110 protein-coding genes and 1 riboswitch (1 of these 111 running past the window's edge) are annotated in these 115,343 nt (G+C 43.9%); of the genes, 48 read left to right on the top strand and 62 right to left on the bottom strand.

Features of this window, described 5'->3' with window-relative positions:
• Nucleotides 1-58: 58 nt before the first annotated feature.
• The gene (locus ACVW0P_RS01775; RefSeq protein ID WP_457130557.1) at nt 59-475 is read left to right on the top strand and encodes a hypothetical protein; all 417 of its coding nucleotides are present in this window, start codon (nt 59-61) and stop codon (nt 473-475) included.
• Between the two features lie 203 nt (nt 476-678).
• Here ACVW0P_RS01775 and ACVW0P_RS01770 read toward each other — a convergent pair whose 3' ends face one another.
• The 4 genes from ACVW0P_RS01770 to upp all read right to left on the bottom strand — a co-directional run bounded on the left by ACVW0P_RS01770 (nt 679) and on the right by upp (nt 4,149).
• Nucleotides 679-1,533 (bottom strand): UDP-2,3-diacylglucosamine diphosphatase, encoded by an 855-nt coding sequence (locus tag ACVW0P_RS01770; protein ID WP_457130556.1) that lies wholly within the window; start codon nt 1,531-1,533, stop codon nt 679-681.
• Between the two features lie 658 nt (nt 1,534-2,191).
• The gene (locus ACVW0P_RS01765) at nt 2,192-2,722 is read right to left on the bottom strand and encodes a DinB family protein (RefSeq protein WP_457130555.1); all 531 of its coding nucleotides are present in this window, start codon (nt 2,720-2,722) and stop codon (nt 2,192-2,194) included.
• Entirely contained in the window at nt 2,719-3,444 is a 726-nt protein-coding gene (locus ACVW0P_RS01760; protein ID WP_457130554.1) for a YjjG family noncanonical pyrimidine nucleotidase, read from the bottom strand. Before ACVW0P_RS01760 ends, ACVW0P_RS01765 begins: the two co-directional genes overlap by 4 nt.
• A 57-nt stretch (nt 3,445-3,501) precedes the next feature.
• Nucleotides 3,502-4,149, bottom strand: coding sequence for a uracil phosphoribosyltransferase (gene upp / locus ACVW0P_RS01755; RefSeq protein WP_457130553.1), 648 nt, complete (start codon nt 4,147-4,149; stop codon nt 3,502-3,504).
• Nucleotides 4,150-4,401: 252 nt separating this feature from the next.
• Between upp and uvrB the strand changes: the two genes are divergently transcribed.
• The gene (gene uvrB / locus ACVW0P_RS01750; RefSeq protein ID WP_457130552.1) at nt 4,402-6,429 is read left to right on the top strand and encodes an excinuclease ABC subunit UvrB; all 2,028 of its coding nucleotides are present in this window, start codon (nt 4,402-4,404) and stop codon (nt 6,427-6,429) included.
• A gap of 52 nt (nt 6,430-6,481) precedes the next feature.
• On the opposite strand, the gene ACVW0P_RS01745 is transcribed toward uvrB, so the two are convergent.
• The gene (locus tag ACVW0P_RS01745; protein WP_457130551.1) at nt 6,482-7,099 is read right to left on the bottom strand and encodes a hypothetical protein; all 618 of its coding nucleotides are present in this window, start codon (nt 7,097-7,099) and stop codon (nt 6,482-6,484) included.
• Nucleotides 7,100-7,336: 237 nt separating this feature from the next.
• Between ACVW0P_RS01745 and ACVW0P_RS01740 the strand changes: the two genes are divergently transcribed.
• The 3 genes from ACVW0P_RS01740 to ACVW0P_RS01730 all read left to right on the top strand — a co-directional run bounded on the left by ACVW0P_RS01740 (nt 7,337) and on the right by ACVW0P_RS01730 (nt 10,443).
• Nucleotides 7,337-7,576: a DUF4834 domain-containing protein gene (locus tag ACVW0P_RS01740; protein WP_457130550.1), complete on the top strand. Its 240-nt coding sequence runs from the start codon at nt 7,337-7,339 to the stop codon at nt 7,574-7,576.
• A gap of 4 nt (nt 7,577-7,580) precedes the next feature.
• Nucleotides 7,581-7,877, top strand: a complete 297-nt coding sequence (locus ACVW0P_RS01735) for a hypothetical protein (RefSeq protein WP_354427884.1) — start codon at nt 7,581-7,583, stop codon at nt 7,875-7,877.
• Nucleotides 7,878-8,055: 178 nt separating this feature from the next.
• On the top strand, nt 8,056-10,443 hold the full coding sequence (locus ACVW0P_RS01730; RefSeq protein WP_457130549.1) for a YfhO family protein: 2,388 nt from the start codon (nt 8,056-8,058) through the stop codon (nt 10,441-10,443).
• A 98-nt stretch (nt 10,444-10,541) separates the two neighbouring features.
• Here the strand turns inward: ACVW0P_RS01730 and ACVW0P_RS01725 are convergent, their stop codons facing one another.
• The gene (locus ACVW0P_RS01725) at nt 10,542-11,291 is read right to left on the bottom strand and encodes a glycosyltransferase family 2 protein (RefSeq protein ID WP_457130548.1); all 750 of its coding nucleotides are present in this window, start codon (nt 11,289-11,291) and stop codon (nt 10,542-10,544) included.
• A complete protein-coding gene (locus ACVW0P_RS01720) occupies nt 11,288-12,547 on the bottom strand; it encodes a glycosyltransferase family 4 protein (RefSeq protein WP_457130547.1) in 1,260 nt (419 codons plus the stop codon). The genes ACVW0P_RS01725 and ACVW0P_RS01720 overlap by 4 nt, the downstream gene beginning before the upstream one ends.
• A 98-nt stretch (nt 12,548-12,645) precedes the next feature.
• Here ACVW0P_RS01720 and ACVW0P_RS01715 point away from each other — a divergent pair, with 98 nt between their 5' ends.
• Both ACVW0P_RS01715 and ACVW0P_RS01710 read left to right on the top strand, forming a co-directional pair.
• Nucleotides 12,646-13,173: a serine acetyltransferase gene (locus ACVW0P_RS01715; protein ID WP_457130546.1), complete on the top strand. Its 528-nt coding sequence runs from the start codon at nt 12,646-12,648 to the stop codon at nt 13,171-13,173.
• Nucleotides 13,173-13,919, top strand: coding sequence for a class I SAM-dependent methyltransferase (locus ACVW0P_RS01710; RefSeq protein ID WP_457130545.1), 747 nt, complete (start codon nt 13,173-13,175; stop codon nt 13,917-13,919). The genes ACVW0P_RS01715 and ACVW0P_RS01710 overlap by 1 nt, the downstream gene beginning before the upstream one ends.
• Nucleotides 13,920-13,974: 55 nt before the next feature.
• Here the strand turns inward: ACVW0P_RS01710 and ACVW0P_RS01705 are convergent, their stop codons facing one another.
• Nucleotides 13,975-15,039 (bottom strand): branched-chain amino acid aminotransferase, encoded by a 1,065-nt coding sequence (locus ACVW0P_RS01705; RefSeq protein ID WP_457130544.1) that lies wholly within the window; start codon nt 15,037-15,039, stop codon nt 13,975-13,977.
• Between the two features lie 109 nt (nt 15,040-15,148).
• On the opposite strand from ACVW0P_RS01705, the gene ACVW0P_RS01700 reads away from it, so the two are divergent.
• Nucleotides 15,149-15,610 carry a hypothetical protein gene (locus ACVW0P_RS01700; protein WP_457130543.1) on the top strand — a complete coding sequence of 154 codons (462 nt, stop codon included), beginning with the start codon at nt 15,149-15,151 and terminating at the stop codon, nt 15,608-15,610.
• Between the two features lie 325 nt (nt 15,611-15,935).
• Here ACVW0P_RS01700 and ACVW0P_RS01695 read toward each other — a convergent pair whose 3' ends face one another.
• Entirely contained in the window at nt 15,936-16,889 is a 954-nt protein-coding gene (locus ACVW0P_RS01695; protein WP_457130542.1) for a tryptophan 2,3-dioxygenase family protein, read from the bottom strand.
• A 116-nt stretch (nt 16,890-17,005) separates the two neighbouring features.
• Nucleotides 17,006-17,070, top strand: a riboswitch (Fluoride riboswitch).
• 25 nt (nt 17,071-17,095) lie between these two features.
• Between ACVW0P_RS01695 and ACVW0P_RS01690 the strand changes: the two genes are divergently transcribed.
• Nucleotides 17,096-18,424, top strand: a complete 1,329-nt coding sequence (locus ACVW0P_RS01690) for a voltage-gated chloride channel family protein (RefSeq protein ID WP_457130541.1) — start codon at nt 17,096-17,098, stop codon at nt 18,422-18,424.
• Between the two features lie 70 nt (nt 18,425-18,494).
• Nucleotides 18,495-18,965 carry a universal stress protein gene (locus ACVW0P_RS01685; RefSeq protein WP_457130540.1) on the top strand — a complete coding sequence of 157 codons (471 nt, stop codon included), beginning with the start codon at nt 18,495-18,497 and terminating at the stop codon, nt 18,963-18,965.
• Between the two features lie 117 nt (nt 18,966-19,082).
• Here ACVW0P_RS01685 and ACVW0P_RS01680 read toward each other — a convergent pair whose 3' ends face one another.
• A complete protein-coding gene (locus tag ACVW0P_RS01680) occupies nt 19,083-20,372 on the bottom strand; it encodes an HAD-IB family phosphatase (RefSeq protein ID WP_354427906.1) in 1,290 nt (429 codons plus the stop codon).
• A gap of 176 nt (nt 20,373-20,548) precedes the next feature.
• Nucleotides 20,549-21,181 (bottom strand): hypothetical protein, encoded by a 633-nt coding sequence (locus ACVW0P_RS01675; protein ID WP_457130539.1) that lies wholly within the window; start codon nt 21,179-21,181, stop codon nt 20,549-20,551.
• Between the two features lie 284 nt (nt 21,182-21,465).
• Between ACVW0P_RS01675 and ku the strand changes: the two genes are divergently transcribed.
• From ku to ACVW0P_RS01640, 7 genes are all read left to right on the top strand, one after another.
• Nucleotides 21,466-22,239: a non-homologous end joining protein Ku gene (gene ku / locus ACVW0P_RS01670; RefSeq protein ID WP_457130538.1), complete on the top strand. Its 774-nt coding sequence runs from the start codon at nt 21,466-21,468 to the stop codon at nt 22,237-22,239.
• A gap of 86 nt (nt 22,240-22,325) precedes the next feature.
• Nucleotides 22,326-22,907: a YciE/YciF ferroxidase family protein gene (locus ACVW0P_RS01665; protein ID WP_457130537.1), complete on the top strand. Its 582-nt coding sequence runs from the start codon at nt 22,326-22,328 to the stop codon at nt 22,905-22,907.
• Between the two features lie 253 nt (nt 22,908-23,160).
• The gene (locus tag ACVW0P_RS01660) at nt 23,161-23,622 is read left to right on the top strand and encodes a ferritin-like domain-containing protein (protein WP_354427914.1); all 462 of its coding nucleotides are present in this window, start codon (nt 23,161-23,163) and stop codon (nt 23,620-23,622) included.
• Between the two features lie 156 nt (nt 23,623-23,778).
• Nucleotides 23,779-24,513, top strand: coding sequence for an acyl-CoA desaturase (locus ACVW0P_RS01655; protein WP_457130536.1), 735 nt, complete (start codon nt 23,779-23,781; stop codon nt 24,511-24,513).
• Between the two features lie 360 nt (nt 24,514-24,873).
• A complete protein-coding gene (locus tag ACVW0P_RS01650) occupies nt 24,874-26,130 on the top strand; it encodes a pyridoxal phosphate-dependent aminotransferase (protein WP_457130535.1) in 1,257 nt (418 codons plus the stop codon).
• Nucleotides 26,131-26,199: 69 nt separating this feature from the next.
• Nucleotides 26,200-26,910 carry an SAM-dependent methyltransferase gene (locus ACVW0P_RS01645; protein WP_457130534.1) on the top strand — a complete coding sequence of 237 codons (711 nt, stop codon included), beginning with the start codon at nt 26,200-26,202 and terminating at the stop codon, nt 26,908-26,910.
• An 8-nt stretch (nt 26,911-26,918) separates the two neighbouring features.
• Nucleotides 26,919-28,523, top strand: coding sequence for an FAD-dependent oxidoreductase (locus ACVW0P_RS01640; RefSeq protein WP_457130533.1), 1,605 nt, complete (start codon nt 26,919-26,921; stop codon nt 28,521-28,523).
• Between the two features lie 50 nt (nt 28,524-28,573).
• Here ACVW0P_RS01640 and ACVW0P_RS01635 read toward each other — a convergent pair whose 3' ends face one another.
• The 7 genes from ACVW0P_RS01635 to ACVW0P_RS01605 all read right to left on the bottom strand — a co-directional run bounded on the left by ACVW0P_RS01635 (nt 28,574) and on the right by ACVW0P_RS01605 (nt 32,655).
• A complete protein-coding gene (locus ACVW0P_RS01635; protein WP_457130532.1) occupies nt 28,574-29,221 on the bottom strand; it encodes a hypothetical protein in 648 nt (215 codons plus the stop codon).
• A gap of 71 nt (nt 29,222-29,292) precedes the next feature.
• A complete protein-coding gene (gene miaE, locus ACVW0P_RS01630) occupies nt 29,293-29,892 on the bottom strand; it encodes a tRNA isopentenyl-2-thiomethyl-A-37 hydroxylase MiaE (RefSeq protein ID WP_457130531.1) in 600 nt (199 codons plus the stop codon).
• Nucleotides 29,893-29,932: 40 nt separating this feature from the next.
• A complete protein-coding gene (locus tag ACVW0P_RS01625; protein ID WP_457130530.1) occupies nt 29,933-30,247 on the bottom strand; it encodes a type II toxin-antitoxin system RelE/ParE family toxin in 315 nt (104 codons plus the stop codon).
• Nucleotides 30,238-30,471 carry a hypothetical protein gene (locus ACVW0P_RS01620; protein WP_457130529.1) on the bottom strand — a complete coding sequence of 78 codons (234 nt, stop codon included), beginning with the start codon at nt 30,469-30,471 and terminating at the stop codon, nt 30,238-30,240. Before ACVW0P_RS01620 ends, ACVW0P_RS01625 begins: the two co-directional genes overlap by 10 nt.
• Entirely contained in the window at nt 30,446-31,018 is a 573-nt protein-coding gene (nadD, locus tag ACVW0P_RS01615) for a nicotinate (nicotinamide) nucleotide adenylyltransferase (protein ID WP_457130528.1), read from the bottom strand. The genes ACVW0P_RS01620 and nadD overlap by 26 nt, the downstream gene beginning before the upstream one ends.
• A gap of 117 nt (nt 31,019-31,135) precedes the next feature.
• The gene (gene gmk / locus ACVW0P_RS01610; protein ID WP_457130527.1) at nt 31,136-31,708 is read right to left on the bottom strand and encodes a guanylate kinase; all 573 of its coding nucleotides are present in this window, start codon (nt 31,706-31,708) and stop codon (nt 31,136-31,138) included.
• Nucleotides 31,709-31,779: 71 nt separating this feature from the next.
• Nucleotides 31,780-32,655, bottom strand: a complete 876-nt coding sequence (locus tag ACVW0P_RS01605) for a YicC/YloC family endoribonuclease (protein WP_457130526.1) — start codon at nt 32,653-32,655, stop codon at nt 31,780-31,782.
• Between the two features lie 225 nt (nt 32,656-32,880).
• Between ACVW0P_RS01605 and ACVW0P_RS01600 the strand changes: the two genes are divergently transcribed.
• Nucleotides 32,881-33,612: a hypothetical protein gene (locus tag ACVW0P_RS01600; protein WP_457130525.1), complete on the top strand. Its 732-nt coding sequence runs from the start codon at nt 32,881-32,883 to the stop codon at nt 33,610-33,612.
• Nucleotides 33,613-33,680: 68 nt separating this feature from the next.
• Here the strand turns inward: ACVW0P_RS01600 and rnc are convergent, their stop codons facing one another.
• The 3 genes from rnc to ACVW0P_RS01585 are packed head-to-tail and all read right to left on the bottom strand — an operon-like array spanning nt 33,681 to nt 35,934.
• A complete protein-coding gene (rnc, locus tag ACVW0P_RS01595) occupies nt 33,681-34,406 on the bottom strand; it encodes a ribonuclease III (RefSeq protein ID WP_457130524.1) in 726 nt (241 codons plus the stop codon).
• Nucleotides 34,407-34,416: 10 nt separating this feature from the next.
• Complete coding sequence (gene fabF / locus ACVW0P_RS01590; RefSeq protein WP_457130523.1) at nt 34,417-35,670, bottom strand: beta-ketoacyl-ACP synthase II; 1,254 nt, start codon at nt 35,668-35,670, stop codon at nt 34,417-34,419.
• A gap of 24 nt (nt 35,671-35,694) precedes the next feature.
• Complete coding sequence (locus ACVW0P_RS01585; RefSeq protein ID WP_354427946.1) at nt 35,695-35,934, bottom strand: acyl carrier protein; 240 nt, start codon at nt 35,932-35,934, stop codon at nt 35,695-35,697.
• 517 nt (nt 35,935-36,451) lie between these two features.
• On the opposite strand from ACVW0P_RS01585, the gene ACVW0P_RS01580 reads away from it, so the two are divergent.
• Both ACVW0P_RS01580 and pyk read left to right on the top strand, forming a co-directional pair.
• A complete protein-coding gene (locus ACVW0P_RS01580) occupies nt 36,452-36,871 on the top strand; it encodes an IPExxxVDY family protein (protein WP_457130522.1) in 420 nt (139 codons plus the stop codon).
• 64 nt (nt 36,872-36,935) lie between these two features.
• Entirely contained in the window at nt 36,936-38,372 is a 1,437-nt protein-coding gene (pyk, locus tag ACVW0P_RS01575; protein WP_354427950.1) for a pyruvate kinase, read from the top strand.
• 153 nt (nt 38,373-38,525) lie between these two features.
• Here the strand turns inward: pyk and ACVW0P_RS01570 are convergent, their stop codons facing one another.
• The 6 genes from ACVW0P_RS01570 to ACVW0P_RS01545 form a co-directional block, all read right to left on the bottom strand.
• On the bottom strand, nt 38,526-39,068 hold the full coding sequence (locus tag ACVW0P_RS01570) for a thioredoxin family protein (protein WP_457130521.1): 543 nt from the start codon (nt 39,066-39,068) through the stop codon (nt 38,526-38,528).
• A gap of 155 nt (nt 39,069-39,223) precedes the next feature.
• Complete coding sequence (locus ACVW0P_RS01565; RefSeq protein WP_457130520.1) at nt 39,224-39,982, bottom strand: DUF4846 domain-containing protein; 759 nt, start codon at nt 39,980-39,982, stop codon at nt 39,224-39,226.
• Nucleotides 39,979-40,686: a M23 family metallopeptidase gene (locus ACVW0P_RS01560; RefSeq protein ID WP_457130519.1), complete on the bottom strand. Its 708-nt coding sequence runs from the start codon at nt 40,684-40,686 to the stop codon at nt 39,979-39,981. The genes ACVW0P_RS01565 and ACVW0P_RS01560 overlap by 4 nt, the downstream gene beginning before the upstream one ends.
• Before the next feature lie 290 nt (nt 40,687-40,976).
• Nucleotides 40,977-42,545: a hypothetical protein gene (locus ACVW0P_RS01555; protein ID WP_457130518.1), complete on the bottom strand. Its 1,569-nt coding sequence runs from the start codon at nt 42,543-42,545 to the stop codon at nt 40,977-40,979.
• Nucleotides 42,546-42,549: 4 nt separating this feature from the next.
• The gene (locus ACVW0P_RS01550) at nt 42,550-43,548 is read right to left on the bottom strand and encodes an ABC transporter ATP-binding protein (RefSeq protein WP_457130517.1); all 999 of its coding nucleotides are present in this window, start codon (nt 43,546-43,548) and stop codon (nt 42,550-42,552) included.
• A gap of 381 nt (nt 43,549-43,929) precedes the next feature.
• The gene (locus ACVW0P_RS01545; RefSeq protein WP_457130516.1) at nt 43,930-47,952 is read right to left on the bottom strand and encodes a methylmalonyl-CoA mutase family protein; all 4,023 of its coding nucleotides are present in this window, start codon (nt 47,950-47,952) and stop codon (nt 43,930-43,932) included.
• A 351-nt stretch (nt 47,953-48,303) separates the two neighbouring features.
• Between ACVW0P_RS01545 and ACVW0P_RS01540 the strand changes: the two genes are divergently transcribed.
• Nucleotides 48,304-48,681, top strand: coding sequence for a hypothetical protein (locus tag ACVW0P_RS01540; protein WP_457130515.1), 378 nt, complete (start codon nt 48,304-48,306; stop codon nt 48,679-48,681).
• A gap of 28 nt (nt 48,682-48,709) precedes the next feature.
• Here ACVW0P_RS01540 and ACVW0P_RS01535 read toward each other — a convergent pair whose 3' ends face one another.
• Nucleotides 48,710-48,904, bottom strand: a complete 195-nt coding sequence (locus ACVW0P_RS01535) for a hypothetical protein (protein WP_457130514.1) — start codon at nt 48,902-48,904, stop codon at nt 48,710-48,712.
• Nucleotides 48,905-49,414: 510 nt separating this feature from the next.
• On the opposite strand from ACVW0P_RS01535, the gene ACVW0P_RS01530 reads away from it, so the two are divergent.
• The 4 genes from ACVW0P_RS01530 to ACVW0P_RS01515 all read left to right on the top strand — a co-directional run bounded on the left by ACVW0P_RS01530 (nt 49,415) and on the right by ACVW0P_RS01515 (nt 55,247).
• Nucleotides 49,415-49,612: a hypothetical protein gene (locus tag ACVW0P_RS01530; protein ID WP_457130513.1), complete on the top strand. Its 198-nt coding sequence runs from the start codon at nt 49,415-49,417 to the stop codon at nt 49,610-49,612.
• The gene (locus ACVW0P_RS01525; protein WP_457130512.1) at nt 49,609-52,065 is read left to right on the top strand and encodes an AAA family ATPase; all 2,457 of its coding nucleotides are present in this window, start codon (nt 49,609-49,611) and stop codon (nt 52,063-52,065) included. Before ACVW0P_RS01530 ends, ACVW0P_RS01525 begins: the two co-directional genes overlap by 4 nt.
• A 727-nt stretch (nt 52,066-52,792) precedes the next feature.
• On the top strand, nt 52,793-53,743 hold the full coding sequence (locus ACVW0P_RS01520) for a TIGR01212 family radical SAM protein (protein WP_457130511.1): 951 nt from the start codon (nt 52,793-52,795) through the stop codon (nt 53,741-53,743).
• A gap of 286 nt (nt 53,744-54,029) precedes the next feature.
• On the top strand, nt 54,030-55,247 hold the full coding sequence (locus ACVW0P_RS01515; RefSeq protein WP_457130510.1) for an acyltransferase family protein: 1,218 nt from the start codon (nt 54,030-54,032) through the stop codon (nt 55,245-55,247).
• Nucleotides 55,248-55,308: 61 nt separating this feature from the next.
• Here ACVW0P_RS01515 and ACVW0P_RS01510 read toward each other — a convergent pair whose 3' ends face one another.
• From ACVW0P_RS01510 to ACVW0P_RS01495, 4 genes are all read right to left on the bottom strand, one after another.
• Nucleotides 55,309-55,776, bottom strand: coding sequence for an SRPBCC family protein (locus ACVW0P_RS01510; RefSeq protein WP_457130509.1), 468 nt, complete (start codon nt 55,774-55,776; stop codon nt 55,309-55,311).
• Between the two features lie 92 nt (nt 55,777-55,868).
• Nucleotides 55,869-56,711 carry a sulfurtransferase gene (locus tag ACVW0P_RS01505; RefSeq protein WP_457130508.1) on the bottom strand — a complete coding sequence of 281 codons (843 nt, stop codon included), beginning with the start codon at nt 56,709-56,711 and terminating at the stop codon, nt 55,869-55,871.
• Between the two features lie 125 nt (nt 56,712-56,836).
• Nucleotides 56,837-57,310, bottom strand: coding sequence for a ribonuclease H-like YkuK family protein (locus ACVW0P_RS01500; protein ID WP_354427985.1), 474 nt, complete (start codon nt 57,308-57,310; stop codon nt 56,837-56,839).
• 321 nt (nt 57,311-57,631) lie between these two features.
• Entirely contained in the window at nt 57,632-59,278 is a 1,647-nt protein-coding gene (locus tag ACVW0P_RS01495) for an SUMF1/EgtB/PvdO family nonheme iron enzyme (RefSeq protein ID WP_457130507.1), read from the bottom strand.
• 237 nt (nt 59,279-59,515) lie between these two features.
• On the opposite strand from ACVW0P_RS01495, the gene porV reads away from it, so the two are divergent.
• Complete coding sequence (gene porV, locus ACVW0P_RS01490) at nt 59,516-60,691, top strand: type IX secretion system outer membrane channel protein PorV (protein ID WP_457130506.1); 1,176 nt, start codon at nt 59,516-59,518, stop codon at nt 60,689-60,691.
• Nucleotides 60,691-61,173, top strand: a complete 483-nt coding sequence (ispF, locus tag ACVW0P_RS01485; protein WP_457130505.1) for a 2-C-methyl-D-erythritol 2,4-cyclodiphosphate synthase — start codon at nt 60,691-60,693, stop codon at nt 61,171-61,173. The genes porV and ispF overlap by 1 nt, the downstream gene beginning before the upstream one ends.
• Before the next feature lie 292 nt (nt 61,174-61,465).
• Here ispF and ACVW0P_RS01480 read toward each other — a convergent pair whose 3' ends face one another.
• The 6 genes from ACVW0P_RS01480 to ACVW0P_RS01455 all read right to left on the bottom strand — a co-directional run bounded on the left by ACVW0P_RS01480 (nt 61,466) and on the right by ACVW0P_RS01455 (nt 70,400).
• A complete protein-coding gene (locus ACVW0P_RS01480; protein ID WP_457130504.1) occupies nt 61,466-64,834 on the bottom strand; it encodes a glycosyltransferase in 3,369 nt (1,122 codons plus the stop codon).
• A 274-nt stretch (nt 64,835-65,108) separates the two neighbouring features.
• Nucleotides 65,109-66,305: a hypothetical protein gene (locus tag ACVW0P_RS01475; RefSeq protein ID WP_457130503.1), complete on the bottom strand. Its 1,197-nt coding sequence runs from the start codon at nt 66,303-66,305 to the stop codon at nt 65,109-65,111.
• 10 nt (nt 66,306-66,315) lie between these two features.
• Nucleotides 66,316-67,149, bottom strand: coding sequence for a type 1 glutamine amidotransferase (locus ACVW0P_RS01470; protein WP_457130502.1), 834 nt, complete (start codon nt 67,147-67,149; stop codon nt 66,316-66,318).
• Nucleotides 67,150-67,271: 122 nt separating this feature from the next.
• Nucleotides 67,272-68,369 carry a carboxylate-amine ligase gene (locus ACVW0P_RS01465; RefSeq protein ID WP_354427998.1) on the bottom strand — a complete coding sequence of 366 codons (1,098 nt, stop codon included), beginning with the start codon at nt 68,367-68,369 and terminating at the stop codon, nt 67,272-67,274.
• A 154-nt stretch (nt 68,370-68,523) separates the two neighbouring features.
• Nucleotides 68,524-69,597, bottom strand: a complete 1,074-nt coding sequence (locus ACVW0P_RS01460; protein ID WP_457130501.1) for an ATP-grasp domain-containing protein — start codon at nt 69,595-69,597, stop codon at nt 68,524-68,526.
• A gap of 95 nt (nt 69,598-69,692) precedes the next feature.
• Nucleotides 69,693-70,400 carry an alpha/beta fold hydrolase gene (locus tag ACVW0P_RS01455; RefSeq protein ID WP_457130500.1) on the bottom strand — a complete coding sequence of 236 codons (708 nt, stop codon included), beginning with the start codon at nt 70,398-70,400 and terminating at the stop codon, nt 69,693-69,695.
• Nucleotides 70,401-70,629: 229 nt separating this feature from the next.
• Between ACVW0P_RS01455 and ACVW0P_RS01450 the strand changes: the two genes are divergently transcribed.
• The 7 genes from ACVW0P_RS01450 to ACVW0P_RS01420 all read left to right on the top strand — a co-directional run bounded on the left by ACVW0P_RS01450 (nt 70,630) and on the right by ACVW0P_RS01420 (nt 77,758).
• A complete protein-coding gene (locus tag ACVW0P_RS01450) occupies nt 70,630-71,442 on the top strand; it encodes an alpha/beta hydrolase (protein WP_457130499.1) in 813 nt (270 codons plus the stop codon).
• Nucleotides 71,443-71,655: 213 nt separating this feature from the next.
• The gene (typA, locus tag ACVW0P_RS01445; RefSeq protein WP_457130498.1) at nt 71,656-73,467 is read left to right on the top strand and encodes a translational GTPase TypA; all 1,812 of its coding nucleotides are present in this window, start codon (nt 71,656-71,658) and stop codon (nt 73,465-73,467) included.
• A 94-nt stretch (nt 73,468-73,561) separates the two neighbouring features.
• Complete coding sequence (locus ACVW0P_RS01440) at nt 73,562-74,878, top strand: flippase (RefSeq protein WP_457130497.1); 1,317 nt, start codon at nt 73,562-73,564, stop codon at nt 74,876-74,878.
• Nucleotides 74,875-75,528 (top strand): FkbM family methyltransferase, encoded by a 654-nt coding sequence (locus tag ACVW0P_RS01435; RefSeq protein ID WP_457130496.1) that lies wholly within the window; start codon nt 74,875-74,877, stop codon nt 75,526-75,528. Before ACVW0P_RS01440 ends, ACVW0P_RS01435 begins: the two co-directional genes overlap by 4 nt.
• A gap of 4 nt (nt 75,529-75,532) precedes the next feature.
• On the top strand, nt 75,533-76,303 hold the full coding sequence (locus ACVW0P_RS01430) for a class I SAM-dependent methyltransferase (protein ID WP_457130495.1): 771 nt from the start codon (nt 75,533-75,535) through the stop codon (nt 76,301-76,303).
• Between the two features lie 48 nt (nt 76,304-76,351).
• Nucleotides 76,352-77,269, top strand: coding sequence for a glycosyltransferase (locus ACVW0P_RS01425; RefSeq protein ID WP_457130494.1), 918 nt, complete (start codon nt 76,352-76,354; stop codon nt 77,267-77,269).
• A gap of 246 nt (nt 77,270-77,515) precedes the next feature.
• Nucleotides 77,516-77,758, top strand: coding sequence for a hypothetical protein (locus tag ACVW0P_RS01420; RefSeq protein WP_354428015.1), 243 nt, complete (start codon nt 77,516-77,518; stop codon nt 77,756-77,758).
• A 200-nt stretch (nt 77,759-77,958) separates the two neighbouring features.
• Here the strand turns inward: ACVW0P_RS01420 and ACVW0P_RS01415 are convergent, their stop codons facing one another.
• Genes ACVW0P_RS01415 through ACVW0P_RS01395 form a run of 5 tightly spaced genes read right to left on the bottom strand, consistent with a single transcriptional unit; the run spans nt 77,959 to nt 81,251 of the window.
• Nucleotides 77,959-78,966 carry a hypothetical protein gene (locus ACVW0P_RS01415; RefSeq protein WP_457130493.1) on the bottom strand — a complete coding sequence of 336 codons (1,008 nt, stop codon included), beginning with the start codon at nt 78,964-78,966 and terminating at the stop codon, nt 77,959-77,961.
• Between the two features lie 54 nt (nt 78,967-79,020).
• Nucleotides 79,021-79,956, bottom strand: coding sequence for a hypothetical protein (locus ACVW0P_RS01410; RefSeq protein WP_457130492.1), 936 nt, complete (start codon nt 79,954-79,956; stop codon nt 79,021-79,023).
• 29 nt (nt 79,957-79,985) lie between these two features.
• Nucleotides 79,986-80,711, bottom strand: coding sequence for a DNA repair protein RecO (gene recO, locus ACVW0P_RS01405; protein ID WP_457130491.1), 726 nt, complete (start codon nt 80,709-80,711; stop codon nt 79,986-79,988).
• Nucleotides 80,701-81,066 carry a diacylglycerol kinase family protein gene (locus ACVW0P_RS01400; RefSeq protein WP_457130490.1) on the bottom strand — a complete coding sequence of 122 codons (366 nt, stop codon included), beginning with the start codon at nt 81,064-81,066 and terminating at the stop codon, nt 80,701-80,703. The genes recO and ACVW0P_RS01400 overlap by 11 nt, the downstream gene beginning before the upstream one ends.
• Complete coding sequence (locus ACVW0P_RS01395) at nt 81,066-81,251, bottom strand: hypothetical protein (RefSeq protein WP_457130489.1); 186 nt, start codon at nt 81,249-81,251, stop codon at nt 81,066-81,068. The genes ACVW0P_RS01400 and ACVW0P_RS01395 overlap by 1 nt, the downstream gene beginning before the upstream one ends.
• An 83-nt stretch (nt 81,252-81,334) precedes the next feature.
• Between ACVW0P_RS01395 and ACVW0P_RS01390 the strand changes: the two genes are divergently transcribed.
• Nucleotides 81,335-82,111, top strand: a complete 777-nt coding sequence (locus tag ACVW0P_RS01390) for an SDR family oxidoreductase (protein WP_457130488.1) — start codon at nt 81,335-81,337, stop codon at nt 82,109-82,111.
• Between the two features lie 11 nt (nt 82,112-82,122).
• Here ACVW0P_RS01390 and ACVW0P_RS01385 read toward each other — a convergent pair whose 3' ends face one another.
• On the bottom strand, nt 82,123-82,299 hold the full coding sequence (locus ACVW0P_RS01385; protein WP_457130487.1) for a hypothetical protein: 177 nt from the start codon (nt 82,297-82,299) through the stop codon (nt 82,123-82,125).
• Between the two features lie 9 nt (nt 82,300-82,308).
• Nucleotides 82,309-83,859 (bottom strand): CotH kinase family protein, encoded by a 1,551-nt coding sequence (locus ACVW0P_RS01380; protein WP_457130486.1) that lies wholly within the window; start codon nt 83,857-83,859, stop codon nt 82,309-82,311.
• A gap of 83 nt (nt 83,860-83,942) precedes the next feature.
• Between ACVW0P_RS01380 and ACVW0P_RS01375 the strand changes: the two genes are divergently transcribed.
• Complete coding sequence (locus ACVW0P_RS01375) at nt 83,943-84,593, top strand: HAD family hydrolase (protein ID WP_457130485.1); 651 nt, start codon at nt 83,943-83,945, stop codon at nt 84,591-84,593.
• A 147-nt stretch (nt 84,594-84,740) separates the two neighbouring features.
• Here the strand turns inward: ACVW0P_RS01375 and ACVW0P_RS01370 are convergent, their stop codons facing one another.
• Nucleotides 84,741-85,763, bottom strand: a complete 1,023-nt coding sequence (locus ACVW0P_RS01370; RefSeq protein WP_457130720.1) for a heavy metal-binding domain-containing protein — start codon at nt 85,761-85,763, stop codon at nt 84,741-84,743.
• Nucleotides 85,764-85,900: 137 nt separating this feature from the next.
• The gene (locus ACVW0P_RS01365) at nt 85,901-87,547 is read right to left on the bottom strand and encodes a M28 family metallopeptidase (protein ID WP_457130484.1); all 1,647 of its coding nucleotides are present in this window, start codon (nt 87,545-87,547) and stop codon (nt 85,901-85,903) included.
• Nucleotides 87,548-87,898: 351 nt separating this feature from the next.
• On the opposite strand from ACVW0P_RS01365, the gene ileS reads away from it, so the two are divergent.
• The 4 genes from ileS to ACVW0P_RS01345 all read left to right on the top strand — a co-directional run bounded on the left by ileS (nt 87,899) and on the right by ACVW0P_RS01345 (nt 93,738).
• Nucleotides 87,899-91,282, top strand: a complete 3,384-nt coding sequence (gene ileS / locus ACVW0P_RS01360; protein ID WP_457130719.1) for an isoleucine--tRNA ligase — start codon at nt 87,899-87,901, stop codon at nt 91,280-91,282.
• On the top strand, nt 91,283-91,660 hold the full coding sequence (locus ACVW0P_RS01355; protein ID WP_354428036.1) for a TraR/DksA family transcriptional regulator: 378 nt from the start codon (nt 91,283-91,285) through the stop codon (nt 91,658-91,660).
• Entirely contained in the window at nt 91,661-92,266 is a 606-nt protein-coding gene (locus ACVW0P_RS01350; protein ID WP_354428037.1) for a lipoprotein signal peptidase, read from the top strand.
• 329 nt (nt 92,267-92,595) lie between these two features.
• A complete protein-coding gene (locus tag ACVW0P_RS01345) occupies nt 92,596-93,738 on the top strand; it encodes a lactonase family protein (RefSeq protein ID WP_457130483.1) in 1,143 nt (380 codons plus the stop codon).
• A gap of 118 nt (nt 93,739-93,856) precedes the next feature.
• Here the strand turns inward: ACVW0P_RS01345 and ACVW0P_RS01340 are convergent, their stop codons facing one another.
• The 6 genes from ACVW0P_RS01340 to ACVW0P_RS01315 all read right to left on the bottom strand — a co-directional run bounded on the left by ACVW0P_RS01340 (nt 93,857) and on the right by ACVW0P_RS01315 (nt 98,893).
• Nucleotides 93,857-94,357, bottom strand: coding sequence for a hypothetical protein (locus tag ACVW0P_RS01340; protein ID WP_457130482.1), 501 nt, complete (start codon nt 94,355-94,357; stop codon nt 93,857-93,859).
• A 73-nt stretch (nt 94,358-94,430) separates the two neighbouring features.
• Nucleotides 94,431-95,588 carry an N-acetyl-alpha-D-glucosaminyl L-malate synthase BshA gene (gene bshA, locus ACVW0P_RS01335; protein WP_457130481.1) on the bottom strand — a complete coding sequence of 386 codons (1,158 nt, stop codon included), beginning with the start codon at nt 95,586-95,588 and terminating at the stop codon, nt 94,431-94,433.
• A 284-nt stretch (nt 95,589-95,872) separates the two neighbouring features.
• Complete coding sequence (locus tag ACVW0P_RS01330) at nt 95,873-96,097, bottom strand: hypothetical protein (protein ID WP_457130480.1); 225 nt, start codon at nt 96,095-96,097, stop codon at nt 95,873-95,875.
• A 21-nt stretch (nt 96,098-96,118) separates the two neighbouring features.
• On the bottom strand, nt 96,119-96,358 hold the full coding sequence (locus ACVW0P_RS01325; RefSeq protein WP_457130479.1) for a hypothetical protein: 240 nt from the start codon (nt 96,356-96,358) through the stop codon (nt 96,119-96,121).
• Nucleotides 96,359-96,467: 109 nt separating this feature from the next.
• Nucleotides 96,468-97,157, bottom strand: coding sequence for an SIMPL domain-containing protein (locus tag ACVW0P_RS01320; protein ID WP_457130478.1), 690 nt, complete (start codon nt 97,155-97,157; stop codon nt 96,468-96,470).
• 263 nt (nt 97,158-97,420) lie between these two features.
• A complete protein-coding gene (locus ACVW0P_RS01315; protein WP_457130477.1) occupies nt 97,421-98,893 on the bottom strand; it encodes a pseudouridine synthase in 1,473 nt (490 codons plus the stop codon).
• 221 nt (nt 98,894-99,114) lie between these two features.
• Between ACVW0P_RS01315 and ACVW0P_RS01310 the strand changes: the two genes are divergently transcribed.
• On the top strand, nt 99,115-99,906 hold the full coding sequence (locus ACVW0P_RS01310; RefSeq protein ID WP_457130476.1) for a lytic transglycosylase domain-containing protein: 792 nt from the start codon (nt 99,115-99,117) through the stop codon (nt 99,904-99,906).
• 134 nt (nt 99,907-100,040) lie between these two features.
• Here the strand turns inward: ACVW0P_RS01310 and ACVW0P_RS01305 are convergent, their stop codons facing one another.
• Entirely contained in the window at nt 100,041-101,342 is a 1,302-nt protein-coding gene (locus ACVW0P_RS01305) for an esterase-like activity of phytase family protein (RefSeq protein WP_457130475.1), read from the bottom strand.
• Nucleotides 101,343-101,593: 251 nt separating this feature from the next.
• Between ACVW0P_RS01305 and uvrA the strand changes: the two genes are divergently transcribed.
• Both uvrA and ACVW0P_RS01295 read left to right on the top strand, forming a co-directional pair.
• Nucleotides 101,594-104,440 carry an excinuclease ABC subunit UvrA gene (gene uvrA, locus ACVW0P_RS01300; RefSeq protein WP_457130474.1) on the top strand — a complete coding sequence of 949 codons (2,847 nt, stop codon included), beginning with the start codon at nt 101,594-101,596 and terminating at the stop codon, nt 104,438-104,440.
• 133 nt (nt 104,441-104,573) lie between these two features.
• Nucleotides 104,574-106,079: an NAD(P)H-hydrate dehydratase gene (locus tag ACVW0P_RS01295; RefSeq protein WP_457130473.1), complete on the top strand. Its 1,506-nt coding sequence runs from the start codon at nt 104,574-104,576 to the stop codon at nt 106,077-106,079.
• 227 nt (nt 106,080-106,306) lie between these two features.
• Here ACVW0P_RS01295 and ACVW0P_RS01290 read toward each other — a convergent pair whose 3' ends face one another.
• The 6 genes from ACVW0P_RS01290 to ACVW0P_RS01265 all read right to left on the bottom strand — a co-directional run bounded on the left by ACVW0P_RS01290 (nt 106,307) and on the right by ACVW0P_RS01265 (nt 110,645).
• Nucleotides 106,307-107,134 (bottom strand): anti-sigma factor, encoded by an 828-nt coding sequence (locus ACVW0P_RS01290; protein ID WP_457130472.1) that lies wholly within the window; start codon nt 107,132-107,134, stop codon nt 106,307-106,309.
• Between the two features lie 2 nt (nt 107,135-107,136).
• On the bottom strand, nt 107,137-107,688 hold the full coding sequence (locus ACVW0P_RS01285; RefSeq protein ID WP_457130471.1) for an RNA polymerase sigma factor: 552 nt from the start codon (nt 107,686-107,688) through the stop codon (nt 107,137-107,139).
• Between the two features lie 24 nt (nt 107,689-107,712).
• Entirely contained in the window at nt 107,713-108,591 is an 879-nt protein-coding gene (gene lipA, locus ACVW0P_RS01280; RefSeq protein ID WP_457130470.1) for a lipoyl synthase, read from the bottom strand.
• A 157-nt stretch (nt 108,592-108,748) separates the two neighbouring features.
• Nucleotides 108,749-109,078, bottom strand: coding sequence for a bacillithiol system redox-active protein YtxJ (gene ytxJ / locus ACVW0P_RS01275; RefSeq protein ID WP_457130469.1), 330 nt, complete (start codon nt 109,076-109,078; stop codon nt 108,749-108,751).
• Nucleotides 109,079-109,313: 235 nt separating this feature from the next.
• Nucleotides 109,314-109,811: a 6,7-dimethyl-8-ribityllumazine synthase gene (gene ribH, locus ACVW0P_RS01270; RefSeq protein WP_457130468.1), complete on the bottom strand. Its 498-nt coding sequence runs from the start codon at nt 109,809-109,811 to the stop codon at nt 109,314-109,316.
• A 159-nt stretch (nt 109,812-109,970) separates the two neighbouring features.
• On the bottom strand, nt 109,971-110,645 hold the full coding sequence (locus ACVW0P_RS01265) for a tetratricopeptide repeat protein (RefSeq protein ID WP_354428063.1): 675 nt from the start codon (nt 110,643-110,645) through the stop codon (nt 109,971-109,973).
• A gap of 310 nt (nt 110,646-110,955) precedes the next feature.
• Here ACVW0P_RS01265 and recF point away from each other — a divergent pair, with 310 nt between their 5' ends.
• Nucleotides 110,956-112,056, top strand: coding sequence for a DNA replication/repair protein RecF (gene recF, locus ACVW0P_RS01260; RefSeq protein ID WP_457130467.1), 1,101 nt, complete (start codon nt 110,956-110,958; stop codon nt 112,054-112,056).
• Nucleotides 112,049-112,339 (top strand): DUF721 domain-containing protein, encoded by a 291-nt coding sequence (locus ACVW0P_RS01255; protein ID WP_354428066.1) that lies wholly within the window; start codon nt 112,049-112,051, stop codon nt 112,337-112,339. Before recF ends, ACVW0P_RS01255 begins: the two co-directional genes overlap by 8 nt.
• Before the next feature lies 1 nt (nt 112,340).
• Here the strand turns inward: ACVW0P_RS01255 and ACVW0P_RS01250 are convergent, their stop codons facing one another.
• Nucleotides 112,341-112,541 (bottom strand): hypothetical protein, encoded by a 201-nt coding sequence (locus tag ACVW0P_RS01250; RefSeq protein WP_457130466.1) that lies wholly within the window; start codon nt 112,539-112,541, stop codon nt 112,341-112,343.
• Nucleotides 112,542-112,681: 140 nt separating this feature from the next.
• Nucleotides 112,682-113,101: a nucleoside-diphosphate kinase gene (locus tag ACVW0P_RS01245; protein WP_354428069.1), complete on the bottom strand. Its 420-nt coding sequence runs from the start codon at nt 113,099-113,101 to the stop codon at nt 112,682-112,684.
• Nucleotides 113,102-113,230: 129 nt separating this feature from the next.
• Here ACVW0P_RS01245 and ACVW0P_RS01240 point away from each other — a divergent pair, with 129 nt between their 5' ends.
• The 3 genes in view from ACVW0P_RS01240 to ACVW0P_RS01230 are tightly spaced (at most 53 nt apart) and all read left to right on the top strand, a layout consistent with a single transcriptional unit that may run on beyond the window.
• Nucleotides 113,231-114,241: a DHH family phosphoesterase gene (locus ACVW0P_RS01240; protein WP_354428071.1), complete on the top strand. Its 1,011-nt coding sequence runs from the start codon at nt 113,231-113,233 to the stop codon at nt 114,239-114,241.
• A gap of 15 nt (nt 114,242-114,256) precedes the next feature.
• The gene (locus ACVW0P_RS01235; protein WP_457130465.1) at nt 114,257-115,228 is read left to right on the top strand and encodes an FKBP-type peptidyl-prolyl cis-trans isomerase; all 972 of its coding nucleotides are present in this window, start codon (nt 114,257-114,259) and stop codon (nt 115,226-115,228) included.
• A gap of 53 nt (nt 115,229-115,281) precedes the next feature.
• Nucleotides 115,282-115,343, top strand: the 5' portion of a protein-coding gene (locus ACVW0P_RS01230; protein WP_457130464.1) for an FKBP-type peptidyl-prolyl cis-trans isomerase. Its footprint extends 937 nt past the window's final position; only the first 62 of its 999 coding nucleotides appear in the window; it begins with the start codon at nt 115,282-115,284; its stop codon lies off the right edge, out of view.

The raw sequence follows: 115,343 nt of genomic DNA, 5'->3' as shown, positions 1-115,343 counted from the left end.
CAACTAACACATTTAGTGGAATCTATAAAAGTTTTACTACCCGCGGGGGACGTATAAAATGAATAAGCAGCAGGTAGATGGGTTAACCAACAAAAGACCGATGTATCAAATGCCCGAAAAACTTAGAGCCCCATACGTATATAATTTTAATGGCATAATTTTAAATTTATATAATGTTAATCATGACTCCACCAATATTAGTTTACCTGCTATGAAACACCTTTCGGATGATTTAGCCGGATTACTTAGGCGCCATGGTAATAACACTTATACTTCAGTAATTAAAAATATTGGGAATAACCAAGTACTGATAACCAATAGAGTAGTTGACAATGTTGGACGATATGAATTTAATCTTAAAAATAAAGATAGAACCTGGACCTTTTGGGGGAACATTGATTATCCTGAAGCCGATTTAAAAAAAGCCGAAGCACTGCTTAATGATATTTTAAATAATGCTCAGTTTATAGAGTGAAACTATCTGTTTGGAAAAGGCAATATCTTTTAATTTATGGGCCAAGATACCAGGCTACTAACACAACCTATAGTACTTCCCAATAAAAAAAAGAAAAGTAATTAAGTCTTAACCATTCATCCACAAGGACACTACCGCAGTAAATAAGCGCCTTTAAAAATTATAATAAACAGATCAGGATATTTGACAAATCAGCAATCCCCCTACTGCGCCTCCTGCTTAAACCTTTCTAATAAACTCCGTACGTCCAGTTTGGCGTCCAGGTCTTCGGCGTCGGTGATGTCGTCTTCGTCGTTGTCTTGCTTAAAGTCGTCGGGTTGGTATTTAAAAACGGTCCAGCCGTGGTTATGGTATTCGAGCGAGGTGAGGCTTTCCACCCAGTCGCCGCTGTTGAGGTATAGCACCGACCCCGTTTGCTCTGTCGACTGGATCTCGCGAATCTCGGCGTGGTGGATGTGGCCGCAAATAACATAGGTGTAGGTTTTCTCTACGGCCAGGTCGGCAGCGGTTTGCTCAAACTGGTTTATGAATTTTACGGCATCTTTAAACTTGGCCTTTATTTTTTGCGAGAAACTCATCTTTTCGCGGCCCACAGCGGTGAGCAGCCAGTTAGTCATGCTGTTGATGAGGATGAGGGTATCGTACCCAACTGCGCCCAGTTTGGCCAGCCATTTAGAATGCTGCATGGTTACATCAAACACATCACCATGAAAGATCCAGGCTTTTTTACCATCGATGTTAAGCACTATCTTATCCAACAATTGAAATGTGCCGAGGTTAAAATCGGTGAATTTGCGCAGCATTTCGTCGTGGTTGCCGGTAAGGTAATACACGGGTACGCCTTCGGTAACAAACTTTAGGATGCGGCGCACCACCTTCATGTGTGCCTCGGGCCAATACGATTTGCTGAATTGCCAAATATCGATGATATCCCCGTTGAGGATAAGCATTTTGGGCTTGATACTTTTAAGATATTTGAGGAGTTCTTTGGCGTGGCAGCCATACGTGCCTAAATGCACATCAGAAATGATAACTATATCTACTTCGCGTTTTGCCATTAAAAACTGAGGGGCTATACAATAGCCGTTTATTTATAAACGCTGGCAGCTGGTAACGGGGGGCTTATTCCTCGTCGTCGTCTTCGTTAACCTTAAGTTCGTAAGGGCTTAGATAGAATGCACCAAGCAATACCAGTAATCCTATTACAAACAAGTAAGTAAATTCAAAATTCATCTTTCCTTATTTTTACAAATATCATATAATCAAATTATTATAGTGTTAAGACTTTGTTAAATGTAAAAGGTTACGTTAAACAAAAATTAATTTAGCGGCAGGTTTATATCGGCGGTAGCTTACCTGTTTGATGTAGTAATTTACCAATTAAATATGAAAGGCACATGAAATTCCAGGGGCGTTTTTTTAAGGACGTTTAAAGTACTTGTGAACACCTGTAACCGGTTTGATTAAAGTGGTGGCAGCGTTTTGTCAGTACACAATAAAATGCAAGTATTTGATTTTCAGCTTTTTGTAAATAAAAATGTGTGGTCACGGCCGTGAACGTGAACATTTTATGTGTTTTACTTACCCCGTCCCGATTGCTATCGGGATGCGCGACCCCCTCGCTTCGCAAAGAAGGGTTATAAATTTTTTCTTTTTTCCACCCTCTTTGCGAAGCCGAGAGGGTGACCAGGCGTAGCGATGGTCGGGCGAGTAAATTTACCGCTTTATAAAGTTATTTTTTATCCGCTCCAACTGTTTTAAATGATGCTCCAAATGCACGCGGGTAAATTTAAACCACTGTGCGGCGTTAAGCATGCCCAGGCGGGGGTGCTGCCAGCGGGCGTTGGCCGGCGCGTCTTTAATCAGTTCGGTAACGCCATCTATCCGTTTACGGGTTTTGATGATAAGGTTTTTAGCGGCTTCAATATCTATCTTATTAGGGGCAATTTTATCGGCAACGGCTTCGGGCACTTTTAATTTCCCCGGCGGGAACAGGCCGGTTGCCATTACGTAATATCCCCAAAAGCCCATGCCCTTTTTGGTTGGCGGGCAATTGTTGTGCGTACAACGCTCCAGCGCGATGGTTGACCCTAAGCTCGATTTTAAGATATGATCATACACCTCGGCGTAGCTCCAGCCACCCGTGGGTGGGGTTTGGGCGAAGCGCTCGTCGGAAAAACCGTCAAGCAACTGGCGGTAGGTATTTAATGCGGCATCAATGGCGCGGCGCTCTTTAGCGATGTTCATAGTAATAAAGTTAGCTCTTTTAACCCAACTATTTGAACAGCCACATCTGCAGGCTTTTCTAAATTGGCAGGGTTAAAATAAATGGCATCCATGCCTACACCCATAGCCCCGCGGATATCGGCTTCGATGCTGTCGCCTATCATTACACTTTCGGGGATGGTGGCCCCGGCCAGTTCAATAGCGTGGTGAAATATCAGCGGATCGGGTTTGTTAACGCCCACCACTTCGGATATGATGACGTTTTTAAAATAGGGCGCAAGATTGGTGCGGGCAACCTTCATTTCGGTAGATTCTTTAAACCCGTTCGAGATCAGGTGCAGCGTGTATTTGCTTTGCAGATATGCCAGCGTTTCGTGCGCGTGGGCAAAGAGGTTTGTTTTGGTTGGGCCGAGGTTTACATACGCATCCTCAAAATCGGCGGGCATCAGGTCCGGCTGTACACCAAGCTCGATAAAAGTAGATTTGAAACGTTCTTCGCGCAGTTCATCCTTGCTGATCCTGCCCAAGTGGTAATCTGCCCAAAGGCGGTGGTTATGGCGGGTGTAAGTTTCTATGAACAGATCGGCGGAGTGCAGGCCTATGTCTTTTAGTTTGTAAGTGCCGTAAAGCTCATGCAGGGTCTCTTCGGCGTTCTTGTCAAAATCCCAAATGGTGTGGTCAAGGTCGAAGAAGATGTGTTTGTATTGTTTAGATGTACGATGGGCGATTTTAGATTGTGGCATGAAGCAAAGTTATCTATTTTCAAATCGTAAATCTAAAATCGCCCATCGTAAATCTATCTACACCTTCTCCCCAAAAGCCAAATCCCCGGCATCACCTAATCCCGGTACTATGTAAGCCCTGCCGGTCATTTCTTCATCAACGGCGCAAACCCAAACTTGTGCGTTGGGGAGGTTGGCGCGTACATGGGCAATGCCTTCAGTACTGGCAATTACGGCCACTATGTGCAGGGCTTTCAGTTTGTATTGGGCGATGATCTCCTTACAAACCAACACCATGCTTTGGCCGGTAGCCAGCATGGTATCGCACATGATGAGTGTTTTCCCTTCGAGGTTTGGGGTCGAGATCTGGTCTATCTGAATGGTGAATGCCCCGCTCTTTTTTACCTTGCGGCAGGCGGTGATAAAAGCAGAATCGGCACGGTCAAAGAAATTAATAAATCCCTGGTGAAAGGGTAGCCCGGCGCGCAATATGGTGGCGATAACGGGTTGCTCGGTAGCCAAGTTTATGGTGGCGGTGCCTAATGGCGTTTGCACATCGGCAGCCTCGTAGGTTAGGGTCTTGCTTATCTCGTAGGCCAATATCTCGCCAAGCCTTTCCTGGTTCTTGCGGAAACGGTATTTATCCTGCTGCACGTTAACATCGCGAAGCTCAGCCAAAAATTGGTTGGCAATGCTGTTGGTTTTGTTGAGGATGAAAGGCTGCATGGGTAGACTTGAGATGTGATACCTGAAATTTGAAATAAACGCTTTTTTCAAATCTTGCTTAAAGATTGCTAATTAGATGCAATTAAGCAATCATTCTTTAAATAATTTGGTTGTATAAAAACATGCTGACATAGGGTTGTCATCAGTTATAAGATTTTTGTAAAGGATCATGTTAATACGGCCAACTAAAATGTTTAGCAATCTTGACAGCCTAATCACAAAACTCCGGTCACTAATCACTATTTTTGAGTAATGGATTTTAAAATAACTTCTCAGTATGTACCCTCCGGCGACCAGCCGACCGCTATAAAACAACTGGTTGACGGTGTAAACAACGGCGACCCTTTCCAAACGCTGTTGGGGGTAACCGGTTCTGGTAAAACGTTTAGTATTGCCAACGTAATTGAGCAAACCCAAAAACCCACGCTGATACTTAGCCACAACAAAACGCTGGCGGCGCAGCTGTATGGCGAGTTTAAACAGTTCTTCCCCGATAACGCGGTGAACTACTTTGTATCTTATTACGATTATTACCAGCCCGAGGCCTTCATCCCCTCGTCTAATACCTATATAGAAAAGGATCTGCAGATAAACGAGGAGATAGAAAAACTGCGTTTGCGCACCACTTCGTCGCTCATGAGCGGCAGGAGGGATGTGATCGTGGTATCGTCCATCTCCTGCATTTATGGTATGGGTAACCCCGAAGATTTTGCCAATTCGGTATTTAAATTCGCGGTAGGTACTCGTATTAGCCGTAACGCGTTTTTACACCGTTTGGTGGAGATACTTTACGCCCGCACCACAGCCGATTTTAAACGCGGTACGTTTAGGGTTAAGGGCGATACGGTGGATATTTTCCCCGCGTATATGGATTACGCCTACCGCATCAGCTTTTTTGGGGATGATATTGAAGAGCTTAGCACATTTGACATCACCACGGGTAAAACCATCGAGAAGATGACGCACATGGTGGTTTACCCTGCCAACTTGTATGTTGCCCCGCGCGAGCGCTTCCAGCAATCTGTTTGGGCCATTCAGGAGGAGTTGGAAACCCGCAAAAAGCAATTCATTGGCGATGGCCGCTTCATTGAAGCAAAGCGCCTGGAGGAAAGAGTTAATTACGATCTGGAGATGATCCGCGAGTTAGGTTATTGCAGCGGGATCGAAAATTACTCGCGCTTTTTTGACGGACGCGAACCGGGCATGCGCCCATTCTGTCTGTTGGATTATTTCCCGGATGATTACCTGATGGTGATAGACGAGAGCCACGTAACTGTACCCCAAATAAGGGCGATGTATGGCGGCGACAGGTCCAGGAAGATCTCCTTGGTTGATTATGGTTTCCGTTTGCCTGCGGCGATGGATAACAGGCCGCTTAACTTCCAGGAGTTTGAGCGCCTTGCCCCCCAAACAATATATGTAAGCGCCACCCCTGCCGATTTCGAACTGGAAAAATCTGGCGGTGTAGTGGTAGAGCAGGTGATACGCCCTACAGGGTTGCTTGACCCGATCATCGAGATCCGCCCGGTGATAAACCAGGTGGATGATTTGCTTGACGAGGTGGACAAAACAATTAAAATGGGCGACCGCATCCTGGTAACCACCCTTACCAAACGCATGGCCGAAGAGTTGGCCAAGTATATGGACAGGCTCGGCATTAAATGCCGTTACATACACTCGGAAGTGAAAACCTTGCAGCGTGTGGAGATCCTTCGTGGCCTTCGCCTTGGCGAGTTTGATGTGTTGATAGGGATCAACTTGCTGCGCGAAGGGTTGGATCTGCCGGAGGTATCATTGGTAGCTATTTTGGACGCTGATAAAGAAGGTTTCCTGCGGTCAGAGCGTTCGCTGATCCAAACTATTGGCCGTGCTGCCCGTAACGATAGGGGCCGGGTTATTATGTATGCCGATAAAATTACCGACTCGATGCAGATAACGATGGACGAGACTAACCGCCGCCGCGAGTTGCAAATGAAATATAATGAAGAGCACGGCATTGTGCCACGTACTGTTGGTAAAACCAAAGAGGAGATCATGGAGCAAACCTCCGTTGTCGACTTTAAAGGTGGCGTACAACAGGCTTACGTGGAAACCGATACCCTTACCCTTGCTGCCGACCCGATAGTGCAATACATGACCAAGCCGGACATGAAAAAATCTATCGATAACACCCGCAAGGACATGGTGGCAGCAGCAAAAAATATGGATTTCCTGCTGGCCGCCAAACTGCGCGATGAAATGTTTGCCCTGGAAAAAATGATGGAAGAGAAATTCTCTTAAATCAAAGCCGCGCTCATTTATATAAGCGCGGCTTTGATTAAATCTTAAGGCTTTAGTCGGCTATGTTATAAGTTCTTTTAACCTCGGCATAATTTCTGAAATTTACAACAGAGGTGGTATGCACGCCACCGGGGATGATCACGTATCTGAAGCTGTGTGCTGTAGATAAACTGCCGTAAGCATTATTATTGTTGGTCATATGGATTTGGATCTTACCTAACGTACTACGTGCCGACCATGTGTCTATCTCCGGAGTAGTACCACTTAGATAATTGATCACGATAGGTAATCCACTCACTTGGTCGGTAGGCCATATCACCGGGTTATATCCGTTCAGTTTTGCGTACACAAGTATGGTGCCTTTATCTAAAACAGCCTGGGTAACTTTAGATGCAGCAATATCATAAGAGAAATTGAATGTGCTAAATACGGTTGTTTTGGTATAAGATGCAGGCGTTATCCAGTCGGAGTAAATTACATTCGCCGTACCTGTAGCGCCTGTAGTGCCCGCGGCACCATTGGTGCCATTTGTACCGTTTGCCCCTGTAGCACCCGTATCACCTTTAGCACCTACAGGGCCAATAGGTCCGTCATCACCCTTTTTGCATTTAACCATTAATGATGATAAGCAGATAACTGTTAATAGAAATAAGTAGCGTTGTGTTTTCATGATAGTTTTTTTAATGTTTATTAAGTTTGATTTGTGTTTTTCTGATACAATGGTAAATACTATCAAAGCACGATTTTACAGTAATGATTGGGCGGGATACCTGAGTGAGTGAAACTGACTTTTTAGTGAGTGGACGGATTAATGGGTTTGATTCATTGCCCCTTTCATTTACATAAATATCATAATGAAACAAATTTTACGTTATATACTTATATTTGTAAGCTAATTTAAAACCAGATGGGTTTGATACGTTTCTTAATAATTGCCATTTGTTCGTTATATATCATCCGCAGTCTTGTGCGCATATTTTTGCCCATGCTGTTTGGCAGCATAATTAACAAAGCGCAGGAACAGGCGCGCCAGCAACAACAGCCTCCAAAACCTGATGGCCGTGTGCGTGTAGATTATAAACCCGATGGAAAAAGTTCAGTGCCTGATTCTGAAGGAGAATTTGTAGATTACGAAGAAATTAAATAAACCAATGTTACCCGAAGGGCTATATAAACGCAGGCGCGGCCACAACAATACCCCGCCCACAGTACTGCTAATACTTACCAATTTTATTGTACTTGCATTACTAACGCAACTGTTTACCAGTTGTGGCACAATCAATAACTTTTTTTGGGTTTCTATAGCTATCCTCGCTTTTTATAACCTTTACAACATCCGCCGCAACCGCGAGGAGTATAATAAGCTAAACGTTATTGTTTATGTTGTAAGCATCTTATTAATGGTATTCATGTTTTATTATTTTAGCAACCAGCCCCATAATTGCTAATTGAATATCTTATAAAAACTTATCGTTTCTAATCTCATTCAATTTTCTATTTTTGAAGATTATAATTATTATCCCTAAAAAAGTTTAAATGAACAACTGGATCAAGCGGAATAGTGGGCATCTTATAGTCGCTGCAATATTTTTCGTACTAACTTTTGCCTATTTCTTTAACCCGTTAATGCAGGGTAAAATAATGTACCAGGGCGATGTTTTGCAGGCCAAAGCCATGCAAAAGGAGATTATGGATGTTAAAGCCGCAACCGGCACAGCACCATTATGGACAAACCAAATGTTTGGCGGTATGCCGAGCTACCAAATTTGGGCCAAGTATGGCAAAAACCTAACTACTTACGTTATAGATGGCCTTAAAGCCGTATTCCCTAACCCGGTTGATACCATTTTACTATATCTTTTTGGTGCTTATTTCTTATTCTGTACCCTTAAGTTAAATAACTGGCTTGCAGCAGCGGGCGCTGTAGCCTTCGCGTTCTCGTCATATAACTTCATTTATATTCAGGCGGGGCACGCCAACCAGGCTTATGCCATTGCGTTCTTTGCGCCTATAGTTGCCAGCATTATCATAACTTTGAGGGGAAAATACATTACCGGTGGTGCCTTAACCGCCTTGTTCCTGGCGATGGAGATCCGCTCTAACCACGTGCAGATGACCTTTTACCTGCTCCTGGCAATCGCTATTTTAATAGGTATCGAACTTTACCACGCTATTAAAGCAAAACAAACTGCGCCGTTCTTAAAGTCGTTAGCATTTTTAGCGGGCGCTACTATTTTGGCAGTTATTGTAAACGCGGGGTCGTTATGGACGACTTACGAATACAGCAAATATACCATCCGTGGCCCTGCTAACCTTAAAAGCGAAACCACCGCTGTAAGCACAGGCCTTGATAAAGATTACGCCTACAACTGGAGCGAGAGCGTAAGCGAAGTGTTCACTTTCTTTATCCCTAACGCATATGGTGGTGCCAGTGGCGCACCTGCTGCCGAAGATTCTAAAGTAGTAAAAGTATTAACCGACAACCGTGTAGACCCTGCACAAGCCCAACAGTTTGCCAGCCAGTTGCCCGTTTATTGGGGTAATAAACCAAGTACAAATGGCCCATGGTATTTTGGTGCCATCGTATTCTTCCTGTTTGTTTTGGGGTTGATCATCGTTAAAAACAGGATAAAATGGTGGTTGTTATCAGCCGTGTTATTGAGCGTGTTCCTGTCGTTCGGTAAGAATTTGCCGTTCCTGTCAGATCTGTTCTTTAATTACTTCCCGCTATATAACAAGTTCCGCGCGGTAGAGTCTACGTTGGTTATCGCATCATTATGCTTCCCGATTTTGGGCTTCCTGGCGTTGAACGAGGTATTTGTAAACCGCGATAAGCCATACATCTTTAAAAATGTAAAGCTCGCTTTCTATATCACAGGTGGTTTAACCTTATTGATGATAGCTGTACCGGGTTTATTCTTAAGTTTTAAATCGAGCGAGCATCAAACGCTTATAGGCGGTTTAACCCAGGCTTTCCAGGGGAATACCCAAATGGCTAACCAGGTTGCCAACGCGCTAATAGAAGACCGCCAGGCTTTAGAACGTGCCGATGCTATCCGTACTTTTATCTTCATCGCATTAGCGTTTGGTTTGCTTTACATTGTTATCAAACAAAAAATAAGCTTAACATTTGCCGCCCTTGCGTTCATGTCCATTATTTTGGTAGATATGTGGAGCGTCGACAAACGTTATTTAAAAGACGAGAACTTCGTATCTAAAGAAATTCTTGATCAAAGTTTCACCCCACGTGACATTGATGAATTTATCATCCGTGATAAAGACCCCGATTTTAGGGTATTTGATATGACCAGTGGCGATCCGTTTCACGATTCGCGTTCATCTTATTTCTATAAAACTGTTGGTGGTTTCCACTCGGCTCGTTTAAGGCGTTTTGATGAATTAGTTCAAAATCAATTCACCAAAAGCGTAAACCAGGATGTACTTGATATGCTTAATACCAAATACATCATCACTGCCGACCCTAAAACGGGCAGCCCAAGCATGCATGCCAATTCAACTGCCTGCGGCCACGCATGGTTTGTAAATTCGGTTAAGTATGTAAAAGATGGTGATGAGGAAATGCAGGCCATCAGCAGCTTCTCGCCAAAAGATGAGGTAATGATTGACGAGCGTTATAAAAGCGTTGTAGAGGCAAAACCTTTAGGTGCGACTAAAAATGGCACCATCGAATTAACCAGCTACAAGCCCGATCATTTAACCTACCAAACAGGTTCAACCTCAAACCAGGTTGCGGTATTCTCCGAGATCTATTATGATAAAGGCTGGGCGATGTACATCGATGGTAAAGAGCAGCCATATTACCGTGCCGATTATCTGCTGCGAGCAGCGAGCATCCCGGTTGGTAACCACAAGGTTGAGTTCATCTTCCACCCAACATCATACTACCTTGGCGAAAATATCTCGTTAGTAGGTTCAATATTATTGATCTTGGCTTTAGCCGGTGCTGTGTACGCCGAACGTAAAACCAAACAACCCGAGTTAGCGAAAGCATAATTAACGGCTTTATATAGGAAAAGAGCGATAGGGTTGACCTATCGCTCTTTTTTGTTTGTTGAAAAGCCGTCATTGACGCGCAAGATATTCAATGTCACCTAGTCATTCGTCCTTTTATTCTTCAACCAATACCACCCTAAATTAAAAGCGATAACCGCGTGGTTAAGCACGGTGGGGATTAACCCGTAATGGCGCTTCATAATATCGAACCTCTCCAGCAGGCTCTGCTTGTGTTTAGCTTTAGACATGCCGCCTATTAAGTATTTGGCAACATAACCATCAACCCTTACGATCTTGGTAGCCTTTTTAGCCGCACGGATGATCCAGTCGATATCGGCACTAAGCTGGTATTTGGGGTCGTATGGCTCGGTAAGCGTGCGCCTGATATAAATAGCCTGGTGGCTGATACTCATACCGTATTTAAAGCCGCGCCAGCTAAATTTATCGGGCGCCTGGTGGCGGCGCTGCCCAAGGGTTTCGCGCTCATCGTTCACCATTTCGGTTTCGCCGTAATATATGTCGGCATCGGGTGCGGTGGCAAAAACTTTGGTAACTGTATCGGCTGCATAAAATTCATCACCCGAATTCATGAAGATCACATATTCGCCGGTGGCAAAGGCAAGGCCTTTGTTCATGGCATCGTAAATACCTTTGTCTTTTTCGCTGATGAGTTTGGCAATGCGGCTGTCGTGGCGATTAATAATTTCCAGCGTGCCATCGTTAGATGCACCATCAACCATAATATATTCGATAGCATCGTAAGTTTGGCCAAGCACCGAAAGCATGGTGCGTTCAATATCCCGAGCATTATTATAAACGATGGTAATTACCGACAGGACGGGTTTCATAGGATGGATTTATAAAGATCTATGTACTGCCTTGCTACCTTCTCGTTATTAAACATGCGTTTTACCTTGTAGCGGGCGGCAGCGGCGTACTTATCGCGGTTGCCTGTGTTCAATACATCATTAAGGCCGGCGGCAAGGTCGGTGGCCGATTTAAATTCGGCCATGTAACCGTTTACCTGGTGGTCTATCAAATCGGGGATGCCGCCTGTATTGAATGCCACAACGGGTGTGCTGCAACTCATGGCCTCCATGATCATGTTGGGCAGGTTATCCTCAATAGCCGGCGATACAAATACATCGGCCATGCTATAGATCTCGGCCAGGTCGGCAGGCGAAGTGATAGTATTCAATTGCTTAACAGGGAACGATAAAGCATTTGTATCAAAGTGCTTGTTTTTACCGAATATGACGATCTCGATATCTTCGTTCAGCCGGCTTGCTTTTAATACCCGCAATGCTTCTACCAAAAAACTGATGCCCTTGCGCCTGTCGTTGACATTGGCAGCGCCGAACAAAATAATCTTTGCAGAGGGGTTTACGCCCCATTTGGTACGTGCGGCAGCTTTATCTTTATGCGAGAACAGGTCAATATCGATAGGATTAGGGATAGCTTGTATAATAAACCCTTTAAGCAGGGTGCTTTTCATGGCCACCTCGCCCAGCCAATGGCTGCAGGTTACAATGGATAAGTTTTTGGCGATACTCAGCGCGTCCTTTTTGTGGAGCCAACCATCGTGCGATAGGTCGTTATCCTCCGGGTTGCGCAGGAAATAGCAATTGCCGCACTGGTTTTTAAAGTGGTTACAAGGGCCCGCGTAATGGCAGCCACCTGTAAAAGCCCACATATCGTGCAGCGTCCAAACAATGGGTTTATTTAGGGCGATGATTTTTTTTATGTCTTTAATAGAGAGGAACCCCGAGTTGGTCCAATGCAGGTGGATGATGTCGGCTTCTTTGATAATCTTAGATTGGCTGATATCCGTACCCGCGTTGGCTGGCGAAAAAGCGAACCTAACCTGCTTATCCCGCTCCTGGAAAAGCATGAAGGGAATCCGCTCTAACAGGAAATTTAGTTTTGACCGTAACTTGCCAAATATGTTTCGCTCAATGGTGTAAACCGCATCTTCAGCCCTCTTTTTATGTTGCACCACCATGGTTACATCCACCTGTTGCAGTTGGAGGGCTTTTAATAAGCGCATGCAAGCCTCGGCAGCTCCGCCGCCAGAATCTGATGTATTGATGAGTGCAACCTTCATTTATCGGGGCAAGTATAATGATACTAAAATTAAAAATTTTACTTTTGAATGCTTCATTAATATCAAAATGAAGTTTAACAGCAAATCCGACACCTAACATGAACTTTTTCGAGTACTTATTCCAGGACTGGAGCGCTAACCGGAGCAACATAAAAGGGCGAGTGGTTTTGTTCCTGTTTCGATCGGTGCAGATCGTTAGCCGCCATACACTTTCAAAGATCCTTTTTTGCTGGTATCTGGTATTTTACCGCCTTTTTGTGGAGTGGACTTTAGGCATCGAGCTGCCGCGCAAAGTTGTTGCGGGCAAAGGACTTATTATTTATCACGGGGAGGCACTGGTAGTTAATCAGCGTGTTGTTATTGGTGAAAACTGCGTGTTGCGTAACAGTGTTACTATAGGCCATAAAAAACTGGCCGATGGCACCTTTAGCAATTGCCCCCGTTTGGGTAATAATGTTGACGTAGGCGCCAACGTTTGTATTATTGGCGATGTTAGCATAGGTAACAACGTAATTATTGGCGCGGGCGCTGTGGTGATAAAAGATATACCTGATAACAGCACTGCAGTGGGTAACCCGGCGCGAGTACTGGAAAAAAAGACTGAAACCCTTATTGAGCATATTTAATGGAGAATGATTTAACAGACCATTCCTTCTGGAAATCGTTTTGGGAATCGCGCAAGGGGCTGCTATTTAAACTGAAGCCTAATTATGTTTTTGGCGATATTTTGGGCAAGCTGATTGCCGAAAAAGGTGTTAAAAATGCTATTGAACTGGGCGGTTTCCCGGGATATTATTCCATTTACCTAAAAAAATACCAGGGTTTAAAAACTACCCTACTCGATTATTTTATCCATCCCGAGCTGATTAATAAGCTACTTGCTGCAAATGACCTTACACCCGGCGATATCGATATTGTTGAAGCCGACCTGTTCACGTACCAACCACCTCAAAAGTTTGATATGGTGCTTTCTTTCGGTTTGATAGAGCATTTTAGCGACACGCAATTTATCATTAACGAGCACCTTAAGTTTTTGAAACCCGGCGGCACCTTGTTTATCACCTTACCAAATTTTAAGAGTGTTAATGGCTGGGTGCAAAAGAATTTTGATAAAGACAACTACGACAAGCATAACATCAACAGCATGGACCTTGACCTGCTGCGTGATAGCTGCAAAGCCCTCGGCCTAAAAGAGATTGAAGCTTACTACCACGGCAGGTTCACCGTGTGGCTGGAGAATAAATCTGAACAGAAGGGTTTATCTAAAGCCATTGTAAAAGCTATTTGGGTGGCAGGTAAAGTATTTACCAAGATCGTTCCCATAGAAAGCAAAGCGCTATCACCATATATTGTGGTGAAGGCGGTGATGTAAAAATCAAAAAGCCCCGCATTTTCTGCAGGGCTTTTTGATATAATTGGTAAGAAAATTACACCATATAATTCCAGCCGTTGATGTCTTCGGTGCGGCCGTATTTGATATCATCAAGGGTTGATAATACTCGTTTAGAGAACTCGCGTGTAGCAGGGTCGCTCAAAAAGTATTCTTCACCTTCAAAGCTGATAGATGCTACAGAAGCGATGGTTGCGGCAGTACCGGCACCAAAGGCATCTGTTAGTTTGCCATTTTTAGCACCTTCTATCAGTTCTGCAATAGATACCTTGCGTTCTTCAACCGTTATGCCCCAGCTTTTAGCTAATGCGATAACCGTATCGCGGGTTACGCCATCAAGGATGGTATCGTTTGCTTCGGCAGTTATCAGTTTACCATCTAACAGGAACATCGCGTTAGCGGCACCCATTTCTTCGATGTATTTGTGCTCTTTAGCATCCGTCCAGATCAGTTGGTCAAAACCCTCTTCGGTAGCTTTGCGGGCAGGCAGCATAGAGGAACCGTAATTACCGGCAGCTTTCGCGTAACCCATACCACCTTCGGCAGCGCGGGTGTAATGCGTTTCTATTTTAACCCTAAGCGGTTTTGAAAAGTATGGGCCAACCGGGCCAACAATAACCATATATTTATAAGTAGCCGATGGCGTTACACCCAGGTATGGGTCGGTAGCGAACATGAACGGGCGGATGTACAAAGCATGGTTAGCTTTTCCAGGGATCCAGTCGCGGTCAAGGTCAACCAATGCGGCAATGGTTTGCACAAAGAGTTCTTCGGGCAGGGTAGGCATACAAAGGCGCTCTGCTGATTTGTTAAAACGAGCGGCGTTCTTGTCCGGGCGGAAGATAGAAACCTTACCGTCGGCATGTTTGTAGGCTTTAATACCTTCAAAAAACGACTGCCCATAATGCAGCGAAGAAATTGCCGGGCTCATTAAGATTGGGCCGTATGGCAGTATCTCAAAATTTTTCCATTCGCCATCAATGTAATCCGCAGAAAACATGTGGTCAGAGAATACCTTGCCAAAAGGCAGGGTGTTAAAATCCGTCTCAGCTAAACGTGAGTGAGCGGCTTTGGTGATTTTTATGTCCAGCGTGTCGGTCATGGTAGTAGAATAAGTAATTCAGAAAGTGGCAAGTTAAAAAATTTTGAACGATTTTTTAATTTTAAAGCCTTATGAATACTATATTACAGCAAATTAACAAAGCCCCTGCATGCCCGAATATAAACTTACTGCCGAAGGAAACGCCAAACTCAAAAAAACCTGGACCTACACCATCTTAGCTTCATACGTTGTTATCATCTGTATTTTTGCCTTTAACCTGCTTTACCGGGGCGGCACCACGGCCAATATCATCACATTCGCCATTATATTTATGGCTTTGATAGCGGGGTTTGTTTACGGGAAAAAGAAATATTTTAAAGGGGTAGATGCCACGAACCTTATTATCGACGGCCAGAAAATTGTATTGCATACCCTAAACCAACCGGACGTTGCCATAGACCTTGCCGATATTAAAAAGGTTACCCATCGCGGCCCGGGCATATTCCTGGTAAATAAATTTCCGAAGAAAAGCTCGATGATGATCATCAACAAGTTTGAAAGCTTTTACGAGATAGAGAAGTTAGTGAATGATGCGGCAGCGGCTAATAGTTTGCAAATAACTGCTATATAGCTATCCGTTTACATAGCTTACCAAAAAGCCAATAAATACGGCTATCGGGATAAAAACGAGAATAAAGCCGACCATATTCCAGTAAAATATTTTTGAATTTTTAGAAAAAAGCGCAAATCCCGAAGTTATGAGAAGGTATGGTAGGATTACTACAAATAGGAAATAATAAAGTGTAAGCCCAATAGTTTCACCATCACCCTGATTAATAAAATCGTAATAAGCTACATACCCGATCCAGCACCACAATAAAAAATAAATACCGCAAAGTATTATTGCAACAGGGTGCTCCTTAAAGCTTGCTGAAATAGTCTTACCGGCCATGGTTTTACAGTTCGCTCACAACTTTATCTACCCAGGCTTTTCCCCATTGTTCAAGTTCGTCGGTATTCCATAAAGATGGGTAAAAAATGCGGTGCTGGAAACGCGGGGGCAGGTATTTCTGCCAGTTTGTACCGCCTGTAGCTTTAATCTCCTCGGGCTCGCGGTGCAGGTAGCGCACGGCAGATTTGTAGTGGCTTAGCGGCCAGTTCACGTTCACGTTTACATCAAGCTGTTTCAATTGCTCCTCTAATGCTTTAGTGCTTGCGCCATTATATTTAAACTGCTGCAATAAAGCGTTAAAGTTGGTATTGTTAACCTGCTTGCCAAGCTCGATAAATGTTTTGGCGTATTTTTTTTCGAACTGGTTTAGGGTCAATGTTTTTTTACCGGTAGAGAGTTCTGTAGCCCCGTATTTCCAATAGATCTGCTCAAACTGATCTTCAACTGGTGCGGTGGCTAATTCTTGCCGATGATCCTGGGCAACCAGGTTAATAAAATCCGTCGCGTAAATTTCTATCAAACGGTACTGGCCGCTTTGGAAACCGCTGGCAGGCAACAGGCTCATCCTAAATTGCAGGAATTGCTCTTTCTCCATACCATCCACCATAATCTCGAACGAGTTTGTCAGCGCCTCAAAATACCGATTAATGCGTCTTACGCGTGCCGTGAAAAAATCGACGGTAAGGTTTTCGGCCTCGGCTATCTGCTTGCATTCGTGCAGGCTTAGCTTGAAGTAAAGCTCGGTAATTTGGTGGTACATAATAAAGATCTCTTCATCCGGGAATGGCGTTTTCGGGCTTTGCAGGCTCAAAAGCGTATCCAGGTGAATATAGTCCCAATAGGTTAAAAAGTCGGCATGCAGCAGGCCATCCAGGTAAGATGTCATATCCTGGCCCATGGCGTTGTATTTTTCCTGCAGCAGTGTAAGCCTTTTTTCTATTTCGGGAGAGATGCTCATAGGGCAAAGATAGGGGTAGGAGTTGAAAGTTAAAGGTTTAAAGTGAAAAGCTGTAATAGGGCTTAACTTTTTACTTGGCACTTTAAACCCTCAACTAAAAAACTATATTTGTACTATACAAACAAGGCAATGGTGTTCTGCCTACTTGAACCGCTGCAAAGCTGATGACGCCTACCCCAAATAAGTTGTTTATTTGCACGTAGGTTATGTTTAAAAATATCTTTTCCAAACCGTTTTCGCCTTTTATCCAGATCATCCGTGTTGCGCTCTTGTGCATCCCCGTTGCTGTAGCAATTGGCAGCATGGTGGCCTTTTTCCTGTGGCTGTTAACCTGGGCTATTCATTTCCGCTTTGCGCATAACTGGTTGTTGTACCTGTTGCCTTTGGCGGGTGTAGTAATCCACCTGCTGTATAAATGGTACGGCAAAAGCGCCGAGCGGGGTAATAATTTAATTATTGACGAGATCCACCAGCCGGGGGCGGGTGTGCCTAAACGCATGGCACCCCTCATTTTGGTTACCACGGTTATTACCCACCTTTTTGGCGGTTCGGCGGGGCGCGAGGGTACGGCCGTGCAAATTGGCGGCAGCCTGGCCAACTTGTTCGCGGGCTGGTTTAAACTGAACGAGGCCGACAAAAAAACCATCCTGACCGCAGGCGTGGCGGCAGGGTTTGGGGCGGTATTCGGCACGCCGCTTACCGGTGCCATCTTCGCCATCGAAGTTATCGCTATCGGGCGCATGCCATATAAGTCATTTTTTGCCTGTTTGATAGCCGGCTACGTGGGCGATGTTACGGTATCGTTGTGGCACATTCATCATACCGCCTATCATATCGATGTTGCCGATACGGGGCAAGTGCTATATGGCATCAGTTTGCCGGGCAATTTGCTGCTTGTGGCAAAGGTGCTTGTGGCATCGGTGGTGTTTGGTTTGGTAAGTTACGCCTTTGAAAGGGCGGTACATTTGGTCAAAAACTTTTCATTAAGATGGATCAAGGTTACCTGGGTGATACCTGTTGTTGGCGGCCTTGCCATCATCGGTATTACTTATATTTTGGGTAAGCCCGATTATTTGAGTTTGGGTGTGGATGCCGAATATCCCGGCGCGATAACCATTGTTTCGGCATTCCAACATGCCGGGGCTGATGCCTTTAGCTGGCTTTGGAAACTGATCTATACCGCTATCACCCTTGGTACAGGCTTTAAGGGCGGCGAGGTAACCCCGTTATTTTACATAGGCTCCACCCTGGGCAATACCCTTGCCGAATTGATGGATGCCCCCATTGGTTTATTTGCCGCTTTGGGCTTTATCGCGGTATTTGCAGGGGCTACAAATACCCCGCTGGCCTGCACGTTAATGGGGGTAGAACTATTTGGCGGGCAGTATGCTATCTTTTTTGCGATAGCTTGTTTTACGGCTTACGCCTTCAGCGGCGATGGTGGGATCTATTCGGCCCAAAAAACTGCCTTGTCCAAATCCGGGTTTGCGGAGGGCAATTATCTAAAGCGCATGTTTGCCAGGTACCGCCTATAGGCAATTACATCTTTAATAAAACATATCCTAAGTTGATTGTTTAGTAAGGGGAACCAAAACCCTTATAGCCATGAAAATTAGCAAGATACTTATCGGAATAGACGACAGCAAATTTGCCGAATACGCGGCATCATACGGGTTTGATATTGCCCACACCTTTAACGCCCACGTTGGTTTGGTGCACATTGTAGAGCCGGCCGTAATTGCCGATACCTCAAACGACCCGATGATCGGCTTGCCTACAATAAATTACGATGAGGTGAACATGCTAAACATCCAAAAAGATCAGGCTGATAACATCATAGAACGTACTATTGAAAAATATGCGAAAGGTTTGGAGGTTACACACTTTAACGAGTACGGCTCAACAGCTGATGGCATCCTAAGTTGCAGCGAACAATTTAAAGCTGACCTGATCGTGATTGGCACCCACGGGCGTACAGGTATTGATCGCCTGCTAATGGGCAGCGTTGCCGAAAGTGTTGTGCGCAACTCGCATGTGCCGGTGTTGGTGGTGCCACTTGTAGAAAAAGGGGAGTAGTTGATAGTTCATGGGTCATGGTTAATAGTAGTTCCTGTAAACTATATTAACTTGTAAAATTGATGATCATAGTTTAGGGCAGTTTCCATAAGCTATGAACCATCCGCCATGAACCATTTAATAAAGCAGTCTAAATTTTATCGTTTGCTCAATAGCTTTAAGCTCGTTTAGTACTTCGGTGCCGTAACCTGTATTTACATCTGTAATTACGTAGCCAATTTGTGGGTTGGTTACCAAAAACTCGCCTACTATATTGATATTATGATTTGCAAAAACCTCATTTATTTGCGCCAGTATCCCCGGCACATTCTTATGAATGTGAATTAACCTGTGCGCATTGTTGATACGAGGCGGCTGCAGGTCTGGGAAGTTACAGCTCATGTGCGTTTTGCCTTCATTCATAAAAGCAATTACCCTACGGGGGATAAAATCGGTATTGCGCGGGTTGGCTTTAGGGTCGTCGAATATAATGATGCCTTTTTCGCAGGCGGCCTCGGCCAGTTTGCGGTTCACGCGGCCAAAGCAGCCTATTACTTTTAACCGACCTGCATTTTCCAGATGCTCTGGTTTGGGTAAGTTTGCTTCGTCGCAAAACAAAACACCGGCCTCGTCCAGGTATTTTTCTTCTATACTATCGCGATGGCGGAAGTTGTAACCCTCGCGTTTCATTTGGCCTAAAGCCTCTTCATCTATATCGCCAATAACCAAACACTTGATGCGGTTTTTTGGATATGATATTGCCCTTGGCAGTTTGTTAATGTATAAAAACTCATCAAAGCTTGGGGTGATATGATCGGCCTTTTCTGCAACAGATTTACGCTCGATATTCTCGGTAAAGGCAAAAAACTTTTTGATCATCCCCGATTCCTTTAATTGGAAATCCGAGTAACCATCGCCAATGCCGAAGATCTCTCCGGACAGGTTTAACTCTTTCAGAAGCTTCACCTTGCCACCCTCTTGCGATAAGGGGTTCTCGCGGTCGTAACCTACAATGTTACCTTCCTCATCAAATACAAAAGTGTTGGCGTAGATATTATCTTTCTTGATATGGTACTCGGTAACAACCGGGATAATAAATTCCTTGAACCCGCCTGATACGATCAACACCTCGTCCTGGTGGTTCTTAAAAAACATGGTATTGCGGGAGAAAGAGGTTGATACCTTTTTCTTTAAATGGGTGATCAGCATTTTCAGATGGTCGCGGTTAGCGCAAAGCAGTTTTACGCGTTGTTCCAGGCTATCTGTAAACGACAGGCGGCCCTCCATAGATGCATTGGTAAGGTCTTCTATTTGTTTATAGATGCCCTCGCGGTCGGGATGATTCTTTAAAGATATGCGGGCTAACTCGTCTAAGGCTTCTACCTGTGTAAAGGTGCTGTCGAAATCAATAATAAAGTACTGCTCCATGGGGGTGTAAGATGCTGAGCTGCAAATGTGCGAAAAATGATTGAGGCATTGTTCAGAAAATCATCCACATTAGGTGTTCATTTTCAACAGGGTTAAGGCGATACAATCCTGTAAAAACAAAAAAGTGGGGCCGCACCCCCCGTGCAGCACCCGCTTAAACTAAATAAAAGAAGCCTTTATTTTGTTGTATTTGCAGCAATGGCCAGTTTGTTGGTCTGTACCAGGTTGTTTATCATTTTCGAGTTGAACGCGATCTCTTGCCTGATGGCGCCAATATTGCTTTTGATGTACATTAACGATTTTAAGCCTTTGATGCCTTTCATCAACCCGGCGCTTTTAATTTCGCCCGGCAGGGTGATCAGGTCTTTTGATGATTTTAGCAGGCTTGAACCCATTGCAAGGCAAAGTTTAGAGAAGCCTAACATCTGGTCGGGCGTTAATGGTTTTACCTCGGTAGCGGGCAGGCCGTCAAGTGTTTGGCCGGTTACGCTGGCATACATTTGTGGCAATAGAGCTCGGTTCTCTTTTAACTGGGTCATCATGGTGGTAACCAGGCCGGCTAATGCATCAACGCCTGCAATACCAACTTCTTTTGGTGCTTTAAGGTTGTCGGCTTTAGCCAAAGTTTTTTGGAAGTCTTCAGATTTTAGCATCGCAACCAGCTCGGCACGTTGGGCTTTCAGTTCGTCGATGGTTAAAACTTTGGTGTCTTTAATTTCCGCGGGGTTTTCGGCTACAGTTTCGTCTTGTGCTTTTGCAGCGAAGCATAGGGTTAATGCAAAAACTGCGCTTAGTAATAACTTTTTCATGATATTTTTAGTGTTTAGTTTGTAATTGTAAAGGTCATACAATCAGTGTTTTGCAGCAATCCCGTCGTTATGGTATATTAAAATACGTACTAATACGCATATCATAAACGCACATTGCAATTATTAAAGGCTTTAAATATCTGTATGGATGACGTAATGTGCCTTTGCAAGTAACTAAGGGCATATTTTAACGGTAAAATAATATTAGCTTATACCACTTTGCTCATTTTAAAAACCGTTGCCTTTTTTTATAGTTATAATAAATAGTATTAAATCATAAGGTTATGAGGTCTATCTGGAAAGGTTCGTTAGGGTTTGGGTTGGTGAGCATCCCGGTAAAATTATATTCGGCAGTGCAAAAAAGCAGTATCGATCTGGATATGCTTGATGCCCGCGACCACGAGCGCATCCGGTACCAGCGCGTGAATGAAAAAACCCACAAAGAGGTGCCTTATGATAAAATTGTAAAGGGCTATAAAATAAATGACGACGACTATGTAATAGTAGAAGAAGCAGATTTTGAAGCCGCCGCGCCCGAGAAAAGTAAGGTGGTGGAGATAGAAAGCTTTGTTGATATAGGCGACGTGAACCCGATGTTTTACGAAACATCCTACTATACCGAACCTGATACTAAAAACAATAAGGCCTATGCCCTGCTGCTACAGGCGCTAAAAAAATCCGGTAAGGCGGGCCTCGCGCGTTTTGTACTGCGCAGTACCGAAAGCCTTTGCATTGTGCACCCCATAGATAATGTGCTGGTGATTACCCGGATCCGATTTGGGCAGGAGATTCGCGGTACCGAGGACTTAAACATTGCCGACGATGTAGCGGTAAGCAAAAAGGAACTGGATGTAGGCCTGGCCCTCGTCAACCAATACGCCGAAGACTTTGATGTATCTAAATTTAAGGACGAGTATAATGATGAGCTGCTGAAGATCATCAAGGCGAAAGCGAAGGGTAAACGCCCTACTATTAAAAAGCTTAAACCGCGTGTAACCAAAAGCGACGATCTCTACGAACAATTGATGAGTAGCTTAAAGTCAAAAAAGGGCGCATAGTCGATTGTAATTAATAAATTATCTTATTACTAAAACTTTATACCAGATATACGTGTTCATCAATTACACAAATTAAACATTTATATATGGCAACTACTAAAACAGCACCTGCAAAAAATGCAACTGCTACGAAAACACCTAAGGCACCCGAAACAACCGAGAATGTTGCAGAGTCGGCCCTAAACGAATTGTTTCTTGACGAATTGAAAGATATTTATTGGGCCGAGAAACATTTGGTAAAAGCCTTGCCTAAAATGGCAAAAGCCGCTACATCTGATGAATTGCGTAACGCTATCCAAACCCACATCACCGAAACCGAAGGCCAGATAACCCGCTTGGAAGACGCATTTGCATCTATCGGCGAAAAAGCAGTGGCCGTAAAGTGCGAAGCGATGGCCGGCTTGTTGAAAGAAGCAGATGAGATTGTTTCTGAAACCGAAAAGGGATCGTTAACGCGTGACGCGGGAATTATTTCTGCCGCGCAAAAGGTAGAGCATTACGAAATTGCATCGTACGGTACTTTACGCACCCTGGCAACAACTTTGGGTTATACCGAAGCTGCCGAACTTTTAGAGGCTACTTTAAAAGAAGAAAAAAATTGCGATAGCCTGCTTACACAAATTGCTGAGGCCGGCATTAATGACTCTGCCAAAAGCGAAAAAGAATAATAAAAGTAACACTATAACTAACTAAACTGAAAGAGGCTGCCTGCAAGGGCGGTCTTTTTTATTTTTATCAGTTTGTATTGGTTTATAAGCAGTAAGCCACCGCCGGGATTTTTGTATTGTGCTATGTTTTAAAGCTTAACTTTCAAAGATATTAACCTTTGGGTATAAGTATTTTGATAAATTATTTAATTACAAATTAAACTTGGCATGGTGGTTGCACTGGTAGTACTAAACAAATTAGAAAACAACTACCATGGAAACTACCTCAGAAAAATCAGTAGAAGTATTAAACGACTTAATAGAAATCAATAACGATCGTATAGACGGTTTTGACCGTGCGTCAAAAGATTTGGGCGAAGCGGATGCTGATCTTAAAGCTATATTTGAAAAATTTGCCAGCGACAGTCGCACGAATGTGCAGGAACTTAGCGCAGCAGTAGGCCAGGCAGGTGGCGAGGTTGAAACAGGTAACACTGCAACCGGAACCATTCATCGTGCATGGATAGATATTAAAGCTACATTCAGCGGCCACGACCGTAAAAGTATTTTAGAAGAGTGCGAACGCGGCGAGGATGCTATTAAAAAAGCATACAGAGATGCTTTATCAGAAGAGAATGGTTTAGCGCCGCAATTTGCCACTGTTATTGCACAGCAGCAACAGGCCATCAACGAAGGCCACGATAGTATCAAGGCATTAAGAGATGCTCAGGTATAAGCTTAATCAAGTTTATTTTAAAAGCCGCCCGCTATAAATCGGGTGGCTTTTTTGTAATAAATGGATTTCTTAACACTAATTTTAAATCCCTAATACGGTTTTAATCGTATATTTGTAATCGTTATAAATAATACATCCACAATAATTCTATTTTCTGTGATCATATTAATTTTCTTCTTAGGGCACTGGTTTCTGTCGCTGTTCTTTCAAACATTTTTCCTGCACAGATATGCCTCTCATAAAATGTTTACTACCAATAAATTTTTTGAGCGTACGTTTTACATCATGACCTACATTTTCCAGGGTTCGTCGTATTTAAACCCGCGTGCATACGCAATTATGCATCGCGAACACCACGCTTACAGTGATACCGAAAAAGATCCCCACTCTCCGCACTTCTTTAAAGACGTGTTCCAGATGATGTACTACACGGCTATCAGCTACCGCAAACACGAGAAAAGGTTACATGAGCCTGAAGAACGCTTCAAGGGAAACTACCCGGAATGGAAATTTATAGATTACGTAGGTTCATCTATTGTATCGCGTATTATATTCGGCTTGTTATACATCGCTTTTTATGTAGCATTTGCTACACAATGGTGGATGTATTTATTGATTCCTATCCACCTTATTATGGGCCCGTTGCACGGCGCTATTGTAAACTGGTGCGGCCACAAATACGGTTATTCAAACTTCGATAACAACGATAAATCAAAAAATACAACCCCGTTCGATTTCCTGATGCTTGGCGAGTTGTTCCAGAACAATCATCACAAGCGCCCAAATAGTGCCAATTTTGGTGCTAAATGGTTCGAGATAGACCCTGTTTATCCGATCATGAAACTGATGCATTGGGCAAGGATAATCAGGCTGAGAAAAGCATACTTGTAAATGAGTTAAACATAAATGGAAAGGCGAAAAGTGATAACTTTTCGCCTTTTTTGTGGCCTCTCCCCGGCCGTATCTGATAAAGATTGACATAACACTTCATTAACATAATAAAGTCTCCCCTAACGGGTAGATCCGATAGCTATCGGATTAGAGGGAGCTTTTCTTTTAACTCAACTGCATTTCATTTTTTACCCTCTTTGCGTAGCAGAGAGGGTCGACAAGCGAAGCGATGTCGGGGTGAGTCGACCTATTAAAGCGACAAACATAGTGCGTTTTACAAAACTTCAATTAACCTTTCGCCTTTAACCTTTTACCTTTCCCCGCAATAACCCTATCTTTGCCTTTCGTAAAAATCTACAAATGAAAGTATCAGTATTAGCGCAAAATTTAAGCGGGTCCGAGATCATCAAGATAGCGGGAGAAATTAACGAGTTGAAAAAACAGGGACAAAACATTGCCAACCTAACCATTGGCGATTTCGATTCTAATATTTACCCTATTCCGGCTGAGCTTAAAGACGGTATTATTGATGCTTATAACCATAATCAAACTAACTATCCGCCTGCAGATGGTATGCTGAACCTACGCGAAAGCGTATCCGCATTCTTAAAAAACAGGATGGGTTTGGAGTACGCCGCTAACCAGATCCTGATCTCGGGTGGTTCGCGCCCGCTGATCTATTCTGCATACCTTGCTCTTGTTGATCCGGGCGATAAAGTGGTTTTCCCTACACCATCATGGAACAACAACCATTATTGTGACCTAACAGGTGCTGAAGCTATTTTGGTAGAAACCCGCCCCGAAAACAATTTTATGCCTACGGCAGATGATATTGCACCGCACTTAAAAGGCGCGACGATGCTGGCACTATGTTCGCCGTTAAACCCTACAGGTACTATGTTTGGTAAGAAAGACCTGGAAGAAATTTGCGACCTGGTAATTGCCGAAAACAAAAGCCGTAACGCGGATGAGAAACCGTTGTATTTACTATACGATCAGATCTATTCGCAATTAACCTTTGGCGAACACAAACATTACGACCCGGTAACCTTGCGCCCCGAGCTGAAGGACTACACCGTGTTTGTAGACGGGGGCTCTAAATGTTTTGCCGCGACAGGTGTACGTGTAGGCTGGGGCTTTGGCCCAACCGGAATTGTAAGCAACATGAAAGCCATTGTTGGCCACATGGGTGCATGGTCTCCTAAGGCGGAGCAGGTTGCCATGGCTGAATATCTGGAGAATGAGACCTACGTAAACACCTACCTTGAGAAACTTAAAAGTGACATCCGGGCCAGTCTGACTACTTTGCACGAAGGCTTCCAGGCGTTAAAGGCTGATGGCTTTTCGGTTGATTCAATTGAACCGATGGGCGCCATTTACCTGACCATCAAAATAGATTACACAGGCAAAACCACCCCGGAAGGGCAGGTGCTAAAGAATAGTGCCGATGTGAATTTTTACCTGATCAAAGAAGCTAAGGTTGCCTTTGTTCCCTTCTCGGCCTTTGGTACCGATGATGATGTTACCTGGTTCAGGGCATCGGTTGGTGCAAGCACCTTGGAAGATATCCAACAATTGATACCACGCATCCGCGAAGCGCTTGCGAAATTGAAATAACAAATAATGCAGTTTTCTTAAAGTCTTCCCTTTCGGGGAAGATTTAGAGGGGGCTATAAAGATAATACTATGCCTTACGGAACCCTTTATTTAGTACCTGTACCACTTGCAGATGAGGCCGCGGCCCAATCGTTTACCCCCTATCTGGTTGATACCATTAACAGCGTAAAGGAATATATTGTAGAGAACGAGAAAACCGCGCGTCGATTTTTAAAACTGGCCGGTTTAAAAACCCCGCAAAGCGAATTGGTAATTCATGATTATGGTAAGCATAACCGCGATGCCGGCCTAAAGGAGTTTTTTAAAGGATTGATTGCCGGTAACGATGTTGGCCTGATGAGTGAAGCGGGTTGCCCCGGCATTGCCGACCCCGGTGCTGATATTGTTGCCGAGGCACATAAAAAAGGCATCAAGGTTGTGCCGTTAGTTGGCCCAAGTTCGATATTACTGGCGCTGATGGCATCGGGTTTTAACGGCCAAAGTTTTACGTTTAACGGTTACTTGCCTATAGATAAAATTGAGCGCAGCAAACGCATCAAAGAACTGGAAAGCCTTGCCGAAAAGAACAAGCAAACACAAATGTTTATCGAAACCCCTTTCCGTAACGATAGCATGTTGCAGGAGGTTTTAAAAAGCTGCAAACCTACAACCCGCCTTTGTATTGCCTGCGACATTACCGCCCCTACCGAATTTATTAAAACCATGCCAATAAGCGAGTGGCTAAAACAAGTGCCTGACCTGCGCAAGCGCCCGGCCATATTCCTGTTATTCCATGCCTAAAAAATGAAATGATAGCCTTGCCGCAACATACCAACGTATTGATAGTAGGCGCCGGGCCCTCGGGCCTGATGATGGCTGCCCAGTTACTGCGAAACGGGGTGCAGCCAATTATTATCGATATCAAAAAAGGGCCTACCAATCAATCGAAAGCGTTGGCGGTACAAGCCCGTTCGCTGGAGATCTACAGGCAGTTGGGTGTTGTAGATAAAGTGATAAGCGGCGGTAAACAAGCCGCCGGCTTGGCTTTTAACATGGGTGGAAAACAACTGGCGGCTATAACGTTGAGGGATATGGGTGATACCCAAACGCTTTATCCGTTCATTCACCTGTATCAACAAAGTAAAAATGAGCGCACGTTGCTGGAGTATTTAACTACCGCCTGCTGCCCCGTTTACTGGGAAACTACGCTCATCAGCCTAAAGCAAAATATAGATAATACCGAAGTTACGCTTCAAAACGGCGATACCACGCGCAGCCTTACCTGCAATTATGTGGTTGGTGCCGATGGTGCGCACAGTGTAGTACGTAAACAATTGGCTATCCCATTTAACGGCGATACCTATCAGCATAAGTTTTTCCTGGCGGATGTTAGGCTGGCAAGTGAAATGCAGGATGATATCCTGAGCATGTATCTCGCTAAAAATAGTTTCGCCGCATTTTTCCCCATGCCCGAAGAGCGGTCGTTCAGGATAGTTGCCAGCCTGCCGGATGGTTTAGAAAGCAAAGAAGAACTGAATATTGAGGATGTATTACCCGAACTGAAAGCTACCACTGCCAAGAATATTGAACTAGAGCAGGTAAACTGGCTAACCATTTACAAATTGCACCACCGCATGGCCGATAGGTTTAGCGATGAGCGTTGTTTTTTAATTGGCGATGCCGCGCATATCCACTCGCCGGTTGGCGGGCAGGGCATGAACACCGGTTTGCAGGACGCGTACAACCTGGGCTGGAAACTGGCCGCTGCAGTGAACGGGCAAATAGAAGAAACTATTTTGAGCAGCTACGCCATGGAACGGATGCCCGTAGCTAAAGACCTGCTTAACACTACCGACCGTATTTTTAACGTAATCACCTCCCGCACCTGGTTTAGCGGATTACTTAAACGATACGTAGTGCCCAGTGTGCTTAAACTATTCTGGAAGAACAAAAAACCGCGCGAATACTTTTTTAGCCGTATATCTCAAACCGGCATTAGCTATCGCGATAGCAAAATAAACCTGCAACTTAGCCGCGATACCAAAATAAAAGCCGGCGACCGCCTGCCATACCTCAAAATTTTTGACGAAAAGAAAAAGACGGAAACCGATACCCATGCATGGTGTAGCAAGCCGGGCTTTACGCTCATTACCCTTGGCGAGATCAAGGAAGATTACCTGTTTACCCTTGCCAAATGGATAACCCAAGGACACCACGGTAGCATCAATTTTTTCCACCTGCCGCCATCAAATACCAATTGGCACGTGTTCGACGCCTTTGAGGTAAAAGCCGGCATGCGCAAAGCCCTTATCATTCGCCCCGATCTGCATATAGGTTATATGAATGACCTGGTGGATATCGAAATGATGAATAACTACTTGTATAACGTGGTAGGTTTTATCGCCCCGAAATAAAACCCGACTCTACTTCCACAGTCGGGCTAAACATACTAAACATAAAGTTTTCAGGATGCCATCAGGTAGTTTACGCTTGATGCAAACAGGCTAACATCTAAAGGTTTTACAAACAGGGCTTCACATTTGTAGGCGTCGTCGATGGTCTTTTTGGTTTTATAAGCGGTAACAACTATAAGCGGGACGCCTCGCATTTCGGCGTCTTCTTTAAAATCGCGGCATATTAGTGCACACTCGTCATTTAGTAAAAGGTAATCCAATATTACAAGGTCGGGCTTAAGTGCTTGCATGGCGCTATTTGGTGATTGTCCATTAAGACCTAAATTATCACCGGGAGGAGGCCTAAATTGTTGGCGGCCCTGCTGCTGTTGCATATCCATATTACTACGCCAGCCTTCGCTGTTGCGTAATAATCTTTCAAAGGGTTTTAAAAAATACAAAGCACTTAGTAAGCATACGCAAATAATAGCATAACCAACATATCTTTTCTTTAGAAAAAACAGGGGGAACATGAGCGAACTATTCAGATAGAATATAGATACGTATGTTAAGCAGAATAACCAATAATATGGTGATGCGAGCAAAACTAATATACTGGAGCTTTCACTGCGCCCGTTTACAAAAAGCAATGGCAACGCCATAAACAACAGCCAGCAGGCAAGATGGATAATTACCGAAAAGGTTTTTAAACGTAACATGTTCAAAGTAAGTACTAATTGAGCTGTAAGTTACGCAATGTGTCGGTAAGCGGGTGTTTTGTATGGATGAATTACCCGTGGATGGTTTCGCCCTTGCCGTAATTTTGGATCACTTGGGCCTCGTATGCTAAAAATTCTGTCCAGCGGGCATCTACATCAACTTCTACCGCGTGTTTGCGCGCAAGCCTTAAAAACATGGCGTAGTGGGTAGCCTCGCTTATCATCAGCTCGTGGTAAAAAACCGATAGCTCTTCGTCATTAATGTTTTCTGACAGTACCTTGAAACGTTCGCAGCTGCGGGCCTCGATCATGGCCGATAAAAGCAGCCGATCTATCAGTTGTTGTTCACGGCCGCCGCCAACTATCATGTATTTACGCAATTCGTTCACGTAATTATCGCGGCGTTCTTTACCAAGTACAAAGCCACGCTTCAGCATAATATCGTGCACCAGTTTAAAGTGCTCCATCTCCTCTTGTGCCAGTGCGATCATGTCCTGCACTACATCGCTCAGGTTCGGGTTTTGGATAATAAGGGTGATAGCATTAGTAGCCGCCTTTTGCTCGCAATAGGCGTGGTCGGTTAGTAGTTCTTCAATATTGCTTTCTACCACGTTTTTCACCCAAAGCGGGTCGGTAGGCAGTTGAAGTTTAAGGATGGTTTTGTCGCTCACAGGGGCAAAGATAGGGTGTTGGAATTGAAAGGCGAAAGACTTATTCGTCAGATTTAAATGCCGGGTTGTTACTTATGTGGCGTGAATGATGGTGAATGGATAAGATAACAATTTGTTTGTTAGGCTCAATATCATAAATGACCCTGTAGTTTTTAAAAATCAATTCCCGGGTAAGGTCATTATCTGCCTTTTCAAATTTCTTACCGATGAATGAATTGATTTTAAGGCCTCTTATAGCGGCCCTTATTTCCTTAACCTCTTTTTGAGCATAGTAAAATGAGTCTCTTCTAATATATTTATAAATTTGATTTAAGTCGTGTTTGGCAATAAATGAATAAACAATAATCAGTCCCACTTGTCAACTTCAGTGTCTAATTCCTCTTCGGTTAAAAACTCTCCATTTTGCACTTGTTTACGTGCGATTTCTATTTTTTGCAAGAGGATAATTTCCCCTACCAAATCATCCACCGAAAATGTGTCCGGCATATGGTCAATAAGTTCTTTTACTTTATTCTTAGTTAGCATGGCAAATCCTTTTTTTAAATATACGATTTTACCTGTACAAGCTTTTACTCTCAATAAATTTTAAAACAGCGTCGGGCACAAAATATTGTATGTTCTTTTTCTCGGCGATGGATTTACGGATAAATGTAGCCGAAAGCTCCATTTGCGGCGTCATGGTGATGGTAACGGCCGGGTGCGATGCCAGTTCGGCGTTTTCATAGCCGGGGCGGGGGTAAACAAAGATCTGGTAGTCGCGCAATATGAGGCGATAGTTTTTCCACTTATGCAGGGTAACCAGGTTATCTGACCCCATGATGAGCGCGAACTCGTGCTCCGGGTATTTTTCTTTTAGATGAGTAAGGGTGTCAATGGTATATGATGGCTGCGGCAGTTTAAGTTCCACATCGCTTACGGCTATGTTAGTCGCGTTATCGGTAGCCAGTTTTGCCATCTCCAACCTGTCGTAGGTGTTAATGAGGTCGCCGTATTTTTTTAGCGGGTTTTGGGGCGATACCACCAACCATACCTTATCCAGCGCTGTATGGTTAGCCATGTAGTTGGCAATAATTAAATGCCCAATATGTATTGGATTAAACGAACCGAATAGTAAGCCTATTTTCATTCTTGTTCATGGTTAATAGTTTGTGGATCATAGCACGCAGGGTGCGCAATATGGACAAATACACTTCGGTTTGCTATCAGGAACACCGGGTAAAGGCTATGAACAATGAACCATTACCTATGAACCAATAAAGTTGGTCACCAACTCCTTCGCTTCTTTGCAAGCCGTTTCAAGTTCGTAATTTTTTAGGATAATATCAAATTGAGGGGCGTAATTAAGCTCTTTTTCTGCTTTTGCAAAGCGTTCCTGTAGCTTTTCGTGGCTATCAGTACCGCGGCCGGCAAGGCGTTCCTTTAAAACCTCTAACGATGGCGGCTGAACGAAAATAGCAAGCGCCTGCTCTTTATACTTACGTTTTAAGTGCATACCACCCTCAACATCAATATCAAAAATTACGGTTTTTCCTTTGGCCCAAATGCGCTCTATCTCGGTACGCAGGGTGCCATAAAACGTGCCTGTATAAACTTCCTCAAACTCTACAAATTGCTTTTTGGCAATACGGTGGGTAAACTCGGCAAGGCTGATAAAATAGTAATCCTGTCCATCAACCTCTTCGCCACGTGCAGGCCTGGTAGTTGCCGAAATAGAGAACTCCAGTTCGGGCAATTCGCCAAGCAAATGGTGCACAATTGTCGTTTTACCTGCACCAGACGGGGCCGAAAATATGATGAGTTTACCTTGTGGGGTCATTAGTTAATAGTTCATGGTTTATAGTGGTATAGTTCAGGTGTTGCCATTAACTATGAACCATCAGCTATAAACTATAGTACATTTAGTAATTGTTCTTTGATTTTCTCAAGCTCTTCCTTCATACCTACTACCAATTTTTGCATGTTGGCGTCGTTTGCTTTCGAACCCAGGGTGTTTATTTCGCGGCCTATCTCCTGCGATATAAAACCAAGTTTTTTACCGTTTGCATCAGCGTTTTTCAAAGTTTCGATGAAATAGTCGCAGTGTGCCTTAAGGCGGGTTTTCTCTTCGGTAATGTCAAGCTTATCTATGTAATAGATCAGTTCCTGCTCAAAGCGGTTTTTGTCGATACTTTCGGCACCAACGGCTTCGCTTAAAAATTGGTTCAGGCGCTCGCGGATGGCGGGGACGCGTTTTGGCTCTTCAACCTCAACAAGCTCCAGGTTTTTTAAGATAATGCCGATGCGCATTTTAACATCAGCCTCTAAAACATTACCCTCATCGCTCCTAAATGTCTGAAAGTTGGCCATAGCCTGCTGAAAAGTTTTTTCAACCAGTTTCCATTCGTCTTCAGACACGGTATCTTCTTCGTACTTAACCACCTCGGGCAAACCCAGGGCCAGTTGCAGTAAATTACCGCCTTGTTCGTTAAGTTCGTCGCTTACGCTTTTTAGCTGGTTGTAGTAATGCTTAAGCAGCTCGCGGTCGATACCGGCTGCTTTTACGTTTGAGGTTGCCTGCTCTGTGTTGATAGAAAGGTTCACCTTGCCACGGTCTATCTGCTTGCTGCAGTCGTTACGTAATTGAAACTCTTTTTCGGAGAAGATCTTAGGTAAACGCAGGGATAGTTCAAGAAATTTACTGTTAAGAGATTTTATCTCAACGGTATATTTTGTTTTGCCCGAGTCGTAGCTGGCAATTCCATACCCTGTCATGGATTTTATCATGTGCAAAGATAATATTTTAGTCGGAAAGTTAGAAAAGATGGAAAGTCTGGAAGTCAGAAAAGTCCGCAAGACGGGATTTGCTATGCAACAAAGTAAGCTACTATGCTATTTCATCTTACGGACTTCCCAGACTTTCGGACATCCCAACTAAAACTAACTTTAACACTTTTTCACACTTTGGCAGCTATACATTTTATAAGTTTGCAGCGTTAAATAAATATGCCCTTGAAGTTTTTAATAGCCTGCACTATAAATCTGTTTTGCTTTACCTTCCTTGCTTCGGCACAACAGATTGCTATTAAGGGGGCTATATTTAAACGAATCTCGTCCGACAGGCTTAACGCCGTTTACATCATGAACATGAAAACCAACAAAGCCATTTATTGTGATAACCTTGGGGGGTTTAGCATTGATGCTACGGTTGGCGATACTTTATTATTTACCAAAACAGGCTATACCCCGCAAAAGCAACAAGCATCAAGCTACGGCATGGTAGTTTATATGCAGCCCGAAGTGCAGCTGAACGAGGTACGTATTGTTGGGCAAACCAAAAAGCAAGAACTGAGCGAGGTGATGGGTGTTTATCGTAGTAAAGGTTTATATTTTGATGGCAAACCGCCGGCAACCATTTTTTTGCCTATTGGCGGCTCTCCGCTTACAGGGTTAAGAGAATTGTTTAGTAAGGATGCTAAAAATTTAAGACGTTTCGCGGCCTTTAGTAAACGGGAGGTAGAAGCTACCGAGGTTGACCGCCGTTATAACAAACCTTTGGTTATGCGCGCAACCGGTTTAACCAATGGCGACAGCACAACCGTGCGCAAATTTATGGAATACTATCGCCCGTCATTTGAAGACCTTAAAACCTGGGGGGACTACGACCTCATCAAAAAAATTAAGGCACAATACGAATACTTCCAAAAAAGCGGGGGCAAGGATAGTTTGCAGAAATTATATTAAGGTTGGGAGTACTCGATTAAGTATATTGGTGAGTAGCTCGAATTCTTAAATCGAATATCCGAAATAAACTATATCCCCAATGCAGCGCAAGCTTTCTCGGCCGCGAGTTTTTCAGCATTTTTCTTGCTGAACTCTTTGCCGGATCCCATTATTTCGCCGTCTACACTGGCTTGTACGGTGAAAAGCTTGGTGCTTTCGCCTTCCTGGTTTTCGGTTACATCAAAGCTGATGTCTTTACCGTGGCGCTGGCACCATTCAATCAATTTACTCTTGAAATTAGTTTCGGTTTGCTCCAGCGTGTGGATGTCTATGTGCGATTTAATGATGTGGTTCACCAAAAAGTTTCGGGTAAAATCGTAGCCTTTATCCAGGTAAACGGCACCTATCAGTGCTTCAAAAGCATCGCCCAAAAGGGAACCCTGCCTGCCCGAGTTTAATATTTTGGTATCAAACTCGATCAGTTTATCAAAACCCAGCTTGCGTGCAAGTTGGTTAAGGTTATTGCGGCTTACAATTTTAGATCGCAACTCGGTTAAAAAGCCTTCGTCCTCGTAGGGGTAAAGCTTAAAAAGTACTTCGGCAACTACGCTGCCTAACACGGCATCGCCCAAAAATTCTAAACGTTCGTTACTATTTTTTACACCCTTGCGGATGTTTTGCGCTACCGATTTATGGCGAAATGCCAACTTGTATAACGACAAATTGCCCGGTACAAAACCGAGCAAATTTTTTAAAACCTTAACGTATTTTCTATTTGGCGAAAGGTATAGCTTATAAAAACGGCTTAATGGCATCCAGGCGAAATTATTGCTGGTATTTTTTAAATATAACTGAAGCATTGTGGCCGCCAAAACCAAAGCCATTGCTTTGTACAATGTTTACTTCGCGTTTTTGGGCGGTGTTAAATGTAAAGTTAATTTTAGGGTCAAAGGCCGGGTCGTCGGTAAAATGGTTGATGGTTGGCGGAATAATGCCATGCTGCAACGCCAGGATAGAGGCTATTGCTTCAACAGCGCCGGCAGCACCAAGTAAATGGCCTGTCATTGATTTTGTCGAGCTGATGTTGATATTATAAATATGGTCGCCAAAAGCATCTGTAATAGCTTTTACTTCCTGCGGGTCACCAATCGGGGTTGATGTACCGTGTACGTTTACATAATCTATATCAGTCGGTTGTAAACCTGCATCTTCCAACGCAGCTCTCATCACCAGTGATGCACCTAAACCATCGGGATGTGGGGCAGTCATGTGGTAAGCATCGGCACTCATGCCACCGCCAACCATTTCGGCATAAATTTTAGCACCGCGTTTAATGGCGTGCTCCAATTCTTCCAAAATAATGGTTCCCGCGCCTTCGCCGGCAACAAAACCATCACGGTCCAGATCAAACGGGCGCGATGCAGTTGTAGGGTCTTCGTTACGGGTACTTAGGGCGTGCATAGCGTTAAAGCCGCCAATACCTGCTTCGTTAATAATAGCTTCGGACCCGCCGGTGATAAACATATTTGCTTTACCCAGGCGCAGGTAATTAAAGGCATCAATAAGCGAGTTGTTTGATGATGCACATGCGGAAACCGTGGTAAAGTTTGGCCCGCGTAAACCATATTTTATAGATATATGGCCCGGTGCAATGTCGGCTATCATTTTAGGGATAAAGAACGGGTTAAACTTGGGTGTACCATCGCCTTTGGCAAAGTTTACAACCTCATCTAAAAACGTTTTTAAACCACCTATGCCAGATCCCCAGATAACGCCAATACGACTGGTATCCAGTTTGTCGAAATCTAATCCGGCATCTTTAACAGCTTCCTCTGTAGAATATAAAGCATATTGAACAAACGGGTCAAGTTTGCGTGCCTCTTTCCGGCCCAAAAAACCTTCGGCGTCAAACCCCTTTACTTCACAGGCAAATTTAGTTTTGAATTTTTCAACATCAAAACTCTTGATAAAGGCAGCGCCGCTTACCCCATTGATGAGGCTATTCCAATATTCGGGAACAGTATTACCAATTGGAGTAAGCGCTCCAAGCCCGGTTACTACAACTCTTTTAAACTCCATTGAACAGTTTTGGGGAGCTATAAATTAAGACTTAACGTTTGCTTCTAAATAAGAAACAGCCTGGCCAACAGTGCCAATAGTTTCTGCCTGGTCATCAGGGATTGCAACGTTAAATTCTTTTTCAAACTCCATGATCAATTCCACGGTGTCTAAAGAGTCCGCACCAAGATCGTTGGTGAAGCTTGCTTCTGGTGTAACTTCACTTTCGTCAACACCCAGTTTTTCCACGATAATTGCTTTTACTCTTGAAGCGATATCAGACATAGTCTTTATAGTTTAATGATTAATAAATTCAGTGCAAAGAAAAATAAATTATGTTAAATATCAAATCTAAAAACTTTGACAATATTGAGTGAACAATTTTTTGTGGCAAAAGGTTTCAGCTTGGGTTTTTAACCGGCGTAAAAGTAATGATTTTGAGTAGAACTATTTAAGTTTAATATCTATTTTGGATTTATATTGATAAAGTTACATAATGCCCCCATATCTAATTAATTATCAATTTATTATACCGTATCTTAAAAGTGTTGGAAGGCCATGTTTTTGAAAAGATGAATGCTTTAGCGCACCTCAATACCTCGCGTTTTTCATTTGAAATGGCTATGCCTATTACTTGCCCCGCTCAAAAAATAAACCTGCTGCTATATAATTATGTATATGGTTTACAGTGGCATGCCCGCGTTAACCAGTATCGGCTACCCGTTATTTAAAAAATGTATCAACAAAATTTATGGTTAGTGCTTCCATTTTGTATTTTTACCCTTTTAAAATGTAAATGGTTTTGAACAGGAAAGTTTTAAAGTTTGAGATCGATCTGGATTTTGTGCTGATAGCAGTTACTACATCTTTAAAAGATTACCGTATTTGCTACCATATAAACAAATGTTTAAATTTTAATTTTACACGGATAGACGACCTTAAGTTGGAGGCCAATGTTAACGGCGCGCCGCTGCTGTTCTCAATGTTTCATTTTAGCTGGGAAAGCACCGAAACCGATTTCTATTTTATTGGAAATAAGGGAAGTGACGGTTATTTGGTGCCCGAAATGCGGGGGGCCGATTACTTTGTGATGATCAAAAATTACATTGATGACGACGACCTGGATAACGTACTTTCGTGCCTTAATAAGATACCCGAAATTGTTGCCGCGGTAAAGATTGATCCGAAAAAAATAAAATCACGCGAAAATCTATTATTTTAGCGGAAATTTAGATGTGTTAATTATACACAATACCAGTAATATTGCCTGAATTTAACCTGAAAATATGAAATTTTACTATAATCGTACTAAGATTGTTGCTACAATGGGCCCGGCCTGCTCAAAAAAAGAAGTGTTATTATCAATGATCCGTGCCGGTTTAAATGTGTGCCGATTGAATTTTTCGCACGGTAAACCCGAAGACCACAAGAAATTTATTGACCTTATCCGCGAGATAAACGACGAATATAAAACCAATGTAGGTATCCTTGCCGATCTGCAGGGCCCTAAGATCCGTATCGGTCTGGTTAAAGATGGCGGTATCCACCTTATTAATGGTACCCGTATCAATATCACTACCAACGAGTGTATTGGCGACGATAACCAGATCTACATTACTTACGAAACCTTCCCGCAGGATGTACAGGCTAATGAGATCATCTTGTTAGATGATGGTAAACTGCAGCTTAAAGTTATTGAGACCAACCGTAAAGACACCGTAGTGTGCGAGGTTGTGCACGGCGGTATCTTAACATCACGTAAAGGTGTTAACCTGCCAAATACAAAAGTATCTATCCCAAGCTTAACGCCGGATGACCTGGTGAACCTGCAATACGCCCTGCAATGGGATGTTGATTGGATAGGCCTTTCATTTGTACGTACCGGTCAGGATATCATCGACCTTAAACGCATCATCCGCGAGAGTGGTAAATTTGCCCGCGTAATTGCCAAGGTTGAAAAACCGGAGGCTATTGATAATATCGACGAGATCATCGCTGCTACCGACGGTGTGATGATTGCCCGTGGCGACCTTGGTGTGGAGTGCCCGCTTGAGGAAGTGCCTTTGCTGCAAAAAATGATAGCCCGTAAATGCCGCGATGCATCAAAACCGGTTATTGTTGCTACGCAGATGCTGGAATCTATGATCACTACCCCTCGCCCTACACGTGCCGAGGTTAACGACGTTGCCAACTCGGTACTTGATGGTGCTGATGCCGTGATGTTAAGCGGTGAAACATCTGTTGGTGAGTTCCCGGTTATTGTTATCGAAACTATGGCTAAGATAGTACGTAACGTGGAGGACCTTGGTTACCCGTTCAACGCATCTAAAGTTGAGAACACCGACCAAACATCTGCAAACTACCTGAGCGACGCGCTTTGTGGTTCGGCAGTTTATTTGGCAGAGCATACCCATGCAAAAGGTATCGTAAGCATGACAGTTAGTGGTTACACCGCTTTCGAAATTTCGAGCTACCGCCCTAAAGCAGGTACTTACATCTTTACATCAAGCAAGCAGTTGCTTAACGCGCTTAGCCTGGTATGGGGTGTACGTGCATTCTACTACGATAAATCTGACAGTACAGACGAAACCATAGCCGACGTGAATAATATCCTTAAAGCAGAGCAATACCTTGCCGCAGGCGATGTGGTTATCAACACCGCAGCTGTGCCAATTATTAAACAAGGCAAAACCAACATGCTTAAAGTAAGCGTTATTGAGTAAGTCTGAAAGTCCGAAGACAAAAAATAAAAAGAGGGTTATGCTAAATGCATAACCCTCTTTTGTTTTACCTTCCCCCTGTCCCTCCGAAGGAAGCAAGGTTAAAAGGCTAATTCATTTATAACCCTCTCCGAAGGAAAGGGTTGGGAGAGGCTACTACTTCGCCTTCTCTACGTAGCTTTTAGGATCAAGCGCCTTTGGCGACCAGTTCTCAAAAAACTCCTGTACTTTAGCTTTGCTGTGTCCTTTACCTTCTTCCAGGTAGCCCGAGTTTTGGGTATGCAGGCGGGTGCCCTTGCCATCTAACACCACAAATACCGGGAACCCGAAACGCTGCGGATAACCAAGATCAGCTAATACTTTTTCGTTTTTGTTCTCGGGGCTCCAGTTTAGGTGCACTACCACAAAATCATCGTTCATGGTTTTATTGAGCTCGGCGTCGCCGGTAACCAGGTCGTTAAACCTTAAGCACCAGATACACCAGTTGCCGCCAATTTGCAGCAATACGTTTTTATGTTCGGTATTTGCTTTTTTAACTGCTGCCGCGATATCTGCTTTGGCATCCGCGGCAGGGTTATATAAATGGGGGACTACCTTTTTTGTAGTATCTGTTTTTGAAACCGATGCAGCAGGTGCCGTTTGGGCATTTGCACTAAAGCCCAGGGCAATTACAGATGCTAAAAGAAATATCTTTTTCATGGCGAGTTGATTTTTTCTAAATATAGGGATAGTAGCCTGAAGCATAGGTAATAGCAGGGTAAATTATTAGGGCGCAAAAAAGACCCGCTTGCTGGGCTTAGTAACGGTACCTGCAATGACATTGGGACTTGATTACTGGTTCTTAACCTCCTGCCCTAAAATCTCCCCAAATACTTCGCATCCACTAACTCCCCGTAGGGGATTCCGGCAACCGTGTTTAGGCTAAACCACGGCGAACCATTTTGCAACACCTGGATGTTTTGCGCGGGCATAAAGCTTTGCGCCAGTAGGAACTGCTTTTTGTGGGCGGCGTTCTCGGCCACATCCATCACCATAAAACAATGCCCCGGCGAGCCACCCCTGATGAATACATCGCCTGCCTTAATATCGTTGGCATTGGCAACGGGCTTTAATTCTTTTTGGAGGGAAAGCGTGCCCGCGTAAGAGAATACCAGGGTCATGTACCGTAAGAAGTTGGGGTAGTTGTAATCCTTTTTGCCTTTTAATATCCAACGCTCATTAGCGTAGCGGTAACCATCGGCATAGTGCACATAATCGCATTTAAAACCGCTGGTAAAGTTAAATGCAATGGCTTTATAGCTTTTCTGCTGATATAAATATTCGGCACGCAGGCGCATCACGGCATCTGCACATTGTTGCAGATCCTGGCTGCCAACGCTCATATCTATTACGGCGGCGGTGTAAGAATCGGTACGGGCGATGCTGCCGGTATAGGTTTTGGTATGTGTGCCGGCGGGTTTAAGCGCAAGGCCTTGCAGGTAAGCCCCAAAGCTGCCCGGAGCCACAGCAACATGCGCATAACCAGCCGAAGGCTTAAAACGTGTTGTTACATTATCCGCGGGGATAAATGCAGTTACTACTGCTAATATTATAAAGGCTAAAATGCTTTTCATCTTTTTATTGATTTAACCAGTTGCTGATAAGGGTTGAACGGTACCGGCAGATCGTTCACGATCTTGAATGCCGAAAAGTGCAGATGCGTAGGCGAGCGTTTCTTGTAAGCGTTAAGCCCTGTGCGGCCAACTTCGGCAATTTTATCACCGGCCTTTAGTTCGTCGCCGGGCTTTACAAATATAGTTTGGTTGTGGGCGTAGTAGCTAAAAATGCCATTTGCCGGGTGGTAAACCCAAATGTATTTACCGCCACGCATGGTGCTTGCGGGTTCCCATTCATTAGTACAGGCTACCACAACTCCATCAGCCACAGCCAAAACATCAACAGGTTTAAGGGTGCGGTCGTCAAGGTTATCCTGGTTGGCATCCTTTATAAATATATCGTGTGCGGGGTGCGCAGCGTGTTTGTTGCCATCAAGGTAGTGGTAACCTTTATCAGAATAACCGTTGCCATTTGTGCCGCCAATGGCAATGCTTTTATAACCCTTAAGGGGGAATATCCATATTTTGCTTGTGGTTGATGGGTTAACTTTTAATTGCCCAAGCAGCGCCTTCAATTGCTTTGCCGCATCAGCCCGCTTGATGGTTCCGTTGAGTACCCGGTTGTTAAGCGCGTTTATTTTTTGGCAGGTAGATGCTATACCCTGCGCGTAAGCAAGGTCTGTAAATAACACAACAATAAATATCAATAGCAGCTTCTTCATAAATGGTGACTAAATTTAGGTAAAAGCAATGCGGGATGCAAGCGTGTTTATGTCCGTCCGTTTGGGAGTATGGACATGAGTGGACAAGGGCGGATAAAACTACAACTATGTTAAAGCGTCAGTATTTGATAGACTTGCCGTAGGTTAGTTCTTCGTTATTTATGGCAATGAATGATATGAATATTATTAATAAAGCAAACCGTTCCTAACTAAGCACTAATCAAAAGGTGTTACGTATGCCTTGTAGTAAATAGAATATGCCGGTTTAACTACCCAACTACCCAATTGCCTTACAAATGCTTTACCTGGTAATTCCTCACTACAAAACCAACGCAAGCCAGGGCTGCATTTATAAGCAGGATGATAGTTAAATAGGTGCTGCCATGGGGCATGCTGCCCAGGTAATCTACCACGTATACCTTGTTGATGATGGCATAGGTAAGCATAAAAAATACTACCTCGAAAAGCTTTTTACCACCGGTTAATATGCCCAGGGTTGCCGACAATAAAACAATAAGCACACAGCCGTTAATGATATTTAAAATGGCATCGGTGTTTAACAGTGCAGCGTTACGTATAATTACCGGCAGTGCCAATGCAAGTGCTAACATTACCCCGGCTAAGATCTGCGCGGGCAGCATCCTTAACAATGGTTTGTATGATGCGTAGGCGAAGTAATGCACCCTGTTTGCCTTTTCTTTTGTGACCAGTGCGCTCCACCGCGTTACCTGCAAAAACAACAGTACAGGCAATATATAGCTATATGCAATTGGCAGCGGCGCTAAAAACATGGCTACCCAAGCCCCTGCGTTAAGCAGCCAAAGCCATTTGTTGCCCTGCCTTACCAGTAGCAATAATTCGGTTTTGATGAACGGGACAATGCCGTAATTGAAAACAAGCGGCGGCATGGCTTCGCGGGTGATCCCTGCGGGGTTGGTGCTTTGTTTATCAGTTTCGGTAGGTTGCGGGATGGCCTTGATCTTCTTTTTGCCTGCTGATTGTTTTAGATCGAATCGATGGAAAAATAACGAGGAAAAATATACAAGCCCCAAGCCAAGCCCTATCCACAATACCCTACTAAACACAAACACTGCCGACCAGCTGATACCTTCCCAGACAAAGGGCTTGTATTTGCGGTGCCCGTTAAAAATAAACCCGAAGGATACATCTTTAACGCTTTGGTGAAACTGCGTATTAATTTGCGCGGTGATGCTTTTGGTGACCAGGCTTAAGCCAAATGGGTCAAATGCCCCTGTGGTAGGGCCGCTTTTAGTTATGGAAGCCATGGTAGCCCCGCATAAAAAAAAGTAAATGATGTATTGCAGGATGCTGCGCTTGCCTAAAAAAACCTCGGCCACTACGGCCAGTGCCGCCACCATAAATAATGCAGGCACAGCAAAAAACAGGTACGGCAAAATAAAGTTAGACAGCACAAAAGGATGCCCTGCCCCGCGAATGAAAAACAACACGATACTTACCGAAAAAGTGCAGCCCGCAATGGTTAACAGCACCAGGTAGTTACTTAGCTGTTTACATAAAAGGTATTTAAAATTGCTGATAGGGGTGGTGGCGATAATTAGGCCTACCTCGGTATCGATATCTTTTTTAATACCGCTGTTGATGAGCAGAAAGCCATAAAAGGAGAGCATAACCGTTGTCATGGTAGCGGATACATACCCCACCCATGCCGAATTATATACGCCTCTGAACCCCGAAGCGCTTAAGGTGGTATAATTCGCCGTGTCCGGCGGTACAAAAGAATAAGCGGCGTAAACGGTAACGAACATCGTTATTAAAAACGAATAGCTGCGGGTGCGCTGTAAATAATCTGCCTTTATAATGTTGTAGAGGTATGGCATATACTTAGGCGTTGTTTTGGGTTAAAAACAAGTAGGCATCCTCTAAAGTAGCCTTAACCGGGGCCGAAGACGGGGCAGCATTGGCCTGGGTGCTAATGTAGCGTGTTTTTATCCGGTCGTTTTGGCGGGAGGTATCTATTACCTTGTACCGGCCTTTAAATTCGGTAAGGGCTGCGTTATCCAAAAACGTTTCAAAGATGCGGCCGTCGGCTTGTTTAATAATATCCTGCTGATAGCCTTTTGTAATGAGCGCGCCTCCCTGCATAATGGCAACCTCATCGGCAATGGTTTCGATATCCGATACGATGTGCGACGACAGGATGATCACGCAATCCTGCGCCAGGTCGGCAATTAATTGCCTGAACCTCATTCGCTCTTCCGGGTCGAGGCCTACGGTGGGCTCGTCAAAAATTAAAACTTTTGGGTCGTTAAGCAGGGCTTGTGCAATCCCAATGCGCTGTTTCATACCACCCGAATAGGTGCCGATAGGCCTTTTGGCATCAGCCGTAAGGTTAACGCCTTCCAGCAATATGTCGATACGCTTGCGCAGGCCTCTGCCACCCACGCCTTTCATGGCGGCTATATATTCTAAAAACTCGTAGGCGTTTAGGTTGGGGTACACCCCAAAATCTTGAGGTAGATAACCCAATACCTTGCGGATAGCATCAGGATGTTTCACAATATCGGTACCGTCTAAAAGCAAAGTGCCGCCGGTAGGTTTGCTGATGGTGGCAATGAGTTTCATAAGGGTAGATTTCCCCGCGCCATTTGGGCCAAGTAAACCTAATATGCCCTTATTGATATCAATGGAAAAATTGCTTAAGGCGGTTTTTTGGTTGTTATATTTTTTGGAAAGGTTGGTTATTGCTAAGGCCATGTGGTTGTTTTGTGGCAGTATGACTGCCCCGCTAATACCAATGTTACAGGTGATGGCAAATAAGGTGATGTGGGTTGATGGGTTTATTCTTGTCCGTCCGTTTAGGAGTGCGGAAATGATGGACAAGGGCGGACAAATATGCTTAATGTTCCGTAGGAACTACCGCTTTGTAGGGGTTTTATAAAACGAAACCGTGCCCTGTAAGGGCTACCCCTGGATTGCACCTACGGAGCAACAGATTTAAGTCCAATAATCCGCTACAAAGCGTTTGCTCCTACGGAGCAGGGGACTTGCGTTAAGGATTGAAACGGATACCGGCCTTGCGCCTAAGGCCTGCAGGCGTATGAGCGTAAAGCCCGGCCCGCAGGGAACGCCATTGTAAAAGAGACAAGACTAATAGAAGCACTAAACAACACCCGAAACCTATCACCCGGTAAATCTTAGAAATAATACACCCTTATTTTAATTCTTGTTTCTTCATTCTCTCCTCTTGACCCTAACTCCCTTCTACATATTCCTCCTGTACTGCCCACCTACGGCGTACAGCGCGTTGCTGATTTGCCCTAACGAACAATATTTACAGGCCTGCATCAGGGCCTCGAAGATGTTATCGCCGGCTATGGCGCGTTGTTGCAGCTCTTTTAACAAGGCAGGCGCATGCTCGCTGTTCCGTTGCTGAAACAGGTGCAGGGCCGCTATCTGGAACTGTTTCTCCTCCTCGGTAGCACGGATAACTTCTGACGGTACTATAGTTGGCGACCCCTTTTTATTGAGGAACGTATTTACCCCGATGATAGGGTATTCACCGGTATGTTTAAGGGTTTCGTAGTAAAGCGATTCTTCCTGGATCTTGCTGCGCTGGTACATGGTTTCCATAGCACCCAGCACACCGCCACGGTCGTTAATGGCTTTAAACTCGGTAAGTACGGCCTGCTCTACCAGGTCGGTTAGCTCTTCGATGATAAAAGCGCCCTGTATCGGGTTTTCATTTTTGGCGAGGCCAAGCTCGCGGTTAATGATGAGCTGGATAGCCATCGCCCTGCGCACCGATTCTTCAGTTGGGGTGGTTATGGCCTCATCGTACGCATTGGTGTGCAGCGAGTTACAGTTATCGTAAATGGCGTACAAAGCCTGCAGCGTGGTGCGGATATCGTTAAAATCGATCTCTTGCGCGTGCAGTGAGCGGCCGCTGGTTTGGATATGGTATTTCAACTTCTGCGACCTATCGTTACCTTTGTACTTGTTCTTGATAGCCTTGGCCCAGATGCGCCTCGCCACACGGCCAATCACCGAATATTCAGGGTCGATACCGTTGCTGAAGAAGAAGGAAAGGTTGGGCGCGAAATCGTCGATGTTCATCCCGCGGCTCAGGTAATACTCTACATAAGTAAAACCGTTGCTCAGCGTAAAGGCAAGTTGGGTGATGGGATTGGCGCCCGCCTCGGCAATGTGGTAGCCCGAGATAGACACCGAGTAAAAATTACGAACCTTTTGCTGAATAAAATACTGCTGGATATCGCCCATCATCCGCAGGGCAAACTCCGTACTAAATATACAGGTGTTTTGCGCCTGGTCTTCCTTCAAAATATCGGCCTGCACCGTACCACGCACTGTGGCAATGGCATACGCGCGGATCTGCTCATACACATCCGCAGAAAGCACCTGGTCGCCGGTTAAGCCGAGGAGCATTAGGCCGAGGCCGTTGTTGCCGATGGGGAGAAGGGCCCCCTCTAAATCTCCCCCGATAGTAGCCTCACCTAAATCCTCTCCAAAGGAAGCCCCCTCTAAATCTCCCCCGATAGGGGAGACTTTTCTTTCTGGTTCATTTTCTGATGACGTCTTTGCGTACACATTTCTTTCGGGTTGCTTATCTAATGTCGACTTAATAAGATCTACTACACCTTGGGTGTCAGTTGTGACGGCTTCGTTGGTAAAACGTATTACTTTAAAACCGTAATAGTTCAGTACTGTCGTTCTTACTTCATCCTGCTCTGTATTAAACTGATGGTAGCCACCATCTATTTCAATAACCAAACCTTTATTTAAACACACAAAATCGGCGATATAGCCATCAATTGCATGTTGCCTTCTAATCTTGTAGCCTGTTTGTTTATTCCTTAAAAATTGCCAGATTATATTTTCTGCTTCAGTTGGGTTTTGGCGATGCTCAAGTGAATTTATTTTTAAGATTTCCCATAGCGTAATATCGGCCGTCTCAAATTTTTCTTTCGCTAATGTTTCCTGCTCCCTCTCCTTCGGAGAGGGCTGGGGAGAGGCTCCCTGATACCTTGGCCGTTCCAGCCCTTTCTCATCATAAACCCTCCTATAAGCATCCTCTACCAAATGCTGCAATCCATGCTCCGTAATATATTTTTCACATTGCTGGTCAATAGCGGCGTTCATGAAAAAGCCGAGCAGCATGGGGGCAGGGCCGTTAATGGTCATGCTTACCGATGTTGAGGCGTGGCAAAGATCAAACCCGGAGTAGAGCTTTTTGGCATCATCCAGCGTGGCGATGCTTACGCCCGAGTTGCCTATTTTACCATAGATATCGGGCCGCTCGTGCGGGTCTTCGCCGTAAAGTGTTACCGAATCAAAGGCGGTAGACAACCTGTGCGCCGGCTGGCCAAGCGACACATAATGGAACCGTTTGTTGGTACGCTCGGGGCCGCCCTCGCCTGCAAACATGCGGGTAGGGTCTTCACCCTCGCGTTTCAGCGGGAACACACCAGCGGCGTATGGGAACTCGCCCGGTACGTTTTCGGTAAGTAACCAACGCAGTATATCGCCCCAGGCCTCGTATTTTGGTAACGCTATCTTGGGGATCTTCAACTGCGACAGCGAAGTATAGTATAAAGGCTGCTTGATCTCTTTATCCCTCACCTTGTAAATAAAGTTATCGGCCTTGTATTTGGCAACCGTCTCGGGCCACTCTTTTAGCAGGCGTTTGCAATCGGCGTGGAGGTGGTCTTCAAGGTGGTTATAGGCCCCCTCTAAATCTCCCCCGATAGGGGAGACTTTCTTTGCTGCTCCCTCTCCTTCGGAGAGGGCTGGGGAGAGGCTGTTCATGAGGCTAATCGTCCCCCTCACATTAAACATTTGCTGGGCAATCTTACATTGCTCGTTCACCCAGTCGGTGTAAGCTGTGCTGCTTTCGGCTATCTCTGCCAGGTACCTTATCCTATCCGGCGGGATGATGTAGATCTTTTCCGATTCGCCTTGCTCCGCACCGGTAACCCCGCTCCCCGCACCAATTAAATCAACGCCGGTTTTTACTTTCACGGTCTTCATCAGCGCGGTGAACAGCGTGTTCATACCCGGGTCGTTAAACTGGGATGCCATGGTGCCGTAAACGGGCAGGTCCTCATCTTTGGCATCAAACAACATATGGTTGCGCCTGTACTGCTTGCGCACATCGCGGATGGCGTCTAAAGCGCCGCGTTTATCAAATTTGTTGAGGGCTACCACGTCGGCAAAATCAAGCATGTCAATTTTCTCTAACTGGGTGGCCGCGCCAAACTCGGGCGTCATCACGTAAAGCGATACGTCGCAGTAGTCGGTGATCATGGTATCAGATTGGCCTATGCCGCTGGTCTCCACAATAACCAAATCGTACCCGGCCGCTTTGCAAATATCTATGGCTTCCTGCACGTGCTTGCTAAGGGCCAGGTTGGCCTGCCGCGTAGCCAGCGACCGCATATACACCCGCGGGCTGTTAATGGCATTCATGCGGATACGGTCGCCGAGGAGGGCGCCGCCTGTTTTGCGCTTGCTGGGGTCGACAGAAATAATGGCCAGCGTTTTATCCGTCTCCATCAAATAACGGCGAACAATCTCATCCACCAAACTCGATTTCCCCGAGCCACCCGTGCCGGTGATGCCGAGGACGGGGGCAGAAGAAGCCCCCTCTAAATCTCCCCCGATAGGGGAGACTTGCTTTTCTGCTCCCTCTCCTTCGGAGAGGGCTGGGGAGAGGCTTCCCAACTCTGCAGCTGTTATTAACCTTGCAATATCCCCCTTATCCATCATGGGCTTCCTCATGCCTTCTGCTCCCTCTCCGAAGGAGAGGGCCGGGGAGAGGCTCGTTGGCGTTAGAAAATCACACGCCTCCATCATATGGTTTATCATCCCTTGCAGGCCCATGGTGCGGCCGTCATCGGGCGAGTAGATCTTGGTGATGCCGTAGGCCTGCAGCTCGGCAATCTCTTGCGGTAAAAATACCCCGCCACCCCCGCCAAAGATCTTGATATGGCCCGCGCCACGCTCGGCAAGCAAATCATGCATGTATTTAAAATACTCTACGTGGCCGCCCTGGTAACTGGTGAGAGCAATGCCCTGCACATCTTCCTGTATGGCGCAATTTACAATCTCGTCTACACTGCGGTTGTGGCCCAGGTGTATTACCTCGGCACCGGTGCTCTGCAAAATACGGCGCATAATGTTGATGGTGGCGTCGTGCCCGTCAAACAACGAGGCAGCCGTAACAAAGCGGATCTTGTAGCGGGATTTATAAGGAGTGATGCTTTCCATGCAGGTATAATTGGTTTATATCAACGGTAAAATTAACCAATTTTTAAACATGCAGAAGCTATGCGTGCATAATAATTGGAGGAGTATTAATTCCCCTCTTGAGAGGGGTTAGGGGTGTGTTATAAAACTGTATTGCCGACTATATTTTAAAGCGATATACTGTACCCAAATTTACCAATTCCCTCCCCACGGGAGGGGTGCGGAGGGGCAGCGGGCAATGGCAGGGAGGGGTCTCACCAATCTACAAAGCGCATAAACCATTACCCCACAATTTTTTTCAGCCCCATTAAACCCAGCCCTGCAAACCCCACTCTAACCCGCAACGCGCATAAACAAGCGTACCAAACCATCATGAAAAAACTATTATTACTGGCCGCTATTGGCCTGCTGCCTTACTTCGCTTCGGCGCAACGTTACAACGCCTCACGTGCCGATTCCGTTACTTACACACCTGCCGAAACTTATTGTATTGTTTCCCCCTCGCGCGTAATATTTGGCGAAAAGGTGAGCCTTGATATAGACTACGGCATCGCCGGCGACGAGAATGACGACAAAACACTGGTAGACACCAAGGGCAAAAAAATAAAATTTAACTCCCTGGCCGAAGCCTTGAACTATATGGCCCAGCGCGGCTGGCTGTTTGTAAACACCCTGCGCTACGGTGCCGACGATTACTCCCGCTACCTCTTCCGCCGAAAAACAAGCAACATACCAAGCCGGGTAAACTAATGAACTATTAAACCGGTGAACAAATAAACTAACGAAGTTCTCGCTTGCGTTGCAGGTAAATGGCAGTGCAAAACAGCGCAATAGCGGTAAGGCTAAGCACCAGTACCGCCCATTGCGGCAACAGGTTTTTAAAGCTGCTTGTACCCTGCATAAGTATAACCAGCAGCAGGCATAACGCGCCCAATGCCCTAAACAGAAACTCGGTACCGGTAATATTTTTCATGGCTGATGCGGGGGTTTGCGTGTAAATCAAAGGCAATATAAGTAATTACCCACACGGGTTAAAATTGAATTTTCGCGAAAAGCAATTGCAGTGGTGCTTCGCTTGTGGCAGCCCCGCTATCCGCTTATACTGCGCGATGCCTTAGCCACAATGCTGGTATCCGCTGCTATCGGGTTTAGGGGGGGGTATTGCTTCGTAGTTAATTGAAAATCAGGTAGAAATACGGGGTTGTAAATTGAGGTTTAATTAATAATTTTATCCAATATTGATAATAAAAATATTAAGACCGACTAAATTAATTTCAAATTGAAGAGTTTGGGAATTAAATCTAAAAGCTTACAAATGAATATTGAATAGATTAATGGGCGAGAATATTTATTTCTTTTATTGGGTTCATGAAATAGATGAATGCAAGAGATTGTTTTCACTGTAGACGTTTATAAAAAGTCCGATAATTACAATCATTAGTTTTATAGGCTTGTTTAAGAATTAAATTACATACTGAGTATTATGGACAAAAAAGAATCAACATTCAAAGATAATCTTAGCGTGCCCGAGCAGATCTTTCAAATTTTTTTTGAAGACCTAAAATTAGCCGGCATATCATCAGACGTTATTAGTCAATTGCAACTTGCTATTTCCGAAAAAGAAAACCCATCTGACATAGCGATTAAAGCCGCATTATTATCCCATAATACTTCAGTATGATACAAGTTAGAAAAATTATAATTGAAGAATTTAGAGGCATCCGTAAATTAGAAATTGACTTTAAAGGAAAAAATTTTGCGGTATGTGGTAGAAATGGAACTGGAAAAAGTGGTATTGTAGACGCTTTGGAATTCGCGTTAACGGGGAATATATCAAGATTATCAGGCGAAGGAATGGGTTCGGTGTCATTGAAAGAACATGCACCTCATGTTGATAGCAGAAGCAATCCGGAAAAGGCTAAAGTAATATTAACCGTTTGGATTCCTTCAATAACTAAAGAGGTGACCATAACCAGAACGGTAAAAGACTACAATATTCCCACCGTGTCACCAGAAACGACAGAAATAAAATCTATACTGGCTAATGTATCAAATCACCCAGAGTTCGCTTTATCCCGAAGAGAACTGATTAAATACGTTATTTCAACACCAGGAGATCGCGCGAAAGAGGTTCAGGCACTTTTGCGATTTGATAAAGTTGAAAATGTCCGAACAGTTTTGCAAAAAGTTTCTAATGCCGCGAAAAAAGATATTACTCCGTTAAAACAGGAAAAAGATGAAAGTGAAAAACAGTTATTGGTCGCTCTTGGAATATCGGATTTAAAACAGTCAACGATAATTTCTGCTGTAAATATAAAAAGAGAAGTTTTGGGGTTGGATTCAATATTAGAAATGACTTCAACCACATCAATTAAAGATGGATTAACAACAACTTCAGTCGATCAAAATACTGTACCTAAAGCGCAGGCTATAGCTGATATTAAATCACTCAAGGTTGCTATTTCTGAACTTAAAGCCGATGAGGTTTCTAAAGCAATAAAAACAGTTTCCACCCAATTAGTTGAATTGAATGAAAGTTCTCAAACGCTAACTGATATGAATAGAGCGAGTTTTCTCAAACAGGCAATCTTATTTATTGACGGGGAATCTTGCCCGGTTTGTGAAACTCCGTGGTCAGTAACTGATTTGAAAGATTTAATTAATAAAAAACTCTCAAAATTTGATGCAATTACCAAGAAGCGTGTATCTGTTGAAGAAGGAATTGAACCATTGGCAACAAAACTTAGTCATCTTCAATCTGAAATATTAAAAGTTGAATCTTATGGAAACGTATTAAATCCTAAAATTGTAAATGAGTCTTTAAAGAACTTCAGAAACTTATTAGGCTCAAAAATAATTCAACTTCAAAATCTTTTACCAATATCGGATACGTTAGCTGTTCTAACCAATTATGGAAGTATTCCAGATGAGGTGTTAACTAATATCAATGATATCGGAAATGAAATAATTAAGATTCCAGAACCCTCAACTAAGGATGCAGCAAAAGAATATTTAACCATAAGTCAGGAACGGCTCGACTTGTTTCGAAGTGTGTCGTTAAGGCACAAACAAGCTATTGATAAATCGAATTTAGCGTCTAAAGTATTCGATACGTATGCAAAATCAAGCACTGATTTCTTAAATGGAATTTATAAAGAGGTAGAAACAGAGTTTAGTGATTTATATAGATTTATAAATCAAGATGATGAAAGTTCGTTTTCTGCGCAACTTATACCCTCTATTGGCAAATTGGGTTTTGACGTAGATTTTTATGGTAGAGGTTTTTTTCCGCCAGGCGCTTATCATAGTGAAGGGCATCAGGATGGCATGGGCTTATGTTTATATCTCGCTTTAATGAAATATCTGGCTGGCGAATATTTTACATTTGCTGTCCTTGACGATGTGTTGATGTCTGTTGATACAGGGCATAGAAGAGAGGTCTGTAAATTACTTAAAGAGAAGTTTCCAAATACCCAATTTATACTTACTACACATGATGAGGTGTGGTTGAAACACATGATAGCATTTGGATTAATACAATCGAAATCTTCAATGCATTTTCGAAATTGGGATGTAGATAATGGTCCAAATGAATGGAGTGATATCGATATATGGAATGAAATAGAATTGAATCTCAAAAATAATGATGTACGCGCTGGGGCCTCATTGTTAAGACATTACCTTGAATTTATATCAGCCGAATTGTGTCAAAATTTGCGAGCAAGGGTTGAATTCAGGGGTGATGGTCAGTTTGACCTAGGAGATTTAATAACATCTGCTACATCTCAATTTAACAAACTACTATTGGAAGCTGAGAAGTCCGCGTTATCTTGGGGTAAAAAAGACGTTGCAGAGGAAATTACTAAAAAGCGAAATGCCTTTAGCGAGTTAATAACAAAGACAAATATTAATCAATGGCAAACTAATGTTGCAATACATTATAATGCTTGGGCTAATTTGCAGGCTAATGATTTTCGTCCCGTAGCTGATGCTTTTCATGAACTTATAGATGCTTTTCACTGCAAAGAATCAAATTGTAATACTATGATTTCTGTATTGCCTGAAAGGGGCGGAAGAAAAGTAGTAAAATGTGCTTGTAGTACTGTTAATTTAAATTTAGAACTTAAAAAGTAATCTTTTAACCGCTATTAGAAGGCTAAGCATATTGTTTCATAGAATGTGTAGAACTTTCAATAATATTCATTCTGCCTATCTAACGTGTACTTAACTGTAAAACAAATTCCAGAACTACTGAATTTAATCACTTCCTTCACCACTCCTCCACATTCCCAATTTCCACATAAAAATACCCGCAAACGATATCGTTAATAATAATGAGGTTGCCGGTGTCTGGGCGTCGGTTGCCACGGAGTGTAAGCCGCGGGTGTATTTAACCAAACTAACAGATGTCATAAAAAGGGGGTGTCTCACGGTGTCCCATTTTTCGCAAAGTGGGACAGGCATGCCAAAATGCTTAGTCGCCTATATTACAGAATATTCTGTATTTTAAATAAAAAAATACTTGAGTTCAAATCTAAATTAGCGAATTTGTTATCAGTTGATAGTCAGGATGTTCCATGTGTACCACACGTTATGTCTCAAAAAGTGGGACAGTACGGGTTTGGTGGGTGGAGAGTGGTGAGAACTTTTCCAACTTACTTGTCATTCTGAGTGGGCGAAAGAATCTATCAGCTGGCACGCTACATTTACCTATTGCTTTTACAACCCCTCCCTAACCCTCCCGTAGGGAGGGAATTAAGAGGCTTCTGTACATGTGTAATCGTCATTGTAGGTTCAAAACATCTGCATATCTGCACATTCGCATATCAGCACATCAAAAAACCCTATCTTTGCGGCAATCATGATGTTAAGTAATCAGGCAGGGGTACAGTGGGAGAAGGGCTATAACAACTATGGCCCGTGGCTTAAGGAGAAATACCCCGGCCACCGGGTGTTTAAGGTTATTGTTGATGGTGGCTTTACCTGCCCCAACCGCGATGGCAGTAAAGGCTATGGCGGCTGTACGTATTGCAATGTGGATTCGTTTACGCCAAGCGTGAGCCGTAACGCCCCAACGGTTAAGCAACAGGTGATGGAGGGTATGGAACGTGCCCGCAAGGGTAACAAGGCCGATAAGTTTATAATTTACTTTCAGCCTAATACCAACACCTACGCGCCTGCGCACTACCTTAAAATGATGTATGACGAAGCCCTGAGCTACGGTACTGAAGACATTGTAGGCCTTAGCGTGGGCACCCGCCCCGATTGTATAGATGCCGAAAAGATTGCCCTGCTGGAAAGCTACACCGACCGCTTTGACGTTGACCTGGAGATGGGAATGGAAAGCATTTACGATGAAACGCTGAACCAGATAAACCGTGGTTGTAGTCATGACGAGTTAATACAAGCCCTTAAGCTTACCGAAAATACCAAGCTGGATGTTTGTGTGCACACCATATTTGGTTTCCCCTGGGAAACGCACGATATGATGCTTAAATATGCCGACGAGATAAACCGCCACGCGCAAATAAAATTTGTAAAGTTTCACCACTTGCACATTGTGGAGGGCAGCGTTATGGGCGTTAAATATAAACGCGAGCCATTCAAGCTTTTCGGTATTGACGAGTACGCCGACTTTTTGTGCGAACTGTTGCCAAGGGTACGCCCCGATATCGTGATTCAGCGCCTTTTTGGCCTAAGCGACCGCGAACTGCTGATAGCACCCAACTGGGGCCTCAAAAAATCAGAGATCCAATACTATATAGACCAACGCATACTAAGCCGCGGCGTAGTGCAGGGGAGCAGCCTTTAGGCCCCCCTCTAAATCCCCCCCCCCGATAGGGGAGACTTTCTTTTTTGCTCCCTCTCCTTCGGAGAGGGCCGGGGGAGAAGAAAGCCCGCTCTAAATCTCCCCCGATAGGGGAGACTTCTTTTTTTTGCTCCCTCTCCTTCGGAGAGGGCCGGGGAGAGGCTTCCTTCGGAGAGGGCTGGGGAGAGGCTTCCTTAATTCTGAAAATTCAAGTCCACATAGCAATTGGTATTTGCTTTGCTTAACAATAGTGTACGTTTACACGTAAAAACATACTCAAACTACAATATTGGCGCAAAAACCTTTACCAAACTATATTCCTGCGCTTACGGGGGTGCGTGCTTTGGCGGCGTACCTGGTGTTTGTATCGCATTACGCGTACGCGTTTGATGAGAGTTTTCCCCGTGCTGTGCAACGTTTTCTTAGCGAGTTCCATATCGGGGTAACCATTTTCTTTGTTTTGTCGGGTTTTTTAATTGCTTTCAGGTATTTCGACAGTTTTAAATTAACCGGCGATTGGTTTAGGCAATACCTCAAAAACAGGGTGGCGCGCATCTATCCCATGTACTTCCTGCTTACGCTGGGGGCATTTGTTTCCTACTACTTCACACACGATCAAAAGGTAACCAACGGCTTTGCAAGTCCTGTTGGGTTATTTTTTATGCATATCACTTTTTTACGCGGGTTTTTCGACCAGCTGAAGTTTACGGGGATAGCCCAGGGCTGGAGTTTAACGGTAGAGGAGTGCTTTTACTTTGCGGCACCGTTCATCTTTTACTTCGCGCAAAAATACCGCAAGTTTTATATCCAACCGATAGTCATAACCCTTGCGGGCGCCACGCTTGTATTGATATTTAGCCATGTAGATTGGTATGGTTTCTTCGGCAACTTTACCTTTATGATGCTGTATACATTCCCGGGCCGCTGCTTTGAGTTTTTCGCGGGGATCCAGCTGGCACTCATCGTTCGTAAGAAAAATCTGAACGGACGGAGCAAAAGTAATTTCACCTACCTGGGCTTCGCGCTCATATTTGTATGTGTGGGTATCATGAGCGTACTGCCAATTCCCAAGGGCGAGGTTGCAGGCTTGCATCATCCGTTTGGCATCATCACCAATAACTACCTGCTTTCATCATCCATCGCATTGTTCTTCTATGGGTTGCTGACGGAGGCTACGGTACTAAAGAAGATCTTATCTAACCCGTTTGTAGAGTTGCTGGGCAAAAGCTCGTATATATTTTACCTGATCCACCTGGGGTACATGTACGATTTTATCCATTACTACTTCAACAAATGGAACGACGGTATTTTTGAACTGTACGATAAATGGGGTAAGGACTGGATCTCGCCTTTCCAGTACGATGCCCTGAACGTGTTATACGCCTTTATCATCCTAAACGGGGTATCTATACTGTTGTTCAAGCTGATAGAGGAACCTTTAAATCAATATATTCGTAAATCGGATTTTTTGATCAAAAATAAGCCCCGCAATGCTGAACGCATGTAAGCATCTATCCGCTAATGCATGTCGATAAATCCTACCCTATCGCTCAGATGACAAATTAATTCTACATCTTCCCAAACAACTCGTCAACCGCTTTTACCCGGTACTCGAATATCTGCTTCACTTTTTTACCCACAAATACATTATTTGCAATGGTGCCAAGCACACTGTAGGGCATGGCATAATGCAAAATGTCGGTCATCTCTACACCGCCGGGAATTTCTTTAAAATGGTGCTGGTGGTGCCACAGCGCGTATGGGCCAAAGCGTTGCTCATCCACAAAATACTTGCCGTCTACAACTTGCGTTATCTCGGTCATCCAATTCATTTTGATGCCGAGCAGGGGCGAGATTTTATACGTAATGATCATCCCCGCGTACATCTTGGTTTGCGCCGTATAATCTGATGTTACCACAAAGCGCATATCCGCGGGCGTTATTTTTGCCAGGTTTAATGGCGACGAGAAAAAATCCCATGCCTTATCAAGGCTGATGGGGATGTTCTGTTTAAATTTTAAGGCGTATGTTTTCACAAATAATAAACAGATTAAACAGCTAATTGTTAGGTGGTTTTGTTGCTAAAGCGACTGGAATTGTAATACAATAGTCAACAATTCAGCAATTATCAAAGCTCATTCGCTTCAGTTGCAATAGGCAGATCATTACGGCTCCATTCGCTCCACGATCCTACATAAAGCTTTGGCCCTTTAATGCCCGCGTGCTCCATGCCCAGTAAGGTATGGCATGCCGTAACGCCAGATCCACAATGTACTATCACATCTTCGGGTTTTACATCGCCAATAGTGCCCTTGTAAAGGGTAGCCAAAGCCTGCGACGTAAGGTATTTCCCTTCGGGCGACAGGCTGTTGCTGTAGAAAAGGTTTACCGCGCCGGGTATATGGCCCGCCACCAGGTCTAAAGGTTCGGTATGGCCCAGGTAACGTGCACCCTCGCGTACATCAATAACTACCCGGTCATCGGCTTTGGCTGCTGTTTTTACTTCTTCGATATCTACCGTGTGGCTGTATTGCTCTGGGATAGGATAGGGGCCGGTAGCGGCGGGTTTGTAATCATCAGTGCTAAGTTGCACCCCTTCATCAGTTGCGGCCTTTAAACCGCCGTTTAGCACCTGTACGTTGCTGTGGCCTATAGATCGCAGCATCCACCAAAGGCGTGCGCCGCCCATGGCCGCGTTTTTATCATCATAAACCACCACATGGCTCTCTGGCGTTACGCCCCAACGGCTTAAGGTAGCTGCAAAATCTTTTAACGAAGGTAACGGGTGCCTGCCGCCATTTGCGGCATCTGCAGGGTGCGAGGCCAGGTCATCGTCAAGCGTAGCGAAAACAGCATTGGGAAGGTGGCCTGCCAGGTAGCGCTCGTGCCCGTTGGCACCTGCGCGTACATCTATCAATATGGTTTTAGGGTCAAATACCCTTGCGTCGGTAATTTCTATAAGTGGGGACATGTTTCAGAGATTAGATATCAAATATAAAAATGATAACTAATAATCAAGGAAGTCGATAACGAATATCGAATGCCGGCACCGGATGCGGAAGTACTTCATTATTCGAAATTCGTTATTTTGAGCCCCTACTGTACCATTTTATTGGCGCAGCAAGAACTTGCGAATGCCTCCGGCTTGGCTTTAAATACAAAACCCATGCTCATGATATAACCCATTGCCTCGTGCAGGGCGGCGTTGCTTTTAAACATAGGGTTAGTATTAATGTCGGCGTGTACTTCAAGCCCTACGTCGTAAAGATCCAGCAGGTCGCAAAGTTTGTAGGCAATATCTATAGATTTTTGAACTTCGTGCAACATGCGTTCCTTGATGGTCATTTTTTGAGAGGTGCGCTCCTGGTGAATGAACATGAATGCCCCACGCTGCTCGCGAATGAAAACAATCACAGTGGCAAAGTCGGTAACCGAGCCTTTCACCTGCGAATCTGTACCGATACAAACTTTTAATTTATTGCCAAGGGCTGCTTCGCGCTCAATGGCGGCTTCAACCTCTTCCAGTATGGGGGTTTGGATAACCTCACCGCTAAATTTTCTCCAGGTCATAAAAAATCGTTTTTGGTTAATTTTGTCCGACCCGTTTTATAGGTCTATAAAAATAAGCGATAAACTATTTCATAAACGTTAATATACGGTAATTTATTTGTTAACATTTAGCTGAATATTAACAGGTTAGGAGCCTCTCCCCAGTCCTCTCCGAAGGAAGCCTCTCCCCAGCCCTCTCCGAAGGAGAGGGAGTAAAATCAAAAGACTATTAAGTCTCCCCTATCGGGGGAGATTAGAGGGGGCTTCACGGTTTAGGTGAGGCCAAAAAAAAGCCGCTTCCTTTTCAGGAGCGGCTTTATAATGGGTCAAGATTGGATCTTTTTATTTGGCTTTGTAATTTTTAGCCTTTTTAACCGGGTGATGCGGCTTGCCATTGGGGTTAATTTCGGGCGCACCAACCATTGTCATGGCGCAACGGAAACCAATATCCGAGCTTGCGCTTTCCTGGTCGGCAAAGCGGCGTGTAGCAGGGTTTAACCAGTACGATAAGTCGTTCCACGAACCGCCTTTGTACACTTTAGAGTGATTATTCACTAAAGTTGTGTTACCATATAAAGCTGTACTAACGGTATCGTTAAAATCGCGGTAATCTGGCGTGTAGGCTTTACCGGCTAATGGGTCTTTTATAGCTGCTGTGGTTGCACCGGGCGCTGTGCTGTTAGCAGGAGTACCTGCCGGGGCGTTATTAATTGCTGCCTGTGTCTGTTGCTGTGCTAACATATCCGCATACTTCAGTTTTTTGTTAGAAGTTGCAGCGTCTTTAATAGGGCGGCCATATTTATCTTTAGCGTACAAACCTTTGGTTGGGTCGGCAAGGCGTTTGTTGGTAAATTCGTTACCACGGAATGGGTTCAGGTCATCCACCTCTTCAAATGAAGTTTGGCGGTAAGTATCGGCAACCCACTCGTTTACGTTACCTGCCATATTATACAAACCAAAATCATTTGGCGGGTAGGAACGTACTTCTGCTGTGATAATAGCTTTATCATTTAAGCCACCTCCAACACCGGCATTATCACCGGCGCCGCGTTTAAAGTTGGCTAATATCAAACCACGTGTTTTTCTGTTTGGCGAACGTACGCCAAGGCCGTCCCATGGATAAATGCGGCCATCGTTAATGTTTTCGAACTGCGTATTACCCGCAAGCGCTAAAGCGGCATATTCCCACTCAGCTTCTGACGGTAAGCGGTAACCTTGTTTCAATATACCATCCTCTAAACGTACAGGCCTGCGCGCGCCGTTTTTACCGGTGCCACCTTGTGCGTTAGGGTTAAGGTCTTTTATCATTTTTTTACCATCAACACCCTGGCCCTTTATTTGTCCGTTCAAATAAATATCTGTGTTGAAAGGCTGACCTGCAGCCGCATTTGCGCCTGCTGCGCCGCCTTTAGCCTGGTCTTTCCAGGTTACTAAGTTGCCGCGTTCGCGCAAAATGTTTTCGTTGGTACGGTCGGTACGCCATGCGCAATATTCCTGTGCCTGCTCCCAGGTAACACCTACCACCGGGTAATCCTGAAATGCAGGGTGGCGCAGGTAATTATCTACATAAACATCATTGTATGAAAGCGGGCTGCGCCATACCAGCGTATCCGGAAGGGCGTTATAATAAAGCTCGTTATCATTAGGGAAAGTAATATTTATCCAGTGCAGGTAATCCAGCCAATCCTGGTTAGATACCTCGGTCTCATCCATATAAAATGAAGGTACAGTTACCCTGCGGCGCACATTGTTGTACTCGTACGTAACATCCTGGTCGGCACTTCCGCCTAAAACAAAGGTACCACCCTCTATAGGTACAAGGCCCGGCCCGGGGGTAGGGTGGCTTTGGCGATACCTTAAGTACCCGCCGTTTGTCCTATCGTTGTAACTTAGACCTGTTTTTTGCGATTGCTGTTTTTTATTACTACAGCTGCTAAGCGTAACAACTAATCCCAACATCACTAAAGCAGTATTAGTAAATACTTTCATGTTTGCAAAATATATTTGGAGGTAAATTTAAAAAAAATCAGTTATAAAAAACAGGTTATTTATATGCGTTTTATAACAAGTATAAACCTATCAGCTTATTTAAACGTATAAATTATTAACGGAGTTACAATAATTTGCATTAACAGTGGTTTAATTGCGATTGCGTGAATGTTTTAACCCCGATAATAACCGTTGTAAATTTTATTATTTTTAAATAATAAGACTAAATTGCACCCAATGAAATTTTTGAGTTCTAAAAGCCTTACCGTATATATTTTGCTTGCCCTGCCCGTTTTTGCAGCGGCGCAAAGCAGTACTACTACCAATGGCAGTGGCACTAACGCTATACCAACGGCAGTGCCATTTTTAAATATCTCGCCAGATTCGCGCTCAGGTGCTATGGGCGATGCCGGTGCGGCCATATCGCCGGATGTTAATGCCAATTATTGGAACCCTGCAAAACTGGCGTTCCTGGAAAACGACAACGATATATCCTTATCATACAGCCCGTGGTTAAGGCATTTAGTGCCCGATGTAAATCTGGCCTACTTGGCCTACGCACATAAAATTGACGACCGTAATACCTTTGGCGCATCATTGCGTTACTTTAACCTGGGGTCTATCCAGCTGATAGATGCCAACCAAACCGACCAGGGTGTTTACAAACCAAGCGAATTTTCGATAGATGCATCATTTGCCCGTAAGTTTGGCCCCAACTTATCGTTAGGTTTAACGCTGCGTTATATCTACTCTAACTTTAGCAACGGCTCATTCGTAACCGGATCAGGCCAGCAAAATAAGGCGGGTAATGCGGTATCGGCAGGGATATCTATGTTTTATAATAAGCCTTACGGCGATGGCTCCAACTTTGCTTTCGGCGCGCATATTTCCAACATTGGTAACAAGATAAGCTATACCAGCACAGGGCCAAACTACTTTTTGCCAACCAATTTAAAACTGGGTGTAGCCAACACCTGGCAGATTGACGAGCTGAGCAAGTTTACCGTTGCCTTTGATGTAAATAAACTTTTAGTGCCAACGCCGCCATTGCGCGATGCAAGTGGCAACATCATCAGCGGCAGCGACGATAACGTATCTGTACCTTCGGGTATCTTCCGTTCGTTTGGTGATGCACCGGGCGGCTTTAGCGAGGAGTTGAAAGAACTTAGCTTTTCGCCCGGAGTAGAGTATTTATATAACGACCTGCTTGCTATCCGCGCGGGTTATTTTTACGAAAACCCCGATAAAGGCGGCAGGCACTATGCCACAACAGGTATAGGGATAAAATACGATATCTTCAAGTTCGATTTTTCTTACCTGATAGCCAGTCAACAAAACAGCCCATTGGCTAACACACTCCGTTTTACCCTGTCTGCCAGTTTTGGCGGGGTTAAAAATGTTTCTAAAAAATAATGGCTAAAATTAAAGTCGGCTTTGGGTTTGATGTACATCAGCTAAAGCAAAACCACCCCTTTGTTTTGGGCGGAGTAAACCTTGAACATACCAGCGGCGCGTTTGGCCACTCTGATGCCGACGTAATGTTGCATGCCATTTGCGATGCCCTTTTAGGCGCCGCTAACCTGCGCGATATCGGCTTCCATTTTTCTAATACTGATGACCGCTGGAAAGGCATCAGCAGCCTGGTGCTATTACAGCATGTGGTAGCCCTACTTGCCGAAAAAAACTGGCAGATAAGTAATATAGACGCCATGGTGTGTCTGGAAGCCCCAAAGATAAATCTCCATATCCCCGCTATGCAGGCCAACATAGCCAAAGCCGCGGGGATCGATATCGAAGACATATCTATTAAAGCCACCACCAATGAGCAATTGGGTTTTATAGGCCGCGAAGAAGGTGTTGTAGCCTATGCCGTTTGTTTGATAGAAAAGATTTGATTTGGATGTGCAGATAAGTAGATGTGCGGATATGCAGATGTGCAGAATTTAAATGTGCAAATATGCGGATGCTAAATGGGTGGTTTAAAGCCGTTTATCTGAATTTTTAGACTTGTCTAAAAATTAAGTACCTAATTATCAGCTTATTGTAAAATATCTGCAAGCGTTCACGGTCGTGAACGTGAACACGCGAACAGGTTGCCACCTTTTTTTATAATTTAAACATTACGATTTGATACTCAATTTGCACATCTGCATATCCGCACATTTGCACATCCGCTTATCTGCACATCTATTTATCCCCCTGCAATTCACTCTTCTTCATCTTTACGTTACCGGTACGTTTTAATACACCCCAGGTATTTAGCTCCCCTTTAAGGGCCTTGCGCATAGATTTGAACAGTATGTAATACATCAGCTGTCGCCAGATGAAACGTTGCGGGATCAGGTATACCAATTTGTAATATTTCTCTTTTTCCATACGGAAAGCTACAACACCTACCAGGAAATCTACCAGTAGAAACGCAACATAAAACACCAGCATTTTCTCGGGGTGGCTGCCAAACAGGCCAAGGATCATGATAAGATCCGCCAGCGGCGAAAATAACGGCAATATGATCTGGAAGATGAGGATATTAGGCATCCCAACCATACCGAAATATTTGTATTTTTTGTTGAACAGCGCGTCGCGGTTTTTCCAGAAACTTTGAATCACCCCAAAACTCCAGCGGAAACGCTGCTTCATCAGCATGTTCAATGACTCTGGCGCTTCGGTGTAGGCAACGGCCTCAGCACAGTTCTTTATCACATAGCCTTGTTTCAGGATGCGCATGGTAAGGTCACAATCCTCGGCCAGGGTATCATAGGTAAACCCACCGGCCCTAAATATAGCCGACTTCCTGAACGCGCCAATAGCCCCCGGCACTACCGTGATGCTATTAATAATGTCAAACGCGCGGCGGTCCATGTTTTGGGCGGTAATATACTCTATCGACTGCCATTTGGTAATGATGTTGGTTTCGTTACCAACCTTAACCGTACCTGCCACCGCGCCAATTTCCTCATCAGTAAAATACGCCATCAAGTGGAAGATAGCATCAGTTTTTAACTGTGTATCGGCATCGATACAAACCACATAATCGTGTTCGGCATGGGTAATACCAAAATTTAATGCAGACGCCTTGCCGCCGTTTGGCTTGGTAAACACCTTTACCAACGGGTTATTGGCATAAGCCTCAGAAACCACTTTAAAGGTATTGTCCTTAGACCCATCATCAACAAAAATAATGTTGAAGTTGGGGTATTCGGTTTTTAGCAAGCTATCTATCGTGCGGATGGCGGTAATTTCTTCGTTATAGGCAGGTACTATAATACTAACAGGCGGTTGCGGGTGTGGCGCCTGATCTATATTTTTGTTTATGGCGAACTGCCTCGAAGCCATAATGCCTATCAATATAATACGCCCCATCGCCAAAAATATAGCGGATAGGAACAGGTAAAATATAAACCGGTTACCGATGAAAAAGCCCACTACCACCACATCATAAAAGCGGCCCCAAAAGGTTTTGTCGTCGCTGGTTGGCATTGGCATCAGGTCGTCTTTACTTTTACCAAGTATATCGGCAATGGTAGTAAATTGGTAACCGTTCTTTTTAAAGTAATGGATAATAGCAGGGAGTGCCTTCACGGTTTCTTCGCGGGTATCGCCACCGGCATCATGCAGTAGTATCATACTCCCATTATCTTTTTGGCGGATGGTACGGGCTATGATACTATCGGCTGTTACACCCGGTTGCCAATCCCAGGGGTCTATAGACTCACCAATGGTGATGTAGCTTTGCCTGCGGCTTTCTGCCACGGGGATAACCTCTGCCAGGGTTTGCGGCTCGGCATCGGCGTTAAAAGGCGGGCGGAATAGGATAGTGCTGCGCCCGGTAACAGATTCTATGAGTTTACGGGTAGCATTAAGTTCCAGGTTAACGCGCTCAATACTGATCGTAGAAATATCCGGGTGCAGGTAGGTGTGGTTACCAATCTCGTAACCCTCGTCATAAATACGTTTCAGCAACGGGATGTTCTTCTCCACCATCGACCCAACTACGAAGAACGAAGCAGGTACTTTTTCTTTTTTAAGTATATCTAAAATTCGCGGTGTAAATTCAGGGTCCGGTCCATCATCAAACGTTAAAACTACTTTGCCGCGTTTGTAGCCATATTTACGTATAACGTATTTGGTTGGGATGGTAACGTATTTTTGATTGGTGATGGTGTAGTTGGTGGTATCGAGGTTTACATCGATACGGCCTTTGTTTGGCACTGTGATCAGGTCCAGCACCTCGCCATCGCCGGCATAGCTGATGTTGTTACTTAAGCCAACAGTGGTAAGCCGTTTAACATCTATACCTGTTTTCCTGAGCGAATCTATTGAAAGATTTTTTTGAAAAAACGTCCATAAGCGAGGGTCTTCCCCGCCTAAACGCCATAATGCCACGCCACCTGTAGCCCAGTCATCAGCCAGGCGGATAATATTGAAATTTGTAGCAGCATCGGTAAAGTAAACAGTATGTTCTACACCGTCATTCCCTAAATAAGTATAGTGCAGGTTTGCCGATAGCGGGTCATAAATTATCTTTTGTTTTTTCTGGTCTGCCGTACTAATGGCTTGCTGGTAACCTATTGGCTGGCCAAGGCTACCTTCGGGCCAGTCAAAACCTTCACCTGCAACGGTAAGGATTACTTTCTCGCTTGGGATAACAGAACAAACCTGGTCTAAAATTTCTTCTACCCAATGTTGGTGAGATACATCGCCTGCGTTGCTACCTTCTGTATGCTCATCTATGGCCATAACAAACAAAAAGTCGTTTAGGTACTGCAGGCGTTTTAAGTCGTAATCATCATCGTTAGGAATAACGTTTTGGGTAACCATTAGCCCCCGTGCATGAAATATATTATAAAGGTCGTTTTGAAACGCGATGTAATCTTTAGTGTTACGGTTTTTAATATCTTCAATATCTACGTTAATGCCATTGAATTTGTAATGCTCCAGCTTATCGGCCATGCTATTGATGAAAGCAGCCCTTAGCTTTTTACTTTTAAAGATCCGCTCAACATCTTTTATGTCGTATCCGCCGCTTTTGTTATCGTAATTAACGTAATTGGATAGTGTGATTAGTACCTGTTTTTTATATCTTTTATTAAGATTTATCAGGCCGGTATCAATAACAGCTTTTAGCGTATCGGCATTTGGCGAGAACGAAAAACCTTCGGATATGACCATATCTAAATGCGGCAGGTTTTCGGCAAGTGAGGTATAAGCCTGTGCTTCCCAAGCTTTATAAAATGCCGCGTTTATACGATTTGCATTGTTGGGGTGCTTAATCTGATGTAAATGGCGGGCGCGTGCCATTACAGCAATTTCGGCCTTTTCTATCTTGAAATCTTTATACTTTTTAGATTTCTTTAAGGCATCCATATCGGATTTAGAGATTCTTTGGGGGGCAGCATCCAAGTTCGGCAACGCGGGGTATTCTGTCGATGTAATGGTAATGGCCGCGGCTATTGCGCCAACTATAAGGATAATTAATAAAACGCGGCTAAGCCATTTAAAACGGTTCCACCTGCCGGGGTTATCGGCCTGAAATATCTGCTTATTAGAAGACATGAAGGGGATTTAATACTATAATATGATTGATAAAGGTACGGTTTTAGAACAGCGCAATTATTTCAACTGCTTAGAGGGTTCAACGTTCGAAAAATCGACCCCGCACTTGCAATTGCTGCCGCAGCTTTTTTTAGAGAACAAGCTATTGTGCAGTAAGCGGCCAACGTAAAAAACTGCTGCAATAAATAATACAACGATAATAATTGCCTGTATGTTCATGTCGCAAAATTAATACTTTATTTATATACGTACAGACTGCAAAAATAGTATAAGTTTATTTGTGCATAAAAGCCACAGTACCGCCCACCCAGTCAAAATCTTTATTGTACCTAACGCCTATCATTTTACCGCGGCTAAGCCTTGCCAGGTTTACAGCAAGGGTAGGTTTGGCATCGCCATCGGGCCATAGGTACAACAGGCGGATCTCTATTTTAACCCCGCCATCCGGCGATTGCAGTACGGGCTCGTAAGTTACTTTCTCCTGCAGGATCCAGTTCTCGGGGTCTTTGATCTTTTTAATGTCGCCATCCATGATATCAATGATGACGCCCTGCCCGGCAAAGCTAAATAATGGCTTAAGCACGTAGTTCTGCAGGTCTTCGGGAATTTGCTTTACCTCGTGCAAAAACTGTGTTTTGGGAATGTAGTCGCCTTCCAGGAAAGGCATGGTAAATTTGCTGATGCGGTAAAACCAGTTGGGATGTGCTATCCATTCCACATCTAATGGCTTGCGAATGTCAACCACTTTGTTAAACATCTCCGGGTCGCTTTCTATCTCGTCAAATATCAAACGGTTATAGATCCTGCGGATGCGTTTCTTTTCGCCTGATGCCTGTTTGTAAAAAAGCCGGTCGCCTTCCTGTATCAAGTCGGCAAGGGAAACTACGGGTGTGCCAATGTAGCCTTCGGTGATGTAAAAATCTACCGCCGTTTTTTGGTTTGGGGCATCTACATCCATGATCACTACCTCATCCGGCTCGTAAGGGCCTATGATGGTTTTCTTAAACAGATCCAGGTAACCGCTTTTGCTTAGACCGTTAAAAAATATGGTTTGGTTACCGGGTATGTTAAACGCGTGCCTGTAATTTTCTGCCAAATGCACCTGAAAACCGTAAAGCGACGGGAAGCCCTGCATCTCTATCAGCTTGGGTACAATGTTGCCCGCTTCATCCTTACAAACACCAAAGTCTAAAGCGATAAAATGGGAGTGGTCGTTCTCGTTTGCTACACGCCATTTATCAGGAATGGCACGTTCACTTTGTTCCTTAAAATCGGGGTTTAAAATGGTGGCCACTATTTCCTCACCAGCTTGTAACAGCTTATTCCTAAAATCGTCCGTTAAAAATACCGGCGTTTCTGCAATGCGAAACTCTATCGGTTTTTTTAGGCCCGCGTTAAGGTCCACCAAAAAATCAGCATACTTTTCTTCTGTGAAGTTTTGGTTGAATATTTCTCTGGCTGATGGGTTCATGGGTTAAGTTTTAGTACGATAACGCCTTCAAGATCGCCTCATCCAAAAAGTTGGGGATAATGGTATTTTGGGTATGCACTATTTTGTCCGGATCTTCCAGCCGTTCAAGCATCTCTTTATATTTGGCTTCGCCGTGCTCATTTATCACATCCTCTTTCTTATCATCGCGCAACAGCATGGTTTTTATGCCCGATGCATCCGCCTCGGGATGAAACTGCGTGGCGAAAAAGTACTCGTTAAAACGGATAGCCATAATGGCACGCGGAAGGTCAACATACGGGCGCTCTTTTTCCATCGCTAGTATCTCCATGCCTAACTCTTTAAAGCGGACCAGATCGGGGTTGGTTACCTGCCAGCTGCGCGAATCTACAGTGTAGAACGGTTCTGCCAAGCCATCAAAAACCGACTCATGGCGGCCCGCTTCGGTTAAATGCACCGGCAAGATCCCGAACGATGGCGACCGCCGAAGCGTGATATCGCCCAGGCCATATTTGCGGCACATTAGCTGGAACGAATGGCATACAAAAAATACATGCTTTTTTTGAGTGCCTTCCTGTTTGTTATGGGCTTCCAGTTTGTTTATCAGGCGAAAATACTTTTTTTCCCACTCGGTACCCTCACTCTCCAGCGGACTGCCCGGCCCGCCGCTTGAAATGTACAGGTCGAAACTTGTATCGGGTACCTGGCCTTTTAGGCGTACATCAAAGGTTTGGTGACTTAATTCGAGGCCGTGTTTAGCCTTATAGCGGTCCAGTATATCCCGGAAACCCCGCATCCCTTCGTTAGCCACGCCTTCGTAAAGGTCTAATATGGCTACTCTCACTTCCGGTTTATCTGTGTTCATTAAGCCCCCTCTAATCCGATAGCTATCGGATCTCCCCCGATAGGGGAGACTGTACTTTTTATTTTGTTGTTAAAACTATTTTAATTAAGCCCTCTCCTTCGGGGAGGGTTTGGTTGGGGCTACTATATTCCCTTTAAAGTTTGCGATGTAATGTAATCCACCACATCTACAAAGTTATTATTTTGGTTGTAAATAGCCAGTTGCCTATCAGCGCCGGTACCATTCTCCAATATTTTGTGTACATATTGCAGGTCGTCGCGGCAGCCAAGGTCATCAACCACGTCGTCAATAAAGTCTAAGAGCTCCAGTATCAGCGCGCGGGTATTTACTTCAAGCTCCTTACCAAAATCAATCATTTTACCATCAATACCATAACGGGCAGCACGCCATTTGTTCTCGTTGATCAGCGCACGGTTATAAGTAATAAACTTCATGTTGCTTAGGCGCAATTTATAAAGCTTGGCGCAAATACATTGGAACAGTGCCACAAAGGTCATGGTCTCGTCTATCAGCATTGGGCAATCGCACACTCGGAACTCGATAGTTTCGAAGAAGGGGTGCACCCTAAGATCCCACCAGATCTTTTTGGCGTTATCTATACAATTTGTTTTCACCAACAGCCTGATATACCTGTCGTAATCTTCAATACTATCGAAGTAATCGGGGATGCCCGTCCTCGGGAATTTATCAAATACCTTAGTACGGAATGATTTGTAACCGGTATTCCTTCCCTCCCAAAAAGGAGAATTGGTTGATAATGCGTAAACGTGTGGCAAAAAGTAGCGGGCCTGGTTAGCAATATGGATAGCCATATCGCGCGATTGGATACCCACGTGCACATGTAAGCCAAAGATCAGATTGGAGCGTGCGGCTTCCTGCAATTCGTCCACTATCTCAAAATACCTGGGGTGGTCGGTTATCAGCTGGTGTTGCCAATGCGAGAACGGGTGCGTGCCGGCAGCGCCAATGCGCAGACCGATATCGCCGGCCAATTGGGCTACAGTTGTGCGCAGCTTGCCCACTTCTTTACGTGCTTCTTCTGTATTGCGGCAAATGTGGGTGCCCACCTCCACAACTGCCTGGTGCATTTCGGCCTTTACCTGGTCCTCGTGAATCTTTTGCGCGCTGTCAACAATTTTTTGATCGTGCGATTGCAGTTCCCTGGTTACGGGGTCAATCACCATAAATTCTTCTTCAACACCTAAGGTGAACTTATTCATAACTGGTTAGGGGTTATTGGTCTGTAATAAAATAAATGTCATTTCGAACGAGATACGAGGAGAAATCTTCTACATCATCAAAGCGGCCTTGCAAGTTCGTTATATCGCTTGTAGAAGATTTCTCACTATCGTTCGAAATGACAATTAGGTAATCTTATTTCTTAGCCACCTTCTTCGGGGCAGCTGCTTTCTTTTTTGGTTTTTCTTCTTCTGTTATAGCGTGGTCAACGTTGCCGGCACTAACATCAGCTTTAGCTGTTTTTGCTGATGCTACCAATGGTTTACCGTTGACGCCCGTGCGTACATATTCGCCCCAGGTTAAGTTGTCCTTATCATCTTTTTGTGCCTTGGCGCGTTCTATGGCATAGCTTGCGGCAGTTTCTACTACCCACTCAAAGTTGTCCTGGCCAACGCTTGTTACTTCGGCATCCGGGGCGGGGTTACAAAAATCTATGGCATAAGGGATGCCATCGCGCACCGCAAACTCTACGGTGTTAAAATCGTAACCCAGGTATTGGTTTAGCTGCAATACATATTTGGTGATGGTATCCAGCATTTTTTTAGATGCAGGGGCTTTGCCATGCTCGTAACGCAAATGGTGCGGGTTGCGTGGCTCGTACTGCATAATGCGCACGTGTTTGCCGCCAATACAATAACAACGGAAGTAATCGTCAAAAATGATCTCTTCCTGCAACAGCATTACCAGCTGCCTGGTTTCGGCGAATTTTTCCCAAAGATCGTCCTTATCGCTTATTTTGTAAACATCGCGCCAGCCGCCACCGTCAAACGGTTTCATATATGCCGGGAAACCAACGTAATCAAATATAGCATCCCAATCCAGCGGGAACGCCAGGTTACGGAACGAACGGTCGGTTGTGCTTGCCGGGTGGTCTTTTGATGGCAGCAATGCAGTTTTTGGTACAGGTATGCCAAGCTTTACGGCTAATGCGTTGTTAAAGAACTTTTCATCAGCGCTCCACCAAAAAGGGTTATTGATAACCGCAGTGCCGGTAATAGCCGCGTTTTTTAGCGATGCCCGGTAAAACGGTACATCCTGAGAAATGCGATCTACTATGACCGAGTAGCCCAGTGGTTCGCCCTGCATCATTTTATCAATGCGTACAAATTCGGCAGATATGTTTTTTTCAGCCTTCTCGTTTATTTTGTCAACAAATGCCTGCGGGAATGAATTTTCCTGCCCGAATAAGATGCCTATTTTCTTTTTCATGGTAATATGTTTAGTATGCAGTTGGCGGTTTGCAGCCGTACCGCGTTTTACTTTTTATGTGGTTAGTTTTTTGTCTTGACTCTTAATTCTTGCCTCTATTTAATCGTGCTCAAATAATGCGGGAACATCTCCTTCCATATCGGCCAGTCGTGATTGGCAAACGGGCGGATATCCAGCCAGTTGTTTATACCCTTTTGATCCAGAATGCCTGCCATACGGAAGTTGTAATCCTTGCACATATCATGTTCTGATGTGCCGAGGATGATATTCATATTCCACAGGTCGGGCTTGTTGCTGCCGGGCAAAAAATCAACCGGGTTGTTATAAAATATATCGTCGTTATAAAAGCCGTCGGTAAACATTTTAATGTCGAAGGCGCCGCCCATGGTAAACAGGTGTGCCACCATTTCGGGGTGTTTAAACGCGAAGTTTGCCGCGTGGTAACCGCCAAAGCTGCAACCGGCCACCGCCACTTTGCCAACGCCGGTTTCGTGCATGGCCCAGGGGGCAAGCTCATCTACCAGCATTTTATCATACCACGCGTGGTTGCGGGCACGGTCGGCAGGGTGGATGCCTTTATCATACCAGCTTAGGGCATCAATAGTGTCCGGGCAATAGATCTTCACCAGGCCTTCATCCACAAACCATTTAACGCTTTCTATCAAACCAAAATCTTTATTTTGATGATAACGGCCTTGGGTAGTGGGGAAAAGTATCACCGGGAAGCCCCTGTCGCCAAAAACCAACATTTCGAGGTCCATGTTTAAGTTTGGGGAGTGCCAGCGGTGATGTTGTTCAGTCAAAATGTTGTGTTTAAGATGGTAAGATAGCAGGATTGTGTGTAAATGTCAACATCGTGCCAAATAATTATGTTTTCGATAATTTTTAAAACTATAAAGGTATTTTTGTCCCCTTAATTATTTTGATAACAATGCCTTACTTCGCCTGCTTTAAAAGAAAGAGCTTTGGAAAGTGTCTTAAAGTCCTCTACTTTGAAGAGAATTTAGGTGAGGCCAAATTATTTTTACCCCTATGTACTACAGTACAGATTTTGAAATGAAAATAGCAGAACAGGAACTTACCATACCCTCAACAATACTTGAACGCGACGTTACCTGCACCCTGCTGATGCCCGAAGATGGCGGCGTAGCCGAACCCCTTAATTTACTTTTACTGAACGACGGACAGGAACTCGAAAACCTAAAAATGGTTGACACCCTGGAGAACCTATACGAACGCAACTGCATAAAACCGCTGCTTACCGTAGCTATCCACGCCGGCGAGGAACGTATACAGGAATATGGCATTGCCGGCATGCCTGACTTTAAAAAGCGCGGCGCCAGCGCTAACCTTTATACGCAGTTTATTACCGAAGAACTTTTACCATATATCCACGAGCATACCGGGATAGATGATTTTGAGACCACCGCTTTCGCGGGATTTTCGCTTGGCGGGTTAACCGCTATGGATGTTGCGTGGAACAACCCCGCGTTGTTTGATAAGGTTGGTGCCTTTTCGGCCTCGTTTTGGTGGAGAAGCAAAGACCTGAGCAAAGGCTACACCAACGAGGACCGCATTATGCACAGCATGCTAAGAAGCAGCACCGGCAAACCCGACCTTAAATTTTGGCTGCAAACCGGCACAAAAGATGAAACCGCCGACCGTAACAAGAACGGCATCATAGATTCTATTGACGACACCATAGACATTATAAAAGAACTACTTGCTAAAGGCTATCAGCGCCCCGCCGATATCCAATACCTGGAAGTTTTAGGCGGCACCCACGACCCCGAAACCTGGGGAAAAGCCATGCCTAAGTTTTTACAATGGGCGTTTGGGAAGTAAGGGGGAAACAAGGCGCAAAGTATGTGTCTATAAGTTTGCATATATTGTAGAGACGCGAACTTCGCGTTTCCGATAAAAAGGTGACACTGAATTTTCGTAACCTTCCCATTACCTAACAATTAAGTAATAATCAGTTAATTGTAAAAAGCCGCCTGCCCTTTCAAATACCATTTGTAAAGCGTATCTTTGCGCCAAATTTAGAGGCCGCATTTTATGCAAAAAATAAGAAATATCGCGATTATCGCACACGTTGACCACGGTAAAACCACATTGGTTGACAAAATTTTACACAGTTGCGCCATCTTCCGTGATGGGCAGGAAACTGGTGAATTAATACTTGATAACAATGACCTGGAGCGTGAACGTGGTATTACCATCGTATCAAAAAACGTTTCGGTAATGTATAAAGATGTTAAGATCAACATCATTGATACCCCCGGTCACGCCGATTTTGGTGGTGAGGTAGAGCGTGTATTGAAAATGGCTGATGGCGTTCTTTTACTTTGTGACGCGTTTGAAGGTGCTATGCCTCAAACCCGCTTTGTAACCCAAAAGGCTTTAGCATTAGGCTTAAAACCAATTGTGGTTGTAAACAAGGTAGATAAAGAGAACTGTCGCCCCGAAGAAGTTTACGAGCAAATTTTTGAATTGTTCTTCAACCTTGAAGCTACCGAAGATCAACTGGATTTCCCTGTTATCTATGGGTCGTCTAAACAAGGTTGGATGAGCACAGATTGGAAACAACCTACCGAAGATATTTTCCCATTGATGGATGCTATTTTGGCAAACATCCCGCCGGCACCTATTAATGAAGGCACATTGCAAATGCAGATCACCTCGTTAGATTATTCATCTTTCGTAGGCCGTATCGCGGTAGGCCGTGTTGCCCGTGGTGTTATTAAAGAAAACATGCCGGTATCATTGGTAAAACGCGATGGTACTATCCAAAAATCACGTATAAAAGAACTTTATACTTTTGAAGGTTTGGGTAAAGTGCGCGCTACTGAAGTTAGCGCAGGCGATATTTGTGCTGTAGTTGGTATCGAAGGTTTTGACATTGGCGATACCATTGCCGATTTTGACAAACCGGAGCAACTGGCAGTTATTAAAATTGACGAGCCTACCATGAACATGTTGTTCACCATCAACACTTCACCATTTTTTGGTAAAGAGGGTAAATTTGTAACATCGCGCCACTTACGTGACCGTTTGTACAAAGAGATGGAGAAAAACCTGGCGTTGAAGGTTGTTGAGACCGAATCACCGGATTCATACTTGGTGTATGGCCGTGGTATCCTCCACTTATCCGTATTGATCGAGACCATGCGCCGCGAAGGTTACGAGTTACAGGTAGGCCAGCCACAGGTTATCGTTAAAGAAATTGACGGTGTTAAATGTGAGCCGGTGGAAACATTAATAGTTGATGTACCGGGTGATGTTGCAGGTAAAGTAATTGAGTTGGTAACACAACGCAAAGGCGACCTGTTGGTAATGGAGCCTAAAGGCGACTTACAACACTTAGAGTTTGATATTCCTGCACGTGGTATCATCGGTTTACGTAACAACGTATTAACTGCAACAGGTGGCGAGGCTATTATGGCCCACCGCTTTAAAGCATATGAGCCCTGGAAAGGCCAGATCCCTGGTCGTTTAAATGGTGTATTGGTATCTATGGATACCGGTAAAACTACTGCCTTTGCTATTGATAAACTGCAGGATCGTGGTCGTTTCCACATCGATCCGGGAGTTGATGTTTACGAAGGACAGGTTTTAGGCGAGCACATCCGCGATAACGACTTGGTTATTAACTTAACCAAAGGTAAGCAGTTAACCAACATGCGTGCATCCGGTAGTGATACCAACGTGCGTATTGCACCTGCCATTAAATTCTCGTTAGAGGAATCTATGGAGTACATCCAGGCCGACGAATACATTGAGGTAACCCCGCAAAGCATCCGTTTACGCAAGATCTACCTTAACGAGAACGAACGTAGAATTAACGCTAAAAAATTCCAGAGCCAGTAATTGGTTTAGGCGATTCAAGAACAAAGAATCAAGATACAACACAAAGGGCTTTCCTAACGGAGAGCCCTTTGCTTTTTATATATTTGTGCAAATTATGCGCATACCTACTATCCCCGGTTTTGATAAGGAAGCTTTAGATAAGTATTTTAAAAATACCGGGATGGCGCTTGTTGGCAAAATAGGCAGCCTGTTCATTAAAATGCTGGTGAGTATTGCCGTTGCCCGATACTTGAGCAAGGCCAACCTGGGTATCATAACAGGGGGCATCACTTACATCTACCTTTTCTCGGCATTAGCCACCTTGGGCCTCGATCAGTTTATTGTTAAAGAGCTACACCAGTTCCCACAAAATCGCGACCGTATTTTAGGTACTTCTTTTTGGATGAAGCTTTTTGCAGGTATGGGTTGCATCCCGCTGATATGGCTGGCTTACCAGGTTTATCCTGCACACGGTACGCCATATACTTATGTACTCATCTTCTCCATAATAGGCATCGTACAGGCTTTTAACGTTATCGATTCATATTTCCAGTCGGAGGTGAAATCGAAATACATCATGCAGGTGCAAATTACCGGCACGCTGCTATCTGCTGCCATAAAACTGGTATTAATTTATCTTGAAATGCCGCTGATAGCGTTTGTGTATGCTTACGCATTGGATTTTTTGCTGTTAGCTGCGGGATATTTTATTACCTATAACCGCAAGGGCCGCAACATATTTAACTGGGCTTATAACAGCGAGCTTGCCAGGAAACTGCTGCATTACTCCTGGCCGCTTATTATCTCGGGCGTAATGGTGTCCCTATATATGAAGATAGACCAGCTGATGGTACAGAATATATCGGGTGTAAAAGAGGCAGGAGCGTATGCAACCGTAGCCACCCTAAGCGAAGCTTGGAATTTCATACCAACCGTTATCATCACCACGCTTTTCCCGGCTATATTAAATGCAAAGCGGGACGACATCAACAGATACAAGAAACGGATCCAAAACCTGTACGATCTGATGATCTATCTCAGCCTGCCTGCCGCTGTTATTATCACCTTTACATCTCATTTAATATATAAGGTTTACACACCCGAATATGCCTATGCCGCGCCGGTATTATCGGTGCATATCTGGTCGGGCGTGTTTGTGTTTTTAGGTGCGGCCAACAGCCAGTATTTAATAGCAGAGGGGTACGTAAAGCTTACTTTTTGGCGCACAGGTTTTGGGGCGATAGTAAATATTGTGCTTAACCTTGTCCTTATCCCTAAAATGGGGATGATGGGTGCAGCCGTAGCCACGCTGATAGCTTATGCAAGTTCGGCGTTTTTTGTGCTGTTAATTCCAAAAGTTAGCCACCAGGGAGTGATGATGTTAAAATCATTATTCTTAATTTCACTTTTTCAAAAAATCATAAAGCGTTGAGCACATTTTCGTCACTAATAAAAGTATTAACTAACCCGTCGCATTTGCGTGCGCTGCTATCTTTCGATAAAAAAGGTTACCTGGATGATATAGGCTGGTTCAAAGCATTCGACACCCGTTCGCCGGTAGATCAGGATGGTAACCCCATACCATGGGTAACTTATTCGTTTATCGATTTTATAAAAACAAGGCTTACCAAACAGCATACGGTATTTGAATTTGGATCAGGCAACTCCACTTACTTTTATGCAAAATATGCAGGTAAAGTAGTATCGGTAGAACATGATAAAGAATGGTTTGATAAAATAGAAAAATCGGCCGCTAAACCTGGTAATTCTGAGCTGATATTTTGTGAATTGGTACGCGATGGCGATTACTGCCGAATGCCTGTTAAGCTCAACCAAAAATTTGATATAATTATAGTTGATGGCCGCGACCGCGTTAACTGCTGCAAGCAAGCTGTCGAGGCTTTAAGCCCAAACGGCGTTGTCGTATTGGACGATTCGGAACGTGGCGTTTATAACGAAGGTGTTGATTTTCTGATAGGCAAAGGCTTTAAGCATTTGCTGCTAAGCGGGATCTCGCCGGGTCTTTTCTATCGTAAATCAACCTCGATATTTTACAAGGCCGATAACTGCCTGGATATTTAAAACTATGGCAAAAGATATTATAAGCGACAACGTAAAAACCGCGTACGACGAGTTTTACAAAGCCCATGACGAGGCCTGGCGAATGCTTGGTGCCAAGTATAAAGCCTATCATATTATTGATGTTTGTAAAGGGCTGTCGTTTAAAAAAGTGCTGGAAGTTGGCGCGGGCGATGGTAGCATATTAAAAAAGTTATCCGGCTATAATTTCGCGCCTGAGTACCACGCCGTAGAGATCTCTGATAGCGGGGTACAACATATCAAAGCACGTAATATAAAGGACCTGGTATCCGTACAGGAATTTGACGGTTACAAGCTGCCGTTTGAGGATGATAGCTTCGACCTGATCATCCTGTCTCATGTGTTAGAGCATGTGGAGCACGAGCGCCTTCTGCTGCGCGAAATTAAGCGCGTGAGCAAGCATTTTGTGATAGAAGTGCCTATTGATTATAAAGCAAATGTAGATAAGCGTATAAAGCATTTCCTGGCGTATGGGCATATTAATATATACACGCCAACCTCACTAAGGTACCTGTTGCAGACTGAAGGCTTCGAGGTGCGGAAAGACCTTACCTCTATCATTGGCCCCGAGGTTACCCGTTTCAATACTTTTATCAATCAAAAAAAGCCGAAGAGTTTTATCAACAGGTTTAAAATACTTGCTCAATTCGCTGTGAAAAACACCCTTGTTGAATTGAGCGATAAATTAAGGGAACGTTTTGCAAATGCCTACACCGTATTGTGCACCAAAACGGATAAGCAAGCGGATATCTTCTAATTGTAAATAATCACCATCCCGATAGTTATCGGGACAATAAATCACTAATTGAATACTGCACCTATAGCGCTATTTGTTTACAACCGGCCCGATCATACGGGCCAAACGCTGAGCTATTTGCAGAAAAATTTCCTGGCTGCAGAGTCTGACCTGTTCATTTTCTCTGACGGGGCCAAAACTGATGCCGATAAGGCGGCGGTTGAAGAAGTAAGGCAAGTTGCGGCAGCGGCCAGCGGTTTTAGATCGGTACGGGTTGTAGCCCGCGAGCAAAACATGGGGCTCGCTAATTCTATTATCGCCGGGGTAACGCAGTTGGTAAACCAATATGGTAACGTAATTGTATTTGAGGACGATTTAATATCATCGCCCTACACACTTCAATATTTTAATGATGCCTTAGCCCGTTATGCCTATGAGGATAAGGTGATGCACATTAGTGCCTATATGTTCCCATTGGCGGATGTTGCTTTGCCAGAAACTTTCTTTTTTCGGGCCGCATTTAGCTGGGGATGGGCTACCTGGGCAAGTGCCTGGAAAAATTTTGAGCCCGATATTGATAAATTGATTGCCGCTTTTGATGATGAGAAGATAAACCAATTCTCGATAGAGGGCACCATGAATTTTTGGAAACAGATGCAGGCTTTTAAGGCCCGCAAAAATAATTCGTGGGCTATCCGCTGGTATGCTTCCGTTTTTCTGAATAACGGGGTTACGCTTAACCCAAGCCAATCGCTTATCCACAACATAGGGCATGACGGCACCGGCGTTCATTCAAATATCGAAAACATGTACGGTGTGCAGGTGGCAAAACAGCCTGTTAAATATTTTCCTGAAATATTACAGGAAAATAAAAATGCTTATGAAGCTATAAAATATTTCTTAAAAAATCGCAAAGGCACCCTTTTACAACGCGGTTTACGCTTCGCCAAGCAACTGTTGTTTAAAACAGCACCCCTTAAAAGGTAGTTTATTAACAATTTACCAAACTTTATTGCTGTTGTTGATAAAAAATATCATTTAAATATTGTCTACTTAGTATATAGATATTATATTTGGTCAATTATTATATATCCTACCCAACCAATTGTTCTTTATGATATAATGAGGTCAGTAAAAACACAAAAAGAGAGAGCCCAAAAAGTTTTCTCTTTTTTGTTTATGAAACATTGGTAAGCTCTTTGGTGTTATATCTAATATTAAAGGAACTAAACCATGATTGAAGAGAAAGACACTACCCCCGCAGATAAAGACGGCAAATACGAGTTTGATATCCATTACTCGGGCCGCGAAGTGCCTTGTCGCGTAGAAAAGGCTCAAAATAAGTTAACAGTACACATCGATGATAATATTGAGGCCGAACTTACAGTTCAGGAAGACGGCTGCCTGGTGCAAACCGGCGGTAATGACCTGGCCGATTCTGCCGTAGATTATATCAAGAAACGCATATTGGGCTAATCAGCCTTTAATAGGTTTCACAAAGGGCGCGGGGTGCAGCGATTAAATATCTGTTAATGTTGATATCGCTACATAAACTCAGTGCCCTTTGTGATTTTATTTCTTGTGCGCATTTTCAACTTGCCACGAATAAATATGCTTGTACTAACCAAATATTTACATTTTACTTTACAAGCTTTTTAAGGCAGACAATTGACCTTTTAGAACACTTCACGTATGAATTTTTCGGTATCATCAATACATAGCAAGATAGCTGTATGAAATTCATTGGCACCGTATAGTTTTTCAATTACTACAGGTTGCTTAAAAGTAATAAGGATATTACCGTTTTTAATAATCCCGCCTTTATAATGTTTAACTTCAGAATTGTAATCGTTTGTTATGCATTTTATTTCGCTGATGTTGGCCCTATCTACTATTGCCCGCCAGCGCATTCCGGTACGCAATACTATAATATCTTTATTTATTAATACTTTACGTTTTAACATCGCTGAAAGATCAGCCACGAACAATATAAGGCCATAGCAGCTTAAAACGGTTAAAATTATTGCTGCAGTATTGCTCCATTTCATCAGCAGTAAATGCGTTGCAGAAATTTCTATCAGCGCAGCAAATAACATAACGCACCAAATGGCAACGTATCCAAATTCTTTGTGAGTAGTAAAATAATGGGTGTCAGCGTTGATGTTTTTTTCTTTTTTTGTAACCAGTAAACCATATCGTAAAACGGCAAACTCTGCAGCAATTATTTTTACCCCGATAGATTGTCCCACGGTAATAGCCAACGCCGACCTTAGGTTAAATATAGGATCGGCAAATATGTTTCGCTCGGTTTTATAAGCTGCTCTTATTTGTCTTAGCTTGGTTACAGCATAAACGATAAATGCAAGTTCGACAATTGCGGTTAACTTGCGTATTTGTAAAATGTACTTGCGTTGTTGTTGAGGCAATATTAAAAAAGCAATGCTACAGCATATAGTTGAAACAAATAACATTTGCTTTACAGATACTTTTAAAGGCCGCACAATGATTAAATAATACAGTGCCGGCAAAGTAATAATACAATCTACCAACAGGCCATTAGCTACTCTGTTTTTTGAAGTAGGCGGTACAACGTGCAGAATAAAAGCCCCACCTGCAAATATTAAAAATGCTATTACGGCTATTGAATAAATATTTTTCTGCGGTTTACTAAGGGTTATTGTCATTGCTATAGTACTTATTGTTAGATAGGTTACCGGGTTATCTGTTACAAATAATTATTATTTTGCGGCCACAAAACCCCTAACTCTTACCGAAATAATACTGGCATGTTTCATCCCCAAAGTTTTGCCGGGTACGGTAGTAAGGAATAACTTCAGATAGGTATTCATAATAACGGTTGATATACGGATGAATGAGGCTTCGGCTACTTTATCGTCTAAAAAGCCACGTAAAGGTTTGTTATAGTGCCAGGCGCCGGCAGAATCTATGGTAGCCTCAAATGCATAGTCAAAATTCTGATAGGCCTTGTGGATGTCAATATTGTAAACGGGGTTCAGGTAATCATCGTCGGTACTATATTTATTGTCCAAAAGGCTTGGTGTTGCTTTCTCTTTCTCAACCGTTAGGTTTGGGTTTTTGCTGATGAGTTGTACCGGCTGGGATGCCGCGAATGCCTTTTTGATATCTGCATTTGCTTTGGCAACCAAACCACGTACATAAATGCTGTCCTGCTTGCCGGCGCGTTGCAAGGTAGCAAGATCGGTATGTAGTTTGTTCTTGATATAGTCTTCCGAATATAGCCTCATGGTGACCCGCGATTTATTCAGATTTATGGAGTCGCCCTGTGCCTCCAATAACTGGAACACCAGGCTATCTTTACTCAATACCTTCATCTTTAAAAAGGCATGAGCGATATTAAAAACCGAATCTGTACCCAAGGCCAGGGGGAAGTTAAAGAACTTACCTTTTACCGGGCTATACAACGCTGCCGAGTCGGCAGATGTAAAGCGAAGCTTCCAGTCAGGTGTTAGGTGGAAACCATACTCGTTGTAAGATAGGCCATTATTCTGCTTACGCGATACCTCTAAAAAGGTAATGCCTTCGATGCTTTTGAACGTTATTTTAGATTTCTCGGGCTTGCCCGGGCCGCAAGCCGCAAGCGCAATAGCTACGAAAAATGGAATTATTACTTTTAAGTTTAGCTGCTTATTCACGCGGTCAATTTAGTAAATATCTGTCAATATCACCCCAACACCTCTTCCAACACCTCGTGCGAGCGGATACTGCCGAAGCCCTCTATGTGCATGGCGTAATACTCCATTAATTTATTGATTAGGTAACGCCGTTCGTCGTTGCTTAGTTTTACTTCATCGATATTACCAAAATTGCTTTTTAGCAGGGTATATAAATTTTTGGTATGCGGCGGCGACAGGTAACTTACGCTGTCGGGTTTGTAATTGGTGAATACGCCATCTTTCATGTCAAAAAAATCGGCCTCGGCCAATAGCTTACCGTGGGGGTAAAAACCCAGGTAACGCGTTAGCTGCACCAAAAATAGCAGGTGGAAATTTGCCAGCCCGCGGGTTTTATGGTCCAGCAGTTCAATAGCATTAAATACAAAATCAAAGGTAGCCTCATCGGGCGTTTGCTGCTTTATGGCTTTATACAGCACCTCGTTCAGGAACATAACTATGCAGCTTTTGATCACATCGTACGAGATGGTTTGCAGGTTGGGCGAGTTCTTCAACTCGGCTATGCGCTGCACGTTGCCGTTGCTTTTGTGGTAAACTACCAGATCTAACAAATGCAGGGGCTGTAGCATGTTGCTGCTTATTTTGGCCTTGGGCTTTTTCGCCCCGTTTATGATGTAAGACTGCAAACCAAACTTCTCGGTAAAGATTTGCACTACTACGCTGCTTTCACTGTAGTCAGTGGTTTTAAACACAATGCCACGGGTTTTATGCAGCATGGAAAAGCAAAAATATTTTTGGTAAAAAAATGGTGGCGCCCGTCACTAAAGTAAATATCGCAACTATTAATACCGCTGCCGCGCTCACATCTTTAACATGCCCGGCCAGTTCGTTATATCCCGGCGATACCAGGTCTACAAGTGCTTCAATACCGGTATTGAAGAGTTCCATCATCAGCACCAGGGCAATACAAAGGGTTATCCAGTGCCATTCGCTCGCGCTGATGTTGAAATATAAACCCATCGCGATAGCAAGCAACGCGACAGAGGTTTGTATCCTGAAGTTTAGCTGTGTAGCAAAGGCATGCCTGATACCTTTAAGTGCAAAACCGACACTTAGGATAAATTTTTTCATTAGCGTTTTTTAAAGTTTTGGATCAACAACATAATGAAACTGATGCAGCCTGCAAGCGCGAAACCTGCCGAGCCGCCGTTCATAAAATCCTGAATTTTGCCGGGTGGCACAAAAAGCGCTGCGCATGCAAATAGTATTAGTGCAATTCCGAGCAATAAATACGTACGGGCAACCTGGTTTTTCATATTAAAGTATCAATATTGAGTAAGCCGTTAAGCTTAGTACAAATATATTTTATTTATGTTAGCAACGGTTTAACATTAGTAAAATGGACTTAAAACTAAATAACAAGGTAGCCATAGTGCTGGCTGCAAGCAAAGGTTTAGGCAAAGCTATCGCGATGGCTTTATCTGCCGAAGGCGCTAAAGTTATCATCGGTTCGCGCGATGAAGTAGCATTAAATAAAACCGCCGACGAAATTACGCAAGCCACGGGCAACAAAGTGGTAGCCATACCTGTTGATGTGGCTGACGCCGCGCAGGTAACCGAATTTATCGGCAAAGCAGCCAATGCATTTGGCCGGATAGATATTTTGCTGAACAATGCCGGCGGCCCTCCTTTTGATAAGTTTGAGAACTTTGACGACGCGAAATGGCAACATGCGTTTGATCTGAACTTGCTTAGCATGGCGCGTACCAGTCGTTTAGTATTGCCCCATCTGCAAAAAACAGGCAGCGGGCGTATCATCAACATCATAAGCGGCTCGGTAAAATCTGTGTTGAGTGGTTCGGTACTATCTACCGCTATGCGGATGGGCGTAGTGGGCATGGCAAAGCTTATGGCTGATGAGTTTGGCCCCTACAACATCACTGTGAACAACGTAGCGCCGGGGCTGATCCTTACAGATCGCATCAAGCAGACTATGCCAAAAGATATGGACCCCGACGAGGCTATCAAACAAAAAGCTAAAGCCATACCACTTGGCCGCATTGGCAAGCCAGAGGAATTTGCCGCGTTGGTAACCTTCCTGGCATCAGAACAGGCAGCCTATATAAGCGGGCAAACCATCCAGGTTGATGGCGGGGCGGGGCGGAATATTTATTAAGATTTTTTATTTTAAAGCCTTTTCTTTTTCATCACGCGGAAACCTATAGCAAGCAGGCAGCCAATGGCCGCGCCTATGAGTACGCTGCCCCATTGTTGGTTTTGCGCGCCAACGGCAAACAAGCTAAAGGCGGCAAACAATATAATGAGTACCCCTACAAATATCACCACGTAGATCTTTAAATTCATACCGCGAAATTACAAATTCCCTTCCATCCACGCTATGCGTTGTATAAGCCATGCTTTAAGCTGGTTCACTTCTTTTGGATAAGTACCTAAAACAATAGGGTTAGGCCATACATAAGTGTTCAGGATATCCCATTTGGTAAAATTTTGCTCTGCCGGCCGGGTTAAATAGGTTTGGGTATCATCAATGCTTTTAAACATAGCCGGGATGCCATTAGCTTTAAGGAACTGCCAGCGGGTACGCACTTTGGTAACAAAAGCAGGGTCCTGGAACAGGCGGCTAAACCACGGGCCATCTTTCACCCACCAGCCGTTTGGGTTAGTAGCATCGCTGTAATCCACATTGCCGGCAGCCAGGTCAAAATCCCAAGCTGGCCCCATGCCCAGTTTACCATCGCGGTCTTTATAATAAAACATGCTGCTATAGTTGGCGGCATCCTGGTTCTTAAACAACTCGTTTACTAAAAACCAATTGATGAACGAATCTGAATTGATGTATTTGGAGTAGCCATTAACCGGGTCGGCAAAATTCGCGGCAAAAATGGCGTTCTCGGTTTGTTGCATGTAACCTGTAATATAATCCATCTGAGCCGTGCTTGGCACATCCGGCGATTTAATGGTGAACGGCAGGTTACCCGCTGTTTTAAACCTGTAAGGGTCTTCCTGGCGCTGGTCCAGCTCCAAAAGGTAACCGCCTGTTACAACAGACGCGCTGTTATCGGCCGGTTTAAGTTCGGGGATATTTACACGGGCGGCATTAACTTCAACTTGCTCGGTAAGCATATAAGTGCCAAGATATTCTCCATTCATTACCACCTCTACAAAAATGCCATGCGGCGCAAAATCACTTTTAAGGCTTTGAGCCACACCATCGGCAATGTAGTTGCGCATTAGGGTTTTATCAGAATAATTGGCCAGCAATACCCAGTTTTTTGCAGACGGCATGCCTAATAATTGAGCTTTGGAATCAAATTTTAAGCGATAAGGTTTTTTAGGATGTAATGCCCAGGTGGAGTTACCGCGGCCTTTTATCTGCAGCTTAATATCATTGGTTTCCTGGTCGGCATAGCCATTGGCATTTATGTTTAGCGCGCCGGTAACGTAATCATCTTTCGAAACCACCGAGCTTGCCGTGGTTATCTTAAATATGGGCAGGCCTGTAAAGTTGTAAATGCTTACCGTGTAATTTATACTTGCGCCCTTGCTATCGGTAATGGTGTAAACAATTGGCTTTGTAAAATCGTTTACAGTAACACCGCTTACTTGAGCTATATCTTTAATTTTTACGGTTGATGCCGCATCCTTGGTTTTAAAAGTAACCGCAAAGCTGTGGCTTTCGGTAGTGCCCGATGTATAACCTTTTAGGTTAGTACCATCTAAAGTGAGCGCTATATCATTGGTTATTTTGCCTTTGTTCTTTTCTTCCTCTAAACTAAAGGTAACAGGCGGGGTGGTGTCTACAACAACCGGTGGTATAACAACGGGCGGGGTTTTAACCTCGCTATCTTTTTTACAACCAAAAACTAACAATGTTAAACACAGGCAGGTAAAGCTTTTTTTCATGAAAGTATTTATAATTGGTAATACAATATATTAAAAAAAGGTTAACACCATGTTAACAACCTGCTGACTTAAACATTACAAATATGTTTGAAGGTTTATATATACTTGCAGCCATGATGGACCAGGCAACTTCAATTAAAAAATATAAGGCTTTAAACAAGCTTTCATCCGGGGACTTTAAAGCGTTTTTATATGATTGCGACGGCACTCTTGCCGATAATATGGGCGCGCACAAGGAAAGCTACATCCGTGTTGCTGCCGATGATGGTTATGTGATCGAGGGTGATATCATTGATGAATTTGCCGGCTTGCCTATCCTGAATGTGGTGGGCGAGATAAATAAACGGTACAACACTACATTTGATCCTGTTGATTTTGCCGCGCGTAAACACAAGGTGTTTTTTAGCGAATACATCGAGAAAACCCAACCTATTGATTACGTGGTGAACCACCTGATAAACCATGCGAGTAAGGTACGTATAGGTGTGGTATCCGGCGGGAGCCGTACTTCAGTAGAGAAAACATTAAGCGTTTTAGGGATCTTAGATAAAGTTGAAGTGCTGATATGTGCAGGCGAAACCACCCATGGTAAACCCTACGCCGACCCGTTCCTGGCCGCTGCGAAAAAGCTTGGCGTAGACCCAGAACACTGCCTGGTATTTGAAGACGGCGAACCCGGCGTACAAGCCGCCGAAGCCGCAGGCATGCAATGGATTAGAATAGATAAGGTGTAAATAAGTCGCCATGCTAAACTTGTTTCTGCATCTCTCAAGCAAAGTAAAAAGAACGCTAATTACCTGTCCCGTGGGATGCCGAAACAAGTTGGGCATGACGGGCTATATAACTATTATTTCGCCATACTTTATCCCTTATCGGATAGATTAAAGCATTACCTTTAGTGCCTCCAATTTATTGTTTAATAGCGTAATAATTTGGGAAAGTTGTAATTCATCAGATCTAAAGCCATGATGATCATTTGTACAACTATTACAAAAAGTTAACTCCATCGCATTTGAGGTGCCGCATGTGCAAGTCCATACTTCTTTTTCAGTAGAAGATAAAAATCCTTTTTTTAGTCCTATAGTAACTTTCGATGGAAATGCTTCCTTTAGATGAACGATCGTTTTTTCTAATGCGGCTATATCGTCAATATTATAAGTTGGCTTATCAGCTTGCAATATATTTAAGGCAAGTTTTCTTTTCTTTAAATCGCTATCTAAAAGTTGATTTATGAAGTTGTAATCCACAAGGTCATTGTTTTTTATTAATTCTAATACCTTGTTCAAGTAATGGCTTTCTGTCTCTGATAGTAAGTCGTTGTAAAATAATGGTATGGCATCTTCTGCGTTTAATGTCGAAAAATAATCATTGTACAGTTTAACCGCCTCTTTATAATCATCATTATTATTGAAATTTACAGAATCAAGTTTTTTAAATTTACTTAATAATATGTCTTTGAACATCGCAGAGCGGGTATCTACTATTATTTGAAGATCTTTTAATAAAAGTTTAAATGAATCGTTTGCCGAGGCCTTGGCAAGACGAATAATATTAGCCCGTTCGTTTATTTTGTCTTTATCAATTTCTTTAGAATTTGAATGCTGAATAGGGTTTACAGCGTTTTTCACAATAACGGCTGTTCCCCATGCGGTTATCACAAACATCTGCATGTTTTTACCACTTACTTCGTCAACATCTACTTTTAACCCAAGTATGCAGTTGGCGCCTAATCCGCGCGCTTTAACTTTTATAAGTTCAACGGCTTTTTCGTTTAAAAGCTGTATGCTTTTCTTATAGCGGGTTGCCCTGCCTCCAAATATATCTGTAAACGAGGCCCCAAAGTCGCTAAAGAAATTTGCCCCAACCATTAAGTTGGAATATACGGGTTCTATATAATTGACAATTTCCCAGCCTTTCTGTTGTGGTGACTAATACTTTTTTCATAATAAGGTTTGCATAAATCTAATACTAAACTGTATAAAAACAAAAACCCGGCTGATTATTGAGCCGGGCTTAGTAATTGGGTGATTCTCAATCAAATTTATTTCGCCATTGCTTTATCCCTTATCGCTTTAAACTCCGAGCCTTTTTTCCAACCGGGGAAGGTAGTTTCGTTGCTGAGTTTTACGCCGAGTTGGTACATCAGGTTAGCAGTTTGGGCCATGCCTTTGGTGTCCATCGCTTCGCTGTACTCGTCTGATGGTTGGTGGTAGTGCTGCTCGTTATATACTTTGGCTTGTTCCTTGCCAAATTCTTCGCCACGCTGGATGCTTTTTGAGCCGTTGTGGAGATCAAGCGCTGGTACGCCAACCTTGGCAAAGTTAAAGTGGTCCGAACGATAGTAGCTGCCCGAGCCGGGGTTTTCATCGCCCACAACATCCCAGCCCTTTGGTTTGGTTAAGGCTACCACGTAATCGTCCAGGTCGTTTTGGCCCTTGCCCGTGATAGAGAAATTGCTGGTTTCGCCGAAGTCGGATAGGGCGTCAATGTTTAGATTGGCCACGGTTTTATTTAGCGGGTAAACAGGATGGGTGCCATAATATTCAGATCCTAAAAGCCCTTGCTCCTCGGCAGTAACGGCCAGGAAAACAATGCTGCGTTTCGGCTTGTCTTTTTGCAGGGTAAATTTTTTGGCAACCGCCAATATCGCTGCAACGCCGCTTGCGTTATCTATAGCGCCGTTGTAAATGCTGTCGCCTTTTGCATCGGGTTTGCCAATGCCGAAGTGGTCCCAATGGGCGGTGTATAAAATGGTTTCATCCGGCTTAGCCGTGCCTTTTAACGTGGCAATCACATTGTGAGATTTTGAATATTTAAGCGTGTTTTTTAACGATAACGATACTGTGCTGTTCAACGCTACGGCCTTAAAATCTTTCTTACGGGCATAGGCGCGAATATCTCCTGTGATGCCTGCCGCCAACAATAGTTTGGTAGCTGCTTCTTCGCTCATCCAACCTTCTACCTGGCAACGGTTCATGTGTTTATCGGCCTGTTGCAGGTAAAGTTTGGCCCCGCTAAAACTGTTTTGGATTACCTGCCAGCCATAGCTTGCCGGCTCGGTTTGGTGTACGATGATCACACCCGCGGCGCCCTGGCGTGCGGCCTCTTCATACTTGTAGGTCCAGCGGCCATAGTAGCTCATAGTGTCGCCTTTAAAAAGTTTTTCCCCGGCTTTAAAACCAGGGTCGTTCACTAAAACCACAACGGTTTTGCCTTTAACGTCAAGGCCTTTGTAATCGTTCCAGCCGTACTCGGGGGCAACAACACCAAACCCTGCAAAAACAAGCGGGGAATTTTTCAGGCTCAGGCTATCCACCTCTTGGCGGGTAGCGGCAACAAAATCAATACCCGGCTTTAGGGCAACGGTAGCCGCGCCGCTAATGTTCATATCCTGCGCGGCAGAAGTTATTTCTACCAATGGCACTTCCTGGAAATAGCTGCCGTTATTACCCGGCTCAAGGCCTAACTTTTTAAACTCGTCGGCTATGTAAGCTATGGTTTTATCCTCGCCTTTGGTAAATGGTTTGCGGCCCAGCAGGCTGTCGTTCGCTAAAACGGCAATGTGCTGCCTTATATCCGCAGCCATCCCGGTATCGGGGGTAGTGGCAATTGTTGTTTTCTTATCGTTACCGGCGCAGCCCGCTAAAAGCGCGGCAGCAGCCAAAACGCTTATGAAGTTTAATTTCATGAGTTAGATGTGTTTGTTAGTCAAATATAGGAAAGAAAGATATTGTTTGATGCCGGCTATTTACTCACCCCTACTTCGCTACGCTCGTCGACCCTCTCTCCGCAAGCGGAAAGAGGGTGAGAATAAAAATATATATTTTATCCCCTCTTTGCGCAGCAGAGAGGGGACAGGGGGTGAGTCAACTCGTAAAGCGGACGGCCAACAAATTTAATCATTTATGTTTTTACTTCCTCTCCTTCGGAGAGTAGCGGTGAGAGGCTGAAATCTCTCCGTCATAATTAGGCAATTACTATCATTTAATAATAAAATTCGCTATTTTTGCAACCTTTAAAATTCGACGCGAACACATTGATGTACAAGGAATATAAGCAGTTAAATCTATCCCAAACAGGTAAAGACGTGCTGGATTTCTGGAAACAGAACAGCATATTCGAAAAAAGTATCAGCAGCAGGCCGGCAAGCAAGCCGTACACCTTTTATGAAGGCCCGCCCAGCGCTAATGGTATGCCCGGTATCCACCACGTTATGGGGCGGAGTATCAAGGATATTTTTTGCCGTTATAAAACCCTTAAAGGTTACCAGGTTAAGCGTAAAGGCGGCTGGGATACCCATGGTTTGCCTATCGAACTGGCTGTAGAAAAATCGTTAGGCATCACTAAGGATGATATCGGTAAAAAAATCACGGTTAAAGAATACAACGACGCCTGCCGTAAAGAAGTAATGCGTTATACCGATGTTTGGAACGACCTTACCCTTAAAATGGGTTACTGGGTAGATCTGGACAACCCATACGTTACTTACGAGAACGAGTATATCGAGAGCCTTTGGTGGATCCTAAAGCAACTTTACGATAAGAACCTGTTGTACAAAGGCTACACCGTACAGCCATACTCGCCAAAATCGGGCACGGGACTTAGCTCGCACGAGCTGAACCAGCCGGGTACCTACAAAATGGTAAAGGATACTACCATTGTAGCCCAGTTTAAAGTAAAGAACGATAAAGATTCGGCATTTTTATTTGACGGGGTAAGCAGCGATGTATTTATACTGGCCTGGACCACCACCCCGTGGACGCTCCCGTCAAACTGTGCTTTGGCCGTTGGCGAGGGCATCAACTACGTACAAATAAACACTTTCAATCCTTATACTTACGATGCGGTTAGCGTTGTATTAGCTAAGGACCTGGTAAAAAAATATTTTAAGGCCGAGGGCGAGAACGCTTCTTTTGAAGAACACAAGGGCGGCGATAAAATTATCCCCTGGACTTTAACCCGTGAGTTTAAAGGCACCGACCTGCTGGGCATCCACTACGAGCAGCTAATGCCGTACGTAACCAATGCCGATCTGGAAGCAAATGCTTTCCGGGTTATCCCGGCAGATTTTGTAACTACCGAGGACGGTACCGGCATTGTGCACACCGCCTCTATTTTTGGCGCAGATGACTTTAGGGCATGTAAGGAAAACAACGTGCCGTCGGTACTGATAAAAGACGAGAATGGTAAAGATGTGCCTTTGGTTGATAAGCAGGGCCGCTTTGTAGACGAGGTTACCGATTTTGCAGGCCGTTACGTTAAAGAAGAATATTATACCGACGCGGACCGCGCAACGGAAGGTTTTAAACCGACGGATGTACTTATTTCCATAAAATTAAAAACAGAGAACCGCGCATTCGACGTTAAAAAATACGAGCACAGCTACCCGCACTCATGGCGTTCTGATGAACCTATCCTATACTACCCGTTAGATAGCTGGTTCATCCGTACCACCGCGGTAAAGGATAAAATGGTTGCGCTTAACAAAACCATCAACTGGAAACCCGAAAGTACCGGTACGGGCCGTTTTGGCAACTGGCTGGAAAATTTGGTAGATTGGAACCTGTCGCGTTCACGCTACTGGGGTACCCCGCTGCCTATCTGGCGCGAGGAAGATGGTAAAGAAGAAAAATGCATAGGTTCGATAGAAGAGCTGAATGCTGAGATAGAGAAATCTATCGCCGCTGGTTTAATGCCTGCGGGCTTTAAACTGGAAGATATGCACCGCCCTTATGTAGATGATGTGATCCTAACCTCATCAACCGGTAAACGCATGCTGCGCGAACCCGACCTGATAGACGTTTGGTTTGATAGCGGCGCCATGCCATACGCGCAATGGCATTTCCCTTTCGAGAATAAAGAGGAATTTGCTGCCGCCTACCCTGCTGATTTTATTGCCGAAGGTGTAGACCAAACCCGCGGCTGGTTCTTTACCCTGCACGCCATCGCGGTGATGCTAAGCGAAGCCAGCGACGAGGTAAAAGCCGTTAACGAAAAAGTTGGCAACAAAGGTGTGGCGTTTAAAAACGTGGTGTCAAACGGCCTTGTGTTGGATAAAAACGGTAACAAAATGTCTAAACGTTTAGGCAATGGTATCGATCCGTTTGAAACTATTGAGCAATTTGGTGCCGATGCTGCCCGCTGGTACATGATCAGCAACGCATCGCCATGGGATAACCTTAAATTCAATATCGATGGTATTGACGAGGTGCGCCGTAAGTTCTTCGGTACGCTGTATAATACCTACTCGTTTTTTGTGCTTTATGCCAATATCGATAAGTTTAAATACGAAGAAGCCGAGATCGCTTTAGATAAACGCCCGGAACTTGACCGCTGGATCATATCATTACTAAACACCCTAAGCAAAGAGGTTGACGGCTATTACGCCGATTTTGAACCAACCAAGGCCGCCCGCGCCATACAGGAATTTGTTGACGCGCACTTTAGCAACTGGTATATCCGTTTAAGCCGCCGACGTTTCTGGAGATCGGATAATTCTGAAGACAAGCTATCGGCATACCAAACGCTTTATACGTGTTTGATAGCCATCAGTAAATTAATGTCGCCAATTGCGCCATTCTTCGCAGAGCGTTTATACACCGACCTGAACAGCGTTACCGGTAAAGAGGAGTTTCAATCGGTACACCTGGCCTATTTCCCTGAGTATCATAACGAACTGGTGGATGTTGCCCTTGAAGAGCGTATGCAAATGGCGCAGGATATCTCATCACTCGTATTATCGCTTCGTAAAAAAATAGAGATCCCGGTTCGCCGCCCGTTAAGCAAAATTTTATTGCCTATACTGGATAAGAACTTTAAGGAGCAGATAGAAAAAGTTAAAGAACTTATCCTTTCTGAAACCAACATTAAGAATATCGAATACATTACCGATGCTGCCGGTTTTATCAAAAAGAAAATCAAACCAAACTTTAAGGCCCTGGGCGCTAAAGTTGGTAAGGACATGAAGGATGTGGCTGCTGCCATCAATGCTTTTGGCCAGGAAGAGATCTCGGAACTGGAGTCGAAAGGTATTATCGCTGTACTTGATAGCAAGTATGAGATCCTGATTTCAGATGTAGAAATCATCGCCGAAGATGTTCCGGGATGGCAGGTTGCAAATTTAGGCAAACTAACCGTGGCTTTAGATGTTACGATAACCGACGAGCTGAAAGAGGAGGGTGTTGCCCGCGAACTGATAAACCGCATACAAAACTTACGTAAGGCTAAAGAATTTGAAGTTACCGATAAGATAACCGTGGCCGTGAATTGCGGTGCCGAGATCTGGAAAGCAACCGAGAATAATTTATCCTATATTTGCGCCGAAATTTTAGCTGATAGCCTTGTGCTTGATAACCAGCTTACTGAAGGCGAAAAGGCCGTTATTAACGAATATGAAATTTTGATTGCTATAACTAAAAGTTAAATGGAAAACCAAAAAACAAGGTACTCTGATTCGGAATTAGTAGAATTTAAGGACCTATTATTAGAAAAACTACGCAGCTCTAAAGAAGAGCTGAGCGCGCTGGCTACTTCATTAAGTTCGCCTAACGCGAACGGTACGGATGATACTGCCGGTACCTATAAAACACTGGAGGATGGATCTGCCACGTTGGAAAAAGAACAAATTAACCAGTTAGCTGCCCGTCAAAAGAAATTTATTGAGCAGTTAGAGGCCGCTTTGGTACGTATCGAAAACAAGACCTATGGTATTTGCCGCGAAACCGGTAAGCTTATCCCTAAAGAACGCCTGCGTGCCGTGCCGCACACAACGCTAACTATGGAAGCAAAACTGAAGCAATAAATGAAGGCTGCTTATACAAAACCTTTTTTTACTGCCGCTTTAATTATCCTGCTCGATCAGATCATCAAGATCTGGGTGAGGAAACACATGTTCTTGGGCGAAGAAATTCATTTCCTGGGCAACCGCGGGATGTTGCACTATACTGAAAATAACGGTATGGCCTTTGGTATGGAGCTGGGCGGGGAACTGGGTAAACTGGTTTTAACGCTGTTTCGTATTGTTGCGGTTTGTGGTATAGGCTATGCACTGGTGTTTTTAATAAAGCACAAATATCATCGCGGTTTAGTGATGATGGTAGCTTTGATATTGGCCGGCGCGTTGGGTAATATCATAGATTCAACCTTTTACGGCATAATTTATAATTACGCAGGCATCTTCCATGGCCGTGTGGTAGATATGTTTTACTTCCCGCTGTTAACAGGTCATTTCCCGCACTGGGTGCCGATATGGGCTGGCGAGGAATTTATCTTCTTCCGTCCTGTATTTAACCTGGCTGATGCTGCCATATCTGTAGGGGTTATTATGATATTGCTAAACCAAAAACGCTACTTTAAGCAAGAAGAGCCTGAGGTGAGCAGCCCAAATAGTGAAATGGTAGAGGAGTAAAGCCTTATTTATATTATTTGAAGCCCTCTTGACGATAGTCGTGAGGGCTTTTTTGCGCGTTCATCTCACGGCTGTAGATACTCGATACTTCGCGTCTCTTTGCATTAGAAGGGCGCATTAGGGATTGCAGCGGATACCTGTCCTGTTGTTAAGGCCTGCGCAGCGCGAGCGGAACGCCCGCCCGAAGGGCACTCCTTGATGAAATTAAACCAATCATACATATTCCGGTCTGATAAAAAATGCTTTTAAAATTCTGTTAAATCCTAAATTCTGTAAATTCTGGTTCATACATATTTTATTAACTTGCACATATAAACCAAATACTCCTGATGAAAAGAATATTTATAATGATAGCTATGTTATCACCTGTTTTAGGCATCGCGCAGCAAAAGCCTAAAAAATCGCCATACCCCAAAACCTTTGATATTGTTGTTGGTGCTTACACAAGCGGCGCCAGCAAGGGTATCAGCGTGTACCGTTTTTATACCGAAAGCGGCCGCATGGCGTACCTTAACCGTATTGATGATGTAAGCAACCCATCGTACATAGCAGTATCTGCCAACAACAAGTTTGTTTATGCGGTTAACGAGAACGATAACGGCGAAGTAAGCTCATTTAAATTTGATGGTAAAACCGGCGAATTGACTTTTATTAATAAAGTATCTACCCTGGGCGGCTCACCTTGCTATGTATCGGTTGATAAGGATCAAAAAAACCTTTTTGTGGCCAATTACTCGGGTGGCAACATCGCGGTGCTTCCTATTAATGTAGATGGCTCTATAGGCGCAGCAGTGCAAACCATTAAAGAAGATGGACACGGCCCTAATAAAGAGCGCCAGGAGAAACCACATGTGCATACGGCGGTATTATCGCCCGATGAAAAATACGTGCTGTACACAGACCTGGGTACCGATAAAATAAACATTACTAAATACAAGGGCGGTAACCAAAATCCTATTGTACCTGCAAAACCGGCGTTTGTAAGTGTAACCCCCGGTTACGGCCCACGCCACTTAGCTTTTTCTAACGATAAAAAATACCTGTATGCCATTATGGAGATGGGAAGCGCTGTTTTAGTTTATGATTATAACAACGGCAAGCCCAAGCTGAAACAAGACATTACTTTATTGGCTGATGGCTTTAAAGGTGCAACAGGTGCTGCTGATATCCACATAACGCCAAACGGAAAGTTCTTGTATGCTACCAACCGTGGGGATGCTAACGATATATCGGTATTTGCCATCAATCAGGAAAATGGCGAACTTACTTTTATAGAACGCAAGCCTACAGGTGGCAAAGGCCCGCGTAACTTCGCTATAGACCTAAGCGGGAGGTTCCTGGTTATAGCCCACCAAAATAGCGATACCATTATTGTTTACAAAATAGATGAAAACACCGGCAAGATATTACAGGCCGTTAACCGTGTGGTAGTTGGTAACCCGGTTTGTGTGAAATTTGCATCGGCTTTATAAGTCAAAAGTTAAAGTTAAAAAATCAAAAAACCTCAAAGGTTTAAAACAAAGAAGCCGAACGTGGATAACACTTTCGGCTTCTTTGTTTTACTTTTAATTTCGACTTTTAACTTAACCCTTACTGCGCTTTGGTAAACGTGTAAACGATGTAGCCCGTGCCACTGTTACCAATTGGTACAGGTGAGCGTAAGGTCATGTTTGCATTATCAATGCTGCCAATATCTAACCGGTAACCTTCGGCTACGTTTTTAGCTTTATCGCCCTGGAAAAGTTTTTTGAACTGGAACTGTGTACCGGTGCTGCCACCGCTAAATACCGACCAGAAAATGGTTTGCGATGCGCCGTTTTGAAGTGTGTAAACACCGTTACCGCTGTTAGTAAATTTCCAGGTGCTGCCTACAAAATCTGCCGGCGATGCCTGATCAAATACGTTCTGTACAGCGCCGGGAACAAGGCCATCGTAACTTACGTTAGTAATAGTCCAGGTGCCTGTAAATTTACCGCGGGATACATTTGCAGATGATGTTGTACCGGCATTGGTTTGCTGCGGCGTTGAACAAGCCGAAAAAATAAAGGCTACGGCTAAAATAGCAATGGTTGTTTGGAATATCTTTTTCATGGTATATGTTATTATAATATATGTTGATTGTGTATGAACACAAATCAAGCCAAAAGGTTATAATAATATCATACTATTTATTTGCGCAAGCAGCTATATCCTGTTTGTTTTTCTCAATTACCTCTTTATAGAAGTTTTCATACAGGGGCATAATATTGGCAAGTTCCAGTTCTTTGGCACGTTTAAGGGCGTTTTCTTTAAATTGATTAAGCCTGGTCTCGTCCTCTAAAATGTAAATCGCTTTCTCGGCCATGCCATCAATATCGCCGATGTCAAGTAGAAAACCTGTTACACCTTCAATATTCAATTCGGGTAAGCCACCCGCGTTGCTGCTTATAACAGGTACTTTGCAAGCCATGGCCTCTAACGCTGCCAAACCAAAACTTTCTGACTGTGATGGCATCAGGAATAGATCTGATACCGACAGGATCTCTTCAATAGCATCCTGCTTACCTAAAAAGCGTACGTGCTCGGCAATACCCAAGTCGCGGCAAAGGCGTTCGCATAAAGAGCGTTCGCCGCCATCACCCACCATCAGTAGTTTCGCCGGGATCTTTTCAATAACCTTTGCGAACATTTTTACTACATCTTCGGTACGTTTCACCTTACGGAAGTTGGAGGTATGCACCAAAACCTTTTCGCCATTTGGAGCTATGGCTTTTTTGAAGTGATCTTTTGGTTTGAGGCTAAAACGGGTAAGGTCAATAAAATTTGGGATCACCTTAATGTCCTTCTCTATCTTAAAATATTTATAGGTGTCGTTCTTTAAATGTTCGGACACCGCCGTTACGCCATCGCTTTGGTTGATGGAAAACGTAACCACCGGCTTATAAGTGCTATCCTGCCCAACAAGGGTAATATCTGTACCGTGCAGGGTGGTAATAAACGGGATAGAAATGCCGTAAGTAGCCAATATCTGTTTAGCCATAAACGCTGCCGAAGCATGCGGGATAGCGTAGTGTACGTGCAAAAGGTCCAGTTTTTCAAACCTCACCACATCTACCAGGCGGCTGGCCAGGGCCAACTCGTAAGGCGGGTAATCAAACAACGGATATTGCGATACCGACACTTCGTGGTAAAAAAGATTTTCAGAAAAAAAATCGAGGCGCGCAGGTTGGTTGTAGGTAACAAAGTGAATTTGGTGCCCGCGGTCTGCAAGGGCTTTACCTAATTCTGTAGCAACAACCCCGCTTCCGCCAAAGGTGGGATAACAAACTATTCCTATTTTCATTTTGTGTAATACGCTTTAAGCCCTTGCCACCGTCACTATTTAACGCGGATATTGAGCATGCAAGTTTAACAGCAATTTGTTGTAAAAGTGTTACCCGTATGTAAAATGATTGACAGGAGAAAAATTCAAAAGAATTAAAGATGACAGGAACGGATGCTAATCCGCAATGAACAAATGAATAAGTAACCAATGAACTATTACACCACCCCGGCAATCTGCTTTAAAAGGGAAGCGTTTACCAGGTTATGTATAGCATTTATCGCAACACTTCCTTTAAACTATTGTTAGTGAACAGATTGCGCGTTTGCGGTATCATTGGGATTACGCTCTACGGTTACAACTTGTATAGTATCCAATCGCAATCTAAAAGGGTTAGCCTCTGTCTTAGGCCCTTTTGCTACAGTATCAGTAGTTGTAGTATCGGCCGCTGAACTTTTACCGTTACTGCTGCATGCAGCAATAACCGTAGATAACAGACCAGCCACTAATAAGTATCGCAAAGGTTTCATAATAAACTAAGTTGCAGAATATTAATGAACAGGTCGCGCGTTTAGCGTATCGCTCGCGCCACGGCCACTTGGGTCGGCGTTGCCTTTATTAACGCTATCCATTTTAGTAGAATCTGCCGCATGGGTGTTGTTTGGGTCACCTGTGCCCATTTTGGCAACGGTATCTGCCGAGCCACCCACGGCTTTGCTGCCGCTATCTTTACAAGCGGTTATCGATGCTGATAATAAAACTATGATGGCAAAATATTTTAACGCTTTCATAATGGTCAATTTACGTATAATAATAACACAGCCGTAAATTAAATGTTTTATAGCCCTAAACAAAAACAGCCCCGACTATGCGGGGCTGTTTTAATATATATAGGGTCACTTATTTTATCTCGAAAATGGCGTTGATCTGGAAGCTTAGTTTAATCTTCTTAACGTCAATGTCAGATTCAGGAGCTGCACTATCAGCCATCGATGCTTTAGCCATGTACATTACGTTACGCGGCTGCGGGAAACTGCTGTTATCGCTTTCGGTAATATTTAGCGCGCTGCCCAGTTTATCTCCAAGGCCATTCACTAAAAATGCTGCTTTATCGCGTGCGGCTATTAGGGCTTTCAACTTCAAGGCATTTTTGATCTCGCTTATCTTAGAGTAATCGTAGCTATCGATATTAGTGCTTTGGATGCCCTTTCCATCAACCTTGCTTAAAATCTGATCAAACTTATTCAGGTCGCGAAATTTAATGCCATATTGTTTGCTGGCCAAAAAGTCCGGGTTTTTCTTTTTCTCGGTTTGGTAATTCCATGATGATAAGCTGTTGATGGTAAAATCCTCTTTGGCTATACCTGCCGAGGCAACGGCATTTTCCAACTGTTTCTCCAAAGTAGAGATGGTTACCTTGGTTTTACCATTCATATATTCCCTTAACGAGATAGATACGTTGATAATATCGGGGGTAACTTCCTGCTCGGCAATGCCGGTAACTTCAATTTTACGGCGCAGATCTGCGTTTTGAGCGAATGCCCCAAAAGTGGTGGCTACAAGTGCTGCTATTAAGAATAATTTTTTCATCGTGTTTAATGTTTGTATAATGTAGAGTGGATTACGTGCCAATAGTTTAATGTGCAACAGGCAATAAACACAAATGTGTAACCGTAAACACCGATTGGTGTTTTAATAAGGTGATAATAAAGGCTTAAGCTAATAATATCGGGCGAGAAATATTTAATAATATATTTTGAATACTCCTGTCACTGCAATGACGGGCGGGAGAAAGCCCGTAAACAAAAAAGGCATCACGTAAATGATGCCTTTTAATATTATGTTGATGATCCTTATTTGATCAAATGTTTCAACTGGATCACTTCTTTCTCATCAAGGTATCTCCAACGTCCACGCGGAAGATCTTTTTTAGTAAGGTTAGCATAAACCGAACGGTCAAGTTTCACCACATCATAACCAAGCGATTCGAAGATACGGCGCACAACACGGTTTTTGCCGCTGTGGATCTGGATGCCTATATCTTTTTTAGTGCCACCTGTAACGTACGATACGCTGTCCGGTTTTATAACACCATCTTCAAGCTCTATACCGTATTCTATCTTGTTCAGATCGCCTTGTGGTAATGCCTTGTTAAGTTCTACCAGGTAAAGTTTGGTAATGCTGTTACGCGGATGTGATAGTTTGTCGGCAAGGTCGCCGTCATTGGTCATCAATATTAAACCGGTTGTATTACGGTCAAGGCGGCCAACAGGGTAAATACGTTCTTTACTGGCTTTATCAACCAATTGCATAACGGTACGGCGCTCCTGAGGGTCGTCGGTAGTGGTGATATAATCTTTTGGTTTATTAAGTAGTACATAAACCATTTTCTCGCGTTTTAAAGCTTCGCCGTTGTAGCGTACAAGATCTTTGATCGGGTCAACTTTGTGGCCCAGTTCAGAGATAACCTCGCCGTTTACCGATACCACACCTGCCGCGATCAGCTCATCAGCCTTACGACGGCTACAGATGCCTGCATTGGCAATATAACGGTTAAGGCGTATCAGGCCATCATCTTTAGCTTTTACAACCGGGTTTTTACGGCCGCGCATAGTAGGTTTTGATGGTGAATCGTCGCCCTCGCGTTTGCGGAAACCCGTTGATGTACTCGGGAAATCTTTTGTGCCGCCACGTGTGCCTGCAAATTTCTTGTCGCCACCAAAGCTTTTCTTTGGCCCGCCTTCGCGGGTGCCGTATGGTTTTTTATCAGCGCCTTCGGTTTTTGGCCCGTCGGTACCGGCTGGTCTCCTGTTAAATGGTTTATCGCCTGCGGCAGCGTTTTTACGCGGGCCGTATGATGCTGGGCCTAAACTTGGCTTGCGGTATGTGCTGCCACCTTCGCTATCGCCACCCGGTGTGCGGCCACTGTATGGTTTATCACGAGGGGTAAACTTACGGTCGCCTTGTGGTGCATCGCCGCCGAAACTACGTTTTGGGCGGTCGTTATCTGCCGGCCTGCCGGTATATGGGCGGCCTTTTGGCGTAAATGATTTTTTTTCGCCACCGCTAAATGATGAGGACTGGCCGTAGTCTTTCTTTGGCCTGTCGCTGCCTTCAGCATCTGAATTACCGGTGTTGGGTTTTGAGTAGGTAGATCCGCGTTTATCTACCGAGAAGTTTTTTTTGCCATCTGTACGGCCTGTGCCGAATGATTTTCCTGTCGAGGATGATGATGGCCTTTTGCCGTTTTCGCCACCACTTTTAGAGCGGTTTTGAGAGTTGTTCGGCCTGTCGTCGCGACTACCTGCTGGTCGTTTAAATACCATAATTTTTTGTTTTGCGCTTTCGCAGCGTGAGGGTCAAAAGTACAACTTTTTAACTAAAAATACAACTTTTTAATCGGGTGCAAAAAGCAGGTTTAAAGCAGTTTAAACCACGATTTTCGCGCTATTTTAAAATTCTCAAAACACTAAGGTTTTACTAAGTGTTTGACAATCTGATTTATATAGCTTACCTTTGCCGCACATCATACCAAAAAGTATAATTAATGAGTAAAATTGAAATGACTAAAAAACACCTAATTACGTGCTCCGTAATCTTCGTGCTGGTTATCATTTCCAGGCTTAACATTTACAGTACAAACCCTGTTTTCGTCGCCAAAACTATCGTTAATAAATCTTCAAATTACATCTTTAACAAACACACCGAAGATGCTGAAGCAGCGTATAATTTTGCCAACGAAGCACTGCCTGTAAACGATAAAAAAGTAGATTTTAAATTAAAAAAATCAATAGCAAAGCACGGGTACAAAACAGTTCAATCGAACGTTTTGCATGCAAAAGCCGACAAGATGTTCCCAATTATTGAGCCTATCTTAAAAGCCTACGGCATCCCCGAAGATTTTAAGTACGTGCCGTTGGTAGAATCGGGCTTGTGCGAAGGTACATCGCCAAAAGGCGCACGTGGCGTATGGCAGTTTATGCCGGGCACCGCACGCACTTACGGTTTGAAGGTTGGCAAAGGTAAAGATGATCGCTTAAATTTGCGTAAATCAACCATCGCGGCCTGCAAGTACATTAAAGAACTGTACGGTGAGTTTAACAGCTGGACATTGGCTGCTGCTGCTTACAACAACGGTTCGGTAAAACTGGAACGCGCCATGAACAAGCAAAATGAGGATAACTATTTCCGCATGGTGCTTAACCGCGAAACCGGTTCGTACGTTTACAAGCTTATCGCGATGAAAGAGATCATCAATAAGCCTGCAAAATACGGGTATAAAAACTTTTATACCTACATGCATAAACCACTGCCATTTTTGGTAGCATATAACAATTAAAGTAATTTAATATTACGGAGCACATTTAAAAAGCCATCCCTGGTTGGGGTGGCTTTTTTTGTTTTGGATATAGGAGTACAAAAAAGCACGCTCGGCGCAAAGAGGGGCTTAAAAGTCATGGAGGTATTATCTTACTACAATTTCAACTTTACAAAGTATAACCTGTTATGATCTACAGTTTTTGTAGCGGGGAGTATCTTTTGGGCAAAGCCGCTCGCGCCGTTATCAACCACTCCAAAATCGTCATCGTTAGATATTACCAGGATATTGCCTTTTAACAGGGTGATACCTTCTGCTTTATCATGCGGGTAAACGGTTGGCAGGTCTTTCAACAGGTCAAGTTGCAGAGTTTTGGTAACCGGGGTAATCCCGGCAGTTTGCAGGCCTGCTGCATCATTCAATTCTTCAACAGTTTTACCGCTGTAAAGCTTGCCTGTCGCGCTGTTAGTAGCATCAGAAATATCTGTAGCGTTGCTAACATCTATCTTAAAGATTTTTTTAAATGCAGATGGGTTAGTTGGTGCGCCACCGTAAAGGCCGTCGCGCTCGATAGTTAAGAATGTTGTGGCGTTAACCGCTAAAATTTCGCTGCAACCGGTAAGCGTAATGTTATCCATCAGGTAAACGTATTGTTTAGTGTTACCCGTTGCAATTTCATAAGTCAAGATCCGCAGCACTACCGAATTTGCAATGGCGGCTTTTGTAGGGTTGTACATTGGCGATTGCATAATGCCTACAAGGGTTTTACCATCGGGGGTGATAGTTAAACCTTCCATACCACGGTTGGCACGGCGTTTTGCAAATACCAAAGGCAGCTTGCGTCCACCTGTGCCACTGCCAAACGGGTTGATGCGCTCTAAGGTTTTACCTGTCGCGTCAAAATGGGTAATGTGAGGGCCGTACTCGTCGCTGATCCAAAAAGTACCATCGGCAGCAAGCACCATACCTTCCGAGTCGATACCATCGGCACTGGTTGGCAGTATGTTACCATTCAGGTCATACGGCGTTTCGCCAGAGTTGCCTTGCCCTACAGGGTTCGGCAAACCGTTTAGGTTAACACCCGCAGCATTTTTAAGGTTAATAGTCTGCTCAAGGTATAGTTTACCATCCTTTAAACGGAACTTACCGATAGCCGGGGTAAAATCAGATTTACCTAAAATGATCGAGTTTGCGATAGTACCTGCGACGTTTGGCCCGCGGTCGGTAAGCATATAAAATACGGCAGGGTCGTTATGGTAGGCAGCCACGGCAGATCCAAAACCACCGTTGTAAACTTTTACGCCACCGGCGGTAGTAAACAATATGACGGGGTCGTTGGCCTCGGCCATATCAGGGTAAATTATAGGTGGCGTTACAACCACGTCATGGTTGTTTTTTTTACAAGCAGCCAGACTTATGGCAGCAAATGCAAATACGCTAAGTAAAGTTCTTTTCATTTTTAATGGTTTGGCTTGTTTATTTGCCGCAAATGAAGCCATGTTTTATAAATACATTGTTAACCTAAAAACATTTATTTAGCGGCCTTAATAAGGTGTTGATGCTGAGGTTGTATTTTTACATTAACAGGTACTTCAGATCTGGTGAAGCGTATAAATCGACCTCGTTTTTGCGTATATTTGCGAACTTTTTTAGTAATAACGCGGCCAATTAAAACCAAGCCGCATCTGTCTTGTTTTCTGAAAAATATATGAGCGAAAAAACATTAGACCTGGGCGAGCAAAGTGAAGTTGAAGTTTATGGTGCCCGGGTACATAATCTAAAAAATATAGATGTTTCTTTCCCCCGCAATAAGCTGGTTGTAATAACCGGGCTTAGCGGTAGCGGCAAGTCATCCTTAGCTTTCGATACCATTTATGCCGAGGGGCAGCGCCGCTATATGGAAACATTTTCGGCCTACTCGCGCCAGTTTATGGGCGGTATGGAGCGTCCCGATGTTGACAAGGTATCTGGCCTTAGCCCGGTAATTGCAATCGAGCAGAAAACGACCAGCAAAAACCCGCGCAGTACCGTTGGTACCATTACAGAGATCTACGATTTTATGCGTTTGCTTTTTGCCCGCGCGGGTGATGCCTACAGCTACACCACCGGCGAAAAGATGGAGCGCATGAGCGAGGAGCAGATCCTGAAAACCATTTTTGAAAAGTTTGACGGGCAGCCCGTCAACATTTTGGCACCCGTAGTAAAAGCCCGTAAAGGCCACTACCGCGAGCTTTTTGAACAGATCCGCAAGCAGGGCTACCTGAAGGTTTATATAGATGGCGCTATTGCCGACGTTGAACCAAAAATGCAGGTAGACCGTTATAAGATCCACGATATTGACATTGTGGTTGACCGCCTGGTAGTAAGCGAGGCTGATAGCAAGAGGTTATATACCTCCGTACAATCTGCCCTGAAGATCGCTAAGGGCATTATCCGCATTGGCGATAAGGACAATAACGTAGCCTACTTTAGTAAATATTTGATGGACCCGGTGTCGGGCATCTCGTATGATGAGCCGCAACCAAATACCTTCTCGTTTAACTCACCCTACGGTGCCTGCGAAAAGTGTAATGGCCTGGGTTATATTTTTGAGGTGGATGAAGCATCGGTAGTGCCAAACCCGAAACTGAGTATCCTAAATGGTGGGCTTGCCCCTATTGGCGAGTACCGCGAAACCTGGATCTTCCAGGTGTTAAAGGCACTGGCTAAAAAATATGAGTTCTCGCTATCTACCCCGATAGAAAAACTGACCCGCGAACAGCTGGATATGATATTGAACGGCACGCCGGATATGATAACTGTTGCTGTAGAATATAATAAATGGAATGTTCAAAACTACCAGGTAACGTTTGATGGCATCATCCGGATGCTGGAAGAGCAGCAGGAACGCCGTAACGATGAGGGTATGGACGATATGGAAAACTATCGTGTATTGCGTATCTGCCCGGTTTGTAGCGGTGCCCGTTTAAAGAAAGAATCGCTGCACTTTAAGATTGACGAGAAGAATATTTTTGAGCTGGCCTGCATGGATATTACCACGCTTAGTAAGTGGTACACCGGCATTGAAGACCGCCTTAACGAACGCCAGAATATTATTGCTAAAGAGATCCTGAAAGAGATCCGCGCACGTATCGGTTTCTTGTTGGATGTGGGCTTAAGTTATTTGACTTTAGACCGTACCGCTAAAACACTTTCTGGTGGCGAGGCGCAACGCATCAGGTTGGCAACTCAAATTGGTTCGCAGTTGATGAATGTAATGTACATTTTGGATGAGCCAAGTATCGGCCTGCACCAGCGTGATAACGAACGGCTTATAAACGCCCTTAAAAACCTGCGCGACCTGGGTAACACGGTTTTGGTTGTAGAGCATGATAAGGATATGATACTGGAAGCCGACCACGTAATTGACATGGGCCCGGCAGCAGGCGTACACGGCGGCACTATCGTGGCGCAAGGTACACCTGCCGAATTGATGTTACACCACACGCTTACTACATCGTACATCAACGGCGAGCGCGAAATTGCCATACCCGAGAAACGCCGCGAGGGTAACGGTAAAACCTTATCACTTAAAAAAGCTACAGGCCATAATTTAAAGAAAGTTTCTGTCGATTTCCCGTTGGGTAAACTAATAGGGGTAACGGGGGTGTCAGGCAGTGGTAAATCGAGTTTAATAACCGAAACATTATACCCGATACTGAACCACCATTTCTTCCGTGCTAAGAAAGTGCCATTGCCTTATGATAAAATTGAAGGCCTGGAACATATCGATAAAGTAATCGAGATAGACCAAACGCCAATTGGCCGCACACCTCGTTCCAACCCTGCCACTTATACGGGGGTGTTCTCAGATATTCGTAACCTGTTTGTGGCACTGCCAGAGTCGAGGATTCGCGGGTATAAGCCGGGCCGTTTCTCTTTCAATGTAAAAGGTGGGCGTTGCGAAACTTGTCAGGGTGCAGGCCAAAAGGTTATCGAGATGAATTTCCTGCCGGACGTACAGGTGCCCTGCGAAGAATGTGGAGGCCGCCGTTACAACCGTGAAACATTAGAAGTGCGTTACCGTGGTAAATCCATCAGCGATGTGCTGGATATGAGTATCGAAGATGCTACGCCATTCTTTGAGCATATCCCATCCATCTATCGTAAGGTTAAAACCTTATTTGATGTGGGTTTGGGTTATATCACACTTGGGCAATCATCAACCACATTATCCGGCGGTGAGGCGCAACGTGTTAAATTGGCAACCGAACTGAGTAAAAAGGATACCGGCAACACGTTCTATATATTAGATGAACCAACAACCGGCCTGCACTTCGAGGATATTAACGTATTACTTGGGGTGATAAATCAATTGGTTGATAAAGGGAACTCGGTATTGGTTATCGAACACAACCTGGATGTTATTAAGGTTGTAGATCACGTGATTGACCTTGGTCCAGAAGGTGGATCTGGCGGTGGCAAGATACTCTTTAGCGGCACCCCAGAGGGTTTGTGTAAAGTTAAAGATAGTTTTACAGGGCAGTTTTTGAAGAAGGAGATGAAGATAAAGTAATTTACATTTGTCATACTGAACATAGTGAAGTATCTAATCGTCGGTTTGCATTCATGATTAAATCCTTCGTTCACTAGAATGACAAATCTTTTTCTCCCCAAAACAAAACGCATAAATCCTATCTTTAGGATATATGCTGCCTTTACTCGTATCCAAGCAAATCCGTGAAGCCGACGCTTACACTATAACTCATGAGCCAATAAGTTCTGTCGACCTGATGGAGCGCGCCTCAAAAGCCTTTGTGGGTTGGTTCATCAACCACTTTCAGGATAAGAAACAAACTATTGCGGTTTACTGCGGCACTGGTAACAACGGTGGCGATGGTTTGGCTATCGCCCGCATCCTGTACAATCATGGTTATCGCAATATTGATGTGAAGATCTGCCGGTTTAGTGATAAGGCCAGCGACGATTTTAATGAGAATTTAAAGCGCTTAAAGGCGACTAAAATCGCCATGAAAGAGCTAAAAACCGCCACAAAATCGACCGTAGATAAGGCTGATATAATTATCGATGCCATGTTGGGCAGTGGGCTAAACAAAGCCCTTGCCGGCGATTATAAAACGGTGGTCGACTACTTGAACGGACTGGATAAAACCGTTGTGGCAGTTGATGTGCCTACCGGTTTTTACACCGATGGTGAGATACCCAAAGATGCCACAGTTTTAAAAGCGGACCTGGTAATTACCTTCCAGCAACCCAAACTCAATTTCTTGCTACCCGAAAGTGGCCTGTTTATCAAATGCTGCGAGGTGGTAAAAATAGGATTAGATGAAGACTTCCTAAATACGGTTGCCACACCTTATTACCTGTTAGAAGAAAAAGACGCGCAGCAACTTATAAAACCACGCCATCGCTTTAGCAATAAAGGTACATACGGCCACGCTTTGATTATTGCAGGTAGTGATGAAACCATGGGGGCTGCACTGCTGTCGGCCTCGGCTTGCGCGCATGCAGGGGCTGGTTTGACTACGGCATGTATCCCGCGGAGTGGATTGGTTGCCTTAAATAGCTCTATTCCCGAGGTTATGGCGTTCGTGCGCGATGAAAACAAGCTGCCCAAAATTGAGTGGGAGAAATTTAGCACCATTGGCATTGGCCCGGGCTTGGGCCGGGAGACCGACACATTAAAGTTGCTTAAAGCCATATTAAAAAATTATGATAAGCCGATTGTGATAGATGCGGATGCGCTGAATGTATTATCTGAGAACCAAAGCCTGCTTAAAAAACTACCGGCCGGGAGTGTAATTACCCCACACATGAAAGAGTTTGACCGCTTGTTTGGTAAATATACCAGTTGGTGGCAACGGCTGCAAACAGCGAAAGCCAAGGCAAAAGAATTAGGCATTTACATCATCCTGAAAAACGATTATACGATTACGGCTACGCCAAATGAAAAACTTTATTTTAATTCGACAGGGAACGCGGCTATGGCAACCGGCGGGATGGGGGATGTGCTTACAGGAATCATCGCCTCGTTATTAGCGCAAAAATATTCGCCACTGGATGCCTGTATTTTAGGTGTGTATATCCACGGTAAGGCGGGCGATGAGCTGGCTCTTCCTAACAGGTTGAATGTGGTATTGCCTACAAAGATCATTAGCCAGTTGCCCTTCACAATGGCAAAACTAAAGGCATAAAAAAGCGAATGTCAGTATCAAACATTCGCTTTCAAACTATTAACTGATCTTATAAAGAACTATATACTTCTAACTAACTATACATATGACGTGTGAGTCATGTATTAGTTACACTAACAACGCTAAATATTTATTTGTTTTATATAAGATGCTTTTTTTAACAAAACTTTAACAAAAAAGCCGCTCTGCGTAAGGCAAAACGGCTTTTTCACTATTGAAATGTCTTATTAAAATGTACCTATCACCACCATTTGATCCATGGTTGGGTTAATGCTGCCACCGTTTGGTTCAAGTGTTACGGCAAAGCCCTGTGCGGATGCTATAGCCTTCATTTCCTTAACACCGGCAGTATCTGCCTTAGGCAGATCAAATACGCCCATATCTACAGGTTTGCCATTTACCAGCGCCCATAATTGGTACTGGTGTTTCTCGTCGTGTTGTGGTAGTTTCAGGCTTGGTACATCTACCATTACCTTTTTGCTTACCGAATTCCATGCTAATACCATAGCAGCGGATGGTGTTTTGGCGGTACCTTTAAGCTTTAATACTTTAAAGGCGGTATCGCGGTAAACCTGTAATTCGTTATCGCGCAGGCTAACCTGGTTAACAATCTTAGTATTGTCGGTTTGTAAAGCGGCAAGCTGTGTGTTAGACTCCTGCAGTTTGCTATATAGGTTTACCAGGCCGTATATGCTTGTTAACAATAAGGTAAGGCAGGCAGCAAAGGCGTATTTGTAAAAGCTGGTTAAACGTGCGGCAGGGATTGTGCGGATATTTTCATCATCCTGCCGGGTAATAGCTTTAGAGAAGGTGTTATCATCGCCAAGGTTAACAATAAGGCTGTTTAAAACCTTTGTGCGTAAATTTTCTGATGGTTCAACGGCATGCTCTTCCGCATAAAACTCCATTGATTTTTCTATTTCGGTAATTTCGGCTCTTATCTCAGGATATTTCGCAGCCATCTCTTCCACCTGCGCTTTCTCAGTAGCGCTGGTGTCACCCATGACGTAAAGTTCTAAGATGCCTGATTCGATATATGCCTTAACGTTTTCCACTATTAATTAAAATGTTTTCTGAGTTGTATTATGGCCATCCTTAATCGTGTTTTAATGGTGCCCAGGGGTATGCCAAGTTCTTCGGCGGCCTCTACGTGGGTATAACCTTTAAAATACACGAGATCAAGAATCGACTTTTGCTCAGGTTTTAGGGTAGATACTAATTCCCTGATGCCCAACAATTCAGGCTTGTAAACTGTATTTCTTTGTTCGTCAATGAAAGTTACGTTATTTTCAAGCTCATGGTTTTTGCTCTGGTTCTTAAAATCCTTCGATCTAACCTTGTCTATAGCTAAATTGCGTGCGATATTTACCATCCAGGTAAATAAACGCCCTTTTTCGGCACTATAGCCGGAAAACGAATGCCAGATCTTTACGAAAGTTTCTTGTAACACATCTTCGGCGATGGCCTCATCTGTAATGATTCGTGAGATAACACCGAACAGGGATGCGGAATACATATCGTACAATGCCTCAACCGCGATCTTCTCTCGGTTGCGCAAAGCGAGGACTAAATCCTCTTCAGATAATGATATTTTACGTTTGGGGCTCAACTCGATGAAGATATAAAGGATAACTTACATTTCAAACAAATGTTTTTCGGCATGATAAGAAGAGCGTACCAGCGGGCCGCTTTCTACATACCTGAAACCTTTTTTCAATCCCCATTCCTTGTAGCTTGCAAACTGATCCGGGTGGATCCAGTCAATAACCGGATGGTGGTTACGTGTTGGCTGCAGGTACTGGCCTAACGTAAGGATGTGTACGCCAGCTTCCAGTAGGTCGTCCATTGCTTCCAGTACATCTTCCTCGCGCTCGCCCAGGCCAAGCATAATGCCCGATTTGGTACGCACGCCTGCAGCCGATGTTATTTTAAGCGCCTCGAGGCTGCGGTCGTATTTTGCCTGGATGCGTACTTCGCGGGTTAGGCGGCGTACAGTTTCTAAATTATGTGACACTACCTCCGGGCGTGTTGCTAATACGCGGTCAAGGTTGCCCCAAATGCCACGGAAATCGGGCAGTAAAGTTTCAAGGGTGGTATCCGGGCTTTCGCGGCGGATGGCATTGATAGTTTCGGCCCAGATGATAGAACCGCCGTCTTTAAGATCATCACGATCAACAGAGGTGATAACACAGTGCTTAACCTGCATCAGTTTTACCGAGTTCGCTACACGGTTCGGCTCATCGGTATCAACAGCCAAAGGCCTGCCGGTTGCTACGGCGCAAAAAGAGCAAGACCGGGTACAAATGTTGCCAAGTATCATAAACGTAGCTGTACCGGCTCCCCAGCACTCGCCCATATTGGGGCAGTTGCCGCTTTCGCAAATGGTATGCAGCTTATGTTCATCAACCAAACCACGTACGTGGGCGTATTCTTTCCCTACCGGAAGCCTAACCCTTAACCAATCGGGCTTGCGCTGCGGTTGGATGGCGGGTACTACTGGCAAATCTATCATGATACAAAAATAGTTAAAAACCCCCTAACCCCCTAAAAGAGGAATAGAATTAGTACAATATTACAGTTTGTTGATGCAAAATCAATCAGACACAAAAAAATCCGCAGAATAACTCCTGCAGATTATATATATCTGAATTTAAAAACTCTTGATTCTCTTATGAAAGCACACTCATGGCCTCATCAACCGAAATAGAGCCGTGCGATTGATCAAGCACACATTCGCCATCTTTTACTAATAGCATCTGTGGCGACTCGTGGTGTACCATAAAATCTTGCGCTACTTTGGCAGATAGGTCGCGGTGTTTTATAAGGTCTAAAAAGTATAACGGCATATCCGATGGCAGGTTCTGCCAATCCATCTCAAAGCGCCTTTTTGCCATCATGCTGATAGAGCATCGGGTGCTGTGTTTAAAAATTAAGCTGTAGCCAGCTTGTTGTTTAATATTATATATCTGTTCTGCCGTGTCCAACGATATCCATTCCATGAAACAAAAATATAAGTAATTGCCTGTTTAAAAGTAAAGACAATGTAAAACTGCTTTTAGTTTTAACTTAAAGGTAAAAAAATGACAAATTGCTGTGTTAGCGGCGGCTGGGGTATGAGCCGTATGCAGGGCATAACTTGTTAGAGCATGACGACATACTGCCAATTGCAAGTGCTATGATTGCTATGTATAAGATATTTTTCATGTGCTTGTTAAACTTGGTATTTATACGGGTTTACCCAATTAAAGTTTCGTTCAATTTGGCCATTTTAATGGCGGTTACAGCAGCTTCGTCGCCTTTGTTGCCGTGTTTGCCACCACTGCGGTCAATAGCCTGCTGCTGATTATCAGTAGTTAACACACCAAATATAACAGGTTTTGAATATTTTATAGCAACATTAGTTACACCATTTGCAACCGCGGCGCAAATAAAATCAAAATGTCGGGTTTCGCCCTGTATCACACAGCCCAATGTAATTACAGCATCAAGCTTTTTGTTTTTCAATAACAGTTCGGCACCGCTGGTTAATTCAAAGCTGCCCGGCACCGGGAATGAGTGTATATTTTCGGGCTTAGCGCCGTACTTGATGAGGCTATCGTAAGCCCCCCTGTACAATGCATTGGTTATTTCTGCGTTCCACTCGGCAACCACAATACCAAAGCTATAGCCTTCGGCCGATGGGATCTCGCTCGCGGTCGAAAAATCTGACAGGTTTTTTAATTGAGTAGCCATTTTTTATTTTAGATTTCGGATGTTCAATTTCGAATTGCTATACTATCGGTCTCGGATTTGCTTTTAAATAAAAATGTCCGATTTCTGATCTATTGTGAATGTATGCATTCAACTTATAAATCCGAAATCGAACATTTGAAATCCGATATTGATGTTTTATTACTTTGTGTCAACGCGTGCAATGTACTCGTCAATGTTTTGAGCCTCGGCACTTTCAAAATAATCAGCTTTTATTTTTTTATATGTATCAGCAGCAGCTTGATTGTCTTTTTTTGCTTCGTAAACCAAGCCCAGTTTTTTTAGGTAAAACGGGGTAAGGAATTTGTTGCTTGCTTTATCAGCAGCTTTTTTGAAAAAGGTCTCCGCTTTTTCTAAATCTTTCAATTCAACGTAAGCATCGCCTGTGCTACCTAAAGCTTCAGCAGCAACCATATTGTCATCGCCACGGTAGTTGGTAAGGTTATCAATTGCCTGGCGGTATTCGCCTTTGTTTAAATAAGCGGTGCCTAAGTAAAAATATGCAAGGTTAGCAACCTTAGTGTTGCTGTAATCAGTTATAATTTTTTTGAAACCAGGGTAGCCGGCATCGCCATTAATAGCTTTGTCCCAATCTTTTTTAGCCCAAAAATCTTGTGCTACGTGCATTTGGTTTGCAGCGGTAACTTCCCTTGGTGCAAGGTAAAGTTTAAGGTATGCTATGTAAATAACAATCATCACAACAATAGCTGCTGCAATAAATAATAAGCTTTTTTGGTTCTCCTGAACAAAACTACCGCTCTTTACAACACTTGTTTTCTCTGCTGTAGTTTTTGTATTCACCTCGGTTGCTGACATCTGTATTTAAAAATTAAGTTTGCAAAAATACGGTTTTCAATCCTTTTAGCAAATTTAAATTTTGGATAGTTGGTATATGCGTAAAGGGTTTGTTATTAGTGGGTAATAGGGCTGAAAGATAGCGGGGAAATTGCCTTTCTGCAGTGAGACGCAAAGTATCGCACCCCTATATTATTCATCCCGTAGAGGTAAGATACTTCGCGCCGCCAAACTTCACATCTATAAAAAGAATGGCTGCAGAATCCCCAATAAACTAATGAACCATTGAACAAATAAACCAACCAAAAAACACTAAATTTGCTCCCCGCTTATGTACTTGCAGCACCTATCATTTATCAACTTTAAAAACTATACCGAGGCCGAAATTTCGCTCGCCGAGGGGGTGAACGCCTTTGTTGGTAATAATGGCGCGGGTAAAACCAACCTGTTAGATGCGGTGCATTACCTGTCGCTTTGTAAAAGTTATTTTAACCCGATAGATACCCAGCAGATAAAGCAGGGCGCCGATTTTTTTATGATAAACGGCGTGTTCCAAAAAAACGGGAACAAAGAGGTTGTGGCCTGCGGGGTAAAGCGCAATCAAAAGAAACAATTTAAACGAAATAAAAAAGATTACCAGCGCCTGGCAGATCATATCGGGCTGTTACCGCTGGTGATGATCTCTCCGTATGATATCAGTATCATCATAGAGGGAAGCGAAGAACGCCGCAAATTTATAGATAACGTTATCTCGCAAACCGACCATAACTACCTGGACGAACTGATCGTATATAATAAGGTATTAACCAACCGCAACGCTCTGCTTAAGCAAATTGCCGATACCGGCCGTTACGACCCGGAACTGCTGTCCGTTTTCGACGACCAACTAATCGCATCCGGTACCCGCATTTTTGAAAAGCGCAGGGCGTTCATGGAACTGTTTACCGGCATTTTTAACAGGCATTACCAGTTTATTAGCGAAGATGCCGAACAGGTAGAGCTGAACTATGAGTCGCAATTGCTGAATGAAAGTTTTGCCGCTTTACTCAAGAAAAGTATGGAGCGCGACAGGATCCTGGAGCGTACAACCATGGGTATCCATAAAGATGATCTGCAGTTTAACATCCACGGCATGCCTATGAAAAAGTTTGGATCTCAGGGGCAACAAAAATCTTTTTTGATAGCATTAAAGCTTGCGCAATATACCTTCCTTACCCAAAAAAATGGTTTTAAACCTTTGCTTTTGTTGGATGATATTTTTGACAAGCTGGATGATAGCCGCGTTACCAAACTGATGCAAATGGTGTCCAACAATGATTTTGGGCAGGTGTTTATCACCGATACCAGCAGCGCAAGGGTAGAGGGGATATTCGAGAAAATAGATGTAGGGGTGAAATTATTTAAAGTAACGGAGGGTAGTATAGATGCGTAAGGCAAACGATAAATCGTTAAAGGATGCTATTGAGCAGATGCTTAATGTTTACAAGATAAAACGAAAGTTTGACGAAACCGCAATTGTAACCCTATGGCCCGATCTGGTGGGAAAATCGGTAGCTAACCGTACCAAAGAATTATTTATAAAGGATAAGAAATTGTTCCTGCGTATAGAGTCATCAGTTATTAAGCACGAACTTGTAATGATGCGAGAGCAGATCATCCAAAAAATAAATGAGTTTGCAAAAACCGAACTGGTTGCAGATATCGTATTCCTATAAATTACCTGTTACGAGAAAAACGTAACCGCTGGCTAACCTTACGGAAGCTATCGTCCATTATCTGCGAAAAGGCTAATAAAAAAATACCCGGGAATATAAATGCGAATTGTGCCTCAGGATGGTCCCTGAAAATATCCATTGAAATTACAATAATAGCCACGATAACTATAGAATAGATAAGGTATTTAATAAGTGACTTCATAGTAATCGCATTTAATAGGCAGACGTTAAGTTGCCCTGATATGAAAGATACATACTATTTGTTTATTAGCAAGTAAACAACAAAAAAGCGCTTTGTAATTAATAGTTTACAAAGCGCTTTTTTATTTGAGCCTCAATAGCTTAGAAACGTTCGAAGGCCGAGAAAAAGAAGTTGCCTTCTATCGCTGCGTTTTCGTCAGAATCTGAACCGTGTACGGCGTTTGCATCTATAGATTTTGCAAATAAGTTACGGATAGTGCCTTTGTCAGCCTTAGATGGATCTGTTGCGCCAATAAGTTTGCGGTAGTCGTCGATAGCGTTATCTTTTTCTAAGATAGCCGCAACGATAGGGCCCGATGACATAAAGCCAACAAGGTCTGCAAAGAAACCACGCTCGGCGTGTACCGCGTAAAACTCACCTGCTTTTTCAGCACTAAGTGATGTGTATTTTAATGCTACGATTTTAAAACCTGCTTTGCTTATCTGGTCTAAAATAGCACCAATGTGGCCGTTTGCAACTGCATCGGGCTTTATCATTGTAAAAGTTCTGTTATTTGCCATTGTATAATGTACTTTGTTGATTAAAGAGGCGCAAAAGTAGCGTTTTATAACTGAAACTTGAAGCTTTTGCCACAATTATGCTATACGTATTTAATTAATTTACTTAGCTTTGCAACTCTTTTAAAATTGATGTTGGATTTAGCCTCGCTTACTGCACTTTTAAGTCAGCCCCGTAAAATAGTAATTACTACCCATCACAAGCCCGATGGTGACGCTATGGGCTCGTCGTTAGGGATGTATAACTACCTAATACAGCAAGGGCACCACGCCAAGGTGATTGCACCTACAGATTATCCTGAGTTTTTACACTGGATGCCGGGCAACGAAGAGGTGATAATTTTTACCGAAAACCGCGATCTTGCTGCCACGTTAATTGCCGATGCCGAGATCATTTTCTGCCTTGATTTTAACGCCCTGAACCGCATTAACGATATGGGCCCGCTGGTTGGCGAAAGCAAGGCCTACAAAGTGATGATAGACCATCACCTGGAGCCGGAAGATTTTGATGATTACCGCCATTGGGATATCAATGCTTGTGCTGCTGCGCAATTGGTTTATACATTTATAGCAGACCAGTTACAGCACGCCGAATTAATTAATAAAGATGTAGCTACCTGTTTATACACAGGTATCATGACAGATTCTGCATCTTTCCGGTTGCCAAACACCACATCAACCGTGCACCGCATAGCGGCACATTTGATTGATGCCGGCGCCAATAACTCACGCATCCACGAATTAATATACAGCAGTTCGTCAGAAAACCGTTTGCGCTTTTTGGGCCATTGCCTTGCAAATTGTTTAGAGATACTGCCCGAATATAATACAGCCATAATGGCCGTTAGCAAAGCCGATATCGCCAGGTTTGATGTAAACACCGGCGATACCGAAGGAATAGTTAACTATGCACTTTCAATTGCAAGCGTGCATTTGGCAGCATTTATAGTTGAGCGTAACGATAAGGTTAAACTATCCTTACGTTCAAAAAATGTGTTCCCGGCAAATGAGATCTGTAAAAAGTATTTCCAGGGGGGCGGTCACCGCAACGCGGCAGGCGGCCAGTCTGATGAATCGCTGGAGGCAACTGTAGCAAAATTTAAATCAATATTACCCGAGTATAAAACACTATTATTACAATAAGAACTAACAGAAAAAATGAGAAAAAACTTAATGATCATAGCAGTTGCGGCATTAGGGCTTGCAAGTTGCAAAGGTGGTTTTAAACAAGGTGCCGGTGGCATGTTGTACAACATCCGTACAGATAAAGCCGGGCCAACTATTAAGCCGGGCGATTTCATTAGCCTTAACCTGATATTAAAAACAGACGGCGACTCGGTATTAGGCAGCACCTATGAATTAGGCCGCCCTGTACCACAGATAATGGAAAAAGAAAGCCGTAAAGGTGATATTTCTTCTTCGTTTTTGTTGTTGAGCGAAGGCGATAGCGCTACCGTAAAATTAGCTGTCGACTCAATGTTTAAGAAAGGCGCACCAAGGCCTCCCGGCATCAAAGGTAAATACCTTATTTACGAAATTAAGGTTGAAAAAGTAATTGCAAAAGGTAACCAGTCAGATCCTGTTTTCCAGGCACACGTTACTGATTACTTTAAAGCTCAAAGCGAGATCATCAAGAAAAAAGAACCTGCTAAGATCAAGAAGTATGTAGACGATAAAAAACTTAAAACTACTACTACAGCATCTGGCTTACAATATGTAATTAAAACCCCGGGTAGTGGCCCTAATGTTGCTGTTGGCGATACCGCCGTTGTCAATTACACAGGCAGGTTATTAGATGGTAAACTATTTGATACCAGCGTTAAAGAAGACGCTAAAACCGACACTAAAATTTACGATGCACGCCGCACATACGAGCCTATTAAGGTGCCTGTTGGCGAAGGCCGTGTAATAGCAGGTTGGGAAGAAGGTTTGCAGCTTTTAAACAAAGGTGCTAAAGCAACTTTCGTAGTTCCTTCGGCCATTGGTTACGGTGAGCAGGGTTACCCGCCACGTATCGGTTCGTTTGCTCCAATAACTTTCGAGATAGAGTTATTGAAGATCATCAAACGTGACCCTAACGCGCCAAAACCGGTACAACAACCGGCAATGCCACAACCACAAGTAAGATAATTTTATAAAACTTATACAGCCTTCCGGAGTAATCCCGGGAGGCTTTTTTTATTATGAAGAATATTATTTTTTTTAGTTTGATGCTTTGCCTGTTTGGCTTTGAGGCAAGCGCGCA

The organism is Mucilaginibacter sp. UYNi724 (genome assembly GCF_054057495.1).
Note: the sequence above shows the minus strand (reverse complement) of the source record. Positions and strands in the feature narration are given on the sequence as shown.

Excerpts from the sequence above, each read along its gene's own strand:
- ACVW0P_RS01775 (WP_457130557.1), top strand. The coding sequence starts at position 59 with ATGAATAAGCAGCAGGTAGATGGGTTAACCAACAAAAGACCGATGTAT.
- ACVW0P_RS01770 (WP_457130556.1), bottom strand. The coding sequence starts at position 1,533 with ATGGCAAAACGCGAAGTAGATATAGTTATCATTTCTGATGTGCATTTA.
- ACVW0P_RS01765 (WP_457130555.1), bottom strand. The coding sequence starts at position 2,722 with ATGAACATCGCTAAAGAGCGCCGCGCCATTGATGCCGCATTAAATACC.
- ACVW0P_RS01760 (WP_457130554.1), bottom strand. The coding sequence starts at position 3,444 with ATGCCACAATCTAAAATCGCCCATCGTACATCTAAACAATACAAACAC.
- upp (WP_457130553.1), bottom strand. The coding sequence starts at position 4,149 with ATGCAGCCTTTCATCCTCAACAAAACCAACAGCATTGCCAACCAATTT.
- uvrB (WP_457130552.1), top strand. The coding sequence starts at position 4,402 with ATGGATTTTAAAATAACTTCTCAGTATGTACCCTCCGGCGACCAGCCG.
- ACVW0P_RS01745 (WP_457130551.1), bottom strand. The coding sequence starts at position 7,099 with ATGAAAACACAACGCTACTTATTTCTATTAACAGTTATCTGCTTATCA.
- ACVW0P_RS01740 (WP_457130550.1), top strand. The coding sequence starts at position 7,337 with ATGGGTTTGATACGTTTCTTAATAATTGCCATTTGTTCGTTATATATC.
- ACVW0P_RS01735 (WP_354427884.1), top strand. The coding sequence starts at position 7,581 with ATGTTACCCGAAGGGCTATATAAACGCAGGCGCGGCCACAACAATACC.
- ACVW0P_RS01730 (WP_457130549.1), top strand. The coding sequence starts at position 8,056 with ATGCAGGGTAAAATAATGTACCAGGGCGATGTTTTGCAGGCCAAAGCC.
- ACVW0P_RS01725 (WP_457130548.1), bottom strand. The coding sequence starts at position 11,291 with ATGAAACCCGTCCTGTCGGTAATTACCATCGTTTATAATAATGCTCGG.
- ACVW0P_RS01720 (WP_457130547.1), bottom strand. The coding sequence starts at position 12,547 with ATGAAGGTTGCACTCATCAATACATCAGATTCTGGCGGCGGAGCTGCC.
- ACVW0P_RS01715 (WP_457130546.1), top strand. The coding sequence starts at position 12,646 with ATGAACTTTTTCGAGTACTTATTCCAGGACTGGAGCGCTAACCGGAGC.
- ACVW0P_RS01710 (WP_457130545.1), top strand. The coding sequence starts at position 13,173 with ATGGAGAATGATTTAACAGACCATTCCTTCTGGAAATCGTTTTGGGAA.
- ACVW0P_RS01705 (WP_457130544.1), bottom strand. The coding sequence starts at position 15,039 with ATGACCGACACGCTGGACATAAAAATCACCAAAGCCGCTCACTCACGT.
- ACVW0P_RS01700 (WP_457130543.1), top strand. The coding sequence starts at position 15,149 with ATGCCCGAATATAAACTTACTGCCGAAGGAAACGCCAAACTCAAAAAA.
- ACVW0P_RS01695 (WP_457130542.1), bottom strand. The coding sequence starts at position 16,889 with ATGAGCATCTCTCCCGAAATAGAAAAAAGGCTTACACTGCTGCAGGAA.
- ACVW0P_RS01690 (WP_457130541.1), top strand. The coding sequence starts at position 17,096 with ATGTTTAAAAATATCTTTTCCAAACCGTTTTCGCCTTTTATCCAGATC.
- ACVW0P_RS01685 (WP_457130540.1), top strand. The coding sequence starts at position 18,495 with ATGAAAATTAGCAAGATACTTATCGGAATAGACGACAGCAAATTTGCC.
- ACVW0P_RS01680 (WP_354427906.1), bottom strand. The coding sequence starts at position 20,372 with ATGGAGCAGTACTTTATTATTGATTTCGACAGCACCTTTACACAGGTA.
- ACVW0P_RS01675 (WP_457130539.1), bottom strand. The coding sequence starts at position 21,181 with ATGAAAAAGTTATTACTAAGCGCAGTTTTTGCATTAACCCTATGCTTC.
- ku (WP_457130538.1), top strand. The coding sequence starts at position 21,466 with ATGAGGTCTATCTGGAAAGGTTCGTTAGGGTTTGGGTTGGTGAGCATC.
- ACVW0P_RS01665 (WP_457130537.1), top strand. The coding sequence starts at position 22,326 with ATGGCAACTACTAAAACAGCACCTGCAAAAAATGCAACTGCTACGAAA.
- ACVW0P_RS01660 (WP_354427914.1), top strand. The coding sequence starts at position 23,161 with ATGGAAACTACCTCAGAAAAATCAGTAGAAGTATTAAACGACTTAATA.
- ACVW0P_RS01650 (WP_457130535.1), top strand. The coding sequence starts at position 24,874 with ATGAAAGTATCAGTATTAGCGCAAAATTTAAGCGGGTCCGAGATCATC.
- ACVW0P_RS01645 (WP_457130534.1), top strand. The coding sequence starts at position 26,200 with ATGCCTTACGGAACCCTTTATTTAGTACCTGTACCACTTGCAGATGAG.
- ACVW0P_RS01640 (WP_457130533.1), top strand. The coding sequence starts at position 26,919 with ATGATAGCCTTGCCGCAACATACCAACGTATTGATAGTAGGCGCCGGG.
- ACVW0P_RS01635 (WP_457130532.1), bottom strand. The coding sequence starts at position 29,221 with ATGTTACGTTTAAAAACCTTTTCGGTAATTATCCATCTTGCCTGCTGG.
- nadD (WP_457130528.1), bottom strand. The coding sequence starts at position 31,018 with ATGAAAATAGGCTTACTATTCGGTTCGTTTAATCCAATACATATTGGG.
- gmk (WP_457130527.1), bottom strand. The coding sequence starts at position 31,708 with ATGACCCCACAAGGTAAACTCATCATATTTTCGGCCCCGTCTGGTGCA.
- ACVW0P_RS01605 (WP_457130526.1), bottom strand. The coding sequence starts at position 32,655 with ATGATAAAATCCATGACAGGGTATGGAATTGCCAGCTACGACTCGGGC.
- rnc (WP_457130524.1), bottom strand. The coding sequence starts at position 34,406 with ATGCCATTAAGCCGTTTTTATAAGCTATACCTTTCGCCAAATAGAAAA.
- fabF (WP_457130523.1), bottom strand. The coding sequence starts at position 35,670 with ATGGAGTTTAAAAGAGTTGTAGTAACCGGGCTTGGAGCGCTTACTCCA.
- ACVW0P_RS01585 (WP_354427946.1), bottom strand. The coding sequence starts at position 35,934 with ATGTCTGATATCGCTTCAAGAGTAAAAGCAATTATCGTGGAAAAACTG.
- pyk (WP_354427950.1), top strand. The coding sequence starts at position 36,936 with ATGAAATTTTACTATAATCGTACTAAGATTGTTGCTACAATGGGCCCG.
- ACVW0P_RS01570 (WP_457130521.1), bottom strand. The coding sequence starts at position 39,068 with ATGAAAAAGATATTTCTTTTAGCATCTGTAATTGCCCTGGGCTTTAGT.
- ACVW0P_RS01565 (WP_457130520.1), bottom strand. The coding sequence starts at position 39,982 with ATGAAAAGCATTTTAGCCTTTATAATATTAGCAGTAGTAACTGCATTT.
- ACVW0P_RS01560 (WP_457130519.1), bottom strand. The coding sequence starts at position 40,686 with ATGAAGAAGCTGCTATTGATATTTATTGTTGTGTTATTTACAGACCTT.
- ACVW0P_RS01555 (WP_457130518.1), bottom strand. The coding sequence starts at position 42,545 with ATGCCATACCTCTACAACATTATAAAGGCAGATTATTTACAGCGCACC.
- ACVW0P_RS01545 (WP_457130516.1), bottom strand. The coding sequence starts at position 47,952 with ATGGAAAGCATCACTCCTTATAAATCCCGCTACAAGATCCGCTTTGTT.
- ACVW0P_RS01540 (WP_457130515.1), top strand. The coding sequence starts at position 48,304 with ATGAAAAAACTATTATTACTGGCCGCTATTGGCCTGCTGCCTTACTTC.
- ACVW0P_RS01535 (WP_457130514.1), bottom strand. The coding sequence starts at position 48,904 with ATGAAAAATATTACCGGTACCGAGTTTCTGTTTAGGGCATTGGGCGCG.
- ACVW0P_RS01530 (WP_457130513.1), top strand. The coding sequence starts at position 49,415 with ATGGACAAAAAAGAATCAACATTCAAAGATAATCTTAGCGTGCCCGAG.
- ACVW0P_RS01525 (WP_457130512.1), top strand. The coding sequence starts at position 49,609 with ATGATACAAGTTAGAAAAATTATAATTGAAGAATTTAGAGGCATCCGT.
- ACVW0P_RS01520 (WP_457130511.1), top strand. The coding sequence starts at position 52,793 with ATGATGTTAAGTAATCAGGCAGGGGTACAGTGGGAGAAGGGCTATAAC.
- ACVW0P_RS01505 (WP_457130508.1), bottom strand. The coding sequence starts at position 56,711 with ATGTCCCCACTTATAGAAATTACCGACGCAAGGGTATTTGACCCTAAA.
- ACVW0P_RS01500 (WP_354427985.1), bottom strand. The coding sequence starts at position 57,310 with ATGACCTGGAGAAAATTTAGCGGTGAGGTTATCCAAACCCCCATACTG.
- ACVW0P_RS01495 (WP_457130507.1), bottom strand. The coding sequence starts at position 59,278 with ATGAAAGTATTTACTAATACTGCTTTAGTGATGTTGGGATTAGTTGTT.
- porV (WP_457130506.1), top strand. The coding sequence starts at position 59,516 with ATGAAATTTTTGAGTTCTAAAAGCCTTACCGTATATATTTTGCTTGCC.
- ispF (WP_457130505.1), top strand. The coding sequence starts at position 60,691 with ATGGCTAAAATTAAAGTCGGCTTTGGGTTTGATGTACATCAGCTAAAG.
- ACVW0P_RS01480 (WP_457130504.1), bottom strand. The coding sequence starts at position 64,834 with ATGTCTTCTAATAAGCAGATATTTCAGGCCGATAACCCCGGCAGGTGG.
- ACVW0P_RS01475 (WP_457130503.1), bottom strand. The coding sequence starts at position 66,305 with ATGAACCCATCAGCCAGAGAAATATTCAACCAAAACTTCACAGAAGAA.
- ACVW0P_RS01470 (WP_457130502.1), bottom strand. The coding sequence starts at position 67,149 with ATGAACACAGATAAACCGGAAGTGAGAGTAGCCATATTAGACCTTTAC.
- ACVW0P_RS01465 (WP_354427998.1), bottom strand. The coding sequence starts at position 68,369 with ATGAATAAGTTCACCTTAGGTGTTGAAGAAGAATTTATGGTGATTGAC.
- ACVW0P_RS01460 (WP_457130501.1), bottom strand. The coding sequence starts at position 69,597 with ATGAAAAAGAAAATAGGCATCTTATTCGGGCAGGAAAATTCATTCCCG.
- ACVW0P_RS01450 (WP_457130499.1), top strand. The coding sequence starts at position 70,630 with ATGTACTACAGTACAGATTTTGAAATGAAAATAGCAGAACAGGAACTT.
- typA (WP_457130498.1), top strand. The coding sequence starts at position 71,656 with ATGCAAAAAATAAGAAATATCGCGATTATCGCACACGTTGACCACGGT.
- ACVW0P_RS01440 (WP_457130497.1), top strand. The coding sequence starts at position 73,562 with ATGCGCATACCTACTATCCCCGGTTTTGATAAGGAAGCTTTAGATAAG.
- ACVW0P_RS01430 (WP_457130495.1), top strand. The coding sequence starts at position 75,533 with ATGGCAAAAGATATTATAAGCGACAACGTAAAAACCGCGTACGACGAG.
- ACVW0P_RS01420 (WP_354428015.1), top strand. The coding sequence starts at position 77,516 with ATGATTGAAGAGAAAGACACTACCCCCGCAGATAAAGACGGCAAATAC.
- ACVW0P_RS01415 (WP_457130493.1), bottom strand. The coding sequence starts at position 78,966 with ATGACAATAACCCTTAGTAAACCGCAGAAAAATATTTATTCAATAGCC.
- recO (WP_457130491.1), bottom strand. The coding sequence starts at position 80,711 with ATGCTGCATAAAACCCGTGGCATTGTGTTTAAAACCACTGACTACAGT.
- ACVW0P_RS01400 (WP_457130490.1), bottom strand. The coding sequence starts at position 81,066 with ATGAAAAAATTTATCCTAAGTGTCGGTTTTGCACTTAAAGGTATCAGG.
- ACVW0P_RS01395 (WP_457130489.1), bottom strand. The coding sequence starts at position 81,251 with ATGAAAAACCAGGTTGCCCGTACGTATTTATTGCTCGGAATTGCACTA.
- ACVW0P_RS01390 (WP_457130488.1), top strand. The coding sequence starts at position 81,335 with ATGGACTTAAAACTAAATAACAAGGTAGCCATAGTGCTGGCTGCAAGC.
- ACVW0P_RS01385 (WP_457130487.1), bottom strand. The coding sequence starts at position 82,299 with ATGAATTTAAAGATCTACGTGGTGATATTTGTAGGGGTACTCATTATA.
- ACVW0P_RS01380 (WP_457130486.1), bottom strand. The coding sequence starts at position 83,859 with ATGAAAAAAAGCTTTACCTGCCTGTGTTTAACATTGTTAGTTTTTGGT.
- ACVW0P_RS01375 (WP_457130485.1), top strand. The coding sequence starts at position 83,943 with ATGTTTGAAGGTTTATATATACTTGCAGCCATGATGGACCAGGCAACT.
- ACVW0P_RS01365 (WP_457130484.1), bottom strand. The coding sequence starts at position 87,547 with ATGAAATTAAACTTCATAAGCGTTTTGGCTGCTGCCGCGCTTTTAGCG.
- ileS (WP_457130719.1), top strand. The coding sequence starts at position 87,899 with ATGTACAAGGAATATAAGCAGTTAAATCTATCCCAAACAGGTAAAGAC.
- ACVW0P_RS01355 (WP_354428036.1), top strand. The coding sequence starts at position 91,283 with ATGGAAAACCAAAAAACAAGGTACTCTGATTCGGAATTAGTAGAATTT.
- ACVW0P_RS01350 (WP_354428037.1), top strand. The coding sequence starts at position 91,661 with ATGAAGGCTGCTTATACAAAACCTTTTTTTACTGCCGCTTTAATTATC.
- ACVW0P_RS01345 (WP_457130483.1), top strand. The coding sequence starts at position 92,596 with ATGAAAAGAATATTTATAATGATAGCTATGTTATCACCTGTTTTAGGC.
- ACVW0P_RS01340 (WP_457130482.1), bottom strand. The coding sequence starts at position 94,357 with ATGAAAAAGATATTCCAAACAACCATTGCTATTTTAGCCGTAGCCTTT.
- bshA (WP_457130481.1), bottom strand. The coding sequence starts at position 95,588 with ATGAAAATAGGAATAGTTTGTTATCCCACCTTTGGCGGAAGCGGGGTT.
- ACVW0P_RS01330 (WP_457130480.1), bottom strand. The coding sequence starts at position 96,097 with ATGAAACCTTTGCGATACTTATTAGTGGCTGGTCTGTTATCTACGGTT.
- ACVW0P_RS01325 (WP_457130479.1), bottom strand. The coding sequence starts at position 96,358 with ATGAAAGCGTTAAAATATTTTGCCATCATAGTTTTATTATCAGCATCG.
- ACVW0P_RS01320 (WP_457130478.1), bottom strand. The coding sequence starts at position 97,157 with ATGAAAAAATTATTCTTAATAGCAGCACTTGTAGCCACCACTTTTGGG.
- ACVW0P_RS01315 (WP_457130477.1), bottom strand. The coding sequence starts at position 98,893 with ATGGTATTTAAACGACCAGCAGGTAGTCGCGACGACAGGCCGAACAAC.
- ACVW0P_RS01310 (WP_457130476.1), top strand. The coding sequence starts at position 99,115 with ATGAGTAAAATTGAAATGACTAAAAAACACCTAATTACGTGCTCCGTA.
- ACVW0P_RS01305 (WP_457130475.1), bottom strand. The coding sequence starts at position 101,342 with ATGAAAAGAACTTTACTTAGCGTATTTGCATTTGCTGCCATAAGTCTG.
- uvrA (WP_457130474.1), top strand. The coding sequence starts at position 101,594 with ATGAGCGAAAAAACATTAGACCTGGGCGAGCAAAGTGAAGTTGAAGTT.
- ACVW0P_RS01295 (WP_457130473.1), top strand. The coding sequence starts at position 104,574 with ATGCTGCCTTTACTCGTATCCAAGCAAATCCGTGAAGCCGACGCTTAC.
- lipA (WP_457130470.1), bottom strand. The coding sequence starts at position 108,591 with ATGATAGATTTGCCAGTAGTACCCGCCATCCAACCGCAGCGCAAGCCC.
- ytxJ (WP_457130469.1), bottom strand. The coding sequence starts at position 109,078 with ATGGAATGGATATCGTTGGACACGGCAGAACAGATATATAATATTAAA.
- ribH (WP_457130468.1), bottom strand. The coding sequence starts at position 109,811 with ATGGCTACTCAATTAAAAAACCTGTCAGATTTTTCGACCGCGAGCGAG.
- ACVW0P_RS01265 (WP_354428063.1), bottom strand. The coding sequence starts at position 110,645 with ATGTCAGCAACCGAGGTGAATACAAAAACTACAGCAGAGAAAACAAGT.
- recF (WP_457130467.1), top strand. The coding sequence starts at position 110,956 with ATGTACTTGCAGCACCTATCATTTATCAACTTTAAAAACTATACCGAG.
- ACVW0P_RS01255 (WP_354428066.1), top strand. The coding sequence starts at position 112,049 with ATGCGTAAGGCAAACGATAAATCGTTAAAGGATGCTATTGAGCAGATG.
- ACVW0P_RS01250 (WP_457130466.1), bottom strand. The coding sequence starts at position 112,541 with ATGAAGTCACTTATTAAATACCTTATCTATTCTATAGTTATCGTGGCT.
- ACVW0P_RS01245 (WP_354428069.1), bottom strand. The coding sequence starts at position 113,101 with ATGGCAAATAACAGAACTTTTACAATGATAAAGCCCGATGCAGTTGCA.
- ACVW0P_RS01240 (WP_354428071.1), top strand. The coding sequence starts at position 113,231 with ATGTTGGATTTAGCCTCGCTTACTGCACTTTTAAGTCAGCCCCGTAAA.
- ACVW0P_RS01235 (WP_457130465.1), top strand. The coding sequence starts at position 114,257 with ATGAGAAAAAACTTAATGATCATAGCAGTTGCGGCATTAGGGCTTGCA.